The sequence below is a fragment of the Microbacterium sp. W4I20 genome (assembly GCF_030816505.1).
GTDB lineage: Bacteria > Actinomycetota > Actinomycetes > Actinomycetales > Microbacteriaceae > Microbacterium.
In genome coordinates, this window is record NZ_JAUSYB010000001.1 from 3,837,985 (window position 1) to 3,953,327 (window position 115,343).

Annotated in this window: 103 protein-coding genes and 4 pseudogenes (2 of these 107 only partly in view); 52 read left to right on the forward strand and 55 right to left on the reverse strand. The window is 65.6% G+C overall.

Annotated features, from left to right (window positions below):
- Both QFZ21_RS18705 and QFZ21_RS18710 read right to left on the reverse strand, forming a co-directional pair.
- A protein-coding gene (locus tag QFZ21_RS18705) for an agmatinase family protein (RefSeq protein ID WP_307380546.1) crosses the window boundary here: on the reverse strand, positions 1–833 show its 5' portion. The gene continues 109 nt to the left of window position 1, outside the view; only the first 833 of its 942 coding nucleotides appear in the window; it begins with the start codon at positions 831–833; the stop codon falls past the left edge of the window.
- A gap of 1 nt (position 834) precedes the next feature.
- Positions 835–2,112: a DUF445 domain-containing protein gene (locus QFZ21_RS18710; protein WP_307380548.1), complete on the reverse strand. Its 1,278-nt coding sequence runs from the start codon at positions 2,110–2,112 to the stop codon at positions 835–837.
- A gap of 58 nt (positions 2,113–2,170) precedes the next feature.
- Between QFZ21_RS18710 and QFZ21_RS18715 the strand changes: the two genes are divergently transcribed.
- Positions 2,171–2,443 carry a metal-sensitive transcriptional regulator gene (locus QFZ21_RS18715; RefSeq protein ID WP_307380551.1) on the forward strand — a complete coding sequence of 91 codons (273 nt, stop codon included), beginning with the start codon at positions 2,171–2,173 and terminating at the stop codon, positions 2,441–2,443.
- 10 nt (positions 2,444–2,453) lie between these two features.
- Here QFZ21_RS18715 and QFZ21_RS18720 read toward each other — a convergent pair whose 3' ends face one another.
- The 8 genes from QFZ21_RS18720 to QFZ21_RS18755 form a co-directional block, all read right to left on the reverse strand.
- Positions 2,454–3,347 carry a hypothetical protein gene (locus QFZ21_RS18720; protein WP_307380553.1) on the reverse strand — a complete coding sequence of 298 codons (894 nt, stop codon included), beginning with the start codon at positions 3,345–3,347 and terminating at the stop codon, positions 2,454–2,456.
- A gap of 41 nt (positions 3,348–3,388) precedes the next feature.
- Positions 3,389–4,285: a hypothetical protein gene (locus tag QFZ21_RS18725; RefSeq protein ID WP_307380555.1), complete on the reverse strand. Its 897-nt coding sequence runs from the start codon at positions 4,283–4,285 to the stop codon at positions 3,389–3,391.
- A 116-nt stretch (positions 4,286–4,401) separates the two neighbouring features.
- Entirely contained in the window at positions 4,402–5,796 is a 1,395-nt protein-coding gene (locus tag QFZ21_RS18730; RefSeq protein ID WP_307380558.1) for an aspartate aminotransferase family protein, read from the reverse strand.
- Positions 5,793–6,260: an Lrp/AsnC family transcriptional regulator gene (locus QFZ21_RS18735; protein WP_307380560.1), complete on the reverse strand. Its 468-nt coding sequence runs from the start codon at positions 6,258–6,260 to the stop codon at positions 5,793–5,795. The genes QFZ21_RS18730 and QFZ21_RS18735 overlap by 4 nt, the downstream gene beginning before the upstream one ends.
- Before the next feature lie 85 nt (positions 6,261–6,345).
- Complete coding sequence (locus QFZ21_RS18740) at positions 6,346–7,533, reverse strand: acyl-CoA dehydrogenase family protein (RefSeq protein WP_307380562.1); 1,188 nt, start codon at positions 7,531–7,533, stop codon at positions 6,346–6,348.
- Positions 7,530–8,288 carry an alpha/beta fold hydrolase gene (locus QFZ21_RS18745; RefSeq protein ID WP_307380564.1) on the reverse strand — a complete coding sequence of 253 codons (759 nt, stop codon included), beginning with the start codon at positions 8,286–8,288 and terminating at the stop codon, positions 7,530–7,532. Before QFZ21_RS18745 ends, QFZ21_RS18740 begins: the two co-directional genes overlap by 4 nt.
- 16 nt (positions 8,289–8,304) lie before the next feature.
- Positions 8,305–9,213: a sugar kinase gene (locus tag QFZ21_RS18750; protein WP_307380567.1), complete on the reverse strand. Its 909-nt coding sequence runs from the start codon at positions 9,211–9,213 to the stop codon at positions 8,305–8,307.
- The gene (locus tag QFZ21_RS18755) at positions 9,210–10,418 is read right to left on the reverse strand and encodes an MFS transporter (RefSeq protein ID WP_307380570.1); all 1,209 of its coding nucleotides are present in this window, start codon (positions 10,416–10,418) and stop codon (positions 9,210–9,212) included. Before QFZ21_RS18755 ends, QFZ21_RS18750 begins: the two co-directional genes overlap by 4 nt.
- Before the next feature lie 369 nt (positions 10,419–10,787).
- Here QFZ21_RS18755 and nrdH point away from each other — a divergent pair, with 369 nt between their 5' ends.
- The 6 genes and pseudogenes from nrdH (at position 10,788) to QFZ21_RS18785 (ending at position 16,552) form a co-directional block, all read left to right on the forward strand.
- Entirely contained in the window at positions 10,788–11,021 is a 234-nt protein-coding gene (gene nrdH, locus QFZ21_RS18760; RefSeq protein WP_046012882.1) for a glutaredoxin-like protein NrdH, read from the forward strand.
- Between the two features lie 32 nt (positions 11,022–11,053).
- Positions 11,054–11,491, forward strand: a complete 438-nt coding sequence (nrdI, locus tag QFZ21_RS18765) for a class Ib ribonucleoside-diphosphate reductase assembly flavoprotein NrdI (protein WP_307380572.1) — start codon at positions 11,054–11,056, stop codon at positions 11,489–11,491.
- Positions 11,488–13,632 carry a class 1b ribonucleoside-diphosphate reductase subunit alpha gene (gene nrdE / locus QFZ21_RS18770; protein WP_307381355.1) on the forward strand — a complete coding sequence of 715 codons (2,145 nt, stop codon included), beginning with the start codon at positions 11,488–11,490 and terminating at the stop codon, positions 13,630–13,632. Before nrdI ends, nrdE begins: the two co-directional genes overlap by 4 nt.
- Before the next feature lie 42 nt (positions 13,633–13,674).
- Positions 13,675–14,653, forward strand: a pseudogene (nrdF, locus tag QFZ21_RS18775) (class 1b ribonucleoside-diphosphate reductase subunit beta).
- A gap of 362 nt (positions 14,654–15,015) precedes the next feature.
- A complete protein-coding gene (locus tag QFZ21_RS18780) occupies positions 15,016–16,287 on the forward strand; it encodes a site-specific integrase (RefSeq protein WP_307380573.1) in 1,272 nt (423 codons plus the stop codon).
- Positions 16,288–16,345: 58 nt separating this feature from the next.
- On the forward strand, positions 16,346–16,552 hold the full coding sequence (locus QFZ21_RS18785) for a helix-turn-helix domain-containing protein (RefSeq protein ID WP_307380575.1): 207 nt from the start codon (positions 16,346–16,348) through the stop codon (positions 16,550–16,552).
- Positions 16,553–16,930: 378 nt separating this feature from the next.
- Here the strand turns inward: QFZ21_RS18785 and QFZ21_RS18790 are convergent, their stop codons facing one another.
- Together QFZ21_RS18790 and QFZ21_RS18795 are read right to left on the reverse strand one after the other, a co-directional pair.
- Positions 16,931–19,312, reverse strand: coding sequence for a hypothetical protein (locus tag QFZ21_RS18790; RefSeq protein ID WP_307380576.1), 2,382 nt, complete (start codon positions 19,310–19,312; stop codon positions 16,931–16,933).
- Between the two features lie 136 nt (positions 19,313–19,448).
- Positions 19,449–19,709: a hypothetical protein gene (locus QFZ21_RS18795; RefSeq protein ID WP_307380577.1), complete on the reverse strand. Its 261-nt coding sequence runs from the start codon at positions 19,707–19,709 to the stop codon at positions 19,449–19,451.
- 193 nt (positions 19,710–19,902) lie between these two features.
- On the opposite strand from QFZ21_RS18795, the gene QFZ21_RS18800 reads away from it, so the two are divergent.
- Positions 19,903–20,259 (forward strand): sulfate permease, encoded by a 357-nt coding sequence (locus QFZ21_RS18800; protein WP_307380580.1) that lies wholly within the window; start codon positions 19,903–19,905, stop codon positions 20,257–20,259.
- Positions 20,260–20,273: 14 nt separating this feature from the next.
- Here the strand turns inward: QFZ21_RS18800 and QFZ21_RS18805 are convergent, their stop codons facing one another.
- From QFZ21_RS18805 to QFZ21_RS18890, 18 genes and pseudogenes are all read right to left on the reverse strand, one after another.
- Positions 20,274–20,801, reverse strand: a complete 528-nt coding sequence (locus QFZ21_RS18805; protein WP_307381359.1) for a hypothetical protein — start codon at positions 20,799–20,801, stop codon at positions 20,274–20,276.
- Between the two features lie 55 nt (positions 20,802–20,856).
- Positions 20,857–21,309, reverse strand: coding sequence for a single-stranded DNA-binding protein (locus QFZ21_RS18810; RefSeq protein ID WP_307380582.1), 453 nt, complete (start codon positions 21,307–21,309; stop codon positions 20,857–20,859).
- Between the two features lie 2 nt (positions 21,310–21,311).
- Positions 21,312–23,171, reverse strand: coding sequence for a type IV secretory system conjugative DNA transfer family protein (locus QFZ21_RS18815; protein WP_307380584.1), 1,860 nt, complete (start codon positions 23,169–23,171; stop codon positions 21,312–21,314).
- Positions 23,168–23,701 (reverse strand): hypothetical protein, encoded by a 534-nt coding sequence (locus QFZ21_RS18820; RefSeq protein ID WP_307380585.1) that lies wholly within the window; start codon positions 23,699–23,701, stop codon positions 23,168–23,170. Before QFZ21_RS18820 ends, QFZ21_RS18815 begins: the two co-directional genes overlap by 4 nt.
- Before the next feature lie 35 nt (positions 23,702–23,736).
- Positions 23,737–25,221: an ATP-binding protein gene (locus QFZ21_RS18825; protein ID WP_307380586.1), complete on the reverse strand. Its 1,485-nt coding sequence runs from the start codon at positions 25,219–25,221 to the stop codon at positions 23,737–23,739.
- On the reverse strand, positions 25,218–25,985 hold the full coding sequence (locus tag QFZ21_RS18830) for a hypothetical protein (RefSeq protein WP_307380587.1): 768 nt from the start codon (positions 25,983–25,985) through the stop codon (positions 25,218–25,220). The genes QFZ21_RS18825 and QFZ21_RS18830 overlap by 4 nt, the downstream gene beginning before the upstream one ends.
- A gap of 166 nt (positions 25,986–26,151) precedes the next feature.
- Positions 26,152–27,618, reverse strand: a complete 1,467-nt coding sequence (locus QFZ21_RS18835) for an SCO6880 family protein (protein WP_307380590.1) — start codon at positions 27,616–27,618, stop codon at positions 26,152–26,154.
- A 6-nt stretch (positions 27,619–27,624) separates the two neighbouring features.
- Positions 27,625–28,998, reverse strand: a complete 1,374-nt coding sequence (locus tag QFZ21_RS18840; protein WP_307380592.1) for a conjugal transfer protein TrbL — start codon at positions 28,996–28,998, stop codon at positions 27,625–27,627.
- A 34-nt stretch (positions 28,999–29,032) separates the two neighbouring features.
- On the reverse strand, positions 29,033–29,305 hold the full coding sequence (locus tag QFZ21_RS18845) for a DUF6112 family protein (protein WP_373426053.1): 273 nt from the start codon (positions 29,303–29,305) through the stop codon (positions 29,033–29,035).
- A 151-nt stretch (positions 29,306–29,456) separates the two neighbouring features.
- A complete protein-coding gene (locus tag QFZ21_RS18850) occupies positions 29,457–29,723 on the reverse strand; it encodes a DUF6112 family protein (protein ID WP_307380597.1) in 267 nt (88 codons plus the stop codon).
- Between the two features lie 8 nt (positions 29,724–29,731).
- Positions 29,732–30,905, reverse strand: a pseudogene (locus QFZ21_RS18855) (M23 family metallopeptidase); the annotation flags it as partial.
- Positions 30,906–30,917: 12 nt separating this feature from the next.
- Positions 30,918–31,601, reverse strand: coding sequence for a hypothetical protein (locus QFZ21_RS18860; protein WP_307380599.1), 684 nt, complete (start codon positions 31,599–31,601; stop codon positions 30,918–30,920).
- Positions 31,602–31,631: 30 nt separating this feature from the next.
- Positions 31,632–32,639 carry a ParB N-terminal domain-containing protein gene (locus QFZ21_RS18865; protein ID WP_307380600.1) on the reverse strand — a complete coding sequence of 336 codons (1,008 nt, stop codon included), beginning with the start codon at positions 32,637–32,639 and terminating at the stop codon, positions 31,632–31,634.
- A complete protein-coding gene (locus QFZ21_RS18870; RefSeq protein WP_307380604.1) occupies positions 32,636–33,493 on the reverse strand; it encodes a hypothetical protein in 858 nt (285 codons plus the stop codon). Before QFZ21_RS18870 ends, QFZ21_RS18865 begins: the two co-directional genes overlap by 4 nt.
- Before the next feature lie 97 nt (positions 33,494–33,590).
- Positions 33,591–33,959 carry a hypothetical protein gene (locus QFZ21_RS18875; RefSeq protein ID WP_307380607.1) on the reverse strand — a complete coding sequence of 123 codons (369 nt, stop codon included), beginning with the start codon at positions 33,957–33,959 and terminating at the stop codon, positions 33,591–33,593.
- On the reverse strand, positions 33,956–34,531 hold the full coding sequence (locus tag QFZ21_RS18880; protein ID WP_307380608.1) for a helix-turn-helix domain-containing protein: 576 nt from the start codon (positions 34,529–34,531) through the stop codon (positions 33,956–33,958). Before QFZ21_RS18880 ends, QFZ21_RS18875 begins: the two co-directional genes overlap by 4 nt.
- A 29-nt stretch (positions 34,532–34,560) precedes the next feature.
- Positions 34,561–35,478 carry a bifunctional DNA primase/polymerase gene (locus QFZ21_RS18885; protein ID WP_307380611.1) on the reverse strand — a complete coding sequence of 306 codons (918 nt, stop codon included), beginning with the start codon at positions 35,476–35,478 and terminating at the stop codon, positions 34,561–34,563.
- On the reverse strand, positions 35,475–36,560 hold the full coding sequence (locus tag QFZ21_RS18890; RefSeq protein ID WP_307380614.1) for an ArdC-like ssDNA-binding domain-containing protein: 1,086 nt from the start codon (positions 36,558–36,560) through the stop codon (positions 35,475–35,477). The genes QFZ21_RS18885 and QFZ21_RS18890 overlap by 4 nt, the downstream gene beginning before the upstream one ends.
- Before the next feature lie 340 nt (positions 36,561–36,900).
- On the opposite strand from QFZ21_RS18890, the gene QFZ21_RS18895 reads away from it, so the two are divergent.
- The 6 genes from QFZ21_RS18895 (at position 36,901) to QFZ21_RS18920 (ending at position 44,441) form a co-directional block, all read left to right on the forward strand.
- Positions 36,901–37,332, forward strand: a complete 432-nt coding sequence (locus tag QFZ21_RS18895) for a hypothetical protein (protein WP_307380615.1) — start codon at positions 36,901–36,903, stop codon at positions 37,330–37,332.
- Positions 37,329–37,856, forward strand: coding sequence for a hypothetical protein (locus QFZ21_RS18900; RefSeq protein ID WP_307380616.1), 528 nt, complete (start codon positions 37,329–37,331; stop codon positions 37,854–37,856). The genes QFZ21_RS18895 and QFZ21_RS18900 overlap by 4 nt, the downstream gene beginning before the upstream one ends.
- A complete protein-coding gene (locus tag QFZ21_RS18905) occupies positions 37,853–38,878 on the forward strand; it encodes a DUF6545 domain-containing protein (RefSeq protein WP_307380618.1) in 1,026 nt (341 codons plus the stop codon). The genes QFZ21_RS18900 and QFZ21_RS18905 overlap by 4 nt, the downstream gene beginning before the upstream one ends.
- Positions 38,875–40,017 (forward strand): S9 family peptidase, encoded by a 1,143-nt coding sequence (locus QFZ21_RS18910; RefSeq protein ID WP_307380619.1) that lies wholly within the window; start codon positions 38,875–38,877, stop codon positions 40,015–40,017. Before QFZ21_RS18905 ends, QFZ21_RS18910 begins: the two co-directional genes overlap by 4 nt.
- A 196-nt stretch (positions 40,018–40,213) precedes the next feature.
- Positions 40,214–43,771: a MobF family relaxase gene (mobF, locus tag QFZ21_RS18915; RefSeq protein WP_307380621.1), complete on the forward strand. Its 3,558-nt coding sequence runs from the start codon at positions 40,214–40,216 to the stop codon at positions 43,769–43,771.
- Positions 43,772–44,213: 442 nt separating this feature from the next.
- Complete coding sequence (locus QFZ21_RS18920) at positions 44,214–44,441, forward strand: recombinase family protein (protein ID WP_307380624.1); 228 nt, start codon at positions 44,214–44,216, stop codon at positions 44,439–44,441.
- A 339-nt stretch (positions 44,442–44,780) separates the two neighbouring features.
- Here QFZ21_RS18920 and QFZ21_RS18925 read toward each other — a convergent pair whose 3' ends face one another.
- From QFZ21_RS18925 to QFZ21_RS18935, 3 genes are all read right to left on the reverse strand, one after another.
- Positions 44,781–46,154, reverse strand: coding sequence for an FAD-binding oxidoreductase (locus QFZ21_RS18925; protein ID WP_307381362.1), 1,374 nt, complete (start codon positions 46,152–46,154; stop codon positions 44,781–44,783).
- Between the two features lie 62 nt (positions 46,155–46,216).
- A complete protein-coding gene (locus tag QFZ21_RS18930; RefSeq protein WP_307380626.1) occupies positions 46,217–47,413 on the reverse strand; it encodes a CdaR family transcriptional regulator in 1,197 nt (398 codons plus the stop codon).
- A gap of 65 nt (positions 47,414–47,478) precedes the next feature.
- Entirely contained in the window at positions 47,479–48,714 is a 1,236-nt protein-coding gene (locus tag QFZ21_RS18935) for an amidohydrolase family protein (protein WP_307380628.1), read from the reverse strand.
- A 204-nt stretch (positions 48,715–48,918) separates the two neighbouring features.
- Between QFZ21_RS18935 and QFZ21_RS18940 the strand changes: the two genes are divergently transcribed.
- On the forward strand, positions 48,919–49,803 hold the full coding sequence (locus tag QFZ21_RS18940; RefSeq protein ID WP_307380629.1) for an alpha/beta fold hydrolase: 885 nt from the start codon (positions 48,919–48,921) through the stop codon (positions 49,801–49,803).
- Between the two features lie 86 nt (positions 49,804–49,889).
- On the opposite strand, the gene QFZ21_RS18945 is transcribed toward QFZ21_RS18940, so the two are convergent.
- Positions 49,890–51,287: an LLM class flavin-dependent oxidoreductase gene (locus QFZ21_RS18945; protein ID WP_307380630.1), complete on the reverse strand. Its 1,398-nt coding sequence runs from the start codon at positions 51,285–51,287 to the stop codon at positions 49,890–49,892.
- Positions 51,256–52,341 carry a flavin reductase gene (locus tag QFZ21_RS18950; protein WP_307380632.1) on the reverse strand — a complete coding sequence of 362 codons (1,086 nt, stop codon included), beginning with the start codon at positions 52,339–52,341 and terminating at the stop codon, positions 51,256–51,258. The genes QFZ21_RS18945 and QFZ21_RS18950 overlap by 32 nt, the downstream gene beginning before the upstream one ends.
- A gap of 182 nt (positions 52,342–52,523) precedes the next feature.
- Between QFZ21_RS18950 and QFZ21_RS18955 the strand changes: the two genes are divergently transcribed.
- The 7 genes from QFZ21_RS18955 (at position 52,524) to QFZ21_RS18985 (ending at position 60,447) form a co-directional block, all read left to right on the forward strand.
- Complete coding sequence (locus QFZ21_RS18955; protein ID WP_307380633.1) at positions 52,524–53,096, forward strand: TetR/AcrR family transcriptional regulator; 573 nt, start codon at positions 52,524–52,526, stop codon at positions 53,094–53,096.
- Between the two features lie 214 nt (positions 53,097–53,310).
- Complete coding sequence (locus QFZ21_RS18960; RefSeq protein WP_307380637.1) at positions 53,311–55,338, forward strand: CocE/NonD family hydrolase; 2,028 nt, start codon at positions 53,311–53,313, stop codon at positions 55,336–55,338.
- A 41-nt stretch (positions 55,339–55,379) separates the two neighbouring features.
- The gene (locus tag QFZ21_RS18965) at positions 55,380–56,954 is read left to right on the forward strand and encodes an ABC transporter substrate-binding protein (protein WP_307380639.1); all 1,575 of its coding nucleotides are present in this window, start codon (positions 55,380–55,382) and stop codon (positions 56,952–56,954) included.
- A 2-nt stretch (positions 56,955–56,956) separates the two neighbouring features.
- Positions 56,957–57,913, forward strand: a complete 957-nt coding sequence (locus QFZ21_RS18970) for an ABC transporter permease (RefSeq protein ID WP_307380642.1) — start codon at positions 56,957–56,959, stop codon at positions 57,911–57,913.
- On the forward strand, positions 57,910–58,800 hold the full coding sequence (locus QFZ21_RS18975) for an ABC transporter permease (protein ID WP_307380643.1): 891 nt from the start codon (positions 57,910–57,912) through the stop codon (positions 58,798–58,800). The genes QFZ21_RS18970 and QFZ21_RS18975 overlap by 4 nt, the downstream gene beginning before the upstream one ends.
- Complete coding sequence (locus QFZ21_RS18980) at positions 58,797–59,696, forward strand: ABC transporter ATP-binding protein (protein WP_307380645.1); 900 nt, start codon at positions 58,797–58,799, stop codon at positions 59,694–59,696. Before QFZ21_RS18975 ends, QFZ21_RS18980 begins: the two co-directional genes overlap by 4 nt.
- Positions 59,689–60,447: an ABC transporter ATP-binding protein gene (locus QFZ21_RS18985; protein ID WP_307380648.1), complete on the forward strand. Its 759-nt coding sequence runs from the start codon at positions 59,689–59,691 to the stop codon at positions 60,445–60,447. The genes QFZ21_RS18980 and QFZ21_RS18985 overlap by 8 nt, the downstream gene beginning before the upstream one ends.
- A 643-nt stretch (positions 60,448–61,090) precedes the next feature.
- On the opposite strand, the gene QFZ21_RS18990 is transcribed toward QFZ21_RS18985, so the two are convergent.
- Positions 61,091–62,107 carry a LacI family DNA-binding transcriptional regulator gene (locus QFZ21_RS18990; protein ID WP_307380650.1) on the reverse strand — a complete coding sequence of 339 codons (1,017 nt, stop codon included), beginning with the start codon at positions 62,105–62,107 and terminating at the stop codon, positions 61,091–61,093.
- 150 nt (positions 62,108–62,257) lie between these two features.
- On the opposite strand from QFZ21_RS18990, the gene QFZ21_RS18995 reads away from it, so the two are divergent.
- From QFZ21_RS18995 to QFZ21_RS19020, 6 genes are all read left to right on the forward strand, one after another.
- Complete coding sequence (locus tag QFZ21_RS18995) at positions 62,258–63,754, forward strand: MFS transporter (protein ID WP_307380652.1); 1,497 nt, start codon at positions 62,258–62,260, stop codon at positions 63,752–63,754.
- Positions 63,754–64,755, forward strand: a complete 1,002-nt coding sequence (locus QFZ21_RS19000; RefSeq protein WP_307380654.1) for a Gfo/Idh/MocA family protein — start codon at positions 63,754–63,756, stop codon at positions 64,753–64,755. Before QFZ21_RS18995 ends, QFZ21_RS19000 begins: the two co-directional genes overlap by 1 nt.
- 64 nt (positions 64,756–64,819) lie before the next feature.
- Positions 64,820–67,255, forward strand: coding sequence for a glycoside hydrolase family 2 TIM barrel-domain containing protein (locus QFZ21_RS19005; RefSeq protein WP_307380656.1), 2,436 nt, complete (start codon positions 64,820–64,822; stop codon positions 67,253–67,255).
- A gap of 237 nt (positions 67,256–67,492) precedes the next feature.
- On the forward strand, positions 67,493–68,020 hold the full coding sequence (locus QFZ21_RS19010; protein WP_307380657.1) for a TetR/AcrR family transcriptional regulator: 528 nt from the start codon (positions 67,493–67,495) through the stop codon (positions 68,018–68,020).
- Entirely contained in the window at positions 68,017–68,361 is a 345-nt protein-coding gene (locus tag QFZ21_RS19015; protein ID WP_307380658.1) for a multidrug efflux SMR transporter, read from the forward strand. Before QFZ21_RS19010 ends, QFZ21_RS19015 begins: the two co-directional genes overlap by 4 nt.
- Complete coding sequence (locus QFZ21_RS19020; protein ID WP_307380660.1) at positions 68,361–68,681, forward strand: multidrug efflux SMR transporter; 321 nt, start codon at positions 68,361–68,363, stop codon at positions 68,679–68,681. Before QFZ21_RS19015 ends, QFZ21_RS19020 begins: the two co-directional genes overlap by 1 nt.
- Before the next feature lie 150 nt (positions 68,682–68,831).
- On the opposite strand, the gene QFZ21_RS19025 is transcribed toward QFZ21_RS19020, so the two are convergent.
- Both QFZ21_RS19025 and QFZ21_RS19030 read right to left on the reverse strand, forming a co-directional pair.
- Entirely contained in the window at positions 68,832–69,587 is a 756-nt protein-coding gene (locus QFZ21_RS19025) for an SDR family NAD(P)-dependent oxidoreductase (protein ID WP_307380662.1), read from the reverse strand.
- 107 nt (positions 69,588–69,694) lie between these two features.
- The gene (locus tag QFZ21_RS19030; RefSeq protein WP_307380665.1) at positions 69,695–70,591 is read right to left on the reverse strand and encodes an SDR family NAD(P)-dependent oxidoreductase; all 897 of its coding nucleotides are present in this window, start codon (positions 70,589–70,591) and stop codon (positions 69,695–69,697) included.
- Between the two features lie 166 nt (positions 70,592–70,757).
- Between QFZ21_RS19030 and QFZ21_RS19035 the strand changes: the two genes are divergently transcribed.
- The gene (locus QFZ21_RS19035) at positions 70,758–71,360 is read left to right on the forward strand and encodes a TetR family transcriptional regulator (protein WP_307380668.1); all 603 of its coding nucleotides are present in this window, start codon (positions 70,758–70,760) and stop codon (positions 71,358–71,360) included.
- A gap of 66 nt (positions 71,361–71,426) precedes the next feature.
- Here QFZ21_RS19035 and QFZ21_RS19040 read toward each other — a convergent pair whose 3' ends face one another.
- Positions 71,427–72,068, reverse strand: a complete 642-nt coding sequence (locus QFZ21_RS19040) for a TetR/AcrR family transcriptional regulator (RefSeq protein WP_307380670.1) — start codon at positions 72,066–72,068, stop codon at positions 71,427–71,429.
- Between the two features lie 65 nt (positions 72,069–72,133).
- Here QFZ21_RS19040 and QFZ21_RS19045 point away from each other — a divergent pair, with 65 nt between their 5' ends.
- Positions 72,134–73,567, forward strand: a complete 1,434-nt coding sequence (locus QFZ21_RS19045) for a cytosine permease (RefSeq protein ID WP_307380672.1) — start codon at positions 72,134–72,136, stop codon at positions 73,565–73,567.
- Between the two features lie 29 nt (positions 73,568–73,596).
- A complete protein-coding gene (locus QFZ21_RS19050) occupies positions 73,597–74,322 on the forward strand; it encodes an MBL fold metallo-hydrolase (RefSeq protein ID WP_307380674.1) in 726 nt (241 codons plus the stop codon).
- On the opposite strand, the gene QFZ21_RS21130 is transcribed toward QFZ21_RS19050, so the two are convergent.
- From QFZ21_RS21130 to QFZ21_RS19060, 3 genes are all read right to left on the reverse strand, one after another.
- Positions 74,280–74,798: a hypothetical protein gene (locus QFZ21_RS21130; protein ID WP_373426054.1), complete on the reverse strand. Its 519-nt coding sequence runs from the start codon at positions 74,796–74,798 to the stop codon at positions 74,280–74,282. The genes QFZ21_RS19050 and QFZ21_RS21130 overlap by 43 nt on opposite strands.
- A 291-nt stretch (positions 74,799–75,089) precedes the next feature.
- Entirely contained in the window at positions 75,090–76,295 is a 1,206-nt protein-coding gene (locus QFZ21_RS19055; protein WP_307380676.1) for a Xaa-Pro peptidase family protein, read from the reverse strand.
- 98 nt (positions 76,296–76,393) lie between these two features.
- Complete coding sequence (locus QFZ21_RS19060) at positions 76,394–77,326, reverse strand: NAD(P)-dependent oxidoreductase (protein ID WP_307380678.1); 933 nt, start codon at positions 77,324–77,326, stop codon at positions 76,394–76,396.
- A gap of 77 nt (positions 77,327–77,403) precedes the next feature.
- On the opposite strand from QFZ21_RS19060, the gene QFZ21_RS19065 reads away from it, so the two are divergent.
- The 4 genes from QFZ21_RS19065 (at position 77,404) to leuD (ending at position 81,174) form a co-directional block, all read left to right on the forward strand.
- Positions 77,404–77,988, forward strand: a complete 585-nt coding sequence (locus tag QFZ21_RS19065; protein ID WP_307380681.1) for a branched-chain amino acid ABC transporter permease — start codon at positions 77,404–77,406, stop codon at positions 77,986–77,988.
- A gap of 46 nt (positions 77,989–78,034) precedes the next feature.
- On the forward strand, positions 78,035–79,042 hold the full coding sequence (locus QFZ21_RS19070) for a Gfo/Idh/MocA family protein (protein WP_307380683.1): 1,008 nt from the start codon (positions 78,035–78,037) through the stop codon (positions 79,040–79,042).
- A 66-nt stretch (positions 79,043–79,108) separates the two neighbouring features.
- Entirely contained in the window at positions 79,109–80,545 is a 1,437-nt protein-coding gene (gene leuC, locus QFZ21_RS19075; protein WP_307380686.1) for a 3-isopropylmalate dehydratase large subunit, read from the forward strand.
- Positions 80,546–80,547: 2 nt separating this feature from the next.
- Positions 80,548–81,174 (forward strand): 3-isopropylmalate dehydratase small subunit, encoded by a 627-nt coding sequence (leuD, locus tag QFZ21_RS19080; RefSeq protein ID WP_307380689.1) that lies wholly within the window; start codon positions 80,548–80,550, stop codon positions 81,172–81,174.
- Between the two features lie 308 nt (positions 81,175–81,482).
- On the opposite strand, the gene QFZ21_RS19085 is transcribed toward leuD, so the two are convergent.
- The 6 genes and pseudogenes from QFZ21_RS19085 to QFZ21_RS19110 all read right to left on the reverse strand — a co-directional run.
- Positions 81,483–82,172 (reverse strand): hypothetical protein, encoded by a 690-nt coding sequence (locus QFZ21_RS19085; protein WP_307380692.1) that lies wholly within the window; start codon positions 82,170–82,172, stop codon positions 81,483–81,485.
- Between the two features lie 1,080 nt (positions 82,173–83,252).
- On the reverse strand, positions 83,253–84,881 hold the full coding sequence (locus tag QFZ21_RS19090; protein ID WP_307380694.1) for an amidohydrolase: 1,629 nt from the start codon (positions 84,879–84,881) through the stop codon (positions 83,253–83,255).
- Entirely contained in the window at positions 84,878–86,125 is a 1,248-nt protein-coding gene (locus tag QFZ21_RS19095; RefSeq protein ID WP_307380696.1) for an MFS transporter, read from the reverse strand. The genes QFZ21_RS19090 and QFZ21_RS19095 overlap by 4 nt, the downstream gene beginning before the upstream one ends.
- A 51-nt stretch (positions 86,126–86,176) precedes the next feature.
- The gene (locus QFZ21_RS19100; protein WP_307380698.1) at positions 86,177–87,214 is read right to left on the reverse strand and encodes an agmatine/peptidylarginine deiminase; all 1,038 of its coding nucleotides are present in this window, start codon (positions 87,212–87,214) and stop codon (positions 86,177–86,179) included.
- A gap of 49 nt (positions 87,215–87,263) precedes the next feature.
- Positions 87,264–90,143: an aminotransferase gene (locus QFZ21_RS19105; RefSeq protein WP_307380701.1), complete on the reverse strand. Its 2,880-nt coding sequence runs from the start codon at positions 90,141–90,143 to the stop codon at positions 87,264–87,266.
- 421 nt (positions 90,144–90,564) lie between these two features.
- Positions 90,565–92,238: pseudogene (locus QFZ21_RS19110) on the reverse strand (amidase); the annotation flags it as partial.
- 160 nt (positions 92,239–92,398) lie between these two features.
- Here QFZ21_RS19110 and QFZ21_RS19115 point away from each other — a divergent pair.
- On the forward strand, positions 92,399–93,016 hold the full coding sequence (locus tag QFZ21_RS19115) for a TetR/AcrR family transcriptional regulator (RefSeq protein WP_307380703.1): 618 nt from the start codon (positions 92,399–92,401) through the stop codon (positions 93,014–93,016).
- 154 nt (positions 93,017–93,170) lie between these two features.
- Complete coding sequence (locus tag QFZ21_RS19120; protein WP_307380704.1) at positions 93,171–95,435, forward strand: cytosine permease; 2,265 nt, start codon at positions 93,171–93,173, stop codon at positions 95,433–95,435.
- 26 nt (positions 95,436–95,461) lie between these two features.
- Here the strand turns inward: QFZ21_RS19120 and QFZ21_RS19125 are convergent, their stop codons facing one another.
- Genes QFZ21_RS19125 through QFZ21_RS19135 form a run of 3 tightly spaced genes read right to left on the reverse strand, consistent with a single transcriptional unit; the run spans position 95,462 to position 98,546 of the window.
- Positions 95,462–96,262: a sulfite exporter TauE/SafE family protein gene (locus QFZ21_RS19125; protein WP_307380706.1), complete on the reverse strand. Its 801-nt coding sequence runs from the start codon at positions 96,260–96,262 to the stop codon at positions 95,462–95,464.
- On the reverse strand, positions 96,259–97,803 hold the full coding sequence (locus QFZ21_RS19130; RefSeq protein ID WP_307380708.1) for a gamma-glutamyltransferase family protein: 1,545 nt from the start codon (positions 97,801–97,803) through the stop codon (positions 96,259–96,261). The genes QFZ21_RS19125 and QFZ21_RS19130 overlap by 4 nt, the downstream gene beginning before the upstream one ends.
- Complete coding sequence (locus QFZ21_RS19135; RefSeq protein ID WP_307380710.1) at positions 97,800–98,546, reverse strand: FadR/GntR family transcriptional regulator; 747 nt, start codon at positions 98,544–98,546, stop codon at positions 97,800–97,802. Before QFZ21_RS19135 ends, QFZ21_RS19130 begins: the two co-directional genes overlap by 4 nt.
- A 109-nt stretch (positions 98,547–98,655) precedes the next feature.
- Between QFZ21_RS19135 and QFZ21_RS19140 the strand changes: the two genes are divergently transcribed.
- The 3 genes from QFZ21_RS19140 to QFZ21_RS19150 are packed head-to-tail and all read left to right on the forward strand — an operon-like array spanning position 98,656 to position 101,184.
- Complete coding sequence (locus QFZ21_RS19140) at positions 98,656–99,510, forward strand: ABC transporter substrate-binding protein (RefSeq protein ID WP_307380711.1); 855 nt, start codon at positions 98,656–98,658, stop codon at positions 99,508–99,510.
- 49 nt (positions 99,511–99,559) lie between these two features.
- Positions 99,560–100,372, forward strand: a complete 813-nt coding sequence (locus tag QFZ21_RS19145; protein ID WP_307380712.1) for an amino acid ABC transporter permease — start codon at positions 99,560–99,562, stop codon at positions 100,370–100,372.
- A gap of 8 nt (positions 100,373–100,380) precedes the next feature.
- Entirely contained in the window at positions 100,381–101,184 is an 804-nt protein-coding gene (locus QFZ21_RS19150; RefSeq protein ID WP_307380714.1) for an amino acid ABC transporter ATP-binding protein, read from the forward strand.
- Between the two features lie 43 nt (positions 101,185–101,227).
- Here the strand turns inward: QFZ21_RS19150 and QFZ21_RS19155 are convergent, their stop codons facing one another.
- Entirely contained in the window at positions 101,228–101,839 is a 612-nt protein-coding gene (locus tag QFZ21_RS19155) for a TetR/AcrR family transcriptional regulator (RefSeq protein WP_307380715.1), read from the reverse strand.
- 211 nt (positions 101,840–102,050) lie between these two features.
- Here QFZ21_RS19155 and QFZ21_RS19160 point away from each other — a divergent pair, with 211 nt between their 5' ends.
- The 6 genes from QFZ21_RS19160 to QFZ21_RS19185 are packed head-to-tail and all read left to right on the forward strand — an operon-like array spanning position 102,051 to position 109,088.
- Complete coding sequence (locus QFZ21_RS19160) at positions 102,051–102,491, forward strand: DUF3237 family protein (protein ID WP_307380717.1); 441 nt, start codon at positions 102,051–102,053, stop codon at positions 102,489–102,491.
- Positions 102,492–102,538: 47 nt separating this feature from the next.
- A complete protein-coding gene (locus QFZ21_RS19165) occupies positions 102,539–104,095 on the forward strand; it encodes an ABC transporter substrate-binding protein (RefSeq protein WP_307380719.1) in 1,557 nt (518 codons plus the stop codon).
- 5 nt (positions 104,096–104,100) lie between these two features.
- Complete coding sequence (locus QFZ21_RS19170) at positions 104,101–105,138, forward strand: ABC transporter permease (protein WP_307380721.1); 1,038 nt, start codon at positions 104,101–104,103, stop codon at positions 105,136–105,138.
- The gene (locus QFZ21_RS19175) at positions 105,131–106,804 is read left to right on the forward strand and encodes a dipeptide/oligopeptide/nickel ABC transporter permease/ATP-binding protein (RefSeq protein ID WP_307380723.1); all 1,674 of its coding nucleotides are present in this window, start codon (positions 105,131–105,133) and stop codon (positions 106,802–106,804) included. Before QFZ21_RS19170 ends, QFZ21_RS19175 begins: the two co-directional genes overlap by 8 nt.
- The gene (locus tag QFZ21_RS19180) at positions 106,801–107,646 is read left to right on the forward strand and encodes an ABC transporter ATP-binding protein (protein WP_307380724.1); all 846 of its coding nucleotides are present in this window, start codon (positions 106,801–106,803) and stop codon (positions 107,644–107,646) included. Before QFZ21_RS19175 ends, QFZ21_RS19180 begins: the two co-directional genes overlap by 4 nt.
- Positions 107,643–109,088 (forward strand): amidase, encoded by a 1,446-nt coding sequence (locus tag QFZ21_RS19185; RefSeq protein ID WP_307380727.1) that lies wholly within the window; start codon positions 107,643–107,645, stop codon positions 109,086–109,088. The genes QFZ21_RS19180 and QFZ21_RS19185 overlap by 4 nt, the downstream gene beginning before the upstream one ends.
- Positions 109,089–109,152: 64 nt before the next feature.
- On the opposite strand, the gene QFZ21_RS19190 is transcribed toward QFZ21_RS19185, so the two are convergent.
- A complete protein-coding gene (locus tag QFZ21_RS19190; RefSeq protein WP_307380728.1) occupies positions 109,153–109,926 on the reverse strand; it encodes an SDR family NAD(P)-dependent oxidoreductase in 774 nt (257 codons plus the stop codon).
- A gap of 147 nt (positions 109,927–110,073) precedes the next feature.
- Between QFZ21_RS19190 and QFZ21_RS19195 the strand changes: the two genes are divergently transcribed.
- Positions 110,074–110,721, forward strand: a complete 648-nt coding sequence (locus tag QFZ21_RS19195) for a TetR/AcrR family transcriptional regulator (RefSeq protein ID WP_307380729.1) — start codon at positions 110,074–110,076, stop codon at positions 110,719–110,721.
- On the forward strand, positions 110,718–111,536 hold the full coding sequence (locus tag QFZ21_RS19200) for an N-acyl homoserine lactonase family protein (RefSeq protein ID WP_307380730.1): 819 nt from the start codon (positions 110,718–110,720) through the stop codon (positions 111,534–111,536). Before QFZ21_RS19195 ends, QFZ21_RS19200 begins: the two co-directional genes overlap by 4 nt.
- Before the next feature lie 128 nt (positions 111,537–111,664).
- On the opposite strand, the gene QFZ21_RS19205 is transcribed toward QFZ21_RS19200, so the two are convergent.
- Positions 111,665–112,432 (reverse strand): APC family permease, encoded by a 768-nt coding sequence (locus QFZ21_RS19205; protein WP_307380731.1) that lies wholly within the window; start codon positions 112,430–112,432, stop codon positions 111,665–111,667.
- A 209-nt stretch (positions 112,433–112,641) separates the two neighbouring features.
- Positions 112,642–113,001: a hypothetical protein gene (locus tag QFZ21_RS19210; RefSeq protein WP_307380733.1), complete on the reverse strand. Its 360-nt coding sequence runs from the start codon at positions 112,999–113,001 to the stop codon at positions 112,642–112,644.
- Positions 113,002–113,306: 305 nt separating this feature from the next.
- Between QFZ21_RS19210 and QFZ21_RS21135 the strand changes: the two are divergent.
- The 4 genes and pseudogenes from QFZ21_RS21135 to QFZ21_RS19230 all read left to right on the forward strand — a co-directional run.
- Positions 113,307–113,510: pseudogene (locus QFZ21_RS21135) on the forward strand (DUF1016 N-terminal domain-containing protein); the annotation flags it as partial.
- Between the two features lie 399 nt (positions 113,511–113,909).
- Complete coding sequence (locus tag QFZ21_RS19220) at positions 113,910–114,059, forward strand: hypothetical protein (RefSeq protein WP_307380737.1); 150 nt, start codon at positions 113,910–113,912, stop codon at positions 114,057–114,059.
- 77 nt (positions 114,060–114,136) lie between these two features.
- Positions 114,137–114,541 carry an ABC transporter permease gene (locus QFZ21_RS19225; protein ID WP_307380739.1) on the forward strand — a complete coding sequence of 135 codons (405 nt, stop codon included), beginning with the start codon at positions 114,137–114,139 and terminating at the stop codon, positions 114,539–114,541.
- A 626-nt stretch (positions 114,542–115,167) separates the two neighbouring features.
- Positions 115,168–115,343: the start of a hypothetical protein gene (locus QFZ21_RS19230; RefSeq protein ID WP_307380740.1), read on the forward strand. 619 nt of this gene lie beyond the right edge of the window; the window shows 176 of its 795 coding nt (coding positions 1–176); its start codon is at positions 115,168–115,170; the stop codon falls past the right edge of the window.

Below are 115,343 nucleotides of genomic sequence, written 5' to 3' on the forward strand. Positions count from 1 at the left end.
GTCGCATCGACCTCGGCGAGATCCGCGCTGACGATTGGAGCATCGGATGCCACGGCGCGCGTGAGCGCTCGCAGTTCCCACGCCTGAAGGCCGCCGGGCACACTCGCCGGGCAGCCGGGTGCGACGGAGCGATCGCAGACGTCCACGTCGATGTCGAGGTGGACGCGGGCCGCCGGTCCGGCTCCGGCGACCTCGACCGCTTCGGCGACCACGTCGTCGATGCCGCGTCGGCGCAGGTCGTCGAGGGTGATCACGCGGATGCCCCAGTCCGCTGCCCGTTGCGCATACGCGGCGGAGTTCGCGAAATCGGCGATGCCGATCTGCACGATGCGGGCCGGATCGATCCGCGAGGTGTCGAGGGGTGAGGCGGCGGGGGAGTCCTGCACGAGCCGGCGGACCGGGGTGCCGTTGGAGACCCCGTCGCGCAGGTCGAAGTGCGCGTCGAAGGTGATCAGGCCGGTCGCCTGGGCGCCCAGCGCCACCGGATAGGTGAGGGAGTTGTCGCCGCCCAGAGCGATCACGAGGTCGGCGGAGCCTGCCAGCTCGCGCACCCGTGCGATCACCTCGGCCTCGCCGGCGTCGCCGTCCGGTTCGTCGACGTCACCGGCATCCGCGATGCGCAGCGTCTCGTTCAGATCGACGATCGGCGGCCCCATCAGGGTGGTCCCGTAGCGCGGGAGGGCTTCACGGATCGCCGCGGGAGTGGCGTGCGCACCCGTCGGCGAGAGCGAGGTGCGCCACGTCGGAACGCCGAGCAGCACGGCATCGGCGGTGCCATCGAAGGGCGGCCAGCCACCGGCGCGGGGCCAGAGCGGATCGTGCGAGAGGGCCATGTCAGACTCCGGGGATCAGGGCGTGGGCGAGGGTGAAGATCGCGAGTCCGGCCAGGGCGCCCACGAACGTGCCGTTCAGGCGGATGTACTGCAGGTCCCGGCCCACCATGAGCTCGATCTTCTCGGTCGTCTCCGCCGGGTCCCAGCGTTCGACGGTGTCGGTGATGATCGACGCGATGTCGTGACGGTACCGGTCGACGAGGAACACCGCGGCGTCGGACACCCAGGTGTCGACGCGGTGCTGCAGGGCGGCATCCGTCGTCAGGCGCTCGCCGACCTCCTGCAGGGCGCGCACCGCACGCCGGCGCAGCCCGCTCTCCGGGTCGGCGAGGGCGGTGAGGAGTCCGTTCTTCGCGGTGTTCCAGGCCTCGGCCGCCAGCGCGCCGACGCGGGGGCTGTCGAAGAGCGAAGCTTTGGCGTTCTCGAGCTTGGCCCGGGTGTCGGGATCGTTCTGCAGATTGTCGGCGAGACGCGTGAGATAGCCGTCGATGGCGATGCGCGCCGGATGCCGGGGGTCGGCCTGCACGGCGTGCACGAACTTGATCGCCTCGTTGTAGACCGTGTCGTCGACGAACCGGTGGGCGAGTTTCGGCACCCACCCGGGAAGGCGACGCGACACCAGGCCGGAGAACGACTCGGCGTTCGCCTCCAGCCATCGCCCGATGTTGTCGACGGCGAGATCGACGGCGCCGTGGTGCGCCTCGGCGTCGACGATCTTCTCCAGCCACACGCCCGCCGGCGGACCCCACTCCGGTTCGACCAGGTGCTCGCGTGCGAGGTCCGAGATGAGGTCGCGCACGTCGTCGTCGCTCAGGGCATTGAGCACGGCCGTGGCGATGGTGGCGCCCTCGGCGCCCACCCGCTCCGCATGCGCCTCCTCCCGCAGCCATTCGCCGCCGCGCAGGGCGATGGCCGTGGTGGAGAGCTTCTGGCGCACGACGTCGGCCGCGAGGAAGTTGGTCTCGACGAACTCGCCCAGGGTGCGCCCGATCTCGTCCTTGCGGCTCGGGATGATGGCGGTGTGCGGGATGGGGAGCCCGAGCGGACGACGGAACAGTGCGGTGACGGCGAACCAGTCCGCGAGCGCGCCGACCATGCCGCCCTCCGCGGCGGCGCGCACGTAGGCGAGCCAGCCCATCCGCTCCTGGAACGCGAAGGCGAGGACGAACGCGACGGCCATGAACACCAGCGCACCGAGCGCCACGGCCTTCATGCGCCGGAGGGCGCGGAGTCGCTCCTGGTCGGCGGGCGAGAGCTGCGCCATCGGTGTGCGGGACATGTCGCCATCCTTCCACGCACGCGCCCCCTACAGGCACGGTGCGGAGTACCCTCGAGACGTGATCGAAGACATCAAGAAGCGCGCGCTGCACCGCACCAGCATCCTCGAGGGGCAGATGCGCGGCGTCGCGCGGATGATCGAGAGCGAGGAGTACTGCATGGACATCATCACGCAGTCCCGCGCGATCCAGCGCTCGCTGGAATCGCTGAACCGCCTGCTGCTGGAGAATCACCTGCGCACGCACGTCACGCACATGTTCGAAGAGGGCGGCGAGGAGCGCGACAGGGCCGTGGTCGAACTGCTGAAGGCATTCGACTTCGACCGCAAATAGCTCCCACGGATCAGGGGTCGTATCCCCAGCGGATCCCGAGGGCGCCCGGGCCGAAATCGCGACGCGCCTGATGGATCGAGGCTCTCGGCCGCAACGGGCGGTGGATCATCTCGGTCTGGTCGCCCGACTTCTCCAGCTCGTCGATCCATTTCGGCACCGCATCCGGATGGAACCGCGTCCAGAGGACCAGGTCGCGGATCGGTCGGAGCACGAAGGCGCCGACCTCGGACGGCGGGGCATACCCCTCGCCCGCGTTCATCGTCACGGCGATCATTGTAGTAGCTCCCAGAGTGAGGGGCTGGTCCAGCTGAAGGACGTAGGCGTAGACATGCCCGCTCTCGTGCACATGGTCGCGCACCAGTCGCGCGCCGCGGGCGGTGATCTCGGGTCGTGAGAGCTGCTTCACGGTGGAGACGAGCGTGTAGGTCACGGCGTCGACTCTCGGCGCCACGGCCTGGATCAGCATCTGGGTGTTCCGACCCCGGACGGCGCCGTCCGCGGCGACATCCGCGACGACGTGGGTCGACAGCTCACGCTTGGTCTCCATCGGAGGGGCATCGAGGATCTCCATGGACTCGGCGAGGGCCGCCAGCACCTGGCCTTCTGAGAACGGGGTCCGCGGCGGATGCAGCGACCCCAACCGCACGCGCTCGGAGATGAGCCCGGTGAGAGTACCCGGTGCGAGGTCGAGCAGCCGCTCGATCTCCTCGACGGCCGCGAGCGAGGCAGTGCCTTCGGGTGAGCGCTCCCCGGAGCGCCAGTAGCTGAGCGTCGCCATGGACACCGGGTTGGCGTGCGCGACCAGGCGTCGATGCAGCCGCGACAGAGAGAGGCCGCTCGCGGTCAGCGCGGCGGCGAAGACACGACTGAAGGAAGCCCGAGCCTCGGAGTCGTCGGCGGTCATCGCTCCTCCTGCCGGTACCCTACCGCGCGCCGGATCGTGCGTCAGCGATCGAAGCCCCAGCGGATCCCGAGGATGCCGGGGCCGAAGTCCCGCCGGGACTGATGCACGGACTCCTGCGGTCGCACCGCACGGGAGACGAGGTCTGAGGTCGCCGACACGCGTTCGATCTCGTCGATCCAGTCCGGCACGGCATCCCGGTGGAAGCGGGTCCAGACGACGAGGTCGCGGATCGGTCGCATCACGAAGACGCCGGTCTCGTCTTCCAGAGGCCGCGGGATGCGCGGCGGAGTGGCCGTCACCTCGAGCATCGTGGTGCCGCCGACCACCAGCGGGGTGTCGAGGCGCAGCACGCAGGCGTAGACGTGTCCGCTCGGGTGGAGGTGCTCGCGCAGGAGGGTGGCACCGCGGAGCGTGAACTCCGGCTGCGCGATCGTGACGTCGGCGGACATGAGCGAATAGGTGACCTCGTGCACGAACGGGGCGACGGCCTGTACGAGGATCTGCGATCGGCGGCTGCGCAGCGCCCCCGTCTCGTCGACCTCCGACACGACGTGCGCGGAGAGGTCGCGGGTGACGTCGATGGGCGGGGCGTCGAGCAGCTTCAGCGTCTCCTCCGCCGCCTCGGCGACCTGTGTCTCGGTGAAGGGGTTCTGCGCCGGGGCGAGCGGACCGAGGCGGGTGCGCGTGCAGATCAGGTTCAGCAGCGAACCCGGCTCGAGGCCCAGCAGGCGCTCGATGTCCTCCACCGCGGTCAGAGACCGCGAACCTTCGGGGTGGCGCTCGCCGGAGCGCCAGTAGCTGAGGGTCGCGACCGAGATCGGATTCGCGCGCTCGGTCAGCGTGCGGTGCAACCAGGACAGCGAGACGCCCCGCGCGGTGATGGCGCCGGAGAACGCCTCCGCGAACGCGCTTCGCGTCTCGACCCGCTTGTCAGCCATGTGCCCTCCGGCCGACACGTTATCGTCTTGAGGAGTGACATTCGGGGAGTCACCCGATATACTGCGTCGCGCTCATCGGTTCGTGATTCATCCCGACCTCGCCTGAGTGCACTCGGTCAGAGCACCGACTGCGCGCGAGTCAGCACGTCGCGCAGGATCTGCTCGATCTCACGGAACTCGGCGGGGCCGACGGTGAGCGGAGGAGCGAGCTGGATGACGGGGTCCCCGCGGTCGTCCGCCCGGCAGTACAGGCCGGCCTCGAACAGCGCGGGGGAGAAGAAGCCGCGCAGCAGTCGTTCGGACTCCGCGTCGTCGAACGTCAGCCGGGTCGCCTTGTCCTTCACGAGTTCGATGCCGAAGAAGTAGCCGTCGCCGCGCACGTCGCCGACGAGCGGCAGATCGAGCAGCTTCTCGAGCTCGGTGCGGAACACGGGCGAGTTCTCGCGCACCCGCGCGTTGAGTCCCTCCTCGTCGAAGATCGCGAGGTTCTCCAGCGCGACCGCGGCCGACACGGGATGGCCCCCGAAGGTGTAGCCGTGCGGGAAGGAGACGTCGCCGTGCGAGAACGGCTCGTAGATGCGGTCGCTGACGATCGTGGCGCCGATCGGGGAGTATCCGCTGGTCATGCCCTTCGCGCAGGTGATCATGTCGGGCACGTAGCCGAGGCCCGTGCAGGCGAAGGTGTGGCCGAGTCGTCCGAACGCGCAGATCACCTCGTCCGAGACGAGCAGCACGTCATGACGGTCGCAGATCTCGCGCACCCGGGCGAAGTAGCCGGGCGGCGGCGGGAAGCAGCCGCCGGAGTTCTGCACCGGCTCGAGGAACACCGCCGCGACCGTGTCGGCTCCCTCGAACAGGATCATCTCCTCGATGCGGTCGGCGGCCCACCGCCCGAAGGCCTCGAGGTCATCGGCGGGAGCCCCCATCTCGGCCGCTCGGTAGAAGTTGGTGTTCGGCACCCGGAACCCGCCCGGGGCGACCGGCTCGAACATCGCCTTCATGGCGGGGATGCCGGTGATCGCCAGGGCTCCGTGCGGGGTGCCGTGATAGGCGACAGCGCGCGAGATCACCTTGTGCTTGGTGGGCTTGCCCTGCAGTTTCCAGTAGTGCTTCGCGAGCTTGAGGGCCGTCTCGACGGCTTCGCCGCCGCCCGTCGAGAAGAACACCCGATTCAGATCGCCCGGCGCTTCGTCGGCCAGCCGGTCCGCGAGTTCGATCGCCGCGGGGTGCGCGTACGACCAGAGCGGGAAGAACGCCAGCTCCGTCGCCTGCGCGGCGGCGGCCTCGGCCAGGCGTCGACGACCGTGGCCGGCGTTCACGACGAACAGCCCGGACAGGCCGTCGAAGTAGTCCTTGCCCGTGGAGTCCCAGATGCGATGACCGTCGCCCTTCACGATGATCGGCACGCCACCGCGATCCATCGTGGACTGCCGGGTGAAGTGCATCCACAGATGATCCTTCGCCATGGACTGCAGGTCGGCCTCCGACCGCGCGGGCCGCGCGGCACTCATCGCGTCCCCCAGTTGTACAGCTGCTTCTGCAGCTTGGCGTAGATGAAGGTCTCGGTGGAGATGACGCCCTCGATGGGACGGATGGCGTCGTTGATCAGGGCCAGCAGCTGGTCGTCGTCCTCGCAGACGACCTCGGCGAGCACGTCGAAGGCGCCGACCGTGATGACGACGTAGTCGATCGCCTCGACCGCGGCGATGGCCTCGGCGACCTTGCGCGCATCGCCGGACACCCGGATGCCGATCATCGCCTGCCGGTGGAACCCGAGCTGCATCGGATCGGTCACCGCGACGATCTGCATCACCCCGGACTCGGTCAGCCGCTGCACCCGCTGTCGCACCGCGGCCTCGCTCAGACCGACGACGCGGCCGATATCGGAGTACGAGCGTCGCCCGTCCTCCTGGAGCAGTTCGATGATGGTCTTCGCGACCGCATCGAGCGTCGGATGCTTCCTCACGGAGCTCATGGTGCGATCTTCGCACCCGGAACGCTTTGCGGCAACCGATTCCGCGGCGGGAAAGCTGCCTCGCCCCTGATCTCGGCAGGAGCCGTCAGTTCGCGACCGGGCCCAGCCAGGCGCTCGCCGCGGTCGAGTGCGCGGACTCGGGGTCTGACGGGTGGAACGCGCCCGCGAGCACGTCGCGGTAGAGCCGCGAGAGCTCGTTGGCCGAGAAGTACGAGCCGCCGCCCGCGACGAGCATCGCCTGATCGACGACCTGCTTCGCCATCGTGATCGCGCGGTGCTTCACGCCCGAGAGGAGGGAGAACCACCGCGGGCCGTTGTCGACCCGCTCATCGACGTCACGCGCGAGGGCGGCGATCTGCGGCGGCAGCGCGTCGTAGGCCAGAGCCATGTCGGCGATCCGCCACCGGATGTCGGGGTCCTGGCTGTACGCGGCACCGGTCTTCTTCGAACGCCGAGCGCCGGCCGTCAGCACGGCCAGGTCGAGTGCGCGCCGGGCGATGCCGGTGTAGACCGACGCCAGCAGGATCTCGAACATCGCGAAGATGCCGAAGACGATCGGGTCCGGGTTCGGGCCGGGATCGATGCGCCGCACGACGTGCGCGGTATCCGCCACCGCGCCGGTCAGCCGGGTCGTCCTGCTCTGCGTCGCCCGCATGCCCAGGGTGTCCCAGTCATCGCCGGTGGCGACGGCATCCGTCCTCTCGATGAAGGCGAACACCAGCTTGGGCGCGTCGGCACTCGTGGTATCCAGCCCATGCAGGCCGAGCCGGGTCCAGACCGGGGCGAGGGACGTGAAGATCTTGGTGCCGGTGAAGGCGTAGCCGCCGTCGGGCAGGGGTGCGGCGTCGGTGTCGCTGCCGAACAGCACCAGGTCGTTGCCGCCCTCGCTGATCCCGAAGGCGAAGACCTCGCCCCGGGTGGCACCGTCCTGCACGAACTCCAGCCCGGAGACGCCCCGGTCGGAGAACACCTTGGCGACGCCCGTCCACACGAGGTGCATGTTGATCGCGAGAGCCGTCGCCGGAGCGGCCTCGGCGAGACGCTGCTGCAGGATCGCCGCCTGGGCGAGGGTGAGTCCGGCGCCGCCGCGCTCGGTGGGCACGAGGATCGAGAGGTACCCGGCGGCGCGAAGCTCGTCGAGATCCTGCTGAGGGAACGTGTTCTCACGGTCGTGGATGGGCGCGCGGTCGCGGATCCGCTCGAGCAGGTCGTCGGGGAGGAAAGCGGCCGGATCGAAGCTCATGACAGGCTCGCTCACGACAGGTTCACTCATGACAGCGCCTCCAGGAGCTGGCGGATCGATTCGTCCGGCTTGTCGCGGTGCAGCGAATGTCCGGCGCCCTCGACGATCGACATCGTGATCCGCGGGTTGGCGGCCAGCACCGCGGCGGCGACGTCGCCGGTGAAGACGCTGTAGACCGCGGGGTCGGCGCCGATCACGTGCGTGGGCACCGTCAGCTGAGCGGCCGCCGCGCGCACATCCCAGGGCTGGTTCTGCGCGCTGGTCTGCTCGACGGCCCAGGCGCTCGCGCGCAGCACGGCATCGACCTTTAACTCTTGATCCTGCGGGTGCCAGTGCGGATGCTCCTGCTGCACGACCTCGAAACGCGTGTCGGCGAACGCGCGCTCCTGGCTCCGGCGGACGATTCCCGCGTCCCGGTCGCCGATCTGGATCGCCGGGTCGATGAGGACGAGCCGCCGGGTCCAGTCGGGAGAGGAGGCCGCAGCGACTGTACTGGCCGCGCCGCCCAGCGAATGACCGATGACCGCATCCCACGATCCGCCGCCCTGGGGTGCCGTCGCCACGAGGTCGGAGCCGTACGCGGCCACGGTGTAGTCGAGGGCGCGCGGGGCGTCGCCGTGGCCCCGCAGGTCGACGGCGGTGGCGTGCCACCCGGCATCCGCGAGCGCATCGCCGAGGCGCCACATCAGTGCCGCGGACGAGCCGAGACCGTGCACGAGCAGCGCGCGGCGAGCGGCGGACGGGTCACCCCAGGCGAGGCGGGGCAGGGTGAGCGGTGCAGGCATGCCCCCAGCCTAGAACTCAGTCGAGGGGCGGGAGGTCGGCGGCGATCCTGAGCACGCGCGCCGCCGCTGCGTGTCCGGCGGAGAGCCGAGCGGCCAGATCACTGCCATCGAGGGTGGCGGCCAGGAACCCCGACGCGAAGGCGTCGCCGGCGCCGACCGGTTCGACGACCTCCACCTCGGGCGCGGGCACGAAGACGGGCGCATCGTCGCCGGCGAAGGCGGTCGCTCCCACCTCCCCGTCCTTGACGACGAGCAACGCGCAGTGCGGAAGGTGCGCGCGGATCTCCGCCGGCGTCGCGGTGCCCCAGATGCGCTCGGCCTCATCGCGGCCGACGAAGGCGATGTCGGCGGCATCCGCGAGTCGGGCGAGGGTCGCCGCTGCCTCCTCCGCACTCCAGAGGGCACGACGGTCGTTCACGTCGAACGACACGACGGCACCGGCGCGGCGGGCGTCGATGAAGACCTGGTCGACCATCCGCAGGCAGCTCTCGGAGAGGGCGGGGGTGATGCCGGTGGTGTGCACGATGCGCACGCCGGAGAGCTGCGCAGGGGAGAGGAAGCCGGCATCCATCCGCGAGGCGGCCGAGCCCCGGCGGTAGTAGTAGACCGCAGAGGACTCGACGCCCGGGTCCTTGAACATCACACCGGTCGGGGCGTTTTCGTCCCGTTCGACCCAGAGCTCGACCCTCCGGCGTTCCATCTCCGAGGCGATACGGGTGCCGATCGGGTCATCGCCGAGTCGCGACGCCCACGCGGCCCGGTGGCCGAACGACACAAGTCCGACCGCGACGTTCGCCTCCGCCCCGGCGAGCGTGATCGTCGCCGTGTCGGCCTCGGCGAGTCCGGCGTCGGTCGGGGTGATCAGTGCCATCGATTCGCCGATGCAGACGACCTCGGGAGCCGTCGGATGCGGGGGGATGCTCATGAGGGGGTGACCGCCACGGGTTCGGTATCGGGATAGGGGCTCGCGTCGCGATGACGGAGGTCGGGGAAGGATCGCACGAACACCACGGCGACGATGAGTCCGACGGCGGCGAACAGGGCCGCGGCGAAGTAGGCGCCGCGCCAGTCGCCGACGTCGACCAGGAAGCCCGCGACCGCGGATCCGGCCGCGGCGCCGATGAGCTGACCGGTGCCCGCCCAGCCGAACGCCTCGGCCGTCTCGCTGAACTTGACGCTGGCCGAGGTGATCGCGAACAGCACGGCGAGGGCGGGGGCGATGCCGATGCCGGCGAGCACCAGGGTGCCGCCGAGCCAGAACACGTTGAGCATGACCATCGTGAGCCCGAGGCCCACCGTGACGATCAGCAGCCGCCGCGCCATCGCCCAGGGGCCGATCGGGATGTGGCCGAAGGCCAGGCCGCCCGCCAGGCTGCCCACCGCGAACACGGCCAGCACGAGCCCGGCCGTCAGGCTTCCGTGCTCGAAGGTCGCGACGACCCCCACCTCGACGGCCGCGCAGGCGCCGATCAGGAGGAAGCCGATCACGGTCGCCAGCAGCACCGGCGGCTTGAGCACGACCTTGCCCAGTGCATTGCGGCTGCGCGGGATGCGGACGCGCCCGACCTCGGGGGACAGGATGAACCAGGCGCCGCCGCCCACGAGGATGACCGCCACGAGGAGCAGTCCCTCGACCGTGCCGATCTGGGTCGACACGAGGGTGATCAGCACCGGGGCGAGGATCCAGATGATCTCCTGCAGAGACGCGTCGAGGGAGAACAGCGGCGTCAGCTGAGAGGAGTTGACCAGCTTCGGGTAGATGGTGCGCACCGCCGCCTGGATCGGCGGGGTGGAGAGTCCCGCGATCATGCCGAGGATCATGTACCCCGGCACGGTGAGGGGGAGGAGCGCGAGCCCGATCACGGCGATCACGCACACGGCGAGGGTGAGGGTGATCACGCGGCGCATGCCCCAGACACCCATCCAGCGGCTGGTGATGGGACCCGCGACGGCCTGTCCCACGCTCGTCGCGGCGAGCACGAGTCCGGCTGCGCCGTAGGAGCCGGTCTGCTGCTCGACGTGCAGCAGGATCGCGAGCGACGACATGCCGTTGGGGAAGCGAGCGGTCAGCTGAGCGGCCATCATGCGCGCCACTCCCGGCGTGCGAAGAAGATCCCGATATCCCGCCACCTGACCACGCTAGTGGGCGGACCGGAGCGGCGTCCAAGCGGCATCCGACACGACACGCCGACGACACGCCGAAGGGCTGTTTCCACAGGCGATCGAATGTCGGATGCCGCGCGTACGGTCGCCCCTGTGGATGGATCCCTCACAGGTGCCTCCCAGCCGCGGATTCTCGGGCCTCGAGGTGCCTGTGGCGGGGTCGCAGCCTGTGGAAGAAACGGTGGACAACCTGTGTTGTATTTGGGGAGAGCGGTGGAAAACTACACGAATGTAACTACTACCCCTAGTGGTCGCCCCCAATGTCGGCACCCATATGTAGTATTGAACTCCCGGCGGGGGTCTGCCGGCCAAAACCAAGATTTGAGGGGATGAGACATGTCGATCACGGTCTACACCAAGCCTTCCTGCGTTCAGTGCAACGCGACGTACCGCGCGCTGGATGCCAAGGGCATCGAGTACGAGATCCACGACCTTTCGGAGGACCCGACGGCGCTGGAGCAGGTCAAGGCGCTCGGCTACATGCAGGCGCCGGTCGTCGTCACCGACGAGGACCACTGGTCGGGCTTCCGTCCCGACAAGATCGCCGAACTCGCGACCCGCCTGGCCTGACCCTTCGACAAGCTCAGGGACCGGGGAGAACTATGAGCGCCGCCGTCGCGACCGCCGCGCCGCTCCTGGTCTACTTCTCCAGCGTGTCCGGGAACACGGCACGCTTCGTTGAAAAGCTCGGGCTCCCCGCCCGACGCATCCCGCTCCACCCGCAGGAAGAACCGCTCGTCATCGACGAACCCTTCGTGCTGGTCACCCCCACCTACGGCGGGGGCGAGGGGCGCGGCGTCGAACGCGGGGCGGTGCCCAAGCAGGTGATCCGGTTCCTCAACGACGAGGCCAACCGGGATCACATCCGCGGAGTCATCTCCGCAGGCAACACGAACTTCGGCGAGTCCTTCTGCCTCGCCGGTGACATCATCAGCCGCAAGTGTCAGGTGCCCCACTTGTACAGGCTCGAGATCTTCGGCACACAAGACGATGTTGATCGCGTGAGCGACGGATTGGAACGACGGTGGAAGCTTCACTGACCGAGACAGTGGCATTCAAGGCCAACCCCTCCTACGAAGGTCTCGACTATCACGCGCTCAACGCGATGCTCAATCTCTACGATGCGAACGGCAAGATCCAGTTCGACGCCGACAAGCGCGCGGCGCGGGAGTACTTCCTGCAGCACGTGAACCAGAACACGGTCTTCTTCCACTCGCTCAAGGAGCGCCTGGACTACCTCGTGGAGAAGGAGTACTACGAAGGCGCCGTCATCGAGAAGTACTCGTTCGACTTCATCCAGAAGCTCAACGACCGGGCCTACTCGAAGAAGTTCCGCTTCGAGACGTTCCTCGGAGCCTTCAAGTACTACACCAGCTACACGCTGAAGACGTTCGACGGCAAGCGCTACCTCGAGCGCTTCGAGGACCGCGTCGTGATGACCGCCCTCGGTCTCGCCGACGGCGACGAGAAGCTCGCTGTGGCCCTCGTCGACGAGATCATCTCGGGCCGCTTCCAGCCGGCCACCCCGACGTTCCTCAACGCAGGCAAGGCGCAGCGCGGCGAGCTCGTCAGCTGCTTCCTGCTGCGCATCGAAGACAACATGGAGTCGATCGCCCGCGGCATCAACTCCGCGCTGCAGCTCTCCAAGCGCGGCGGCGGCGTCGCCCTGCTGCTGTCGAACATCCGCGAGGCGGGTGCGCCGATCAAGCAGATCGAGAACCAGTCCTCCGGCATCATCCCGGTGATGAAGCTCCTCGAAGACAGCTTCAGCTACGCCAACCAGCTGGGTGCCCGTCAGGGTGCAGGAGCCGTGTACCTCAACGCGCACCACCCCGACATCATGCGTTTCCTCGACACCAAGCGCGAGAACGCCGACGAGAAGATCCGCATCAAGACGCTGTCGCTCGGCGTCGTGGTGCCCGACATCACGTTCGAGCTCGCGAAGAACGACGAGGACATGTACCTGTTCTCGCCGTACGACGTCGAGAAGGTCTACGGCGTTCCGTTCGGCGACATCTCGGTCACCGAGAAGTACCGCGAGATGGTCGACGACCCGCGCATCAAGAAGACCAAGATCAACGCGCGCGAGTTCTTCCAGACCGTCGCCGAGATCCAGTTCGAGTCCGGCTACCCGTACGTCATGTTCGAAGACACGGTGAACAGGGCCAACCCGATCAAGGGTCGGATCAACATGTCCAACCTCTGCAGCGAGATCCTGCAGGTCAACACCCCGACGACGTACAACGACGACCTGTCGTACGACAACATCGGCAAGGACATCTCCTGCAACCTCGGCTCGATGAACATCGCGCTGTCGATGGATGCCGATGACCTCGGACAGACCGTCGAGACCGCGATCCGCGCGCTCACCGCGGTCAGCGACCAGAGCCACATCGGCTCGGTGCGTTCCATCGAAGACGGCAACGACCGCTCGCACGCCATCGGCCTCGGCCAGATGAACCTGCACGGCTACCTCGCCCGCGAGCACGTGTTCTACGGGTCGGAAGAGGGCATCGACTTCACGAACATCTACTTCTACACGGTGCTGTTCCACGCGCTGCGCGCGTCGAACAACCTCGCGATCGAGCGGGGGACGACGTTCGACGGCTTCGAGGACTCGACCTACGCGTCGGGGGCGTTCTTCGACAAGTACATCGACCGCGCCTGGGTTCCCGAGACCGAGAAGGTCAAGGAGCTCTTCGCCGGCAAGCACATCCCGACGCAGGAGGACTGGACCGCGCTGAAGGCGTCGATCCAGCAGCACGGCATCTACAACCAGAACCTGCAGGCGGTGCCGCCGACCGGCTCGATCTCGTACATCAACAACTCCACGTCGTCGATCCACCCGATCGCGTCGAAGATCGAGATCCGCAAGGAAGGCAAGCTCGGCCGCGTCTACTACCCGGCGGCGTTCATGACGAACGACAACCTCGAGTACTACCAGGACGCGTACGAGATCGGCTACGAGAAGGTCATCGACACCTACGCGGCTGCCACGCAGCACGTCGATCAGGGCCTGTCGCTGACGCTGTTCTTCAAGGACACCGCCACCACGCGTGACATCAACAAGGCGCAGATCTACGCATGGCGCAAGGGCATCAAGACGATCTACTACATCCGTCTGCGTCAGATGGCGCTCGAGGGCACCGACATGGCCGAGTGCGTCTCGTGCATGCTCTGACACTTCGACAAGCTCAGTGACCCAGAAACAGGACGACAGAACATGACTCCCTCTCCGCTCAAGCTGGTCGACCACGTGCAGGCGATCAACTGGAACCGCATCCAGGACGATAAGGATGTCGAGGTGTGGAACCGCCTCGTCAACAACTTCTGGCTGCCCGAGAAGATCCCGCTGTCCAACGACATTCAGTCGTGGAACACGTTGACCGCCGACGAGCAGCTGCTCACCATGCGCGTCTTCACCGGGCTCACGCTGCTCGACACGGTTCAGGCGACCGTGGGTGCGGTCTCGCTGATCCCCGATGCGATCACCCCGCACGAGGAGGCCGTCTACACGAACATCGCGTTCATGGAATCGGTGCACGCCAAGAGCTACTCCTCGATCTTCTCGACGCTCGCGTCGACCAAGGAGATCGATGAGGCGTTCCGCTGGTCGGTCGAGAACCCGAACCTGCAGAAGAAGGCCCAGATCGTCACGGAGTACTATCGCGGCGACGACCCGCTCAAGCGCAAGATCGCCTCGACTCTGCTCGAGAGCTTCCTGTTCTACTCGGGCTTCTACCTGCCGATGCACTGGTCGAGCCGGGCGAAGCTCACCAACACCGCCGACCTCATCCGCCTCATCATCCGTGACGAGGCCGTGCACGGGTACTACATCGGCTACAAGTTCCAGCGCGGGCTCGAGACGCTCGATCAGGCCCGCAAGGACGAGCTGAAGGACTACACCTTCTCGCTGCTGTACGAGCTGTACGACAACGAGGTGCAGTACACGCAGGACCTCTACGACGGTGTCGGTCTGACCGAAGACGTCAAGAAGTTCCTGCACTACAACGCCAACAAGGCGCTGATGAACCTCGGCTACGAGGCCATGTTCCCGTCCAGCCGTCACGAACGTGAATCCGGCCATCCTGTCCGCGCTCTCGCCGAACGCCGACGAGAACCACGACTTCTTCTCGGGGTCGGGTTCCTCGTACGTGATCGGCAAGGCGGAGGCCACGGAAGACGACGACTGGGACTTCTGAGAACTTCTCTCTGAGGTTCCAGCGAAACAGCTGGTCAGAGGCCCGGATCCGCGAAATCTCGCGGGTTCGGGCCTCTTTCGTGCCCTCTTCGAAATGGCAGAGGAGGACAGAGATGACCAGGAATACCCGTTCGGTGGGGCACGCCGGTGGCACGAGCACACCTCCCTCATGGAGGCGAGAGAGTCCGGCTCCCGAAATTTCGGGTTGGCGAGCGGCCGGGGCGTGCCACTTCGTGCCACAGGTGACCTACGGAATCCCTCACGATCCGCGGAAATACGCGGATCCTGGGTCTCGTGGGCGTCGAGTGGCACGGAGTGGCACGACGGTCCACACTCGTCCGTTCAAGTCCACGGGAGGGCACGATGACTGCATCTAAGCGAGAGTCGTGGGGCAGTCTGCGCAAGCTCCCTTCTGGCCGCTGGCAAGCGCGCTATCCCGGACCCGACGGAGAGACCTACACGGCTCGGACCGAGGGCGACAAAGCGCTGACATTCCTCACGAAGACGGACGCGCGGACATGGCTTGCCGCCGTGCACACGAAGATCTCGCTCGGCCAGTGGAACCCGCCAGCGGCCGTAGCGGCACGGAATCGCGCCGAAGCCGCTACTGAGAAAGCGCGGTCGATGGGGTTCGAGGAGTACTCGGAGCGATGGGTGCAGTTGATCAAGACCGAGCCCAACCGCAGCGGAAAGAGGCGGGCCATCGGGACGGTCCGCTCGTATCAGGGCAAGGTCACTGGCTACCTGGTGCCGGAGTTCGGTGACACTCCTCTGCGGGAGATCGACGCAGACCGCATCCGCGTCATGACCGACCGACTCGACAAGATCCCGGCACCGCTGAATCCGAAGTCAAAATTCAACGGGATCACGCGGCCGGTGCTGATCGTGCTCATGATGATCTTGCGCCAGGCGGCCCGGGACGGGGTCATCCCTGCGGCACCGAGCGTCTCCATTCCGCGTCAAGAGTCGGTGCGTCACGATTCTGACCACGACGAAGGTGAGGATGTCGTGACGCCCAGGCAGGTCGAGGCGCTCTACGCGGCGGTTCCCAAACAGTGGGCGATCATGGTGCTGCTCGCCGCGTGGTGTCAGCTGCGTCGCGGGGAATGCCTGGGACTGCAACGGCGAGATGTCGAGTGGAACGATGACGGCAGCGCAACCCTACATGTGCGTCGTCAGCTGAACGCCAACACCGGCGACTACACCGACACCAAGAGCGATGCAGGCAAACGGTCGCTCAGCATCCCCAAGCTCATGATCGTTCGGCTCAAGCAACACCTGGATGACAACGTCGCCGCCGAAGCCAAAGCGCCGGTCGTTCCGGCGAGCGTCAGGGGCAGTATGCCGCTCTCGAACACTCGCTGGGGCTACGTCTGGGCCGATGCACGAGACTGCGTCGACGGCTTGCCGCATCGCTTCCGCTTTCACGACCTGCGGCACACGGGCCTGACACTCTTTGCTCAGGAGGGCGCGACGCTCGCTGAGCTGATGCGCCGGGGCGGGCACGCGGACATCCGAATCGTGCTGCGGTACCAGCACGCCACCATGGACCGTGATCGCGAGCTGGCGAATCGAATGAGCGACCGGGTCGCCGAGAGCATCGCCCGGGCGCTGAAGGAGGATGAGGAGACTTAGGCGGACAGCCGCGGACACCTGAGAAGTGACACGAGTCCACTCACAGGAAGGTATCGCCATGACTGTTCGAACTTACTCCGAGGAGCACGACACCGGGTTGGTCTCCCTGGCGATCGCGGCTGAGAGCTTGGGCGTCTCGGTCAAGACGATCCGACGTCGAATCTCCGACGGCACCGTCCGGGGATATCGGGTCGGACGCCTCATCCGCGTCGACCTGGTCGAGCTGCGGCGGAGTCTCGTGGTTGAGATCCCGGCGGCGAGGTGACCACTCGAACACTCGATTCTTCGGCGGACGACCGGAGGTGCTTGTGTTGTGCTCACGAACGCGTGAGACCTCGGATCCGCAGATGGCAGCGCGGGCACGGCCGTGTATGAGACGGTTGATACCAACTCTGGCAGCGCTCGTCTTCGATCCCTTGTGTGGCGCCGACGAGCCGTCCCAAGAGCGGGAGAGCAGCTATGGGAATCGGTGACCCCCGTCCCCACCATGTGAGCAACGGTAACAGGACCCTACTACCCCCACCCATGCGACCATCGTGATCGAGACGTTCAAAGGAGTGGACCCACCGTAACCGGCCGGAACCTGCACCGCGGACATCTCCGGAAACCTGCACCGCGGACATCTCCGGAATCCGCGGTCAGATCACTTGCCGACTACCGCTGTCGCTTCAACATCCGCTCCGGAATCCGCCATCTGAGCAGCGGATGCCCTGTTCGCCGGCTCGGGCCGCCGGACGAAGTCCCGCCAGTAGTCGGCGTACTCCGAATCGAAGCCCTCACGGAAGCGCAGCATCTCGTTCGGTGCGGCGAATATGGCACCCTGCATCAAGTAAACCTTGCGGTGCAGCGAAGGCATCCCGAGTAACTCGTAGCTCGACGGACCTGTTACCCGGATTTCGGTGCCGTTGGCGCGCAGCAGCGTGCTGCTCCGACCCCACTGATCCGCCTCGCTCGACACGACCTCGAAGGTCGCACGCACGCAGCCGATCTGCTCCAGAGAGCGGAGCACCTCACGGGCACGATCCAGGGCGGAGTTCACTTCATCCGTGGTCGGCGTCCGCTGTTTACCCTCCGCGTGGAGCAGGCCGTTGCGAGCACTGAGTATCCCGGAGTCATTCAGGCGGGTGCTGACATCGCGCAGAGTCTTCCGCAGGGATACCTGCGACGAGGCGGTCAAGTCGAGGTAGGGAATCGTGTGGGTGAAAGGGAAACGCTGTAGATCCGTCTGCTTCACAAACCGCGGATAGTCGTCCTTCTCGCGGAGGAAATCCGCCTCGTGGCTGCGCAGGCTCTCCAGATGATTCGACAGCCGCATGAATCCTTGGACGAGCTCCGCAAGTACCGGCCCCGCGCTAAGGTCGTTGCGCTCGACGCCGTCCTTGCGTTCCACGGACTCGTTGAGCGTCTCGATGGTGAACTCGCGAGCGGACTGCAGGTGGAACTCGAACGGCCTCCCGGCCACGGAATGGTCGGTGAGCAGAGCCCAAGTAGCGAAAATCAAAGAGTCGAAAAGGTGACGTTCGAGCGCGACGAAGTAGTTGACGGCGACCTTGCGCAGCGCTTCCTCCGTCGAGTCGTTGGCCGTGAGCGGGGTAACGACGAACTTCTCCAACGAGTTGTGGTTGCGCCAGTAGTTGTCCCGAATGTCCGGTCGGCGGTTCGGGACGAACCCCAATTTCCAGAGCATCGAGTCGAGGAAGCTAGCGTCGTCCCCGCCGATGGATAGGCCGAGAACGACCGCAGCTTTCTTTGCATTCCCTTCCCTCGAGAGAACCAACGTAGAGAGTATTTCGCGAGGGCTCGCAGTGCGCAGGAAGCTCTCCAGGCGCTCATCGGTGGTGGCTCCCGGATGCCCGCGAAGCAACCATGCAAGGTCGTTCATCTCCTCTGCGGACTCCGGGTCGAAAAGGGAACGGGCGAGCGACGTCAGTCGGAGGAGTGTGACGGTGGAGCTGCCGGGCATGATCCGGTAGCCCATAGAACTAAGCTCAGATCGCAGTCCCCACGCACCGGAACGCGCGCGGTGGTTCACAACAGGCTTGCGCACCTCGCCGTCGGGCACCTCGATGTCGCCTTCCTGCACAGCCGCATCGAGAGCCTCGGCTAGAGCTTCATCGGGCTCGGTGAGCAGGAGGTTCAGCAGGCTGGCACGGTCGAGTTCAAATGACCACTTGTCGACGTCTCCGGAGAATCCGAACGATGATGCCCAAGCATGAGTTCGGCCACCGGACGTCTCCAAGACACGCTTTAGAAGTTTCCTGAGTTCACCGTCACTGAGCCCGTCGCCCAGCAGGAAGGGCAGCGTGGAGGCGTCATTGATCTCGTACGGGTTGTATCGCTCTTCGATGAGTTCTGAGGCGAAGCCAGACCAATCGGAGGGTTCCTTCGCAAACTGACGGAGTACTTTGCTCGCGAGCGGACGATGTTGATTCACGCCCGCCTCGCGGCTGGTGGAGAGACCGACGTTGTGGATCTCTGTGCAGGAAATATCGCTGCAGTGCTGCAGCGGAATGTCGGTCGCGGGGTGCAGGTCCCGTTCGAACTCCAACCGGTGCAACCCGAACGGGCCAAGGAGGTAGTGCCCGTCGTGGAAGACACCCTGCGGCTTGTCTTGCAGAAGCCGCATCGTATCTCCGTGCTTCAGGTCGTCGCGCTCCTCAGGGATGAGGGAGACTGCCTCGTCATAGAGTCCGCGTCCGAAGATCATCGGGTAGAGAATGCGCTTCTCGCGGATCATCTCGGATACCGCCTCGACCAGCTTGCTCATGTCGATCCGTTCGATGTCGATGAGCGGGTCAACATGCGTCAGCGTCAACAGACACAATAGGTTCGCGTCTTTCGTCTCAACGGACTCGTTGGCGACGAGCTGGTGCCGCAGCTTCTTGCCGGAATCCGAGAGGACAATCGCCCGGTTTAGCTCGTCAGAGGCCTTGAAGTCCGACGGGATGATGGAGTGGGCCAGGATGTGGACCAGCGTGCGTAAGTCAAGGAATCGCTCGCGCCACTCCTCCTCGGGATAGTCCACCGCGAGTTCCGTCCGCGTGCGTGCACCTGATGAAGACATCGACACCCCTGTCTACGCCTCCCTTAGGCGCCCCGACTCACACAGTACATGCGCGGGAATGGCTCCCATATAGCCTTCTCAGTGCTCGGTCAGGAGGTCACTCGCTTCGCAAGCTCTCCACGGCATCACCGGGATGCGACGTGATCAGGGATCGCGGCCAATCGCAAGCGATCCCGCCGTACCGCGGCGTCCACTCGATCCATGCTGGGTCGCGTCGTCGCGCTCGATGGGGGAGATCAGTCAATCCGCTGACGCTCATGAGGAGCCTTCCGGTCGCGGGGTCATCCAGAACGCCGATCAGCGCGAGCACCATCCGGGCGGTCCGCTCGTCCTTCGCGAGCTGCGAGAGCATGGGCATGTCAGCCTCCTGTGCGTTGAGATCTCTATAGGAAGGTGAGCAGGATCAGCCCTTTTGGTTCCTGAAGAGCAGGCGTACCCTGGAAGGCGAAGCAGGTTCACAACTCTGCAGGCCCTTCGGGGCGGCCCTCCACGGGCACTCGACACACACGCTGCTTCCTCGACGGAGAACGACGTGTGACGAGAGGCCCATCATGATTCGTTCGATCTGGACGGTCAGTGCCTTCATCCATGCTGTCCTGCAGCGATGCGCACCTACGAACATCGTTCTTGGCCGCATCCGGCGTCGCCGCGGACTCAAGTGGGGCGTACCCGCGATGCTCCTCGCGGTGCCGTACTCGATCGCGGCCAGCCTGTGTTCCGCAGCGGTCGGCGACGGCGCCTCCGGGTGGTTGAACCTCATCATCGTGCTGTGCCTGTGGAACGCGACGAAATTCCTCGTGGCGGGACCCGTCGCCGTGGTGCTCCTGCTCCGTGTTCGGCATCAGGAGGCTGTCGCGAGGCGCGCGTCCGAGCGGGCGAACGCAGCTGTCGAGCTTGTCGCGGCTTGAACACCCGACCGATCTCAGTCGGGGATCTCGCCGGTGCGTTCGTCGATGGTGGCGAAGAACGCATCCTCTGCGGCCTGGCGCGCTTGGACCTGTTCGATGACGAACGCGACGAAGTCGGCGTCTCGGTCAGTGATGACATGCTCGACGATGTCGACGGTCCGATCTTCCCCCGGCCAGATAGTCTGCCGCGTCGGACGGTCCCGATCGAGGCGGGTGCCACTGACCGTGACCCAATCGTGCAAACGCTGGCGAGCATCCGCGAAGTCGCGATGCCAGCCGAAAGGTGCGGAGCCGTCTTGGCCGGCGTCGTAGGCGCAGAGCCAATGCAGGTGCAGCGCCGACAGCTCCCAGACCAGTTCGGGATGGCGGTGCCAGAGCGGCGGAATCACTGCCGCCGGGATGCCGTACTCCAGCCGGAGCCAGTTCACCCAGCGGTTGAGTTCGAGGAGTTCTTGCTCAAGGTCGTGCGAGGTGAGCAAGTTCCAGTTGATTGGGTGCGGTGGCTCCGCAACGAGATCGGGCCCAAACGGCTCAGCGTGCATACTCTCGGGCCCTTGGTTGAGCGCGTCGTCGTCGTTCATGGTTGTTCCCGTTGGACTAGCGACTGAGAGGCGAACTGCTCATGGTTGGCTGCGCTCGGGCGTCAAACGCACGGCTCTGCTCCTTGTCAGCGCGGTCCCGGTCGGCGCCTCGGGGAGACCGGTCGACGTCGTACCGGGTGCGCGCGGTGTCGTGGCCGATACGCTTCGCGACGAACTCTTCCCCCTCGACGGTCTGGCCCTCGCGCTCGTAGCTCACGGGCCGCTGGTATCCCTCGGCGAGAAATTTGTCGCCCTTCGCGAACCGCGCAGACGTGTGTTCGGCAGAGCGTCCGAACATGACGAGGTGGTGGTAGCTCGTCTCCAACTGCGTGAAGCTCCCGTCCTCTTCGCGACGGAAGTGCTCCTGCCCGAAGCGGAAGTAGACGCGGGGGTTCCCGTTGCTGGAGTTCGTCAGCTGCGGTTCTGAGGCGACGAAGCCCGAGACGGATTCTTGCGTGTAGATCGACATGATCAGCTCCCTGTCTGGTTGGGTGGCCGGGTTTGCTCGGTCACTGCATCAGGCAGGTGCGCGCCGCTCTCCGGACCGGCCTGATTCGTCGTGGGGCCCTTCAGGAGTGCTTCCACGGCCGAGCGATCGAGCCGGATCTTCTCGCCGTCAGCGCGCTTCGGCCATGGACGCAGGTCTGTGACGATCGGCGGCGCCGATCGCAGCAGGATGATGCCAGTACCGAACGAGAGCGTGCGGATGCGATCTGGCGGCAGGATCGGGACGCGGCGAACGGAGCGCTGGTTGGATCGTGAGCCGTAGTCGCCGAAAGTGACGGAATCGGTGAACTCGTCCCGCTCGCCGATGAGCGTGGATAGGTCCTGGAGGTCACGAGAGTTGGAAGCGCCGCCAAGAATGATCTTCGCGATGCTGGCGTCCCAGATCGCAGCTGCCTGGTTCTCCGACCACTTGTCTCTCGCTTGGGCGAGAGACTGGAGCACGGGCATCGTCGTGATGCCGGTGCCGCCACCTTCCGCCATGAGCGTGGGGAGCGACGGCAGGGGAGCGAGGTTCCCGACCTCATCGAGTGCGAGCAACAGCGGTGGATCAAGGCGTGCGCCGGGTGATCGTGCCGCCATCCGACGCGCGGTTTCGACGAGGTCTTCGATGAAAGCAGCGACGAGGGCAGCGCTGTTTCCGGCGCCAGCTCCGGTCGCGAGCAAATAAAGCGTGCCGCGGTTGAGGATGAATTGCTCTGGGTCGAAGTGTTCGTTTTCGGACGGGCTGACGGCATCCAGCACTCTGGGGTCGGCCAGTGCGGCAAGAGCAAGGGATACGCCTTGCCAGATGCTGTCACGCGTGCGCGGATCGGCGTCTAGCATCGCCTCCAGCGATTCGGCCCATCCTGTCGCGGCGCGCGGCGAGCCAGACAGGATCGCTACGGCCTCGGCTGCCGCGGCGGGGTCGAGGGTCCAGCGGAAGAGTTCGGTCGGACTTCGCTGATCGAGTGCCGCGGCGTGCAGGAGCGTCTGGAGGGCGATGCGTGTCTTGCCCTCCCAGAACCCACCGCCTTGCACACCCCCCGAGGACAGCTCGGTCGCAGCGGCGAGGCCGGCCGCGCGGATCATCGCCGTGAGCGGATCCCCGCACCCGCGGATGGGTGACCATCGCAGCCCAGCGGGGATACCCTCGGCCAGATGCTCAGGGTCGAAAACTGCGACAGGGCCGATCCGCTTGCGCGCCCTAAGAGTGACGGTGAGGTTGTCGGGTCTGGTTGAGGTCGTAACGACTGCTCCGGGCGCATCAAGGATCGCTGGGATCACGATATGCAGGCCCTTGCCGGAGCGCGGCGGTCCGATGAGCAGGATCGAGTCTTCGACGCTGGCCCAGATCTGCCTTCCGTGTGATCGCCCGAACAGATAGCCAACGTCCTCGGGCTTAGGGCACTCCAGTGACGGGCGCATTGTGGCAGCGCGGCGAAGGAGCGCCTTGGTCGACGCGCTGGACGCGACCTCACGCGCACTCGCGGTGCCCTGGAGCCGACGCGGGTCAATGTCGTTGGAGTGCGAGTGGCGCCGTAGCATCACCCACGCCCACCCGATTGCGGCGCCGAGCAGTACGAGCATGAATGCTGCGACGACCCAGAAGGCGACGGCGTTGAGCTCAGGCGCTTCGAGCGCCGCGGCGGGGTCAGCAGGATCGAACAACACATTGACGCCACCACCGATCCCGGCCCGTGGTTGCTCCACCCCAGAGAGCGCAGCAGCCACGGACCCCGCGCCACGAAGGACCGCGGCGACGCTGAACAACGCGACGAGACCGATCATCAACGGATTGGTGAGTTCGTCAACGAAGCCCCGGCTTGGAGCGTGCGGGGTATTCATGACGGCACGAATTCCGAGACGATGACGCCGGAGACGCGGCCGATGAGGAGGATCTCCGACCGGTGGTCAACCATCCCGCTCAGATCGATAACGGCACGAGCGGTCCCATCGGCCGAGCCTTCCGCGCCGCAGATCGAGAGTGCAACGGTGACGTCCTCACCGGGGACGAACCCGGATCCGCGGACCTCGAGGAGCTGGTGCATCGGAAGATGCCGCGCTCGCCGCGTTGCACCAGGCGCCGGGGAATCGACGTCTGTGTGCTCGCGCCTTGTGGCGTGGATGATGTCGGTGAAGATGGAACCGTCGTGCTCTCGTACTTCGACGCGGATGGTGCGAGTGCGGTGGTCAGAGAGCGCGTCAAGTAATTCACCGAACTGCGCCCGACTCCATTCGAAGCCTGCGCGCGGAGGCGGGAAGTCGCGTCCGTCCTGAGTGACGCGCATCACACCGCCTTCGTCGACGCGGATGCTGGCGAGTGGAAAGTTGACGAACGCTTCGGACGGGAATCCTCCTGCGCTGCGATTGCTCATGCCTCGCAGGTGCGCGAGCGGCTCCTCGCGTCGGGTCAGCCGGTCATGCGCGCGGTTGTATCGAAGAGTTCCAGCTCGGCTGGATGGAGCTGGTGCTGGCACACGAAGGAGCGGTCCTTGATGCGCCACAGCCCCTGGCCGACCCCGAGGCCCGGAAGCAACTTCTGCTCGGTGCCCGTGAGCCCGAGTGCTCTCGCGGTGCTGCCGAGCTGGTCAGATTCCTGCCGGTAAATGATCCTCGTCTCGGCATTGGCCAACAAGCTGTTCGCGAGGGCGCGCATCGCCGAGCCTTGATCGCCGACGTTCTCCAAGTCGGTCAGTTTGTGGAAGATCAGCATGTTCGCGATCCCGTAGTGGCGTGCGAGTCGCCAGTGTGCGTCCATGCGCCGTAGCAGCGCCGGGTGAGACATGAGGCGCCAGGCTTCGTCGTAGATGCACCAGCGCTGGCCTCCGCTGGGATCGAGCAGGGCGGACTCCATCCATGCGGAGGAGCAGGTCATGAGTACCGAGGTCAGCGTCGAGTTCTCCGTCACTCGCGACAGATCGAGCGAGATCATCGGCAGGGTCGGATCGAAGGCCACGGTCGAAGGGCCGTCGAATAGCCCGGCGAGGTCACCGGCGACCAGGCGTCGGAGAGCGTGACCGACAAGTCGCCCGTCTTTGGCGAGCCGTCCGTCGGGGTCGGCATGCGAGGTCGGATTGAGGATGTGTTCGACAATCATCGGCAGGACCGGGATGCCGTTGCTGCGCACGACCTCGGTCAGCGCGGTATCGATCGCAGTGTGTTCCAGCGGCGTGAGCTGTCGAGTGAGCACCGTCTCCGCGAGCGCTCCGATCAAGTCCCGGCGACGGGAAGCAACCGTGGACGCCCAGCTCACGTCGCTCATGCCTACGGGCCGGTATCCCTCGTCAAGTGGATTCAGGCGCGTCGTGAGCCCGTGCCCGAGCACGATGGCCTGTCCGCCCACGGCCTCGGCGACAGCAGTGTGTTCGCCCTTCGGATCGCCGGGCACATAGACGCGGCGCCCGAACGGAAGTGATCTCGTGTAGAGGCTCTTGGCCAGGCTGGACTTGCCAGATCCGACGATGCCCGCGAGCACAACGTTCGGAGCGGTGATTATGCCGCGGGCGTACAGCACCCATGGGTCGTAGACGAAGGATCCACCCGAGTACAGATCCTGTCCCACGAAGACTCCGTCTGGTCCGAGCCCACCTTCGGCAAGAAATGGATAAGCACTAGCGAGGGTCGCTGACGTGTCCTGATGCCGGGGCAAGCGGAACCTCCCCGGCGATCGGAGCTGCGCGATGCCAAGCTCACCGGCGGCAGGGAGATATTTGGTGGCCCGCTGTTCGATCAGCTCGGCGACGTGCTTCTCCCGGGCTTCTTGGCGTTCAGCGTGCTGCTGATCAGTCTGCATTTTCGCGGCGGCCTGTCGACGCGTCTTTCGCAGGCGACGTTTCTCAGTAGCTGGAGAAATGAGTACCGAGGTGTGGAGTCTTTCGGCATCATGCCGGTTCACAGTCCCAGACCCCGTTGCTGCTTGAGTGTCGTAATGGTGGCCGGTTCGAACCATGAGGACCGTTGCTGGTGTGGCGTGTCTGCGCGGGCGTCGAGCCCTCGAAAGTCTTCCGGCACCACGTCAATCCCCTCGACGTGGTGGAGCCGGTAGAGGGCGACGTGGTCGAAGCTGTGGCTGTACGTAAGGTGGTAATCACCGTCGCGCGCCTCGCGCTCAAGCGGGCCGCTTGGTGGCACGTCGTAGACGTAACCGTTCTCCATCGCGGCGCGGGTGGTCTCGTCGCCGAAATCCCAGCTCTTCAGATGGTTCAATCCCGCGGCGGCACCGCCGGCGTCGATCATGTCGAGCACCTCGTCAGCTTCTTCGCCCTGCAGGAAGACGACACTGACCCACCGCTGCACTGCGGCCTCTTCGGGCGCAGAAACACCGTGCCGGGCGATACGACCTGCCGCGGATACCGCGGCGTTGAGTCGATCTTCGGCTTGGTCGATAAGAGTCGCGGCATGATGTAGTTCGTCGGCCGCGGCCAGCGCGTCCTTTGACCCGGCCGCGTGGTCGCTGTGGTCATCGAATGCTCTAGAGCGGTAGTCGAAGTGGGCGGTTGCGAGCTGATCGAGGGTCTGCCGCAGTGAACGCACGCCGGAAAGTACGTCGCCGAGTACACCGTAGACCTCTGTCGGGTTCTCGCACGTGCGCGTCGCATGCGCGAGCCTGCGCAGCGCCTCGGATGCTTCACTGGCATCAGCGCCGGGATCATAGAACATGGACACAGTGACCTCCCGGGTAGTAAGCGACTCCATGGTGAGGTGCGCCCGCGATCCCGCCACGTCGGACGAGGCAAATACCTCCAAGAGTCGCGCTCGGCCACGGATTCTTCACCCGACGGCTTTCTGAGGAGTCGGGCACCTCGGTCCCCTCAATCGCGTGAGGTCACACAACACGGCAAAGCGGCAGCGCCGCGGCAGTGAAGGACTGGGCCTGTTGGCCGACGAGGAGCCGCGTCTCGCAAGAAGCCTGGATCGCAGCCTGCTCGACCGCGGCAACCGCGGCGTCAAGGTCATCCGCGGTGCGTGCTGAGACCGAGATGAGCCCCGTGTAGCGAAGCACGCCGTGACCGGCGGTGAGATCTGCTTCTTGCTGCAAGACATCCTGGAACTCCGCCGTCTGCGATGCATCCTCGATCTGGCCGATCCGCTGGCGCTGAGCGGCGTCGGAGATGTACTCGGTCTTCTTCTTTCGGATGTCGCGCGCTGCCTGATCAGAGCGCATCGGCGTGCACAGCAGTGAGAACGACCGCTGGATCCCCGTCGATAGCATCAGCGGTGCGAGGAACCCCGGGTACACCATCGACCTCGGCCATTCTGAGATCCACAGCACAGCGTGGAACGCCGAGTCGGTGCGAAGCTTCGACCACGACTCGTTCACCGCGACCGGTCCCGCGGTCGCGAGCGAATGTCCGAGTTCACCGTGACGTTCGAGTGTCGCTGCGACCGCAGGGTCGTACGCCGAGCGCAGAACCACCGCGATGTCTCCGCACGAGAGCCATGAAGACGGCGAGAGGTCGGCCGAGCGTAGCGCGGCCACCAGCGTGGACATCTCCTGGCGAAGCACGGCCGCGGCGCCACGGATGCCTCCTCCGGCCGTGCGAATCTGTCGTGACGCTGCGCGCAGGTCAAGCGACAGAGAAAGCGTCGTGGCGTGACGTTCTCCGGCTGGCCCTGCTCGTTCGATCAGCTCGGCATACGTAGTCGAGGCCCACGATGCGTCTGCCGTGCCATGCGAGGCCCACCATTCGGCGAGCCCCGTGCCGGATTCGGGCAGGGTGCGCTCCAGCACTTGGAGCATCGAAATGCGGCCTGATCGGCATACAGTCGCAAGCACAAGTCCCCAAGAACTGACTCGGCGTTCCTGCTCACCGGGGTCGAGGAGCACGAAAGCAGGATGCGAGACGGAGGTGATCGCCGTGAGCGTCGCGGCGGTCGGGTCATGCACCATCCCGGCACCGGTGGCGGGATCATCGTACTCACGCAATCGCGACATGTCGCCGGGAAGCGCGAGCGATCCGGCGGGGCGCGGCTTCACGACGCGTCGACGATAGAGCAGCTGCCCGCCTGTGGTCTTCCACATCCACCAGAAGACGACGGGGATCCACTCGACGATCGCGCGCCCGGCGATACGGATCCATGCCACCGAGGCAGCGGCGACCCAGATCGGGGCGGAAAAGGCGATGAGCATGCCGCCTCCTGCGTAGAACGCCCACACGAGCGTGCCGATGCCGATTCCGAGCGCGATCAGCTGCGAGAGCGACAGGCCCAAGAGGACACCCCGGCGGGTCAATCGGGAGAACTTGACCGGGACGAGGTCTCCGGCGGGTCGGTTGTCGAGATCATTTGGCATGATGCGTTATTCCTTCCCGGAAGGCTGCGGTCGTGGCCGACTGGGCGGAGCCGGATCTGCGCGCGGGGCCGAGGGGTGCGGTGTGGAAGGTGACACAGGTGTCGCGGACGCTGCAGGTGCCGGAGTACGCGGGTCTTCCGCGCTCGCCGCAGCTGTCTCGGCGGTACCACCGACGCTCTGGCCGATCTTCGGTCCAGTAGTCGCGGCGCCTTTGACGACTTCGGCGCCAATGACCAGCGCTGCAGCGGGCCCGGCCGCCGCACCTGCGCCAGCTCCGGCACCTGCGCCAGCTCCGGCTCCAGCGCCCGCACTCGCGCCAGTCACAGTGCCGCTGGGGGTGGTGTCAGCCGACGCCGTCGCGCCCGGTGCAGTGCGCGCCGGAGGAGTGGTGCTCGGACCGCCACCCGACCCGCCGTCGAGGACTTTCTTGACACCATCGCCCTGCGGCTTCGACAGAACCGGGACGGGCCGGTTGATGGCATTCTTCGCCTCCTGCTCGCTTCCCATCGCGTGGTAGAGGTCAAAGCCGAGGAACGAGATGAACCGGTAGACCATGTATGGCGCGAAGGCTGCGATGAACAGCAGCACGATGCCCGAGATCGGCTCGGTCACGGACGCGAGGTCTGCCTCGATCGGGGTGGACACCTGGGTGATCGCGATGAGGAACACGACGACGAGTACGAGCTTCGAGATGATCAGCGCGACGACGAACGCCGCCCACTTACCGATCCATCCGCGGGCGACATCCCACGCCGCGCCCGCAAACGCGATGGGCGCGAGCACGACGGCCACCAACAGCAGGGCTTTGCGAATCAGGAGTGAGAACCACACGATGGCGACCGCGCAGATCATGAGCCCTGCGAGGAAGATCGTGATGATCGCGCCGACGCCGGGAGCCGCGATGTTGATCGTCGTGAGGCCTGCGGTCAGGAGCGCGATCTTGTCGCCCATGGTCGCGGTCGTTTCCCCTGCGGCCTGGACGATGCCGGCGCAGAGTTGGTCGACGACCTCCAGCGCAGTCGCGGTGAGGGTGACGACAACGAAGGAACCGAGTACTGCTTTGGCAGCTCCGAGCGCGGCGCGGGAGAGCGCAGCGGGTTCGCGCCGGATGAGTCCCAGGACCAGCTGGAAGCAGAAGAACAGCAGGACGATGAAGATGCCGATGCCGAAGAGCAGGTTGTAGACGTCGAGGTAGCCGGAGGATTGGACGTCGATGAGAGTGGTGCTGTCGAAGACGGTCCACATGGCTTCGATGAGCCATCCGGCAGCTTGTCCCATTGTGGAAGCGAGCCAATCGAACGGGGCAGAAACCAGCGAAGCAGCGCCTTGGCCGACGGCGTCGCACACGGTGGAGACGACGGGGATATCGCAGACACTCATCGCCGGGTTCCCAATTGGTTGCGACCGAGTGGCCTCAGACCTGCTGTCCGACGTTCCAGAAGAAGTTGATCAACGTCACGGACGCGCCACAGATGACCGCAGCACCACAGGAGATGAGCACGCCGAGCTTGCCTCGTGAGGCAAGGTGCGGGTTCGACGAGTTCGACCCGAATCCCCAGACGATCGCGGCGACGATCAGCCCGAGCACGGACAGAACGAGCCCAACCGTCATGACGGCACCGACGATCGTGCGTAGCTGCGCGATCCCGGGTAGACCGGAGTCGTTGGGAGTGATGTCGATGTCCATCGGCAGGGCAGTGGCGACGGTCGCGATGAGTTCGAACACGGTGGCTCCTCGGCATGAACACCGCCACGGGCGGTAGGCGAAAGATGGTCGAGAGCCAGGTGTGCAGCGCCTCACCACCAGTCGCATGCCGAGTCGCACACGGGCGATGAGGTCAGAGCTGTTCGCCGACGCTGATTAGCCAGTTCACCCAGGACACACCCCCGCCAGCGAGCACCGCTGCGCCAAGCGCGACGAAGACCCCGGCGCGCGCTTTCACCGCAAGCGCGGGGTTGCCGGCGGAAGTAGCGATCGCCCAGACGATCGCGGAGATGATGATCATGAGCACCGCGACGATCAGGATGATCGTGAGCACAGCACCGATGGCGACTTTGAGGTCACCGATACCGCCGAGCCCAGCGAAGTCGGGGAACACGTTCATCACTGACCACCTCCCGTCGCCGAGCACCCGGCACCTGCGGTGGGCTCTGGAAGATCTGCGGCGCCGTGGTCGTTGAGCCACTTTGCGGCGTCGACAGCTTCGGCGTTCGTGCCACCTGGACGGACTTCGAAATGCAGGTGGGCGCCGGTCGAGCGCCCGGAGGAGCCGACATCACCGATGTGTTGACCGGCAATGACGTGCTCGCCGACGATGGCGTGGATGCCGTTCTGCCACATGTGCGCGTACGCGGTCGCAACGGTGACGCCGTCGATACGGTGCTCGAGCACAATGAGCCCGCCGTACCCGCCGGAGAACTCGGCGACTGTGACGACTCCGTCCGCGGCCGCGAGGATCGGCGTTCCATCCGGCGCAGCGAGGTCGGTGCCGGAGTGAAAAGCGCTCTCTCCGGTAAACGGGTCGACTCGTGGGCCGAAGTTGCCTGTGAGTACCCAGGTGCCCTCCGGCAGTGGAAACACAACGCGGGCCGACACCGCAGCGCTCGCGGTCGGCGCAGGAGCGCTCCCGGCAAGTTGCGAGGTGCCGCTAGTAAGAGTGGCGAGGATCTTTTCGGCCACCGGCTCGTAGTTGTTGTACCGGTCGGGGAATCCGGATACCTCGACCGCTTGCGCCGCTTCGCCCTTGCTCAAGTTCTGCCAGTCAGGGATATCGAGCAGGCCACGCGGCGAGGAATAGTTCGGTCCCGTCGGTCCGCCGAAGAACGCCGCAGCCTGATACTCCGGATCCATCAACTCGTCGACCGATCCCCATCCGGATTGCGGGCGCATCTGGAAACAGACCGAGCGAATCGTGATCGGATCCGTTTCCATCGTTCGCATAGTCACCGGACTCTGGGTAGGTGCTCGTGTTTGCGAGCTGCCGCAGCGTTGATTCGGTGAGCGCAGCCATGAGCGCGATCTGGACGCCGTCGCGGGTCACGCCATCGAGCCGCAACCCAACAGAGATGATCGTGGCCGCGTGAGTGAGCTGTTGTCGGTTGAGTGTGAAGGTCTCTCCTTTCGCCGTCGTCACCACAAGCGACTCCGGAATGGGACCGACACCGAGACTCGTCGAGGTGAGGCACGCGATGACGGCGGGGTTTGCGACCAGACCGACCGCGACCAGTCCGAGTGTCGGCGCGAGGAACATGAGTCCGATGAGTGCGATCGCGAGCTTCTTCAGCATGAGTCGGCTGTCCTATCGGAGCGGGTTGTTCAGCTCGGACAGCCGCAGAACGTAGCAACTGTCATCGGTCGGGCAAGCGATGAAAACCGTGAGCGCCACCGCTTGCTGAGCAGTGATCGGATCGCCGTTCCACGTGCCAGCGCGGTGACGGATCCCCTCGATCGTGTACGCCGTCGCGCCTTCGGGGAGTTGTCCAGGCCGTGTCTGCGAGAGCGCCTCAGACCAGGCATCCGGCACGTACATCGACGTGATCTCCAGACGTTGCGTCGTCGCGTACTGACGCAGCTGCACCCATGCGTTCGGCGTCGGCAGGTAAGCGGCGATGTCGGCCGCGAGGCCAGGCTGCTCGATACCAGTGGGATCGGCAACGTCGAGGATCACGCCGGTGTAGTCGAGCAGAACGAAACCGCGGCCGGTGTCCCACGTGAACAGCGCCGTAGCGACGCTACCCGCGAACGTCTCTGCGTCTCGAATGGGCAGGATCTTCGGAAGTCGCGATACCGTCGTGGCCGGTCGACGAGACTCCTCGGTATTCGGCACGGCCTTCGACGAGTTCGGCTCTGGCGAGTCCTCCGGCTCTGGTGATCCGGTGATGAGTCCGTAGGTGCCGACCGCGACGACGAGGAAGGCCATTACGGCGACGGCGATCAGGGCGACCAACGTGCGGCGTGAACGGGGAGCTGTCAGGTGCTTCATGCCGGGCAGGTGCGCAGCCCTGACCCCTGCTCAGACCGCGCGAAGGCTCCGTGCCGCCGACTTGGTGTCTGAGTCGGCATCGTTTCGGAATGCTCGGAGCTGCTCAGCGAAGTCGACCGTGGCATCAACGACGTGGAAGAAGAGGTCGACCTCGGCGTCGCTGAGCTGATGAGCCAGGTCGTCGACGGTGAAATGCCGCCACCAGCCGTCGAGCTCCGTCCACGACACGACGAACGCGCGTACGGGCCACGGGCTATCGCCGTCCGTACGGGCAGCGGGGCTTGGCGACGGGCGTCGCTTGGGCATCCGCTTGCCTTCGATGCGAGCCAGGGCTTCCTCGGCGAGTTTCGCCACGTTCTCCCCAATCGCGCCGGGCTGGGCGGCAGCGACGAGTTGGCGTGCCCGCTCGTAGCTCGGGTGCACGGCTGACCCGCATCCGATGAGCTCCAGCTCGGCTGCGACGCCCTCGCGCACGGACTCGGGCTGGGTCTCATCGTCGACGAGGTGCTGGAGGTAATTGATCTTCTCGAGCGTGGTGTGGGAGGGGCCATCTGGGATCATCGCAGCGGCCTGCTCGCGTGCGTCGCCCACAGCCTCTAACGGTGCCGCAGAATTTGCGGCACCGTCATCTCCGGGTTGGTTGTCTCTGCTGAAGCGCGACGCTTCCTGGCGGCGAGCGGCATCCTCTGCCATCAGCGTCTTGATCTCTCGGTACAGCGTCGCGTTCTCCAGTTGAGTGAGCGGCTTGTGGAGCACATTGTCGTCTTGCTCGGCAAGCAGGTACCCAAGGTCTCCCGAGACGCCCGAACGCACCCACACTTTGACGTGCAGCCACCCGAGTTGCTTGATCGCGGCCAGTCGCCGTGCACCGCAGACGAGTATCCCTTCTGGCGTGACGGTGATCGGTTGCAGCATGCCGTCCCGCTCGATTGACGCGGCAAGCGAGGCGAGGTCGCCGAGCTCCGTCCTGTGGCGTCGCCCGACCCGTATGGAGTCGACCGACCGTTCCAGTTCGATGTGCCCGTTGTCGGTGCTCATCGCCTGCTCCCGTGCGTGGGCGTGGACATCGCGATCGTTATCACCAGGTCGTCATCACTGAGCAACGCGGGCAGCGTGTCGCCGACGAGCAGACGGAACAGGATGCCGCGACCGGTGCTGGTCGACCGGTGTGCAGGGTGTGGATGCCCGAGCAGCACGCGCAGCAGTGCCGCCCACGAGTCGGCAGGCAGATCGAGCAGAGCTCGTGCGTGCTTGTCGCGGCGCAGCAGCTCGTAGGCGCTCTGTCGAGACCCGGCGCGCGCCACCGCGGCGCAGACGTACTCGATCGCTGCGCGCGCAGTGTTCTCCGGCCAGCCCAATGCGGTGAACAGGACGATCGACAGTCCGATCGCACGCTGGGCAGTGTCGACGTCCTCGGGTGCATCGGAGGCGTCGTCGTCTTGAGTGCTCGGATAGTCGTCTTGGACGTGGAACGCCGGATGGTAGTCGGCCAGCGGAGTCTCTCGATCGGCGAACCGCTCGGGGTCATGAAACGCGTAGACGTGAGGGCGGCGAGCTTGGTGAGTCGCGCACAGCAAGCCCTGCCCGCGCTCCTCGGCGATGCAGGTGATTTGAACACCGCGAGTGACGACGGCCCACGGATCGTCCGCTTCCCGTGCGGAGCGGGTTCGCATGACATCAAATGCTGCCGACGCTGCCTCCCAGGGGTCGAGGCCGTGCTTACGTGCCAAGGCGCCGTATTTCTCGGCCGAGAACACGGCGAGATCAGCGGCAACGCGGTCGTGCGCCCAGGCGCGAGCACCCGCGTGATACAGGCGATTGAGCAGGGCGCGCAGCCCTTCGCTCGTTCTGTAGTCCTCGCGCGATCGCGGCGGGGAACTTTGATGGGTCATGGCTAAGACACCTCCTGACATGCAGGTGCGCGCCCGCTCCCCAGCGCGGGTCCTGGATGCCGGTGAGGTTCCCATCAGGTTGTCTCAAGGGTGTGGTTCAGACGGCGCCGACCGCGCCGCGCTCTGTCCCGCGTCGGGAGGAGCCGTGTCCGAATGCGGAGGCGGGTGGGAGTCGTCGGGCTCGCTCCGCGATGCCGCGGGTGCTGGTCGTCGCGGCATCGTGAGCGCGTCGATAAAGCTCGGCTTGGAAGTTGATCCCCGCTCCGGCCACGCGGGAACCGCTGCGCGCCATCAGATCCGTTGGGCGCACCCACTCGACGCCACGGCCGCAGTACGACGCCGGATTCACCACCGCCCGCCGACGGCGACTGCGCACCATTGTCGCTTCGACGGTCTCGGGGGCGGTCGCGACGCCGTCGTCGTCTCGATCGACGTTGCGCTGCGTTTCATTCTCGATCTCGCTCATGCCGATGCCTCCTTGGATGTGGCGGATGCGGCGTCCATCCGTTCCTGCTCGATAGGTGCGCCGGCGAACCAGCGGCCCACCGTCGACGGGTGAACGTCAAGCTCGCGGGCGATCTGCTTGTTCGACCAGCCCTCTGCCCGCAACGCCGTCGCGCGCTCCTGTGGCGACACCGGCGGCATTGTCTTGCTCGGAATGGCGGATTCAGGTGCGCGGATCAGGAGCACCGTCAGATGAGTGATCGCAAGCAAGACCACGGGTGGCACGGCGGCGACGGCCGCGGCGAGGAAGCCGGGCACATCTGAATCGGCGGCGACGACGGCATGAAGCGAGTTCGCGGTCACTGATACTGCCGCAGCGCCCGCGAGGAGCGTCCATGGATACCAGGCGGCTCGTGCATCGGCGAGGGCGACGACGGCGACAGTCGAGACGACGATGACCCCGTCGACGATGAGCGGCCATGCCCACGCCTGCCCGTCGCCGATTCCTGAGCGCGCGGCAAGGTCCGCAAGCGAGGTGAACGATAGCCAGAACGCTCCGGCGGCGATGAATACCGTGCCCGCGACGGCTGTCATGACGGCCACTCGTCGCCCCCCAGTGTTCCTCATGCCAGTGCTCGTAACGCTGTGCCGCTTGATGGCCTGTGTGGTGTCGCCGACGACGCAGAAGATAACGGCCTGGCCGGTGCGCCCTGAACACTTCGGTAGGCAGAGCGGACGGTCGTCGCCACCTCGCGCTCAGTGAGCCCGGCCTGCGCACCGGCCGCCGTCAGCGCATCAAGCGCCTCGAAAGGAGGGACACGCTGTTCCGCCATGCGGCAAGCCGCCCAGAAGACCCCGTGGTTACGTTCGCCTTCCTGCCTCCGAGCGACCCACTGGGCGAGACGCTGCACATCGCCCGATCGGATCGCCGAGTCGCCACCGCTGGCCTGATCGGCCGTGCGGGGAGGATCAAGGAAGTCGCGAAGTCGCTCCGCGTCGCAGCCATGCACGCCTTCACTGGCGAGCCGAAGGATCTCATACCGCCGCAGACGCCCGTCGATCGCTCGACTTGACGGCGGAACGATGATGTAACCGCCGTCGCCGCGGAAGTCGATACCCGCTCGTGCGCACTGCCATGAGCGCTGCTCCGACTCGCTCGCCGCGGGGTAATACAGATGCAGACCGTCCGACGGGGTTCTCACCGCAGCAGTCCAGCCATCCACGAGACCTTCAGCCCGCGCGCGATGCAGCGCCTCGTAACCGTCGACAAAGCCGTGCATATCAACGTCAACGACGACGAGGCCCGATGCGGCGCCGGTCGGGATGCCGATGTTCGCGCAGGGTATCGCCGTCCACCATCGACCCACGAGCACAGGGTCGGTGGTGGCGGCGTGAAATCCTCCAGCCACCGCGGGGCGCTTCCCGCCCGCCGCGCACGGGAACACGGGGATGCCGTGAGCCGCGTAAGCGAGGGCACGCTCAGCGGTCGAGAGCCCACGGGCCGAGCCGTCGAGAGTTCGTACGAACGCGGCGGTGTTCATCGCAGCGACCGCGATTCGGTCAGAGCCGCACGCTCTGCATTCGTTGAGGTCGTCAGTGTATGACTCGCGCGGCTCGAGGTGGCCACACCGATCCGCGCCGACGATCGTTCAAGTCCTGGCGGGGTACCGTCGCCGAGCATCTCGGTGTCGAGCTGGTCCAGAATCTTCATGGCAGCGGCGCGCACCCGTTCGCCCGTTGCGCGGACGATCTCGGCTGGCTCCTGCCCGTCCACCTGCGCTGCCCAGGTCGACACGTACGGAATCGTGTAGCCGCTGGTGTCCATGCCGTGGGCGGCACCGATCATGAGCGCGACCGACTCGGCCTCCACCTCGCCGATACCACGATGCTGTGTCACCACATCCTGATCAGGGCCGTGCATGAGCACATGAGCGAGTTCGTGAGCGAGAGTCTTCACGCGGGCCGCGGGATCCATGTTCTCTCGGACGGTCACGGTCTTCTCGGTATAGTCGGTGACGCCATTCGCGCCGTAGATCATGCCCTCGTGCGCGACGTCGAGAACAGTGAACCCGGCCGCTTCGATCTGCCGTGCGATGCCATTCCAGAGCCCAGACGGGGCCTCGTCCTTCAGCAGAGTCGGCGTCGGTGGCGTCGGAAGCGCGTCGCCGGAAGTCTGGGAGACATCCCACACGTACGCGGGGCGAACACCGATCATCTTCGAGCGCACAATCTCACCGGGACGCGGTTTCTCGAAGCGATTGAGTCGTCGCCACGATGCCGGATCGGATGGATTGGGTGACGCGAAACGCCCCGTTACGGGGGCGAGGATCTGATAGCCGGGCTGTCCCTTCCCCACCTGGCGCCCCAGATGCTGCCACTGCTTGTACCCGGCGACGTACGACGGCGTCGGCTCCGATACGAGTCCTGCTTCGTGGGCCAGAGAGTGCTGGGTCCAGATCAGCAAAGTGTTGTTGAAAGAGCGGCTGCGGAAACGGGCCGCGAAGGTGAGTGCCTTCGCCCAGTCGTCCCCAGACACAAGTCGATCGACGGCCTCCGCCAGCTTCTCGTGGACCTCGTCAAGCTTGGCTTCGCGCGCTGCGTGGCGATCTTCGGTCGCGACCATCGGATGGCCTCCTCTCTGGGACGCCACAACCGGGATAGGCGCGGCGACACACCAGAGAGGTGGGCGCGGACGCCCGCGAGAGAACGATGGGGGATGCGGCGGCACGGCTCGCGCACGCTCGTCGCGCGCGAGCATGGCAGAGCGCGCAGTCGTTATCGTCATGGTTCTGGGCATGATTCGCCTCCCTTTGAGCAGGAGTGCAGTCGCGCCACATCACGAGCGTTGAGCATGCTCAAACGGTCTGGGATTTCAGTTCTAACATCGACGTTGAGCATGCGCAACTGTTGATTTGGTCATGCTCAACGGGTAAATTGAGCTTGCACAAAGGAGGTCAGCGAGTATGACCGAAGACGAGAGCAAGGATGCGGCAGCGGATCTCGCGAGACGCCTGCGGCTGCTGCTCGACGTCGCAATCGCCGAGTCTGGTGCTGAACCGACGTACTCGCAGATTGCCGCCTACTTGGGTGACCGCGGCACCAATCTGTCGAGATCGCGCTGGACCTACATGGTGAACGGCCACCGCTACGTGCAGGATCCGGAGGTGTTCGAGGGACTGGCGGCATTCTTTGACGTTGACGCCGAGTTCCTTTTGGGTGCGGATGGGGCCGCGGTCCCGGCAAGAGTTAGCGCGCAGCTTGACCTTGTGCGCTCCATGCGCGCTGCGAAGGTCAAGACCTACGCAGCCCGCACGCTTGGAGACATCTCGCCGAGAGCGCTCCAAGCCATCAGCAAGTTCCTTGATGAGGAAATGGCACACACAGTCGAGCAGTGACGACGTCCCCCGAAGCGGAGTGGACGCCGGTAGATGCCCTCGAAGAGAGTGAGCACACCGTGAACCTTGATCAGGCCGTCACAACGGCCGTGACGGACCTCGCCCTGGGTAGCGTCTTCACGTTCGAGGACTTGCTGGGCGCCGTGAGGCAGCGTCGTCGACGACGCCTCCGCGTCGTCGAGCTGAGTGCGTTGGGCGACAATGATGGCGTCTGCGCAATATGGCTGACGACCGGAGCAGAGGACGTGATCCTTCATGCGCACAGCGACTCGGTCCTGCATCAACAACAGTTCGTGCTCCATGAGTTCGCGCACATACTGCTCGGACACTGCGACGGCGACGAATGTTCCGTCGCGGACGCTCTTCTGCCGGACATCCCACCGCACACCAGGGCGCGTCTACTCAGACGCCAGGATTTCGACACCGAGACCGAGATTGCCGCCGAGTCACTGGCAGACCGGCTCGCGGCGGGTATTCGGGGGTCTGTTTTCGCTGAGTCTCGTTATTCGGAAATCTTCGGATGATCCAGACGCTCATCGCGTCGCTCTTGTGGGTGCTCGTGGCGAGCCTGCTCATTTTTCGACGTCGGCGGACGGACCGCAGTATTACACACGCTGCCCTCACGATCGCTGTCGCCATGACTCTCAACGTCGACGCCGTCTACGTCGCCGTCGATGGTTGGCTGGGATCGACAAATTACGCAATGTTGCTTTCGGATGGCCTTCTGATCATCGGGCTCTTCTTCCTCGGGCGAGCGGCGATGAAGGCTGGTGAGTACCGTCCGCGGCTGGTTCGCGCAGCGGTCGGTCGTCCCGCATTGTTCACTGCACTTGTCGGCACATCAATTGCGTTCTTTCTTATCGATCGCGGAGGGACGACGGTGACCTTCATGCGCGACCTCGGTGTGCAGCCGTGGGTCGCGGCCTATTCGATCATTGTGTTCACCTACTGCGGGATCATCCTGGGTGCGATGCTCACACTCGCGATTAGGCAGTTCCGCATCGGTCAAGGAGCGGACCTGGTTCCCGCTTTGCTACTCCTCATCGGCTCGAGTTCAGGTATCGCGCTCAGCGTCGCCGTGATCACCATGGATCTGGCGCACGTCACCGGCAAGCTTCAATTCATGCGCTCCGTCGGTGCCGCGTACGGGCCGCTGTCCCTCCTCGCCTTTCTTTTCTTGTGTGCGGGCTTCGCCGTGCAGCCGATGGTCCGCAACTTGCAGGAGCGGGCTCGTCGGGCGCGAACGGCCGAGATGTTGCAGCGACTCGACTCACTGTGGCATCAGGCTGTGCGAGTGCGGCCGGGTCTCAGCAGGGCGCAGTCTTCGACATCGCAAATCGAAGACCAAGAAAACCGCCTCCACCGTGAGATCGTCGAGATCAGAGACGCGATGATCGACCCGCGTACTGCGTTCGAGGTCACTAAAACGGAAGAGACGCTACTCGAGCAGGCGGAACGTCACCTCCTTGGAAGCAGCGGCGCAGGTGCCAACGGAAAACACGCGGTCGTTCCGCGGCACTCTTCTGACGAACGAGACCGAACATGAGGCGCATCTTTGCAGCGAGTGTTGTGCTCCTCGGTGTGGGTGCGATGAGCCTCGGCTGGGTCCTCGCTCGGAAGTTAACGTCGGGGGTCGGGTCTCGCACCTTCGACTTGAGACTTCGAGATATCGAGACTGACGGGGATCGGCGTTTGCTGATTCTCGACCGCACTCGTTCCACGGCCGCGCCAGGCATCTTCAGCCTGTGGTTCGAAACGGGGGAGTGGGTGCGAGTCTCCGACGAGGTGATCGACCGAGGGCCAGGCCAGATCGCTCGGGTCGTGACGCATGCCGCGTCCGGTCGACTCCCATCTCTGGGGGCATCCTTTTCGTGGAGCGGGATCTACTTCGATGGCCCCGCGGCGGCTGGCCTCAGCGTGCGGGAGGTCTTAATCACTACGCCCGCGGGTCCGGCCCCGGCATGGCTCGCCGACGGCGAGCACCGCGCTGCGACATGGGCGATTCACGTCCATGGCATGGGCGGGCGCCGACGAGGAACGCTGCGCGGTGTGCAGGTGACTGCTGAGCTTGGCTGGACGTCGCTCGTCGTCAGCTTCCGCAATGACGGTGAGGGGCCGAGCGTTGAGAAGGGTCGCTCAACGCTGGGCTACTCGGAGGCCGACGATGTCGAGGCTGCTGTCGAGTATGCCGTCAAACAGGGCGCTGAGCGGATCATTCTCTTTGGCTGGTCGTTGGGCGCTGCCATTGCTCTGCGCGTTGCCGACCGGATGCGGTCTGCGGGGGTGATAATCGCGCTGGTACTGGACTCTCCAGTGCTCAATTGGATCGAGGTGATCGAGGCCAATTGTGCACGAAGCGGACTGCCTGCTGTGGCGGGCCGTCTCTCGTTGCCCTGGTTGACGCTTGATCCGCTCGCTCGCATAGCGGGGCTGCCGGGGGCCGTCTCGCTTCGGGAGATGGACTGGATCGAGCGAGCCCGAGAACTCACCGTACCGACCTTGATCCTGCACGGCGATCGAGACGATTCGGTCCCCCCTGCGGTCTCCGAAGCCCTCCGCGATCGACGTCCTGGCTTCGTCGAACTAGTTGCGTTCGCGGCGGGCCATTCCCTGGCATGGAATTCTGACCCTGAGCGCTGGCGTTCGAGTGTCAGTGCCTGGCTATCGGCAGTGGTCGTCGATTGAAGCACGGCGATCTCTGTTGCTACTAGTTCGCACGGCATTACACGGGCAGTGCCGCACATACACGGTGATCCTGCGCGGATGTCGGGGCGCCTCGAGCTAGCGCACTAATCAGCTGCCACGCCTCTTGCAGATCGAGGGCGAGCCCGCTTTCGGCGGCTGCCGCTCACCTCCTGAGCAGGAGGAGAAGGGCGGACTCATGACGGTGTCGATGCGCGTGATGAGCGCAGGAGACGGGTACAGATACCTGCTGCGCACCGTCGCGGCTGGCGACGGTGACAGGTCGCTTTCTACCCCGTTGACGCGGTACTACAACGCCGAGGGCACCCCGCCGGGCCGCTGGCTCGGAGCTGGGGTGACCGTGCTCGGCGACGGGAGGATCGGGGTGGGCGATCAGGTCTCCGAAGCTCAGCTCCAGCTACTGGTCGGCATGGGCCGGCACCCCGTCACCGGCGAACCGCTCGGCCGTGCGTACCCCGATTATCGGAGCGCGGCCGAACGCATCGAGGCGCGCACCGCGGCACTCGATACAGCCCTCGGGCCCGCGTCCCGTGTCGAAGCGGTCGCCGCGATCGGGGCAGAGGAGGCCGGGCGGGGGAGGCGGCGGGCGGTGGCGGGGTTCGATTTCACGTTCTCGATCCCGAAGTCTGCGAGCGTCTTGTGGGCGGTCGCGGATGCGGGGACGCAGGCGTTGATCGCGGACGCGCATCATGCGGCGGTTGCGGACGTGGTTGCGTTCATGGAGCGGGAGGTTGCAGCGACCCGCACCGGTGCAACCGGTCGCGATGGTGCGGTTGCGCAGGTGGACGTCCGCGGTCTGATTGCTACGGCTTTTGATCACTACGACTCGAGGGCGGGTGATCCGCACCTGCACACGCACGTCGTGATCAGCAATAAGGTGCAGACCGTCCTCGACGGCGGGTGGCGGTCGTTGGACGGGCGGCCGATGCACGCCGCCGTGGTCGCTCTCTCCGAACTACACGAGACGGTCTTCGCTGACCACCTGACCCGGACGCTCGGTGTCTCGTGGGAGGCGCGAGAGAGGGGCCGCGACCGGAACCCGGCATGGGCGATCACCGCGGTGCCGGAGGCGCTGGTCCAAGAGTTCTCCACCCGTGCCCGGCACATCGATGCCGAGACCGATCGCCTCATCGGCCAGTACGTCGCGACGCGCGGGCGGCGGCCGTCCCCGACGACGATCATGAAGCTCCGCGCCCGGGCTACGCTTTCCACCCGGCCGGAGAAGGTGGTGCGGTCGCTGGCCGACCTCACCGCGTCCTGGCGGGAGCGAGCCGGGCGGGTGCTCGGGTCGGAAGCGACCGCGTGGGCGCGCACCGTGACGGCGAACGAGAAGCCGCTGCTGCTGCGCGCCGACGACGTACCGTTGGATGTGATCGCCTCGCTCGGACGGGACGTGGTGACCGCGGTGGGTGAGAAGCGATCCACCTGGCACCATTGGAACCTCATTGCTGAGGCCGCGCGGCAGACGATGGGCTACAGGTTCGCATCGACCGAGGACCGAGAAGCCGTCGTTGGCCTGGTCGTGGACGCTGCCGAGGCCGCGTCGCTGCGCCTGACCCCGCCCGAGCTCGCGTCGAGCCCGGCGGCGTTCCGCCGGCCGGATGGCACGAGCGTGTTCCGTCCGAAGCACTCCGCCCTGTTCACCTCCGAGGTCCTGCTAGCCGCCGAAGACCGCCTTCTCGAGCGCGCCCGCACCACCACGGCACCCACCGTGCCGCTGATGACCGTCGGACGGATTACCAAGCGCCCCGACAGCAAGGGGCGGCTGCTCGGAGACGACCAGGCGGCCGCGCTGACGAAGATCGCGGTCTCCGGTCGGGTGGTCGACGTGCTCGTCGGCCCGGCCGGGGCGGGGAAGACGACGGCAATGGAGGCGTTGCGGCGGGCGTGGGAGCGGGGAAACGGGCGCGGCAGCGTGGTCGGCTTGGCGCCGTCCGCGGTCGCCGCGCAGGTACTCGCAGACGACCTCGGCATCCAGACCGAGAACACGGCCAAGTGGCTCGACACGCACCACCGCACGGGCCAGACGTTCCGCACAGGTCAGCTCGTCATCGTCGATGAGGCATCGCTGGCGGGCACTATCCCCCTCGACCGCATCACGAGCCTCGCCGCGGACGCGGGCGCGAAGGTGCTGCTGGTCGGGGACCACGCCCAACTCCAGCCCGTCACCGCCGGGGGTGCGTTCTCCCTGCTCGTTCACGACCGCGACGACGCGCCGGAGCTGGTCGATGTACACCGGTTCGTCAACCCGTGGGAGACGAACGCATCACTCGGTTTGCGGCACGGGCGCACCGACGTCATCGACACCTACGCCTATCACGGCCGTGTGATCGGTGGAGAGACCGAGGAGATGATCGACGCCGCCTACACCGCCTGGCGGGCAGATTCCCTCGCTGGCCGGGCGAGCGTCCTCGTGACCGACTCCCTCGAGTCTGTCCAGGCGCTCAACAACAGGGCGCGGGCTGATCTGATTCTTGACGGCACGGTGAACGCCCAGCGCGAGGTTGAGCTGCACGACGGCACGAGAGCCGCGGCCGGGGATACCGTCATTACCCGCCGCAACGACCGCCGCCTGCGTGTCGGGCGGTCCTGGGTCCGCAACGGCGACCGGTGGATGGTCGCCGAGGTCCGCGACGATGGCGCCCTCACCCTCCGACGGGCAGGGCGCAGGTGGGGCGGGTCGGTGGTGGTCCCGGCCGAGTACGTGGCAGAGCACCTGGACCTCGGCTACGCCATCACCTCCTACCGTGCGCAGGGCATCACCGTGGACTCCTCGCACGTCCTCGCGGATGCGTCGATGACCAGGGAGACATTCTATGTCGCCATGACTCGCGGACGCGAGGAGAACATTGCCTACGTCGCCGTCGATAACCCCGATCTCGCCCACGACGGCCCGCACCCCGGCGACAATACTGAGGCCACCGCTCGGTCGGTGTTGGTCGGGGTGCTGCAGCACGTCGGCGCCGAGCTCTCCGCGCACGAGACCGTGGCCGCCGAGCAGGATACCTGGGCCTCGATCGCGCAGCTCGCTGCCGAGTACGAGACCCTGGCCGCCGCCGCACAGCACGATCGTTGGGCCGCACTCATTCGATCCTCCGGGCTCGGCGGTGACGATGCCGAGGCCGCGATCGCCTCGTCCACGTTCGGGGCGCTGACCGCCGAGCTTCGGCGGGCAGAGGCGAACCAGCACGACATTGCGACCTTGATGCCACGCCTAGTCAGGGCGCGCGGGTTCGGAGACGTCGATGACATCGCCGCTGTCTTGCACGACCGCGTCGCGAAAGCGACCTCCCGCCCAGCGGGCGTCGGCCGTGCACGGAGGGCACCGCGCCTGATCGCCGGTCTCATCCCGGAAGCCGCAGGCTCCATGCCGTCCGAGATGCGGCGGGCGCTGACCGAGCGGCGCGCGCTCATCGAGAACCGCGCCGATGCCCTCCTCAACACCGCGCTCACAGACAAACACGAGTGGATCGCGAAGCTCGGCACGCAACCGAAGCAGCTTCGTGCTGCCCAGGCATGGCGCTACGGTGCCCGCACCATCGCCGCCTACCGCGACCGCTACGGGATCACCGGATCGTCACCGGTCGGGGGGCCTGCCGAGGCGGAGGCGCAGAAGATCGACGCCACCCGCGCTCGTGCCGCCCTCGCCCGGGCACAAAACCTCGCCCAGGCTCACCCGCCAGAGCAGGAAGGAACCCGCCGCACCGGAACGCAGCGAGTCGGGCCGTCGCTGTAGCTGGTTTGTTTCGACTGGTCCGTCGGATCCGGAGTCTGGTTCGTCTGCGCGATCGAGACGTCACCCTTGGTTCGCGCAGTCGCAGGCGAGATCGTGAACATGCCCGCAAGAGCTAACATCGGCCGTCGTCGCGTCCACGGTGCCCTCGATATACAGTCGGGACTTAGCGCGTGAAAGCGTCGGTGGTGGTGTCGCTCGCAACCGCGCCGAAAACGGTAAGACCGATGTTCCGGCGCGGTTTGGTTTCGGCAGGGGGTTTCGGTGCAACAAACTTCGGCGTGTTGCACACCAGGGAGCAGTCGGCGATCGATTCACCGTAAATGATCGTTTTCGGTGGACCGGCCGACGTCGACGACCCGGTAGGCGACACGCCGATCAACGATCCGCCGAAACCTCCGGCCGAAACCAAAGGCGCCGAAACCTAGGCGGTACCGTTTTCGGTATGGCACATGAAGTGGGGTACGCCCGCGTCTCGAAGCGGGAGCAGAATCCCGAGGCGCAGGAGGCCGAGCTGCACGCTGCCGGATGCGAACGGGTGTTCGTCGATCACGGCGAGTCCAGCCGCGTCATCGACTCGGGGGAGAGTGTTCCTGGTCCGCGACTGCGGCCAGAGCAGCAGAAACCGCGAGTGGTACGTAGAAAGCACGAGAAGGCAGCAGGTCGGCAGTAGCCGCGTGATTCCGCACCTCCCAGCCTCCGCCGGCGATAGCTGGTATTTCTGAGAGTAACTCTCTGAGGCCCCGGCGAAACAGCTGGTCAGAGGCCCGGATCCGCGAGTAGGTAGCGGATCCGGGCGTCTTTCATCCCCTCTTCGAAATGAAGAGGAGGACAGAGATGACCAGGAGTACCCGTTCGGTGGGGCACGCCGGGGGGCACAAGCGCACCTTCGAGCTGTACGAGGAGATGTCGACCAGACGGAAGACGGCTCCGACGTGCCTCAGAGGTCGTGCCGATCGTGCCCTTGTGGCGGATGGAAAGGCTCAAGTCCCGCGGAATCCCGGGGAACTAGTCAGTGCCGTCCGGCGATGGCGTCCGCGAACTGAGCAATTGGTGAGGTCGTGGATCGACCGTGAGACTCACTACTGTCGGCGATCCCGTACGCGGCGTAGAGGCTCTTCGTCGCTAGCCAGCGCAGCGGTTCGGGCTCCCATTTGCGTACGCGGTGATTGACCCAGGGCAGCGCAGTCAGTTCGGTTTGACGTTCGAGGATGAGATCGGTGAGCGTACGGGCTGCCAAGTTTGTCGACGTGACCCCGGTCCCTACGTAGCCGCCCGCCCAGGCCATTCCGGTGTTGCGATCGAGCCCGACTGTAGCCGACCAGTCCCGCGGGACGCCAAGGACGCCAGACCAGACGTGATCAATCTTTGCTGCCGCTGTCACCGGGAACATGTCGTGCAGCACTTCGCTGAGGCGTTGCACAGTTGCGCCCTGGGTCTGGCCGTCGACATCGGTTCGGGAGGCGTAGCGGTACGGAACGCCCCTTCCTCCAATTGCGATGCGGTCGTCAGCGGTGCGCTGCGCATACATGTAGACGTGTGCGAAGTCTCCGACGACCTCCCCCTCGTTCCACCGCAACTGTTCCCAGACTTCGCTGGGCATGGGCTCGGTGACGATGAGAGAGGAGTTCATGGGTAGCCACAGTCGGCGGAGGCCTTTGAGTCGGGCCGTGAAGCCTTCTGTCGCACGGATGACCATGTCGGCTGTGACTGTGCCCTCCGTTGTGACCACCTTTCGCGGACTGATCTCCATCGCCGTGGTGTCCTCGTAGATCTTCACGCCGAGAGTCTCGACCAGGCGGGCGAGCCCGCTGACGAGCTTCGCGGGGTGGATACGCGCACTGTGTGGGTGCCAGACCGCTGCCCTGGTTCCTGAGACGCTGACCTTCTCGACTGCGTCGGTCGCCTCAAGGAGCTCGAGGTCGGAGGTCCGCCAACGGCGCTCCGCCTCCGCGAATACCCGGAGGCGGAACTCCTGAGCTCGCGTCCTGGCGACGGTGAACTCACCTCCCTTCTTCACGTCTGCATCGATGCCTTCTGTTGCGAGCGTTCGTATGACTTCGTCGACGGAGTCGTTCATCGCCTGCTGGAAGTTCTCGATTGCGTCGTGACCGTGGCGCGCCACGTACTGATGGCGTCCGCCGGTGATGGAGTTGGTGAGCCAGCCACCATTGCGGCCGGATGCGCCGAACCCGATGTGTCGCTGCTCGATGATCGCGATGCGGAGGCTTGGGTCTGCTTTCTTGATGTAGTAGGCCGTCCAGAGGCCGGTGTACCCGGCCCCAACGATTGCGACGTCGACTGCTACCGATCCAGGCAACCGAGGTCGTGTTACCGAGGCGCCTCCCAACTGCTCCCACCAGTGCGAGACGCGTCCATTCATCAAGGTTCCTTGAAGCCTGCTCATATTGCTCTCTTTATGCGGTCGGGGTGATGTTTCCAGATAGTTCAAGGTCGGAGCCATCGCTGGCGTAGCCAGGCCTCCACGACGAAGCGAGCGGCAGCATCCTCGATGTCGATTCCGATCGATGCCGCTACCCGTCGCAGGCGATAATGCACGGTGGCGCGGTGGACACCGAGTTGCTCCGCCATATCGGTCATGCGCGCGCCGTGAGCAACATAGGCCTCCAAGAGCTGGATAGTCTCATCAGGCGCCGAGGCAAGTCGGCGCAACGGTTCGGGGAGAAGATGGTTAAGAGGTTCGTCAGTCAGAAGAGTGGCGATTGAGACGGCGATCTGGTCCGCGCCCCACGAAGCGGTCCGCGTCCCATGAGAACGTGCGACGCGGACAGCAACGAGCGCCTGTTCGTACGACTCCCACGTATCCGCGAGTTCGGCGACAGAGGCTCCGACTCCGACGACGGCATTGAGAGGTTCCTGCACGTCGGCGTCATCGGTCTCACGGATGATCGACGCAACAATGCTCTCGAGTGCCCCCTGATCAGGCTCATTGCGAAACCCGATCAGGATCAGAGCCTCCGGCGTGGTGGGCACGAAGCTATAGGCGTCAATCATCGGTGTGGTGATCGCTCGGAGCAGCGATCGCGAGATCAGTTCGCGCGGCGGCGGGCCTCCCCAGGCCGCCCAATCTGCCTCGAACGAAAGACACAACGCCACGAACCGACGAGACCTGGTGAACATGCCCAGGTCTACGAGCTCGCTCGCGGAATGTCGCCGACTCGGCGCATCCGGTGTGAGCAGGCCTAGCATCTCCGATTCGATCTCTGCATTCACTGCGTCTATCGACTGCGAGACGTTGATCAGTAACGCACGCAGCGTGTCAGCGGCTTCGCTCACCAGATCAGCCTCGCTCGCGGTGAGCGGTTCGCGAAGAGTTACCCAGAGGAAGCCCAGCACCTCGTAGCGGGAGCGCAACGCGGTCGCGAGGCGTGGATACTCGTTGCCCAGCGACGGCATGGGCTCGAGAACGCTGGGCTCAAGCCATGTGTGTATCCGGCGGGACCGGAGCTCCGTGTCGAGGGCTGCGCTGGGTCGTCGGGCCGTCAGGGTGTGCAATCGCGCCGGATCGATGTCGTCGAAGTGCGCGCTACTCGCGAGTAACACGAAATCGCTGTCTTCCAAAACGACCGAACGGCGAAGAGACGAGGCGAGTCGGTCGACGGTCTCCTGCACGGCGTCGAACATCGGGCCTCCGCTACTCGATCTGCGAGAGGCTTCCGATTCTACGCCGCTACACCCTTGTGGCACCGTCACACCACGAGCGCTCCGCCCTTGAGCACCGCCGAGACATACATGAATCTGCCAATCTCGTCGAGGTGCGCACCACGCACGGCGACCAGATCCGCATACCGGCCGGGAGCGATCGCCCCGACATCTTCAGATCGGCCGATGCACTCCGCCGCAACCGAGGTCGCTGACTGAAGCGCCTGCATCGGTGTCATTCCCCATTCGACGAACTCTTCGAGCTGTCCGGCGTTGCGGCCATGCGGGAACACAATCGCGTCGGTGCCGTATGCGATGCGCACTCCCGCCTCGATCGCCAGCCGCACGGCTGTACGCGCCGATTCCCCGACAGCGGCCGTTTTCTCTCGCACGCCGGAGGGGTAGTCCTCACGAGCGCCGTGGTCCTCGAGCCACCGAAGCAGGTACGTCGTCGGCACGTAGTAGGTGCCGTGATCGAGCATCGCTGACATCGCGGCCTCCCCCAGCAGTGTTCCGTGCTCGATGGTGCGAACGCCGGCACGAATCGCGCGGAGTGCGCCTTCTTCACCGTGCGCATGTGCGGCGACGTATAGGCCGTTCAGTGCCGCCTCCTCCACGCAGGCGCGTAGCTCAGCCTCGCTGTACTCGGGCGCGCCTGGGATCGTGCCCGTCGCATAGACCGCGCCCGTCGCGATGATCTTGATGACATCGGCACCTCGGTGCGCGATGCGGCGAACCGTCGACCGGACCTCATCAGCCGAGTCAGCCACCCAGAAGCGGTACGCGCGCGGAAGTTCGATGTCGAGCGCAAGATCAGTGATCTCGCCGCCCCCGGACGAGCAGGTGACGTACGCGCCAGCACACACCATTCGCGGACCCTCGCAGATCCCCGAGTCAATTGCGTCGCGCAGGTCACAATCAGTGAAGGCACGGAAGCTCCCGACGTCGCGGACGGTCGTGAAGCCCGCGCGCAGGGTCGCACTGGCGTGGCGCACCCCGAGCAGAACGTCCCGCGCAGCGGAGCCGGTCAGATATGGGCTATAGCTGCCGTGATCGAGTTCTCCGACGAGGTGCGTATGCAGGTCGATGAGCCCTGGAGCGACGAGGTGCTCGCTCAGATCGAGCACATCAGCGCCCCCGTGCTTCGACGCCGACCAGGGCTCCACCGCGGCAATGCGCTCGCCATCGACGATGATGGCGTGGTCAGCGAGCACCTCGCCGGTGAGCACGTCGGCAACCGCACCGGCTCGGATCGTCCTGATGGTGGAGGGAGGGGTGTTCATTCAGGTCTCATTTCCTTTGGGTGCGCGGCTCAAATAGTTCGAGTCAATCGAATCGCGACGCTTCTTGTTTTACGACTGGTGTGGAAATCGTCGTACGCGATTACGACGGGTGTCGGAGGTCTCGCCGCACGCGACCGACGATGATAGTCCGATGGACAACGACTCAGCTTTTCCCGCTCTCCCGCGAGACGTATTGGAGATTTCATGACTTCTGCCCCTTGGATCCGGCAATTCGAGCTGAAGACCGCAGCCGGTTCGATCCGCGTACGCGAGTGGGGCAATCCCGATGGGACACTCATCGTCTTCCATCACGGCACTCCCAGTAGCTCGAGCTCGGTTCCCGGGGGGTGGACCGGCCCGACTGATGCCGGTGTCCGCGTGTGTTCCTATGATCGGCCCGGCTACGGTGCGTCAGCCCCTGTACCGGGGCGCACGATCGGAGATGCCGCGGAATGGAGTAGGCGCATCGCCGACGCTTGCGAGGTCGAGCGATTTGCGGTGATGGGGACTTCCGGTGGTGGCCCGCACGCCGTTGCAGCGGCGGTAGCCCTGCCGGACCGTGTGCGGGCGCTGTGCGTCGATGTCGGCCTTGGGCCGGAAGGCTTCGGATTCGACGCTTCGACGGGGATGGTGCCAGAGACCTCCGTCGAGATCGAGGCCGCCCGTGGAGGAGAAGCCGCTCTGCGCGATCACCTGCAATCGCTCGGCGACGGTGAGGACTCGTTGGCTGATTGGTATGAGCGCCTCCCTCCGAGCGACCAGGAGGTGCTGGCGCGGCCCGAGGTGCAGCGCGAGGATGCTTTCGAGAGCAAGGAGTGGCCGACTTTCGGTATCGACGGCTGGGTCGAAGACGACCTGGCGCTGTTCCACCGAGCATGGGGGCTCCCTTCCGTCTCGGTCCACGTGCCAACTCTGCTGCTCTACGGTGAGGCGGACGTGCTCGTTCCTATCTCTCATGGGCATGCCTGGCACAAATTGATCCCGCATGCCGAACTGAAGACCGTTCCGAATGGTGGACACTGGCTCCGCGACCACGAGGTTGATGCACTGCGGTGGTGTTCCTCCATCGTCCGCAGCAACGAGTCCTGACGGCGCTGCACGCACGGTCCTCCGCGAAGTTGAGGACCGTGCGTGCACCAGACGTGAGCGTCGTGTTTCGGCCTGCGCTCAGGCTGTCACGAAGTCGCCGACGAACCCCTCTCGGGCCGTTCGAGACCGAGATTCTCACGGAAAGTCTTCCCCTCATACCCCTCACGCAGAAGGCCACGCGCGCGCAGCTCCGGCACGACAGTCTGATTGAAGACATCGAGCCCATCGGGCAGGTAGGTGGGACTGATGATGTACCCGTCCACCGCGCCGGCGGTGAACCAATCGGCAAGTTCGTCGGCCACCGACTGCGGTGTGCCAATGACGACCCGATGCCCATAGGCGCTGACGACCTTCTGGTAGAGCTCTCGAAGGGTCAAGTTCTCTCGTCGACCGGTTTCGATGATCAGCTCGCGGCGGCTCTTGTAGTTCTCTGTCTCGGGGAGATCTTCGGGGAGCGGCGAGTCGAGGGGCAGGTTGGTGACGTCGTAGTCCAGCAGTTGGGAGAGTCGCGTGAGACCGACCTCCGGGTGGATCAACGACTGCATCTCCTTGTACTTGGCGTGCGCTTCCTCCATCGTGGCTCCGATGATCGGCTGGACCCCGGCGATCACACGGACGCTGGATGCAGAGCGGCCGTACTTGGCTGCACGCATCTTGATGTCGTTCGTGAAGGCGAGGGCCGCGTCCAGGGAGTTCTGCGCTGTGAAGGTCACTTCCGCGTATTTCGCCGCGAGCTCTCGACCGGCCTCGGAGGAACCTGCCTGCACCTGGACAGGGGCACCTTGCACGGGTCGACGGACGTTCAGCGGTCCTCGCACGGAGAAGTGTTTGCCTTCGTGATTCAGGCGGTGCATCTTGCGAGGATCGAAGTACCGGCCGGTTTCGCGATCGCCGTCGAAGGCATCGTCGTCCCAGCTTTCCCAAAGCCCCTGCGCTACCTGAAGGAATTCCTCGGCACGCTCGTAGCGATCGACGTTCGCGAGGTGCTCGGACCGGCTGAAGTTCCGCGCCTCCTCGGGCACATAGGACGTCACAAGGTTCCAGCCCAGCCGGCCTCCGCTCAGCTGGTCGATCGAAGCGAGCTTACGAGCAACGTGATACGGCTCGTTGTAGGTGGTCGACTGGGTCACCACGAGCCCGATGTCCTTCGAGGCGACAGCGAGTGCAGCAATGAGCGTGAGCGGCTCGAAACGGTATACGAGAGGGTCACGACTGAGCATCTCGTCTTCGCCCGCGGGCATGCTCAACTCATCGGCGATGAAGATGAAGTCGAGCATCGCCCGCTCGGCGCTCTTGACGACCTTCACCAGCTCCGGGAACGTCGCATCGACGTTCGTCAGCGCTCCTTCGTGGCGCCACCCTGCGATGTGAGAGCTCGTCGGAGAGATTAGGGCGCCCAGGATCATCTTGTCGTCGCGCTCAGTGTCGCTCATGGAATGGATTCCTTCCGGTTCAGTGGTCATTGAGATGGTTGGCCAGTTCATGTGTCGTTTTCATCAAGGCTTGAGCGGCGCGATCCACACCCTCAGCGCTCGTGTCAGCCATCCCGTACAAGCCGAGGACGAACTCCACCGGGCCAGAATCACGCCTGATGGGCGCACTGATGCTGTGCACCTGTCCCTCCGCCGGTGCGAGCGCGAATGGCAGCTCTGCTCCGGGGTCCAGGACCGAGACCGTCGGTGAGCTGGACGGTTGGTGCGAGGGGTCCTCGATCGAGACGGAGTATCCGCGGCGACGGATGACGTCGAGCATTTCGAGACCTGCTCTAGCGGTTTCCGTGTCCTGTGCCTTGCGTTGCCACCGATCGACATCGGATGACGACGCCCACGCCATCGCGGTTCGACCGAACGGAGCGGCCAAAGAAACTCGCTCGCCGACGAGCATCGCCCGCTGCGAATCGGACCGCACTCCTGCGCTGGCCATGATGAGAATGTCGTCCCGTTCCGAGGTCGCCAAGACGCACTCGCACCCCAGCGTCGACGACAGCTCCTCCATCAGCGGTCGCGCACGATCGACGAAGGCGAGATTGCTTGCGACATTTAAGTAGGGCGAGACCATCGTCTGCGGCGTAAAGCTTCCGTACCCGCCCTGGAAGAACAGCAACGGCAGCTCCGTGTTCGGTGCATCCATCTCGACCACAGCGCCCAGCACGATGACGTGATCGCCAGCGTCGAGCACGTTCACAATCTCGCAATCGATCCACGCTGCGGATCGCTCGAGAATCGGCGAGCCAGTCGCACCGGTCCGCCACGGTTCGCCTGCGAACCGGTCAACACCCTCAGCGCGGAACGCCCGGCAGACAGGTTCCTGAGCCACCGTGAGGACATTCACGCAGAACGATCCCGCCGCTTCGATCTGGGGCCACGTCGTGGATGTACGAGTGGGCATGAAAGAGACCAGCGGCGGGTCCAGGGAGACGGAGGCGAACGTGCCGACGATCATGCCGACAGGCGACCCGTCCTGGCTCGTTGCGGTGACCATAGCGATGCCGGTGGGGTACTGACCCATCACCTGTCGATAGCGCGCCGGATCGAGCACGGCGGAGGGACTCTGGGGCCGGGGAGAGTTCTCATTAGTTTTCATGACGCTTGATACAATAACATCGAACTCCGCGGTCTAGGGGCATGAATTCGGAGGCATCGTCCACCTAAGCTGAAGCACGAACCGGCGTGCTCCTTTCGAGCCTGCGACCGATGGTTTCTTATGCAAGGAGTTTCACCATGGCCCGCCCCCCTGCTCCTGAGCGCAGAGACGAGATTCTCGAGTTGGCCATCGCCTACCTCGCTCAGAACGGGCTCGCGAACCTCACGATGCGCAATCTCGCCACTGCGCTCGGAGCCACCACGAGCGTGATCTTCTATCAGTTCGGCTCGAAGGAGAAGCTCGTCGAGGCCGCCTTGACGCGAGCGAGGGAAGCCAACCTCGCGATGCTCGAAGATCTGCGATCGACCGATGCCAATGCGACAGTCGCGCAGGCCTTCGTGGCGATCTGGGATTGGTGGATGCGCGAACCACCCCGACTGGCATACTCCCGCCTCAATATGGAGGCGATGATGACAGACGCCGCACTTTCAGATGAAGCGCGCGAGGAACTGCTGTCCTACTGGATCGACTACTTCAGCCACTGGCTGGTCGAGGACGGGCACTCGCCCGCCGACGCCCGCACCCTCTCGACCCTCCTCCTCGCCGCACAGACCGGGCTCACGGTGGACCTGATCAGCACAGGCGATCGCGAACGTCTGCGGACCTCTGTGACGCACTTCTCTCGACTGCTCGGTGCACCCTTGCCATAGTCAGGTGGCGACGCCGAATCGGCATCTGTTCGACGCAACAAGCCAGTGACACAACCAGCCGCTCGTCGAATCCTGCGCTCGCAAGACGACACCGAGAAACGTAAAGAAGTCGTAACCTCGCATGCGAGCGAGTTATTGTATCTCCTGTTACAGTATCTGCAACTCGCAGAAGCGGGTTGCAGTTCCGTCAGCGTTGAAGGGGCACGACATCTCGATGACTCAGTTGGTTGCCGACCCGATCGAAGCGATTGAACGATGGATTCCGCTCGCCGATGGCACGCGGTTGGGAGCGACCATCTGGCTGCCGAAAACCGCGTCAGCGGAAGCGCCCGTCCCCGTGGTTCTCGAGTACGTGCCGTACCGCAAGAACGACTTGACGGCCGGCCGAGACGCGTTGATGCACCCATTCTTCGCCGAGCGCGGATACGCGTCGGTGCGGGTAGACATACGAGGGAGCGGCGACTCCGACGGGTTCCTCGAGGACGAGTACCTGCCGCAAGAGCAGGCGGATGCCGTCGAAGTCATCGCTTGGCTCGCTGGGCAGGAGTGGTCCACCGGCAAGGTGGGACTTATCGGTATCTCGTGGGGCGGCTTCGTAGGACTGCAAGTCGCGGCGGAGAATCCGCCCGCATTGGCGGGCGTGATTAGCCTCGCGTCGACCGATGATCGGTACGTGGACGACGTCCACTACATGGGCGGCGCCGTGAACGCCTGGGACCAGTTGAGTTGGGGAGCTGTCGTGACCGCGCTGGCGGCGTTGCCACCGAGCGGCCACACTCGGGACGACTGGCGGGAGGTGTGGCTCTCGCGTCTGGAGCACGCTCAACCGATTGCGCACGAGTGGATGAGTCATCAGACCCGGGATGCGTATTGGAGGCACGGTTCCGTCATCGAGGACTACAACGCGATGACCTGCCCGATCTTCATGGTCGGCGGGTGGAACGACGCGTACCGTGACTCTGTATTTCGCGTCCTCGAAGGATATGCCGGAGTCGCGAAGGGCCTCATCGGCCCCTGGGCGCACACGTACCCGCATGCGGGCACGCCTGGCCCCGAAATCGACTTTCTGAATCTGGCTGTCCGGTGGTGGGATTACTGCCTGAAAGACATCGACAATGGCATCGCGGACGAACCCCAGATGCAGGTCTGGATGCAGAACTCGCTTTCCCCTGAGGCGGGATACGCACAGCGCTCTGGCGACTGGATCGCGTACGACACGTGGCCGCCCGCCGCGCAAGAGCGCTCACAGCTATTCCTTCGGAGCGGCGGCTCGCTCCATGACGAACCCGGGGCCGAAGCCGTCGTGTCGCACTCGAGCGATTTGATACCGCCCTCTGACCGCGGTATATGGTGCCCGGGGGGATTTGGTCTGCAGAGTGACGACATACCCGGTGATCAGCGCGAGGAGGACGAGAAGTCGCTCGCGTTCACAAGCGATGCCCTCGAATCGACGCTAGCCATGCTGGGTGTGGCCCGACTTCGCGCCCTAGTCTCCGCGAACACGACAGGCGCCCTCCTGGCGGTCCGCCTTCTGGATGTGCACCCCGATGGCACTTCCACTCTCGTCGCCCGCGGATTCCTGAACCTCGCTCACCGAGAAGGAAGCGAACACCCCGAACCCCTCGAGCCCGGGGTCAGCTATCAGGTCTCGGTCGCCTTGCGCAGCAACGGGTATCGGTTCGAGCGTGACCATCGGGTTCGAGTGGCGATCGACACCTCATATTGGCCGTGGATCTGGCCGTCACCTGAACAAACAACGATCTCGATCACCCTTGGCGAGGACACCCTGCTTGATGTGCCGCTCCAACCGGCCGATGACGTTCGACCCGTCGATCTTGGGCAAAGCAGAAGCGCTGCACCGCTCACCATCGAATCGCTTCTCCCGGCTGCCGTGACGGGGCGAAGCATGGAGTTCGACGCGTTGACGGACCTCTTCGAGATCGTCGACTCGGCCCCGCCTCAGCTGGCGCGGCTGACCGATCGGGGCCTTGTGTACGGCACGTCGGGCGAAACTCGATATCTGGTCGAAGAGGGCGACCCCCTCAGCGCTCGAATCGAATGCCGCCGAGACTTCACCCTCACGGAGGACGGGCGTGCATTACCGCCGCGGGTCGAGGTGCGGAGTTCGATGTCGTCCACCGCTACCGACTTCCTCCTCACGGCTCAGATCGAGGCTTACGAAGCAAATCGTCGCATCTTCGCCCGCAGCTGGACGCGCACCATCCCGCGCGATCACTGTTGAAACCCCGTTTACACCCTTCCCCTAGCCAAAGGACAACGTCAATGACATCGACCAGAATGCGGCGTAGCGCCGCGAAGGCCGCCCCTCTGCTCATCGCCGCCGCGGTCGTTCTGTCTGCCTGCGCGGCCGGCGGCGGAGGTTCCTCCAAGCCTGATCTCGAAATGGCACCCGTGGTCACAACACACGAAGAGGTGACCGAACCGCTCACTCTGGCCATGGATGCCCGGACAGCAACGCTGGACCCACTTCTCGTCACGTCAACACACGACGTGCGCCTCCTGAAGCTGATCGGCGGGACACTCTTCGAGCTCTCCCCCGACAGCTCCGCAAGCGTGACCCCCTCTCTCGCGTCGGACGGGGAGTTAAGCGAGGACGGGATGCAGTACACCGCCACCCTGAAAGGCGGTGCGACGTTCACGGACGGAACGCCACTCACCGCCGACGACGTCGTCGCCACGTTCGAGCGCGCTCGTACCTACGAAGCGAACGCTTACTTGGCTCAGATCGCCCCCGTGAGTGCAGTCGAAGCGGTAGACGACGCCACGGTTCGATTCTCGTTCACGCGGCCGTACCCGTCGTTCGAAACATTCCTCGCATACCCCAACATGGCGATCCTCAAAGCTTCCGAGATCGGAGCAGACCTCGCAATCCCTGCAGTGCCTACCTTCGCGGGTGCGTTTGCGGTGGAAGGCGATTACTTCTCCAACAAGTTCTCGCTGGAGCGGTACACCGACTTCGTCGGCAGTACCCCAGCCGTGAAGACAATCAATGTCGTCATCGTGACGGACGCGAACAGCCGCATCCAGCAGGTGCGCACAGGCCAGGTCGACTTCGCCGTCGATCCGCTGCCGAGCCAGTACTCCTCGCTCAAGGGCGACGCGCTTCCTCAGATCACCGAGTCAGTGGGCTTCTACTATCTGAACATGAACAACAAGGGCGACATCACCTCCGACCCCAACGTGCGCAAAGCCATCAGTAAGGCAGTGGATCGAGCGCAACTCACGAGCGTCATCACCGGCGGGTATGCCGAGCCAATGTCGGGGTTCTTTCCCGCCTCGTTCGGACCTGGCAATGCCGGCGACGTCAAGAAAGACGTGTCTGCCGCCAAGGAGCTGCTCGTTGGGACAGCATGCGCCGAAGGATGTGAGCTGTCACTGCTCGTTTCGCAAGAGTGGGCACAACAAGCCGGCGTCGTAGTCCAGCAGAATCTGGCCGAGATCGGCATCACCGTATCGATCGAGTCAGCAGAACCCCAGGTAGAGATCGAACGACTATTCGCCGCTGATTTCGACCTCAACGTCGGATTGTTCGGAGACTACTCGACTGTGCCCGAGGGTCTTCCGGGGTACTGCATGCAGTACTCGGCCGGCTACCTGAGCTGCCTGTCCAGCTACGAGTCGGCAGACGCTGAAGCAGCCGTCGATGACTTCACGCTCGCCTTGGATGAAACTGAGAAGACTTCGGCGATGGATCAGGCGACCGACATCTTCCTGACCGATCAGCCCTATGCCACCATCAGCGGCCTCACGGCAGCCGCAGCGGTGTCAAAGGCGGCGACGGGCGTCCTCTCCATGGGCTCCACGAACCTCATTCACGTAGCGACCCTCGCGGAGTAGCCATGCTCGTCAGTACCCGTTGGGCTGGACTATTGCTCAGGCGTGCGTTCGATATCATCGTCGTCCTGTTGGCGGTGGTCGCTGCGACCACCATCATCATTCGACTCGCACCAGGCGACCCCGCCCGCTCAATACTCGGCAACAAGGCGACTCCGGAAGCCCTGGAGGCACTTCGGTCTGAGCTCGGACTCAATGAACCGGTTCTCACCCAGATCGGCACCTCGTTGCTGTCGACAGCTCGCGGTGACGTCGGCAATTCCCTCATCTCGGGTGCTCCCGTCCTGGAACTGATCGGGCAGGCCCTGCCGGTGACACTCGGGATCATTCTCCTAACCGTCCTGATCTCGGTGGCCCTCGCAGTGCCACTGGGCCTTTACTCGGCATTGCGCCAGGGCACGCGCGTCGATCGCACGATCGGAACGTTGAGCCTGATCGTGCTCTCCACCCCAGCTTTCGTGTTGGCTTTGCTGTTGATCGCCGTGTTCGCGGTCGGTTTGGGCTGGCTGCCGGCCGGTGGGTGGTCGACCGGCTGGCCGGAGTCGCTCCGTTTCGTGCTCCTGCCGAGTGTGGCACTAGCCGGGTACCTCGCGCCTCAGGTGATGCGCAGCACCCGTCAATCCGCGCTGTCCATCCTCAACCTGCAATTCCTCGAGGCGGCAGAGGCACGAGGACTCTCGCCCTCATCGATCGTCTTACGTCACCTTCTCCCCAACAGCGCACTTCCGATCATCTCGGTCATCGGGGTCAACACCGCCGCTCTTCTGAGCAGCGCAGTGATCGTCGAGGTGTTGTTCGGCCTGCCCGGTTTCGGGCTGCTCATCCAAGAAGCGGTCGCCTCCCGCGACTACACCGTCCTACAGGGCACGGCCCTCGTCGCGGCGGTCGGAGTCGTGCTCGTCAACTTCGCATGCGAGATCCTCTATCGCATCATCGACCCACGAATCAGGATCGCCTCATGACAGTTTCAACGGCTACCGGCCCGCTCCGGCCAAGGGTGCGGTTCACCGGCCTCGCGCGGCTCTCTCCTCGAGCAGGAGTGGTCGCGTCCGCGAGCCTCATCTTCATTCTGGTGATGTCGCTAGTGCTCCCCGCAGTCACAGGATATGGTCCGGATCAATTCGTCGACCTGCCTTATCAAGCCCCATCCCTGGCACATCCCTTCGGAACGGACGGCTTCGGGCGAGACGTCATGGTGAGAACTTTCGCGGCCTCCCGCGTCGACTATCTAATTCCTCTTCTCATCGTCGCCATCTCCGTGATTATCGGATGCGTGGTCGGCGTAGCGGTCACCCTCATCGGTGGATTCGCGGAGTGGATCATGATGCGCGTCACTGACGCCATCATCGCGTTCCCGTTCCTGATCTTGATCCTTGCTCTCGTCGTCGTGTTCGGCCAGACCGTCAATGTGCCCTTCCTCCCCAACGGCACGATTCCGATCATCGTCGCCGTCGTCCTGACCGGATGGGCCTACTACGCGCGACTCGCGCGAAGCCAAACCCTTAGCCTCAGAGAGATGGACTACATCACCGCCGCTCGAATCATGGGCTATTCGACAGCGCGCATCGTCTTCCGACACATCACTCCAAAGGTGCTGGGTGCCTCTGTTTCTTACGCAATTGGCGACCTGATCGTCGTAATGGGTTTGATCGCGTCGCTGAGCCTGTTCGGCGCCGGGATCGCACCCCCCACCGCCGAGTGGGGACAGATGATGTTCGAAGGTCGCTCCGTCCTCGATCAGTACTGGTGGGTGACCGTCTTCCCCCTGCTGTTCATAATCGTCAGCGCTGTATCCCTCGCCGCGATCGCCGAACGCCTCGTGGCAAGACTCGAAGGCCGAACCCAATGAACGCCTCAGCAGCTCGCGCGTCGTCATCTCCCGCCCCGCTGCTGGACATGCACGACGTCTCGATACTCATCGGAGACAAACAAGTGGTCGAGAACGCCCGCTTGACCGTGCGGGCGGGGGAGACGGTGGGGCTGGTCGGAGAATCCGGCTCAGGCAAATCGATGATGTGTCGCGCAGCCACCGGGCTGCTCGGTCCGATCGGCGGGCGGGTCTCGCACGGCTCTCTTCTCATCGGAGGACAGTCTTTCATCGGTGCGAGCACCCCCGATTGGCGAAAGATCCGTGGGCACAAGATCGGATACGTGCCACAGGCATCACTGGCGGGCCTCGATCCGTTGATGCGGATCGGCTCGCAGCTTCGGGAGACCATTCGAGTGCTCGACCGCGCAAGCGACGCCCGTGCCCGCGCCCTCGAACTTCTCGAGGTCGTTCGCATCAATCAACCCGACGTCGTGCTGCGCGCCTACCCGCACCAGCTCTCCGGAGGGATGCGGCAGCGCGTGATGATCGCACTTGCTCTCGCGGGACGGCCGGAACTGATCATCGCGGATGAGGCCACCACCGCGCTGGATGCAACCGTTCAGAAAGCAGTGCTGACGCTTCTCCGCGATGTGCAGCAGGAGACAGGGATGGCCATGATTGTGGTGACCCACGACATCGGAGTGGTTCGTCAGATCTCGAACCGTCTCTACGTGATGAAGGACGGTGTGACGGTCGAATCCGGCCCGACAGATTCCGTACTCCGGGCGCCGCGGCAGGAGTACACCAAGATGCTACTCAACGCCGACCCATCGAGGCATGCGCTGAGCCCCGCGGCGGAGGAGAACACCGATCAGGCGCGAGCGAGCAATGTTTCCTTGGCCACTGTCGAAACGGATGGGTCAGCCCATGAGTGAGGTCATCGTCACCCGCAACCTGTCGTTGGGATACGGGAAGAAGACAGCCCCGGTCGTCGAGGATGTGAACGTTTCAGTGTCTGCGGGAGAGAAGATTGCGATCGTCGGCGAAAGCGGATCGGGTAAGTCCACGCTGGCAAAGGCGCTCTGTGGAACTCTGGCTCCCCGATCTGGGACGGTCGAGATTCAAGGGCGTCCCTGGAGCGCGATCCGACGGACAGATCCCGAGCGCAGGTCGGTCCAGATGATCTTTCAGGATCCCTACACATCGCTCAACCCGACTATGACAGCCCTTGCCACCGTGAGCGAGGCCTTTCATGTGGTGCAGCACCTCTCCCGCCAGAAGGCGCTGGCCGCCGCACGCGAAGCACTGAACGACGTCGGACTGTCAGGTGACATGATCGACCGTGTGCCTCGGGGACTGAGCGGAGGCCAACTGCAAAGAGTGTCCATCGCGCGAGCGCTCGCCTGCCAGCCGGACGTGCTCGTTGCCGATGAAGCGACAGCGTCGTTGGACGTATCAGTGCAGGCTCAGATCATCCGCCTCCTGGTCACCCTCGTGGAAACCCGAGGAATGGCGCTCGTCATGATCTCTCATGACCTGCACCTCACCCGCATGGTCGCTGACCGCCTAGTCGTCATGAGGAAAGGTCACGTCGTCGAGCAAGGGGAAGCCAGCCGCATCTTCGAATCACCCAGCACGGCGTACGCGCAGGAACTGCTCGCCTCCGCCTTTTTGGATGCGCCATGAAGTTCGTGGCGTCAAGAGCTCGACGATCGCGACGCGTGCTTCCAGCCGAACGGCAGACCTTATAGGCAAGCCGATGGGTGCGGGTGTCGCACTTATCGTCGGAGGAGTGCCGTCTATCAAAATCGGCGCCACTCACTGGCCCAGTCATAGCCGAAGTGCCCGTTGAGGTATCCCTCGACGGGCACTTCGGCTCGAGTCATCGTTCTAGGACAGATCCTGCCGCGGGGCTGATCCTACGCACACGTCGCGTCCCGGGCAGCTGCAATTCGCTGCGAAGGACGTATGGATCACTACCGACCGTGGCCGACCGTTCGGGAAACTGCTCGACGAGGCCATGGGCGCGATCAAGCCGGTCTGAGCACAGCCTGCGCGGACGGCTTGTCGTAGCCATCGCCCTCGACAGCGCTGGTGATTGTCGAGGGAACGCGGCCGTCCCTACGAGGTTTCGTCGACGCGGCCACGGCGTGGCTCTATCGGGCTTCATAACAGGGAGAGGTGCGCTCGAGCGTCTCGGCGCTGCGACTGATCGAGTCGAAAGCGCACCGGAAACGATCGTTTCTGGACACGCCAATGGGCTCATCGAAACAACGGCGCAAAGTGCGCAGATTCCCCGACGTCGGGTGAAGCGCCCTGAACGAGAAGGTCAGCAGCTGTCTCCGGGAACTGTCCAGACGATGTCGCTGAGAACGAACTGTGGTGCCTCGTCCGGACGCGCACTGCCTGTTCGGCGAATGGAGGCGAGTCGATGCAGATAAGCATCGATTATCACCGGGAGATCGATATGCACAGTGGTAAGCCGGGGAGTCACGAGTTGCCCGAGAATCGTGTGGTCTACCCCGATCACCCCGACTCGTGAGGGCACAGCTAGGTCAAGCTGACGCGTGGCTGCAATGACAGCGATGGCGACGTCGTCGTTGTAGGCACAGACGGCCACGGGCCCATCTGCCGTTCGCTCGAGCGCCGAGCGGATAGCGGCTGCGGCGGCTGCGGCGTCGAGCTCAACACGAATGACGACAGGGTTCGGCAGATCGAGCTCCGCGCATTCAGCCTGAACGCCCCGAAGCCGGACATCGCCATACGGGGCTGCGCGAGAGTCTTGTAGCTGGGCGAAGATTACCCGCCGTTTTCCGCGGCGAACGAGCTCACGCACTTGTAGGCGCCCGACGTAGACGTCGATTTCGTCTTCGATATCGCGTCCGGGTTCGGGGAGGGGGGGAATCACATGACTGCCAGAGGCCTCCAGGGTGCGGCCCTGCTCTGGCGTGAACACGCCGAAATCGACGATAGCCAGGGGGCGCAAATCTAGGACGGAGGTCAGGGTCGAAGCTGTGTCGTGCCTGGCGAAGTGCACAACGACGCTCATCCCGAGTGCCGCAGAAGCTTCGGTGATCTGATCCACTGCATTCTGAAGATGCGGGCCGAAGGTGGCAGTCGGAATCGTGATCACGACCATGTCGCTGACCCCGCTCACCAGCGCGCGTCCCGCTCTGGAGGGGCGGTAATCGAGTTCTGCTGCGGCCGCTGCGACACGATCGCGCGTCTCCTGCGGAAAGCTGGACACGTTGCCGTTGAGGATCAGGCTCACTGTCGTGCGAGAGAGCCCTGCGCGCTTGGCGACATCTGCACTCGTCGCTCTTCGTGCTGGCGTTTTGGCGGTCATCCCCCAAGTCTTACACAGCTGTATTGACCGGCTAGGAAGAATGGTCTAGCGTGGTGTCGCGCGTTACTAACACGTGTTACTTGCTCGTGTCACTACTCGGTCGTCAGGCCGAGTGGGTGGGCGGGCACCGAGATGACGAAGGAGTCATACATGGCAAAGAATTCCGGTCGGGTGCAGGGCGAGCAGATGCGCGCCGCCGTCGCTCTCAGTACAGAAGAATCTGTGACCGCTGCACTGTCGTCGGATGCCGTTGGTGAGGCGATCCGCGAGGACCGCTCCGGAGAGAAATTGAAGCTCCGCGAGAAGCTCTCCTACGGGGTGGGCGACATCGGGGCGAATCTCATCTTCGCACCGGTGTCAGCGTTTCTCCTCTTCTATCTCACCGACACCGTCGGTGTCGGTGCGGCGATCGCCGGCACTCTTCTTCTTTTCGGGCGTGTGCTTGACGGCACGCTCGACCTCATCGTCGGCACGCTCGTCGACAAGACCAGGACACGCTGGGGCAAGGCGAGACCGTGGATCCTCTTCAGTACGCCGGTGCTGGTGATCTCCTTCGCGCTGCTGTTCAACGTTCCCGCGGGGCTTACAGAGACAGGCAAGGAGATCTACGCCTTCATCTTCTACTTCCTGTGCCTCGGCGTCGGGTTCGTCAGCTCCAACCTGGCGTATCACACGCTGCTCTCCGTGATCACGTCCGACTCGAAGACGCGCGTATCACTGACTGTAATTCGCACGTTCTGCGCAATCTTCACCACCCTCGTGGTGAACTCTTTGACCATTCCTTTGCTGACAGCATTCGGCGGTGGCCAGGGCGGCTGGACGGCGACGACCCTGATTTACGGCGGCGTCGCCGCGATCACTCTGTTGATCGTCTTCTTCGGCACCAAGGAGCGCGTGAAGAGCACCGTCACCGCAGCATCGGGACCGAAGATGCCGCTAGGCAAAATGATTCGCATCCTTTTCCGCAATCCATACTTCTTGCTCGTCTTCGGCTTCTTCCTCCTGCAATACATGGTGCAAGGCACCGCGGGCGTCGGCATCTACTTCGCCTCCGACGTGCTCAACGACCCGTCGCTTTTCGGCCTCCTCAGCATCGCCGGCCTCGCCCCCCTGCTGCTGGGCATGTGGTTCATGCCCGCCATCATCGGCAGATTCGGAAAGCGAAAGCCGATCCTGTTCGGTACCGGCTTCGTGGTGGTCGGCACGGCCGTCACTCTCATAGACCCGACCAACGTCACGCTTCTCATCATCGGGAGCCTGATCCGCGCGATCGGCGGGGTACCGAACGCCTCGGCCATGTTCGCTCTCGTCGCCGACGTCATCGACTACGGCGAGTGGAAGAGTGGCGTTCGACTGGACGGGATGACCTACGCCGCCGCGACCGCGGGCCAGAACTTCGGCGCAGGCCTCGGCACGGCCCTGGTCGGATGGTTGCTCGCCTTCGGTAACTACGACGGCCTAGCGTCGTCGCAGCCGCAGTCGGCGATCAACGTCGAGATCTTCCTTTATCTGGTTCTGCCCGGGATTACGGCGATTTTGATCGGGGTCATCATCTACTTCCTCAATGTGGACAAGAATCTCTCTCAGATGCAGCGTGACCTCGCGGACCGGCGCGCGAACTCCGCGGTTCCGGCCGAGAAGAACTGATGACGACATCCGCGATGCGGTTGGCGTGGGGTGTGGTCGGCACCGGCGACATCTCACGCTCGATCAGCTCTGACCTGGCACGGCTCGACACCGCGCGCGTGCTTGCGGTGTGCTCGAGAGACGTCGCAACCGCAGAGGCGTTCGCCGCCGAACAGGGCGTCGAACGGGCGTACGGCGACATCGACGAGATGCTCCTCGACGATGAACTCGACATCGTGTACATCGGCACTCCGCACGCGACCCACGTGCCGATTGCGTTGGCCGCGCTCCGTGCAGGCAAGCATGTGCTCATCGAGAAGCCGATCGGCGTGAGCGCGGATGAAGCGCGGGTCATTGCAGAGGCGGCACGCCGATCAGGTCGATTCGTGATGGAGGCGATGTGGATGAAATTCGCTCCGGCCTATCGAGAGCTCATCGGCCGCGTTCGGTCCGGAACGATCGGGCAGGTACGCAGCGTTCGGGCCTCGTTCGGGCTCCCGTTCCACTCCCCGGAGTCGACGCGTCTCTCGGCAGAACGAGCTAGCAGTACCCTTCTGGATCAGGGGGTCTACCCGGTGACTCTCGCGCTCGATGTTCTCGGAATGCCTCTGGGCATCCGCGCCGAACAGACACTGCGCGACGACGGTGTCGACCTCACCTCCCGTGCGACATTCGAGTACGCCGACGGGAGGTTCGCAGACCTGGCCGCGTCGATGGTGGAGTACATCGACCCCAGTGCCTCCATCAGTGGTTCGGACGGCTGGGTGGAGATTCCGGCCCCGTTCTGGGTTACGACCCGCTTCACCACCCATGCGGGCGGTATCGCAGACGCCTTCGGCTCGCCGACGACGACAGCTCTCGAGGCCCAAGGCAACGGATACGTGCCGATGCTGCGAGCCGTGGGAGAAGCCATCGGGCGCGGATTCTCGGAGCACCCGCTGAACACGCTGGCCGCCTCGATCCAGACATTCTCCGTCCTCGACCGTATCCGTTCCGCGGCCCGCACGACCCGCGCCACCTGAACCAACCCGCTAGGCAGCTGCCGCAGCCACCGCCAGGGGCACCCCCCCGCACTAAGGAGCAACAATGACAACCACCTCATTCAACGACGGCTGGAGCGTTCGCGAGAAGACGAGCATCTTCGAAGCCCTCCAGGGCGGTGCCGCCGAAGCGGTCCCCGTTCGGCTTCCGCACGACGCTCTCATCCACCGGGACCGATCCGGCACCGCCGGGCACACCTCGCACTCGGGCTACTTCCCCAGCTCGACCGTCGAGTACAGCAAGGCGCTCGACATTCCCGAGGAGTTTCGAAACAAGCGCGTCACGCTGGAGCTGCAGGGAGTCCATCGCGATGCCATGGTCTACGTGAATGAGGTATTCGCCTCCCAACGTCCGTTCGGATACTCCACCTTCTTCGTGCCTCTCGACGCTTTCCTGAATTACGGCGCATCGAACACGATCCGAGTCGAGTCCCGCAATCACGAGGACTCCCGCTGGTACACGGGGGTCGGCATGCACCGCGACGCGCTGCTGCACGTCACCGACCTCGTGCACCTCACCCCGACCGGTGTGCAGATCACCACACCCGATATCGACGCGCGCCGTGCGGTCGTCGAAGTCGCGACCGTCGTTCAGAATGAGAGCACTGGCACCGCACAGCGATCGATTTTGACCGTCCTTCGCGACGCGGGCGGCCATGTCGTCGCCACAGATACCGCACCTGTCACAGTACGCGCCGGTGCGAGCTCCATGACGCGGCAGCGCCTTTACGTGGAGAGCCCGCAACTGTGGAACGTCGAGAGCCCATCGCTCTATACGGCGGTCAGTACGCTCCTCGACGCGGCGAGTCCGGTCGAGCAGCGCGAGACCATCTTCGGCATCCGCAGCATTCAGCTCGACCCGGTGGACGGCTTGCGGATCAACGGCACCACCGTGAAACTCCGCGGTGCGTGCATCCACCACGACAACGGCATCCTCGGGGCGGCCGCCATCGGTCGTGCTGAAGAGCGTCGCGTCGAACTGCTGAAGGAGGCGGGATTCAACGCCATCCGCAGCGCTCACAACCCCCTCAGCCAGGCAATGCTCGATGCCTGCGACCGGCACGGGATGCTCGTGATGGACGAGACGTTCGACATGTGGACCGTCGGGAAGTCCGCCTTCGACTATGCCCTGTCGTTCCCCGAATGGTGGGAGCGCGACGTGGAGGCTGTGGTCGCGAAGGACTTTAACCACCCCTCCGTGATCTTCTACTCCATCGGCAATGAGATCCCTGAGACGGGCAACGCGCTCGCATCCGACTGGGGACGCAAGATCGCGGAGAAGATCCGCTCGCTCGACGAGACTCGCTACCTGACCAACAGCATCAACGGCTTCGTCTCCGTGCTCACCGATGTCGCTGGTCTCATGGCGGCTCAAGGCGGGGGCGGCGCTCCCGCTGGCGTGAATGACGCGGGCGACCTCATGGCCATGATCAACTCCTCCGAGCTCGTAACCGAGAAGACCGCGGAGTCCTTCGCCATCGTCGACGTCGCCGGCCTCAACTACGGAGACTCCCGCTACGTCACCGACCGCGAGGCATTTCCGAACCGCATCATCGTCGGCACCGAGACCTTCCCCACCCACATCGACGTGAACTGGCGTCTCGTCGAGGAGAACTCCCATGTCATCGGAGACTTCACGTGGACGGGCTGGGACTACCTGGGCGAGACTGGCATCGGCCGGATGCAGTACCTCGCCGAGGACGAAGAAGCTGTCTTCGCCGCTCCCTACCCGTGGATTGCTGCTTGGTGCGGCGACATCGACATCACAGGATTGCGCCGCCCCGCGTCTTACTACCGAGAGACGGTCTTCGGCCTGCGGCAGCAGCCTTACATCGCGGTGCAGCGCCCTCAGCACTATGGTGCGCGCCAGCAGGCCAGCCAATGGACGTGGTCTGACGCCATCGCGAGCTGGAGCTGGGATGTCGCCACGGGGTCTCCCGTCATCGTCGAGGTCTACAGCGACGCTGACGAGGTCGAGCTGCTCCTGAACGGAGAGAGCATCGGTCGGTCACCCGCCGGACGGGACAACAGCTACCGCGCCACCTTCGACGTGCTGTATGCACCGGGAGAGCTCACCGCCGTCGCCCTCACCGGCGGATTTGCAGAGAGCCGCACCAGTCTCCGCACCGCATCCAACGACGTGCGGCTTCATGTTGCCGCCGACCGCGATCAGCTGGTCGACAACACGTCGGAGCTCAGCTTCGTCACTATCGAACTGCGGGATGAGAACGGCACTCTCGTCAATGAGGATGACCGCCTCGTCAAGGTCGATGTCGGCGGCGCGGGAACTTTGCAGGGCCTGGGCAGCGCGCGTCCTGACACCACAGAGAAGTTCGACGCGAAGGAGCACACCAGCTTCGACGGGCGCCTGTTGGCCATTATCCGTCCGACTGGTGTCGGAGCAATCGTCGTCGATGTGACTGCCGAGGGGCTCGAGCCCGTCAGCATCACGCTCAATGTGGCCGCCGAGGATAACCACTAGTCCGACATCTGATTGAGGTTCGGCTGGTCGCCCACAGCAGGATCAGCGGGCGACCTTGCACGCAGTTGCGTCGGGCGGGTAGACGGCTGTCTGAGCAGTAGCGCGGGCGAGCCTCATCGTTGGCGCAGATAGCGCGCGGCGTCACACGGTCCTACGGCTGGTGTGACGCCGCGGCGCGAATGGCTGACATCTGAGCAGTAGGTGATAACCCTACCAAACGGATGGTAGGTTAAAATCATGGCTACTAAAACAGAAATACTCGATGCTGCACTGGTGGCGTTGCGGCAGGGAGAGATATTGACGCTCGATTCGGTAGCGGCTCATGCCGGGCTGACCAAACCGGGGATTGTGCACCACTTCAAGACCAAGGGTGCTCTCACGGTCGCAGTTGTCGAACGGTTGATGGATCTATGGGAACTAGATCTGAATGCTCGAGTGGACGACGAAGCGGATGCTCGTGCCCGGTTGCGGGCCTATGTCGAGTTCGCTTTCACCTCAGACCTCGACCCCAGCGACTTGGCGTTGCTGTCTGACGCTCGGCTGCGCGACAAACTCAACGAACTCTGGATCGATCGACTTAGGCCCTGGTTCGGGGAGGACATCACGGCAGACCCCGTGGAGCTCGCGTCGATCCGTGCGGCCCGACTCCTTGCGGACGGAGCGTGGTTCGACCGCGCGTTGGGAACTGTGGACTTCTCGGAATCGGACCGCTTCGCAATTCTCACAATCGCTCTGGAACTAACCGAAGGGACCACACGATCATGAAAAAGTGGTTGATTCTTGCCGGGGCGATCGCCCTGGAGGTGACTGCGACGCTCTCGCTCAAAGGGGCGATGGACCTCCCTGCCCTGTATGCCGTCGTTGTGATCGGATATCTCGGATCCTTCGTAGCGCTCTCTCTCGTTCTTAGAGCGGGTATGGCGCTCGGCGTTACTTATGGAATTTGGGGCGCATCAGGGGTGATGCTTACGGCCGTCTTGTCGTCGCTGCTGTTCGGTGAGCCACTCACTGCCGTCATGGGCCTTGGAATTGTCCTGATCATCGGCGGAGTGCTCTGCGTCGAACTTGGCTCACAAGCCGCGCGTCAGAAAAGCACGGTCGCCTAATGGGCTGGTTGTTTCTGATCGGTGCAATCGCCTTCGAAGTCTTCGCCACAATCTCGCTCCGGATGGTCTCGACCGGTAAGAAAAAATGGCTCATTGGAGTCGTGATCGGCTACCTCGTCGCATTCGCGATGCTCGTCCTCACCCTGAGCACGGGGATGGCACTCGGCGTTGCCTACGGCATCTGGGCCGCAGCTGGCGTTGCGTTGACTGCCGTACTGAGCAGGTTCCTCTTCAAGGAGCCACTCACCCTCATCATGTGTGTTGGTGTCGCACTCATCGTTGGAGGAGTGTTGCTCGTCGAAATCGGTGCCGCTCACTAACGCGGCGTTAGCCGAAGTGCCCGTTGAGGTTTCCCTCAACGGGCACTTCGGCCTGAGTCATCTTCTAGGGCGGATCCCGCCGCGGGTTTGGTTTTACGCAGGCATTTCGTTCCGAAAGCGGGGACTTTTCGATCCTGCGTTCCCTTGGGTTTACTGTGCCAGGTAGCCACCGTCGACGGGGTAGTGAGAGCCGGTGACGAAGCTTGCAGCATCGCTTGCGAGGAAGGCGATCACGGCCGCCACCTCGTCGGCCCTACCGAGTCGTCCGATCGGGTGCTTGCTCTCCGTGTATCGAAGCATGTCTGCGTCCATGTTGTCTTCGACGAGGGGCGTGAGGATGAAGCCAGGGCCGACCGAGTTGATGCGGACACCCTGCGCGGCGTAGTCGAGTGCGGCAGCTTTGGTGAGTCCCAGGACGGCGTGTTTTGAGGTGATGTATGCGCTGGACATGGCAACACCGATACTGGAAGCGATCGAGCCGGTGTTGACGATCGCGCCGCCGCCATTCGCGACAAGGGCTGGCAGTTGGGCACGCATTCCGTTCATGACCCCGGTGACGTTGACAGCGAGGACTTCGTCCCAGGTCTGCATGGGATAGTCGGCGGCTGCAGCTACCGATCCGCCAATCCCTGCGTTGTTGATGGCAATGCCGAGAGGCGCGAGCTCGCTGGCCTTGCGCACGGCCTCGAAGGCGTGCTCCGGGTCGGTGACATCTCCGACCAGTCCTACGGCTTTGCCGCCAGCGGCGATGATCTCATCGACCACGCTATTGAGGAGCGCGGCGTTGATGTCGGTGATAAGGACGGATGCGCCGTTCGCGGCAAGCAAATGAGCAGTCGCCCGGCCGATGCCGGATGCGCCTCCTGTCACGATTGCGGAACGGTTGGCGACGTCATATGCGGCCATGATGTGCTTCTTTCTCTAGGGGTGATTTGTGCGTCAAATGAAGGTCTGCGTGAAGGAACTGCCCACGATTGTTGGATAGAGGGCGTCTGTTTTTCGGGACTGAGTCGTTATACGGGAAACGTGACGCCAGTGAGTTCCTCGGACACGGACCACAGGCGGCGCTGCGTTGCCAGGTCGTAAGAGGCGGCGCTGGAGGTAACCAGCTGCGGGTGTCCTCGCGTCTCCCGCATACGGTCGGGGCCGTAGTACTGGCCGCCGAGCACACTTGCATCAGTTGCGGCACGCAGGGTGGGTAGCGCGCCGTCCGCAGCGCTCTGGGCAAGCAGAGGCTTGACGGCGGCCGAGGCGACCCGAGCGAGGGCGGGCAAGTTCTGGGTCAGCTCGGTGGACGCGTTGCCCGGGTGCGCGGCGACGGCCACAGTGCTGCCGCGCTCGGCGAGGCGGCGCTGCAATTCGTAGGTGAACATCAGGTTGGCCAGCTTGGCCTGACCGTAGGCGGCGACACGGTCGTAGGTGCGGTCCCACTGCAGGTCATCGAAATAGATGTCCGCCCGAATGCGGTGACCGTAGCTGCTGACTGTCACCACCCGGGAGCCTGGCACCGGCAGGAGGTGATCGAGCAGCAGCCCGGTCAGCGCGAAATGGCCGAGGTGGTTCACGCCGAACTGCAGGTCGAAGCCATCGGCTGTCTTCTGATGAGGCGTGTACATCACGCCGGCGTTGTTGATCAGCAGGTCGATCCGCGGGTGAGCGGACCGGAGGTCGGTGGCCGCTGCGCGCACGGATGCCAGGGAGCTCAAGTCCAGGTTCTGGACGGTGACGTTGGCGCCGGGCACATGAGCGGCGATTCTCGACGCGGCCTGTTCGCCCTTGCCGATATCGCGGACGGCGAGGACCACTGCCGCTCCGTGGTCCGCGAGGGCACGGGCGGTCTCGAAGCCGAGTCCGCTGCTGCCTCCAGTGATCACGGCGACCCGGCCGTCCTGTCGGGGGATGTCATTCATGGTCCATGGGGTGGTCACGGGGGCGGCTCCGATGTTTCGTGGTCGACTTGTCGATGCCACTATAAGCCACATCTGCCACTGAGTGTCACCTATGCCGACTAACGGTAGGGTAATACACATGAACGAGTCCACTCCGATCCCCGTGCGTGAACGAGCGCGACGGGCCATGCGCGCCGAGCTGGCGATGCTGGCGCAGGATCTGTTCGCGGACAAGGGCTACGAACAGACGACGATCGATGACCTGGTCGCGGCTGCCGGCATCTCCAGGCGCACGTTCTTTCGCTACTTCACCTCGAAAGAGGACCTCATGCTGGGCAAATACGATGCCTGGTCGCAGATGCTGGCCGAGGCGCTCGCTGCACGACCCGTCGACGAGCCGGTCTGGGAATCGCTGCGGCGGACATTCGATGTTGTCGTCGAGCACTTCGAAGACGCGACGCTAGCGGAGCGGGCCCTCGCGATCGAGAAGATCATCCACGAGATCCCCGCCCTGAGCGCGAGCGAGCTCGAGCGGATCTCACGCGTCCAGGGCGAACTCGCCGAACTGGTGGGGGCGCGGATCGGCCTTCAAGCGGTCACCGACCCTCGCCCGGCTGTCATCGCCGGCGCGGCCCTGACCTGCGTGCTCGCCGCGAAGGACGTCTGGATGACCACAGACCGCGGCCGACCGTTCGGAGCGCTGCTCGATGAAGCCATGGGCGCGCTCAAGCCGGTAACGTCACAAAGCGACAACAGAAGCCCGTCATCGACTGATCAAGTTCACAGCTGACGTCCGCCAGTGAGCTGTCGCTATTCTCGCGCCTGCATCGGATAGCAGTTCGACTGCCGCTCGGGATCATGTCTGAGCGGCGTTGGCGACGCGCAGGTTCGGACTTTCGAAGCGTCCGAGGATGGCTGCGGCAGAGCGGCGGAGCGTGCTCTCGGTGAGTGGATCATCGACCTCTCGCATCGAGGCGTGTGCGCTTGTTCCGTCGATCAGTGCGAGGAGTTGCCACGCGGTCTCGTCGGCGCTTTCGACATGGAACTCGAGAAGGCTCATCCCCTCTTCGATGATGTCGCGGACGAGTCGGTGCCATACCCCGGCTTGCTCGCGGAGCGCGGACTTCAGATGGGGGTTTCTTCGCGCGACCGCCCAGCTTTCGACCCACACGAAGGTCACCGCCGCATACTCCTCACTCAAGGACGACTCGAGCACAGCGTCGAGCTTTTCTACTGGTCCAGGCAGGTTCTCGAAAGCCTTGGTCATCTCGTCGTACTCCTCTGAAGCAAGAGCCGTGTAGGCCTTGGCGATGAGTTCGTCGAGCGAGAAGTAGTGGGTGACGAGGCCGGGTGTGACCTGGGCTAGAGCGGCGATCGGCCGAACGGCCAGAGCGCCAAGCCCCTCGTCGCGAGCGATCTGCTTCGCCGCCCGCACGATCTCGGCCGCCCGTTGCTCTGGTGGCAGCCTCACCCGCGTACTCGCGATCTTCGTTGACATGTCTTCATACTCTCACTACGCTCGCCCTATTGGTCAGCGGTTTAATAGGCGATGGAGACTATGGCATGAGCAGCACCAGAAGCAACACAGTGAGCACAGATACCGCTGGTCATATCGAGGTCGGAGGGATCGATGTCATCGCAGAAGATCAGCGCCACGGTCGCCCTGCCGGTCTTTTCGGGATCTGGGCCGCCGCGAACGTCACCTACCTCTACATCGTCTACGGCGGGCTGCTCGTCATTGTCGGTTTGCAGGTGTGGGAAGCGCTCATCATCTGCGTTCTCGGAAACCTGTGGTGGTTCGCCGTCGGCTGGGTCTCGATCTCCGGCCCGGCGTCCGGCACTCCCAGCGTCATCATCATGCGGGCGATGTTCGGCGTGCGCGGCAACAAGTTTTTTGGGGCCGGACTCGGCGCGTTGATCGCGGTCCTCTTCGTGATCTTGAACGTCACTTTCGCGGCACTCGCGTCGACGGCACTGTTTGAGGCTCTCGGGGTCGATGTGACGCCAGTGGGGGAGTTGCTGCTGCTCATCGCTGTGGCCGCTCTGAGCCTCACGCTCAGCGTCTTCGGTCACGCCACGATCGAACGCCTGAGTCCATACATCTCCATCGTTGTCGGTGCGTGCTTCCTCCTCGCCGGCATCTTCGTGCTCAGTGCCGCCGACTGGGGATACCAGTCCCCAGCTCTCGGCATCGGGGAGCGAGCAGCACTCTGGCTGCTGGGACTGACGATCATCGCCTCCGGACCGCTCTCCTGGTACACCAGCGCCGACTTCTCCCGATACCTCCCAACCACGAGCTCAAGGAAGGCCATCGTCGTCTGGACCGCACTGGGCGGCATCATCCCCTCTGTCCTGCTCGGAGCACTGGGGGCCATCGCCGCCACCAGCATCGACATGAACGACCCGCAGACCGCGATCGCCGCCATCGTTCCCGCCTGGTTCTATCCTGTGTTCCTCGCGGCGGTGATCGTGGGGAGCATCGCCAACAACGCCCTCACCGCGTACTCCGCCGGCCTCTACGTCCAGACCTTCGCCCCCCGCGTCCGACGTTGGGTCACAGTGACAATCGTGGGAGCCGTGTGTGTGCTGGCGGCGGTGTACCTGCTCTTCCTCGCACGGGATCTCCTGGAAACGCTCAACTACCTGATCGAGATCTCGGTCGCGGTCATGGGCCCCCTCCTCGCGATCTACGTCGCGGACGTGGTGCTGCGCCGTAACCGCTACGACGGCTTGGAGTTGAGCCGCACGGACAACAGGAGCCCGTTATGGTTCCGCAGTGGGTGGTCGCTCCCTGGGACAGCGGCCCTGCTGATCGCCACAACGGTGGCGCTCCTGATGGTGAACACCACTCTGTACGTCGGCCCGATCGCCGCGGCTCTGGGAGGCGCCGACCTCTCCTCCATCGCGGGCCCGCTGATCGCAGTAGCCACGTACGCAACGCTGTGGAAGCGCGAGGAGCAGCGGACATCGTCCAATCGAACTGGAGTCGCCGCATGACTCTTCCCGTCGTAACTGACTGGTTTCGAATGCGTGACGTCTCCCCAGGCCTCACTCAAATCGACGAACCATACGCGCACGAGTTCGTTCGCGGCAACATCTGGTGGAGACAAGGCCGGGACCGGGACCTCCTCGTCGATACTGGGCTCGGAATCGCCAGCCTTCGACAAGCGCTCCGAACGCTGACAGCCACGCAAGGACTCACATGGCGCGAGCCGATCGTCGTCCTCACCCACGGGCACCTCGACCACGCCGGAGGCGCCGCAGAATTCGCCGATGTGCGGGCGCATCCGGGGGACGTGCCGGCAGCGGTGACATCGCTCCACGGACGCACCTTTGCCCAGCAGCTGGGAGCGAAACCAGACCCGTCACTGCCCGAAGGCCTGCTCGTCTCAGCCTCACCGCGAGCGGCATGGGATCCCCGACACCACGACGTCGGCGAAATCACCGCCACCCCCGCAGAAGCAGGAGACATCATCGACCTCGGGGACCGGCGATACGAGGTTCTGCACCTCCCGGGCCACACCCACGGCAGCATCGCACTTCTCGACCGGGTCAACCGCGAACTGTTCTCCGGAGACGTCGTCTACGACGACATCTTGCTCGACGACCTCCACGAATCAGACCCCGAGGACTACCGACGTTCCATGGACCTACTCCGACGACTCGACGTCAACGACGTCCGGCCGGGCCACGGATCGTCATTCGATCACTACGTCCTCCAGCGCATCATCCGCGCGTACACGTCCCGTTGAACGCCGCCGTCGGCGAGCCTCGGGTACGGTGTTCGCCCGTCCCACGCTTCCGCCTCCGCGACGGGCGATCCGTTCCGAAGTACTCCGAGGATTCTCCACGGTTCCAGCTTCCGCAGCCCGATTTCGCTGAACCGCCGAGAACGGCCGTGCACGGTGATCGTCCCTGGACCTGTGGGACAGATGATCACTAGCGCCCGTTCGCCGTAGGTGGTTTGGGTCGCAACTGCGAAGACTTCGGTGGTGTCCGGCTGGACGCTTCCAAACCCGGCGAGGACCCCGGGGCCGTCGATCTCCACCGATACGGTGGCGGTGGCGTCGGTCGCGATTGTTCCCGTCTCGTCGGAGAGCTCGACGCTGAGGTTCGCGAGATCCGTGCCGTCAGCCCTCAGCTCGGAGCGATCCGAGGTGAGGGCAAGATGGATCCGCTCGCCGCGAGTGCGCAGGGTGCTGCTGCCGATCTCCTCCCCGGGCGCGATACCGGATCGCCATGCTCGTCATCATCGCGTCTCTCGGCTTGCTGGCAGGTATGGTGCTCATGCGCTGCCCGGTGTGGACGGTCTTCCAGGAAGGGACAATGATGGCCCTGCCGCTGACTGCCGCCTTGACCTACTACTTCGGAACAAGATGGCTCAAAGGGCCGGAAGAAGAAGTAGCCCGTCGGTCGTACCGACTAGCTGGTTGTCGGCACGGTGCTTGTCGTACCGCTTCCTCTAACTTTGAATCCGCATATTGCTGCGAAGCCGGGAGTCTGCCCAGCTTTCGCTCGCTCAGTATGGGTTTGCGATGAAAAGCTCCTGTGCCGGGAATTTCGTGAGCACCTCGATGCCGTAGTCGGTAACGACCACTTCTTCCTCAATGCGCGCGGCCGACACGCCGTCGCTCGCAGGGCAGTAGGTCTCCATCGCGAAGACCATGCCCGAGCGCAGCTCGACAGGGTCCTTCATCGAGTTCAAACGGGAGATGATCGGTCGTTCGTGCAGTCCCAGGCCGAGGCCGTGAGCGAATTGGAGGCCGAATGCCGCGAGCTCGTTCTCGAAACCGAAATCCTCGGCGCGAGGCAGCACGCTGGCGACCTGGTCGCTTCCGACTCCCGGCTTGATCGCGTCGAGCGCGAGATCCATCCACTCCCGTGCCTGCTTGTACGCGTCGCGCTGACTCGGCGTCGACCAGCCGACCCCGAACGTGCGGTAATAGCAGGTGCGATAGCCGTTGAACGAGTGGATCATATCGAAGAACGCCTGGTCGCCGGGGCGGATGATCCGGTCGGTGAAGTTGTGCGGATGCGGATTGCAACGTTCACCTGAGATCGCGTTGACAGCCTCGACCTGGTCCGAGCCATACTCGTAAAGCCGCTTGTTCGCCAGCGCCACGATCTCATTCTCCCGCACCCCCGGCTTGAGCGCTTCGACGATGTCCTGGTAGACGCCATCGACCATCGCTGCGGCCTGATTGAGCAGGAGGATCTCGTCCTGATTCTTGATCACACGAGCGTCCAGCATCGCCTGCTGCGCGTCCGCGACCCGCAGTCCTTGACGCTGCAGCTCGAACAGGAACGGCGGCTCCACGATGTCGACACCCAAAGGCGCGTCGGCCAGGCCGGCCGACTTGAGCAGCGAAGCGATCTCGGACACGGCATCGCGCATGAGCCCCGCGCCGTCGGGCGACACCGCGCCCCGGAAACCGAGGAAACCCGCCCGATAGTTCTCCTCCGGCAGCCAATCCGAGTACAGCTTGTGGTGACGGACAGCGGAGCCGAAGTCCCAGAGAATCGGATCGTGACCGCGCATCAGAAGCGCGTACCGGATCATCTTGTCGCCGAGCGCTCCACCGATCCACGTCTGGGTCGTGTAGCGGATGTTGTAGAAGTCGAACAGCAAAAACGCGCCGCAGTCACTGTTCTCGAGCGCTTCTTGGGCGCGTGAGAGGCGGTAGTCACGCAGTCGGTCGAAATCGACACGGCGTTCGTAGTCCACCCCGTTCTGACCCGGCGCCTCCAGCGGTCGTATGCCTGCAGGCCGAGACGTGGGCCGCTCGAACCGACGATCCCGCTGATGTGAGTGATGCGCCCCCATCACCGCGCCTCGAGACCGTCGCTGACAGACACGTTCTCCGCGACGATGTCCAGACCCGACCCGTGCGCGGCCGTGAGGATGAGAGAAGCGAAGTCGCGCTCGATATTGCCGTTGCCGACTTCCTGCGCCACGATGTCACGCGTGATCGACGCGAGGGGCATGACGACACCGAGGTCGCGAGCGGCGGCCAAACCGAGGTCGAAGTCCTTCTTCAGCAGCACATTCGTGAATGTGGGCGTGAAGTCGAGGTTCACCAACGCGGGGGTCTTGTACTGCGTGAAGACCGACCCCATCACCGAGTCGTTGAGGAAGGACAGGAACGCCTCACGCGAGACCCCGGCTTTCTCGGCCAGGACTGTGATCTCGGCGAGCGACTGAGTGACGACCCCCAGGAACACGTTGTGCGCGATCTTGACCGTGCGCGCGACCTCGCCCTCGCCGACATACGTCACGCCGCGACCCCACGTCTGCAGCATCGGCTCCACCGCCTCGAACACCTCGCGGGGGCCCGACGCCGCCACCGTGAGCTTGCCGACGGAGATCACCTTCGGATTTCCCGAAACTGGTGTCGCGAGAAAGCCCACACCTCGCGATTCCGCCGCGGCCCGCACCGTGGCGCTCGCCTCCGACGAGACCGTCGACGCATCCGCGATGACTTTGGGTACGCGGCCCTCATCAGTCAGCAGGCCACCTTCCCCGAGCATCACCTGCTCGAGGTCTCTCGACGCGGATACCATGCTGAACACGACGTCGCGGCCCGCAAGCTCGACCGGGCTGTCGACCACCGTCGCGCCGAGCTGCGTGAGGGGCTCCGCCTTTGCACGCGTGCGGTTGTAAACCTCGACGTCGTACCCGGCATCCAGAAGACGCTTCGCCAGCTGGAACCCCATTCGTCCAGCGCCGATCCATCCGATACTCGGTTTCCCAGTCATTTTTCGCTCCCTAAACATTCGATTTCAGTAATTCTTGGGTGACTTCATGTGCACTCGGGCGTTCATGCGCCGCCTGAGTGCACACGGGAGAGGGGTGGCGGTTATGTCGCCTTGCCTTGCCCAGCCTCATAGCGTGCGCGCATCTCTGCGTTGATCGTCGGCCACTCGCTGCCCGGGGCGAGTTCTCCCGTTGGGGACTGCAGGCGCGTGGGGGGCGAGACGATGCGGTGGCGGCGGAGTCGTCGGGGCTGTCGCCGACGCGCGTGCGTCTGCCCGCCCTGCTGCTCGGCGGAGTACTGTCGGGCGCTGCGGGTGCCGTATGGGCTCACTACCTCACCGCGTTCTCGCCGGCGACGTTCGGGATCGACCCCGCTGTCATCGTCGTGATCATGGCAGTCATCGGCGGCGTCCACAGTGTCAGTGGCGCGATACTCGGCGCAACCATCGTGGCGATCTGGCAGGAACTGACCCGGCAGATTGAAAGCGGTGCGGTGCTGTTCGGTATGCAATTGCCGATGCTGCCGGAATTCGGAGCACTGACGCTCGGTATCGGTCTCATCGTCGTGCTGGCGTTGCGGCCTCATGGGCTGCTGGCATCGCGCGAGTTCCAGCTGTTCCGTCCGAGGACTCAGGTGCTGCCGGAGCAGCCTGCATCCGTCTAGGCACAGCGTTCACCATTGCGAAAGCACAGAAGAAGAGGAATCTGAGATGAAGAAACTCCGCATCGGAGCAATCGGGCTTGGCCTGCTGGGCGCGGCGCAGGTCACGACGGTCGCGCGGTCGGTCGCGGTGGGAGAACTGGTCGCCGTCTCCGACTTCGACCTGGGCCGTGCGAGGGAGATCGCCGATTCGCTCCCGGGCGACGTCAGGGTCATCGCGAGCGCGGAAGAGCTGATCGCGGCGGATGATGTGGACGCGGTCCTCATCGCCTCCAGCGCATCGTCGCACCTTGAGCTCGTGCTCGCTTGCATCGAGAATCGCAAACCCGTGTTCTGTGAGAAGCCACTCGCCCTCACCGGGGCGGACTGCGAGCAGATCCTGGACGCTGAGATCGATGCCGGACGGCAGCTCGTGCAGGTCGGATTTATGCGCCGGTACGACGCGGCCTTCGTGGATCTCAAGAGCGCCGTCGCCACGGGAGACCTGGGTGACATCGTCGCTCTCCAGTACGTCCATCGTGCTGCGGATGTTCCCGAGTCGTTCACCTCCTCGATGCACACGACAGAGGCGGTGGTGCACGAGGTGGACACGACCCGGTGGTTGATCGACGACGAAATCGTCGAGGTGAGGGTCGAGGGGACGGGCGGGCGCTCCGGACTGGAGGAGTGGCTCGATCCGCAGTTCTTCTACTTCCGCACCGCGGGAGGAGCGATGGTCTACGCGGAGGTGTTCCTGCGCGCGGGGTACGGGTATGAGATCGGGTGCGAGGTGGTCGGGCGAAACGGCACTGCCCGATTGACGAACGCGCCGTCGACGTCGGTGAGTCTCGGTTTCCGCACATCCGGCGGCCGAGAGAAGGACTACACGGTCCGCTTTGCCGACGCGTATCGTGGTGAACTCGCGGGATGGGCGGAGGACGCTATCAACGGCGTTGTCAATGGTCCGAATTCCTGGGATGGCTATGCGGGTGCTGCCGTAACCGACGCCTGCCTCGAGGCGTTGCGCACCGGCGAGCCGGTCGCGGTGAAGATGCGCCCACGCCCTTCCTTCTACTGAAGAACGCCGGGCTGTGGCTTGTCTGCGCGCGAAGGACGATCAGAATTCGATGAAGAGGTTTTCGCCATGAGTAATTTGGTTCCCCGCACGCTTGCTGAGAAGGTCTGGGATGATCATGTGGTCGTGAAGGGCGAGAACGGCGAGCCGGATCTCATCTATATCGACCTCCACCTGGTCCACGAAGTCACGAGCCCGCAGGCTTTCGACGGCTTGCGAAAGGAAGGGCGTCCGCTGCGCCGGCCGGACCTCACGATCGCCACCGAGGATCACAACACTCCGACGTGGGAGATCGACAAGCCGATCGCCGACCTGACGAGCCGCACACAGATCGAGACGTTGCGGCGGAATGCTCCCGACTTTGGCGTGCGTCTGCATTCGCTCGGGGATGCGGAGCAGGGGATCGTGCACGTGATGGGTCCGCAGTTGGGCTTGACGATGCCCGGGGTGACGGTGGTGTGCGGTGATTCGCACACGTCAACACATGGTGCATTCGGTGCGATGGCCTTCGGCATCGGCACGAGCGAGATCGAGCACGTGATGGCCACGCAGACGTTGTCGTTGAAGCCGTTCAAGACGATGGCGATCAACGTCGAGGGGGTGTTGCGTCCTGGGGTGACGGCGAAGGACATCATCCTCGCGGTGATCGCGAAGATCGGCACCGGCGGTGGGCAAGGCTTTGCGCTGGAGTATCGCGGCAGCGCCATTCGCGCGCTCTCCATGGAGGGCCGGATGACGATCTGCAACATGTCGATCGAGGCCGGCGCGCGTGCGGGCATGGTGGCACCCGACGAGACGACGTTCGCGTACGTGCAGGGGCGCGAGCATGCGCCCAAGGGCCAGGACTGGGACGATGCCGTGACCTACTGGCGCACCCTTCCGACCGATGACGGCGCTACTTTCGATGCCGAGGTCTTCATCGACGCCGACCAGCTCGAGCCGTTCGTGACCTGGGGCACGAACCCGGGTCAGGGAAGCTCGCTGTCGGCCTTGGTCCCGAACCCCGCCGACATCAGCGACCCGAACGAGCGTGCAGCGGCCGAGCGGGCTCTGGAGTACATGGACCTCACGCCGGGCACGCCGCTCAAGGAGGTCCCTGTCGATGCCGTGTTCATGGGCTCCTGCACGAACAGCCGCATCGAGGACCTGCGGGCGTTCGCGTCGATCATCGAGGGCAAGAAGAAGGCGGACGGCGTCCGTGTGATGGTGGTGCCCGGTTCTGCCCGCGTGCGTCTGGAGGCCGAGGCCGAAGGTCTCGACAAGATCATCACCGACTTCGGTGCGGAGTGGCGGTTCGCCGGCTGCTCCATGTGCCTGGGGATGAACCCCGACCAGCTCGCGCCGGGTGAGCGCTGCGCTTCCACCTCCAACCGCAACTTCGAGGGCAGGCAGGGCAAGGGCGGTCGCACGCATCTGGTCTCCCCGCTGGTCGCTGCGGCCACCGCTATCCGCGGCACCCTGTCCAGTCCCGGCGATCTGCTGGTCACCGTCGGAGAAGAGGCCTGATCGTGGATAAGTTCACGACCCACAGCGGTATCGCGGCGCCGCTGAAGCGCTCCAACGTCGACACGGACCAGATCATCCCCGCAGTGTTCCTCAAGCGCGTGACCAGGACCGGGTTTGAGGACGCGCTCTTTCATGAGTGGCGGAAGAACCCTGACTTCGTCCTCAACAGCGCCATCTACCGGTCATCCTCGGTGCTGGTCGCCGGACCCGACTTCGGTACCGGGTCCAGCCGCGAGCACGCGGTCTGGGCGCTGCGCGACTTCGGATTCCGGGTGGTGCTCAGCCCCAAGTTCGCCGACATCTTCCGCGGGAACGCGGGTAAGCAGGGCTTGCTCGCCGCGACGATCTCGGAGGACGACCTCATCCGGATCTGGGCCGCGATCGACCGATCGCCGGGAACCGAGATCACCGTCGACCTCGCTCGACGCACCGCCCGGATCGACGAAGAGCTGATCCCGATCGGTGTGGATGACTACACGAGATGGCGGCTCCTCGAAGGGCTCGATGACATCGGGCTCACACTCCGCCATGAAGACGAGATCGCGCAGTTCGAGGCCCGTCGCGAGTCGTGGCGGCCCCGGACCCTCCCCCTTCCCTCGCTTTCTGCGTCAAGCGTCCGCGGGGCCTGAGCGGAGCCGTGGCCGGTCGACGTCAGCCCGCCGGCGTCGGCGCCAGGTCGCCCGACGGGAAGATGCGCGCCAGCGCGTGGCCCGTCTCCTCCTAGCGAACACCGTGTGAACATTGTCTCTCGAACGTCAACGGGCGTGTATCTCACGCGCACTCGAGGCGCATGCGGTCGAGGAAGTGGTGGAGCGCACGCCGCTGCTTCTCCGCTGGCCACGCGGGGGGCGATCGATGAGGCTGAGTGACATGCCACTGGTCCATACCCTGACGAGATCGATCGTGCTCTCGAGTTACTCCTGCGAGACCACTGGTTCTAGGCCCGCTCGGACCACGCGCCGCATGACCGCGTCGACCTCATTAGAAACTCTGGATGTTGGCTCGGTGCCGCAGTAAGCAGGCAGAGCGACGAAACCTTCTTCTCGCGAACGTCCTGCTCGTCGTCTAGCAAGAAGCAACGGAGGACGTGACCGGTACGTTGGCGGGGGTCAATGGTCGCGATCTCAGCGAGGACGGCGTTCGAGCCGCCGAGCTCCTTCGCGAGATTCGAGAGGGTAAGCTTCGCGAATCCGCCTTCGGCGAGCACCGTGATCGTTGCGTCGATGATTGCTTCTGAGCGCTCTTGCGCATCCACGGCCTGGGGTATCCAGGCTTCACTAACCCCCGCCGGTGCCGCCGGCAGCCCATCGCCAAATAACCATCTTGCGGCGAGTTCATTTGCCGCCTCATCGATGTCAGCGTCTGGAGCGTGATCAGGATTCACCTCGTCGACGATGGGCGCCGTTCCGACGTGGCCAAGCAAGATGTGCGCTACCTCATGCAACAGAGTGAAGAATACTTTGTCGATCCGCTTGCCGCGACCACTAAGTCCGACGACCGGCGTCTCGCCATCGAAGAAGGCGCACCCGTCGAGCTTGCTCGAGGGGATGGTTCTGGAAGAGCACGATGCCGCGACCGCGATCGCTTGGGGTGCGCACTGGCTTGCTGGGTACACGGAATGGCGCATGAGTCGCCACTGGCCCGCGGACGGAACTTACGCACATGCGTCGTAAGCCCGTCGATCCCCTTGACGCCTCCTGACTGGGACCACAGCCAGCTCGCTATCCAGGAGATCGGCGGATGGATCAAGAACGCAGACACGAAGTTCACCATCCTCGCCGGAGATCCTTCGGGCTGAGCTTGACGTTCGCTGTGCCTAGGCTCCTCGGGGCTCTTCCGGACGTCTTCGCAGTACCCTTCGCCTTCGGTCTCTGGGTCAGCGCGGCCGCGATCTTCGTCGCGGCCGCGCTGGCGACGAGGTCCGCGCAAAGGCGTGGGAGCAAGCGGCCTCACTTGCGCGCATCGCGGCCGCGAAGTATCGCGCCTTCAAGATCGCGCTCATCACTTTCTGTGTCTACCTTGCAGCCCTGCTCGCCATGGTCGTCATCCAGATCGTCGCGGCAGCGCTCACGTGACATTGCGTCTGGCGGCAATCACAGCGAAGCACCAAGTGCATCATCGCGGATCCTCGCGCACCAGGCGTCATACGGTGCTCCGTTGCACTCCGTCAGACAGTCTGCCGTCCTCATTCACGCAACTGTCGTATCCACCTTTCGAGGCTGCGTCTCGATCCTCCTGCGCCTGGTGCCGAGTCAGAGAGCGAGTGGCGGTCTTGCTCTCTGCGCTGCGGACTAGTGCGGTGTCTCCGACGAAGATCCGCGACACGTGGGGATAGCGGTGGATCCGTTGGGCATGGCAGTCATCCGCGAGCTCGGCCGGGGGAATCGTGCCTGAAGCGGTGATTGTGCTGACTGCTGCGATTCGGCTGAGTTCGTTCGGGTCGTGCTTGGCAGTGAATTGGCAGACGAGCCATCGATGAGGCCCGAGTGACTGAATATCTTCCGCCTCTGACCGGTCCGCCTTCCACCGGAGGCACCGCTGGGATCCTGTGGTGCGATGCAAGATACTTTTGGTTCGATCGTTGCGAGTTGGCGAGGCTTTGCCCTGTCGAGGTCGCTGGCACGGTCCGCTCAGCTGAAGGGCTTTGTATTGAGCCGCGAGCCTGGCCTGCGTGCCAAACGCCGCCGGCTGTCCGACGACTCAGCGGTCACGCCCCGCGTCGGTAGACGATCCGGCCCCCGACCATCGTGAACGCGACGGCGTTCGTGCGGAACCCGTCGTCGTCGAGGGGACGTCTGTCGAGCGCGACGAGATCGGCGAGGTAGCCCGGCTCCAGGCGTCCGATTCGATCATCGGCGGCGAAGGACGCCGCCGAGTCCACTGTCGCGTGTCGTAGAGCCGCATCGGGGGAGACGACGGAATGCAGGGTGTGGGCGGGCAGTGAGGGGTCGAGCACGGAGCGCCGGGTCGTCGCGATGTAGAGATTGTCGAGCGCTTCGTGCGGAGCGGTGGGGGCGTCGGTGCCGAAGGCCATCAGGGCCCCCGCGTCCGTGAAGCTCCGCCAAGGGTACCCGCCTTCGACGCGGTCGTCGCCGAGCTGCGCACGCCAGTTCGGCTGAATCGCCGGATCGGCGTGCACGGGTTGCACCGATGCGGTGATCCCGAGGGCTGCCATCCGCACGGGCGTACCCTCGGACACCACCTCGAGGTGCTCGAGCCGCGGGCGCCGGTCCCACGCCGGATTCATCGCGATGACGGACTCCAGCACGTCGAGCGCGACATCGCTCGCATGATCGCCGATCGCGTGCATGGCGATCCGCAGGCCCGCGGCGTCCGCCGCGAGTGAGACACGCTCGAGGCGCGTGGGATCCCACATCAGGTCCCCGTTGCTGCCGTCGGCGTACGGGTAGGTCATCGCCGCGGTGCAGGCGTCTATGACGCCGTCGAGGACGAGCTTGATGCCGATCATCGCGAGCCACTCCGACGCGTGGTCACTGACCTCGGCCGCCCGGCGCACCTGCGCGAGGTTCTGCTCGTCGTCGCCGAAGTCCGCGACAAGCCAATGAGCCGACACGCGCACGGGCAGGGTTCCGCCGCGCTCGGCCTGCGCTGCCTTGAGCGCACGCCACCCGGCTTCATCCATCCCCATGTCGACGACCGAGGTCACCCCCGCGGCGGCGAACGCGTCGAGAGCGCGGAGTACAGATGCGACGCGGTCGTCGTCGCCGGTGTTGGCGGCGAGATGCGCCCATCCGATCTCGTGGGCAGCTCGCTCGTACAGCATCCCCGCCGGCTCGCCTGACGGAAGACGCGAGAGGCGCCCCGCGGCCGGGTCAGGCGTCGTGGCATCGATGCCCAGCGCGCGGATCGCGGCGGTGTTGACCCAGACCGAGTGCATGTCGTTGGAGTCGAGGTACACCGGGATGTCGTCCACCACCTCGTCGATCATGGCTGCCGTCGGCTCCCCGTCGATCGCATCGAAGAGCCAGCCCCGACCCCGCAGGATCGTGGCGTCGGCTCCGAGACGCTCGCGCTCCGCCCGAAGCCGGGCTTGGATCTCGCCGAGATCCGCTGCGTCTGTCAGGGCGACGTTCGCCAGGCTCTGACCGGTCCAGACGAGATGCACGTGGGAGTCGACGAATCCCGGAAGCAGCACCGTGTCGTGCGCGTCGATGACGGTGTCGGATGCGCTGGGCGTAACGTTCCCGCGGAGCGCGGTGATCCGTGCGTTCTCGACGACGATGTCCGTCGGCGATGCGCTGGCCGAGAAGTCGGCCTGGTCGCTGCGAGCCGGATCGAGGATCCGACCTCGGGCGATGATGGTCTGGCCGCTCATCGGGCCGCCTCCTCGTTCAGGATGGACGAATGCTCGAGTGCGCTCACCCGGCTCTCGACGCGTGTGGAGATCCTCGCGACGATCACCATCGGAATCACCAGAAGCCAGCTGACGACCGCGATGACCCAGCCGAATCCCGGGTAGCCGAACGTCTCGGACAGCCACCCGCCGAACACCGGAGAGAAGCTCGAGCCGAACAGGTACACGCCGATAGCCGGACCCGAGAAGCGTCCGTTCGCGTCGAGCGCGGCGGCGGTGGCGATGAACAGCAGGAACACCGCGATGTACGCGGTGTTCCAGGCGATCAGCGCGATCGTGTAGACGGTCGGATCGGTGGTGAGAGCGGCGACGAGCTTCAGAGCGCCTCCGGCGACCAGCAGGACAGCCAGCGGAACCGCGCGACCGAGCTTCTCGCCGATGAAGGTCAGCGCGATCGTCGCGACCAGTCCGCCCGCGCTCGAGGCGCTCAGCACCAGACCGAGTCCGGCGTCGGACAATGCGGACTGTTCCGCGCCCATGATCCCCGCCAGAGCCCAGACGGAGTCCTCGCTGATCGCCCAGAGTGCGTACATGACGAGCAGCGCGATGCCGGCGACCGTCACCTTTCTATCGGTACGAGCGTCCGCAGGCTTCGCGCGGCGTGCGGCCCGCGCAGCGGCATCTGCTTCGTGATCACGGATCGGCGCCTTCGGCAGCCACGACGCTGCGAACAGGAGTGCGACAGACGCGCCCGCCACGATGCCGAAGACGCTTCCCGTCGTGATCCCGATCAGCGGCACGACCGCGAGCACGACCGTCACGACCGCGCGGTTCACGAGACCGTTCGCGGCCGACATGCGGTTCGGGTTGCGCAGAGCGGCGAGCGCGGCGCCACTGGCGGAGAGGGCGCCGCCAGCACCTGCTCCGCCCAGGATCACGGCGAGGACGGTGACGAGGTCGCTCACGTTGAACGCGGCCACGGCGAACATCACGGCCGACAGCGCCAGCCCGGCACGCGCGACCGCGATGCGGCGGGACCCTTCTGCGAGGCGGGTCGTCGCCACGCATGCCACTGCGGTGGCGAGCAGGCATCCGGTCATCACCGCGCCCGCCTCCGTGACACCGAGCCCCACGGACTGCTCGAGCGCGATGACCATGAACGGAAGCAGATTGGCGGTGAGCAGTCCCAGGACGGACAGCCCGAAGGTTGAGATCGCTCGCCTGCTGTTCAGCGGCAGACGTGCGTCGTGGTCGGTCGGAGCCATGATGACCTCATTCCCCGGCATCGTCGCCGGCGTGATAGGTGAGAGGGATGCTCAGCCCGCGGCGGGTAGAGCGGGCTGCTGCTGGGTGATGCAGTGGATGCCGCCGCCACGGTCGAAGAGCGGGCGGGCGTCGACCGTGGTGACGGTGCGACCGGGGTAAGACTCGCTCAGGATGGCGCGGGCGCGGGCATCGGCCACCTCGTCACCGAAGCCGCACGCGATCACGCCGCCGTTCACGACCAGGTGGTTCACGTAGCTCCAGTCGACGAACCCGTGATCGTCGCGGAGCGTCGACGGCGCCGGCAGCGCGGTGATCTCGACCGCGCGTCCGAGCGCCGCGAACTGAGACTCCAGCTCGCCGCGCAGGGCCTTCATCACCTGCGCGTCCGGATGCCCGGCGTCAAGCTGGTCGTGCAGCAGAACACGGTCCGGCGCGGTGAACGTGGCCACGATGTCGACGTGTCCGTTCGTGCCGAGGTCGTCGTAGTCGCGCGTCAGCCCCTGCGAGAGCCAGATCGCCTGATCGGCACCGATCGTGCGAGCCATCTCGGCCTCGACGCGTGCGCGGTCGGCCAGCGGGTTGCGGCGAGGGTCGAGCTGCACCGTCTCTGTCAGGAGGACGGTTCCGGCCCCGTCGACGTGCAGCCCTCCGCCCTCCGCCACCAGGAGGGAGGAGATGACCTCGGCGCCGATCGCCTCACCGACGATGCGGGCGACCTGGGCGGACTTCTGCCACTCGGCCCATGCCGGGGCTCCCCAGCCGTTGAAGATCCAGTCGACGGCCCCGAGCGCTCCGGGCCGGTCGTCGTCGAGGACGAAGGTCGGGCCCATGTCGCGCATCCAGAACTCGTCGACAGGCGCCTCGAGGATCTCGATCGAGGAATCGAGCATTCGCCGGGCGCGCGCGATTTCGGTCGGGTCGACCACCATCGTCACGGGCTCGAACTCGATGACGGCGTGGGCGACCGCCGTCCACGCCGCGTACCCCTCCTCACGCGCCGCGGCGGTGTCGCCGAGCGTGAAACCCTCTCGGGGGAAGGCCATCCAGGTTCGGGTGTGTTCTGCGGTCTCTGCCGGCATACGCCACATCGTGGCTCCTATCTCGGGTGGTGTGAACGAGTGCGAAGCGGAGCGGACATCACCAGCCGGTCGCGAGCACGTGTGCGACGGCGTCGGCGAAGTAGTCGACCGACGCGCGGGTGACGCACAACGGCGGCTTGATCTTAAAGACGTTGAGATGGTCGCCGGTCGGTTGCATGATCACGCCCCGCTCACGCAGACGGTCGCAGATCGCGGCCGTGTCGCGGGTCGCCGGCTCCAGGGTCTCCCGGTCGAGGACGAATTCGAGTCCCAGGTAGAGACCCGACCCATGGACGGCGCCGATGATCGGATGGTCCTCGGCGAGCGCCTCCAGGCGCGACCGCAAGTGAGCGCCGACTTGTCGCGCGTTCTCCTGCAGACCCTCGTCACGGATGATGTCGAGCACCGTCAGGCCGACCACGGATGACAACGGAGAGCCGCCGGTCGAGGAGAAGAAGTACCCCTGCGTGCGGTAGCGATCGGCGATCTCACGGCGGGTGATGACCGCGCCGAGGGGCTGACCGGCGCCGATCGACTTGGCGACCGCGACGATGTCGGGCACGGCGTCCTGCTGCTGGAAGCCCCAGAACCATTCTCCGAGTCGGCCGAACCCGACCTGCACCTCGTCGGCGATGGCGATTCCGCCGTGTCGACGGACCGCCGCGTACACCTCGCGCAGATAGCCGTCCGGAAGAGCGACGCCTCCGGCGTTGCCGAAGTACGACTCGCAGATGAAGCCGGCGGGAGGCGTCCCCGCGTCGGCGAGCGCATCGATGACCTGCGCCGCGTCGGGGGCGTACTTCACCGCGTCGGCACCCCGGTGCGTCCCGCGATAGGGATTCGCCGCCGCGACGGTGTGCACCCATTCCGGCCGCGAGTCGACGGCGGACGGGTTGTCGGCCACCGACGTGGAAACCGCATCGCTGGCGAAGGTCCACCCGTGGTACGCCTCACGCATGGCGACCATGTCCGGTCGGCCGGTCGAGGCCTGCGCGAGCCGGATGGCGAGGTCGACCGCTTCGGAGCCGGAGTTCACGAAGAACACAGTGTCGAGCTCGTCCGGCAGTGTCGCTGCGATCCGCTGAGCGTAGTCGGTGATCGCCCGGTAGTGGAATCGGGAGTTCGTGTTGAGCAGACGTAGCTGCCGGTGCGCCGCCTCGGCGATGCGGGGGTGCGCGTGACCGACCGACGCGATGTTGTTGACCATGTCGAGGTATACGCGGCCGTCGACGTCGATGAGGTACTCCCGCCACCCGCGCTCGATCTCAGGTGGACGTGCGTAGTAGTGCTCCTGAACCTCCGCCAGCACGGCCTCACGGCGGCCGAGAACCTGATCGCTGTCTTCGCCGCCTGCGGGCGTGGGGGCGAACCCGAACGCAGGGGCGGGGTCACCGAGAACCGATCTCCATCCGGCCGCCATGTCGGCGGTGACGCGCTCGGCCGCCTCCGCGACCGTGTCCCGATGCCGCTGTACGAACAGGCGCGTGCGCGCGGGAAGGACGGCGCCGTTCCACGAGGCGGGCAGTCCCGAGATCGTGAGCGTCTCGCCGCCGTGCGACACGGCGCTCATGCCCGGTCGGATGGGCGTGTGGTCGAGTCCGGCGATCGGCGTCGGCTGCGCGAGCCAGAGTGTGAGACCGGTGGGGATCGTCGCCGGTACCTCCGGGGTGCGCGTGGGTGCCCCGGTGAGCACGGCCTGCCACGCCGGGAGGAACACGGCGTCGGACCCGTCGTCCAGCGACGCCAACGCCGCGTCGTCGAGTGCGCCCTGTTTGGACCACCCCCCCTCGTCGTTCAGGGGCGAGGTAGTGCCGGCGTCGAGCGCGGTCACCCGATCGAACACGGCGAGCGGAGCGCCGGTCCAGGTCTCGTCTAGAGAACCCCGGTGGCCCAGCGAATCGAGGATCACCTCGTTCATGACGCGGGCGGGAACGGACGCCGCGACCTTCAGGATGAGCATCTCGCGCTCCAGCGCGTCGCCCGCGTAGGAGTTCGCGTCGTCCAGGCGCACCTGCTGACGGCCGCTCAATGCGAGCACGGCACCGCGCAGCACCACGAGAGGCCACAATGCGGTGAGTTCGTTCTCGTCGAGCGGGCGACGCTCGTGGAACGCCCAGATCGCCGGAAGAGTCGTCGCGAGCGTCGCGCCGTCGTGGTGCAGCAGCGACGACACCGTCGTCGCGATCTCACCCACCCGCCAGGAGCGTGCCACGTCGCCGAAGTCGATCACGGCGTCGGGAAGCGGATCGTCGTCGCGGTGCAGCACGTTGTCGTCGGTGATGTCGAAGTGCCCGGCCTGGGTCGGCAGCGACTCCGCGACCGGCCGGAGCGTGCGCAGCGCGTCATCGGCGGCGGCGCGGACGAACTCGCGCACGGCTGCATCCGGCTCGAGAGGAAGAAGCGTGTCGATCACCCGGCCGGCGTGCCGGAGGTCCCACTGCAGGACCCGGCCGCTCGCGGCATGGTCGAAGTCGGCCAGGGCGAGGCTGACCCGCGCCGACAGCTCGCCCATGCGTCGGACGACTGCGGGGGAAAGGTAGCGAGACCCCATCAGGGTGCGGCCGGACAGGTTCTCGATCACCCGTGCGTGGATGCGTCCCTGCGATGTGTTCCACCATGACGACAGGGGGCCGTGAGGGCCGATCACCACGCGAGGCACGCGGAGCTCAGGCTCACGGTCGCCGACGGTCGCGGCCGCGGCGTCCTGCATGTCGATCTCCGGCTCGCTGAAGACCGGGTTGCTGAGCTTCAGTACGCCGAGAGGCTCGGATGAGCCGCGCGGGAAGACCCGGAAGTTCTGATCCTGCTGGCTGCCGAGCGATCGCAGATCCACGTCGACGCCGAAGGCCTCGGCGAAGAGCCGTCGGACCTCGGCGTCGTCGAGGGCCGGCGAGGGCAGTTCGACGTGCGCGAAGTAGTCGAAGAACTCGTGCGACATGGTTTCTCTTCTCGGTTCTGGATGACGGTCGGGTCCAGGTGCCCGCGACGTCCGGCGATGTCAGGGATCAGAACGGGGCGGCGGTGGTCGTGGCCGCGTCGCCGGCCGCCGCGCCGTCGGCGTCGCGGACGACGACGACGACGAGAGGGCCGTATGCCGGCCGCCACTCGCTGTGGCGCGCGTCGTAGGCGTCTGCAGGGACGACCAGTTCACCGGTGATGCGCGCGCCGGTCGTCGCCGTCGGCACGGGGATGCCGTCAACTGAGGCGGCGCAGTCGTCGAGGTTCCCGACGGTGACGGTCGCGGTGAATCGGACGAGGCAGTCACTGCCCGGGATCGCGTCGACGGTCACGGTGTCGATCTGCACCGTGATCGAGCCGGCAGCCGTCGGGACCGCGGTCCGGAACAGGGCCTCGGTGTCCAGCGCCGGTGTGCGCACGGGGGCCTCTCGGCGCACGCGCAGCGTCTCGACCGCCGAGGCCATCTGCAGCAGTCGCACGTCATCATGACCGCGCCCGGCGATTGTCGCCCCCACCGGCATCCGAGTGTCGGACATGATGCCCATGGGCACCGTGAAGGTCGGGATCCCCAGATGGCGCGGCACCAGATTGCCGTTCGACACCCAGACACCGTTACGCCAGGCGATGTCCGCGGAACGCGGATTCACATCGGCATCGGCGGGGCCGACATCGGCCGCAGTGGGGAAGATCACCGCGTCGAGGTTCTCGGCATCCATCCACTCCTCGAGGTCCACACGGCGGGCGTGCTCCAGGCCGCGCAGCCCGGCCTCCAGGCCCGGGATCCGCGTCCAGTCGGGCTCGCGCTCCGCGGCCACCGCCACATAGTCGCCGATGTCGTAGGCGATGTCGAAGGGAAGGATGCCGTAGCGGTCCTGCAGGGCTCCGCGCGGGTGGGGGAAGATCTGAGAGGCCTGTGCATCAGCGAGCCGCTCCAGAGCGGGATCGCCGTTCTGGCGTAGGAAGGTGTCCATCGCCCAGATCGCGAGCGCGCCGACCTCGTCCTGCAGGAACTGGGCGGTGACGAACCCGCGCTCGACGAGGTCGCGGTCCTGTGCGTGCAGCTTCTCGTAATTGTCGACCGCGGGAAACGACGTCTCTACGACCTCGGCGCCGGCGGACTCCAGATCCGTCCGCAGCTGGTCCCACAACGCCATCACGCTCTCGCGTGTCTCGATCGGGTACGCGGAGGCGGAGTCTCCGTTGATGTAGATCCGGGGAACGGCGAAGCGCAGACCTGAGAGAGGGAGTTCCTCGAGCTCGGCGAAGGACTCAGGGCGCAGCTCGGAGGGCTGCGGCAGGGGGATCCACGGCTGCGTTCGCCACAGGTCACCGTGCGTGTCGGCGTCATCGGCGACTACCGCGTCGAGCACGATCTTCAAGTCGGCCACCGTGCGCGTGTGCGGCACGACGACGTCCATTGTGGGCACCAGCGGCCAATTTCCGCGCACCGAGATGACGCCGCGAGACGGGGTGTAGGCGACGAGGGAGTTGTTCGACGCGGGCGCGCGTCCGGATGACCACGTCTCTTCGCCGAGACCGAACGCCGCGAGGCTGGCCGCTGTCGCCGTGCCGGAGCCGTTGGACGAGCCAGATCCGAACGCCGAGGTCAAGTAGTCGGCGTTGTAGGGGGACTCCGCCCGGCCGTAGACCCCGCGCTGCATTCCACCGGCCGCCATCGGAGGCATGTTGGTGAGGCCGAGGAACACCGCGCCGGCCGTCCGCAGGCGGGCGACGGCGAAGGCGTCTTCAGATGCGACGAGGTCGGCGAAGGCGGGGGATCCGGAGGCGACCGTCAGCCCCGTCACGGCGTAGCTGTCCTTCGCCGTGAAGGGGATTCCGTCGAGCACTCCGCGGGATTCGCCGCGGGCGCGCCGGATGTCGGACTCCCGCGCCTCGGTGAACACAGCGGGGTTCAGGACCGGCACGGAGTTCAGGCGGATGCCGGAGCGATCGTAGAAGGCGATGCGGTTGAGATAGCGGGCGACGAGCTCGACGCTCGATACAATCCCTGCCTCCATCGCGGCATGCAGCTGCTCGATGTCGGCTTCGACGACAGTGAATGTCGAGTGATCCATGATTCTCATCTCCGATGACGCTGCGAGCGCTTCGTGCACCGCCGCACGGGCGTCGCGAGATAAAACATACAGCGTTTGTTTCTTGAGCGCCAGATGTTTCGACGGCGTAGGCTGACGATGGCCAAAGGAGACTCTCATCGCACGACCGTCGAAGCCCCTGTTGAATCGCGACCTCATCGCGCGCACCGCCCTCGAGCTCATCGATCGCGAGGGAGTGGAAGGCGCGAGCATCCGTCGCGTGGCCGCGAAACTGGGCGTGAACCCCGCGTCGCTCTACAACCACGTGCCCGATCGTGCCGCCATGGTCGAAGACGTGCGTGCGCTCGTGTCCGCGCTGATCGACTCCCGCCCGCTGCGTGAGCAGCCGTGGGAGCAGGGGCTCTGGGCCTGGGCGACCTCATATCGACGCGCCTTCGCGCATCACTCGGGCACGATCCCTCTGCTCATGACGACGAAGGCGTCGGCGCCGGTCCTCCTGGCGGAATACGAGGACTTCGCGGTCGCCGCCGAAGGGGTCGGCTGGGGCAGTGAGGACGTCCTCCCGCTGCTTACGGCCTTCGAGTCGTTCATCCTCGGCAGCGTCCTCGACATGTCGGGACCGCCGGTGGTGTTCGACCCGACGGGGCAGGAGACGGAGTTCCCGCGATTCGCCGCGGCCTTCGCCACTCTCGAGCACGAGGACCCGGACGATCCCGTCGCGACGCGCGCCTTCGAGATGGGTCTGCGCATGCTGATCGCCTCGGCTCGGCCCGGCGCTCTCCCGGCAGCGGGAGCGTAGCGAGCGGGCCACCTCGCATTCCCGCAGGCTCATCTGCAGCCATATCCGGCATGACATTCACCTGTTTGATTTACAAAAACAAACGCCGTTGGTATGTTTTCTCCGCCGGTCGACCGATCCGGCGTGGATGCACGCGAATCTGAACGGGGTCCCCATGGCGACGAGGCGAAGTGCGACCGAAAGCGGCCGCACGCGAGACGACCACAGGGGGCAGATCGAGCGCCGTGGTGTCGAGTACATCCCCGAAGGAGAACGCGACTCGCATCCGCGGAACCTCGCGTTCGTCTTCATCGGGGCGAACCTCACCTTCGGGACGATCCTCTACGGCTGGCTGCCGTTCGTCTTCGGTATGGGGCTATGGAGCAACATCAGCTCGCTGCTGGTAGGCAAGGTGCTGGGCACCCTCGTCGTCGTCGCACTCGGCCTCATCGGGCCCCGGACGGGCACGAACCTGACCGTCTCGAGCGGCGCGTTCTTCGGCATCCGCGGTCGCTTCATCGGATCGGCGCTGACGTTGGCCATCGCACTCATGTTCGCGGCACTCACCGTCTGGACCAGCGGTGACGCGATCGTCTCAGCGTTCAGTCGGCTCCTCGGCACCACTGCCGGCGACGGAGCCTATGCGGTCGGATACGGGATCATCGCGGTCCTCATCGTTCTCGCGGCGCTGTACGGTCACGCCACGATCGTGGCTCTCGAGAAGGGCATCGTCCTGGTCGGCATGGTCGCGCTGCTGCTGGGCGTCTTCGCGTTCGCGGGCGACTTCGATCCGAGCGCTGCGGTCGACGGCGGCTACCTGCTCGGGTCGTACTGGCCGACCTGGATCTTCTGCGTCATCCTCTCCGCGGCCGGCCCGGTCTCCTACGCGCCGAACATCGGCGACTACACCCGGCGAATCTCGCCGGCGCGGCACAGCGATCGCTCGGTCGCGCTCTGGCTGTCGTTCGGCCTCATCGTCGGGACCTTCGTCCCCTCCCTGTTCGGAGTGTTCACGGGGGCCGCCTTCGCCGACATCACCGCGGGATCGTACGTGACGAATCTCGTCGAGGCGGCACCGATCTGGTACGTCTTCGTCATCCTGCTTATCGGACTCCTCGGCGGGCTCGGGCAGGGGACGCTCTGCGTGTACTCGAGCGGGCTGGATCTCGAGGGCGTCCTCCCGCGCCTGAACAGGGTCCAGACGACTCTGCTCACCGCGGGGTTGGCCATCGTCCTGCTCTACGTCGGGACCTTCGTCTTCGACGCCGTCGATTCCATCACCGCCGCCACTCTGCTCCTGAACGCACTTATGGCGCCCTGGGTGGTCATCCTCGCCATCGGCGCCCTTCGGGCTCGCTCTCGTGGCTACGATCCCGACGACCTGCAGGCGTTCGCCGACGGACGTCGAGGCGGTCGGTACTGGTTCACCGGCGGCTGGAACGTGCCCGCTGCGGCCGCCTGGGCCGTGGGCTCCGTGCTGGGAGTGCTCACCGTCAACGGTGCCCCGCTGTACGTGGGGGCCGTTCGCCAACATCGCGGAGGGCATCGACGTCAGCATGCTCGTGCCTATGGCGGTGACGGCCGCGATCTATCTGATCGCCCTGCGTGCGTGGCCGCAGCACACCGAATCCGTCGGCACACGAACGACGCGATCCGATCGCGTGGAAGGGGAACGGCGATGAAGGTCCACGCATTTCTGAACGGCGGCGACTACGCCGATCTCGCGATCAACGATCCGCTCGACGAGAACGTCGGGACGAAGCAGTACAGCCCGTACTTCTTCTATCTGGTGGAGCACCCGCAGGGGCGGGTGCTGTTCGACACGGGCCTGCATCCCGATCTGGCACAGCGCTGGGGGGCCTCCGCGGCGGAGGCGTTCCCGATCGAGATGTACGAGGGGGGTGATCTCGTCGGGCAGCTGCAGAAGCTGGGCCTGCGGCCGGAGGACATCGACGCGGTGGTGCCCTCACATCTCCACTTCGACCACGCCGGAGGCCTGGAGTTCGTCGCCCATGCACCAGTGTACGTGCAGGCGACCGAGCTCGACTTCGCGCGGAATCCGCCGGCGTACCAGGCCGATCTCTACATGCCGCAGGACTTCGAGCATGATCTCGACTGGCGTCTGTTGGAAGGCGATCACGACCTGTTCGGAGACGGTCGTGTGCGGATCATCTCCACGCCGGGCCACACACGCGGCCACCAGTCGCTTCTCGTCACCTTCGAGGAACGAGCCCCTCTCGTGCTCCTCGGCGATGCCGCCTACAACCTCGGCAAGATGCGTGAGAGGCGGCTGCCGGCGATCGTCTGGAGCCCAGACGCCATGGTGGCGAGCTGGGAGCGGGTCGAAGCCCTCGAGCGCGAGGTCGGAGCCGAGCTGATCTGCACGCATGAGAGCGACTTCGCAGCCGTGCCGATCGCTCCCGACGGCTACTGGAGCTGATACCCGCAGCCGTAGGATCCTCGTCCTCAGCGGCGCCGTAGATTGCGCACGATCAGCTGCACGGTGATCGCGGCGATCAGCACCGAGAAGGCGATATTCGACCAGAGCGGTGTGATGGCCGTGGCCGTGAGCAGGCCGAGCGGCGACGCGAGGCACGCGGTGGCTCCCACGAACAGTCCGCCGCGCAGGTCGACGTTCTTGCGGCGCATATTGCCCAGCGTGGCCGACAGCGAGCCGGGGATCATCATGAAGAGCGAGGTGCCCTTGGCGATGAGGTCGCTCGCGCCGAAGAAGAACATCAGCGCAGGGACCACGATGACTCCGCCGCCCACGCCCAGCACGCCCGACAGGATGCCGGTGACGACGCCGGCGCCAATCAGCGCGAGTACGGTCCAGACGGTGATGGCGATCGAGTCGTCCCGAGAGGGCACGCTGAACCACAGGCTGGCGGCCGAGAAGATCAGGAACAACAGGAACGACCAGAAAAGCGCGGGACGCGAGAGTCGCGCCAGCAGGTAGCTGCCGACCTGCGCTCCGATGACCACGCCGACCGCAAGCGCGATGCCCGCGATCCAGTCGATGTGTCCGGTCAGCGCGTATCCGACGGTGCCCACGATCGAGGGGGGAAGGATGGCCGCGACGGACGTGCCGGCGGCACGGCGCTGGTCGTACCCCAGCATCAGGAGTGCCGGTACGACGATGATCCCGCCGCCGATCCCGAAGAGACCTGACAGGAATCCTGCCACCAGCCCGAGCGCGATGAGCGCGAGGACCGGCGCGCGCGGGGCCAGCTCCGGAGCCGCCGGACTCGCTGCGGAACCGATCATCGCCGTGCCCCTATCGTCTCCGTGTCGACCACGATCGCCGAGCCGTCCGAACGCGGATCGCTCGCCGCGTCCCATCCGTATTCGGTGGCCACGATCAGATTGCTGTGCCCCAGGACCTCGTCGCGCGGCGGGACGATGCGTACCCGGAGGCCGGCGGCGGAGAGAGCGTCGCGAGCGGCCCGGGGGACGTCGGTCTCGACGGTCACGGTCTCCTCGACGTCGCCGTCGTCCTGAATGCCGACGACCCAGCGCGGCGACGAGGTCGCCTCCAGCGCGGAGGCACCGGTGAGCACGCGCAGCAGCAGATGCGTGTGGATCTGCGCCTGCGCCTGTCCGCCCATGGTCGCGCCGGCGTATGCCAGTTCGCCGTCGCGTTCGACAAGCACGGGCATGAGCGTGTGCGGAGGGCGCCGCGAGGGTCCCCACGCGGCGGGGTGTTCGGGTTCGAGGGAGAACGACGTGCCGCGGTTCTGGAACAGGATGCCGGTGTCGGGCTCGAGAACGCAGGAGCCGAAGGACCAGAACACCGACTGCACGAGTGACACGGCCCAGCCGTCATCGTCGGTGGCGACCAGGCCCACGGTGTCGCCGTGGGCCGGGGCGCTCGGGTAGGGCTGATCGACGTGTATATCGGGCATGTCGACGAGTGCGTCGGCGTCGTGGGCTGCGGTGTCAGGGTCGGAGAGCCAGGCACGACGAACGCCGTTGCTCGCGTAGAACGCCTGGGCGAGCCGTCCGGCGTCGGCGCCGAGCGCGTCGGCGATCCCGGCGTCGGCCGCGGCGATCGCATTGCGGAGGAAGGCGAAGCCCTGCGAGTTCGGGCGCCCGGTGTGGATGTCGAGCCCGAAGACTCGACGACTCAGCGGCTCGGAGACCGTCGGCCGGTAGTCGGAGGCGTCGTCGACGTCGATGAGCGATCCCGCGGCACGCAGTCCCGCCACCCAGCGCTCGGCGAGTTGCCCCCGGTAGAACGCGTCGAGACCTTGTTCCTGCAGCTCGCGGAACGTGCGGGCGAGCGCCGGTTGGCGAAGCGTGTCTCCCTCGACGAGCGCGCGGCCCGCGGGGAAGAAGATCGCAGAGCAGCCCGGGTCGGCGGTGAGGGCGTCGGCGTCGGTGCGGATAGCCGCTCCGACGGAGCGGGAGACCGGTGCCGCCTCGGCGAGCGTGCGCGCCGGTTCCAGCAGGTCTGCGAGGGCGAGGCGTCCGCCCGCGTCGTGCAGGACGCCCCAGCCGGCGACCCCGCCGGGAATGGTCACCGTGTCGATGCCGCGGGCGGGCAAGCGGTCGCCGTATCGCCTGCGGAGAGTCTCGAGTCGCTGGGTGCGTGGTGCACGGCCGGTGGCGTTGATGAAGCGGATTCCGCCAGAAGGATCCCGCACCAGCGCGACCAGGTCGCCGCCCAGCGCCACGTTGTTCGGGTACACGGCGCAGAGCACGGCCGCCGCGCTGATAGCCGCGTCGACGGCGGAGCCGCCGGCGCGCAGGGCGCGTTCGCCTGCTTCGGTGGCAAGGTAGTGCGAGGAGGAGATGGCGCCGGTCACGCGTTCGTCTCCGGGGTGGTCTCGTTCGACGCGGCCGCGCGCAGGATCTGCTCGAACACGGTTTCGACGTGAGCGCGGGCGGCGGCTTCTGCCGCTTCACTGTCCTGCTTCTCGATGGCGGCGAAGATCAGGCGGTGCCCGCTGTTCGAGATGTGGCGGCGCTCGGGCGTCTGCAGAGTCCGCCGTCGGCTCGGCGCGATCTGCGTCGCGATCAGATCGGTGAGCTGGGCCATGAGCGGATTGTGTGTGTATTGCGAGATCGCCTGGTGGAAGGCGCGGTCGAGGTCCGAGTATCGCGCGAGGTCGGTCTCGTTCTCCATGTCTGCGATGAACGTGCGCAGCTGCTCGATGTCACGCGGCGTGACCCGTGCGGCGGCGAGCGCAGCGATCGGCGGCTCGATCAGGGCCCGGAGCTCCATGATCTGCGTCAGCTCGGTGCCGCGACCCGTCGTGGCCGTCAGCAGTGCTGCCAGGGAGTGCGCGGCACTGCCCGACTGCAGCGCGCTGGCGCGCACCGTCGTGCCGCGGCCAGGCTTGCGATCGATGAGACCTCGCTGCTCCAGTTCATGGAGGGCCTGTCGGACCGAGACGCGGGAGACACCGAGCTGCTCAGCGAGCGCCTGCTCGCTCGGCAGACGGTCTCCCGGCTTCATCTCACCCTCGAGGATCGTGCGCTCGATGTCGAGCGACAGCCGATCGGGGAGAGACAGCGCGGGGGACCTGCGCAGTGTCGACCATTCCATGGAGACCTCGTTTCCGCATCGAATAAAGACAGCTTGACAGTTGGTCCTACCAACTGTCAAACTCCCTCCAATCGATCCGTTGCACGGAGCACATGAGTGAGGAACCGATATGTTGCACACCCGATTCGCCGCATTGACCGGCGTCGCCGCAATCACCGTCCTGTTGGCCGGATGTGCCGGCTCGTCCGGCACCACCTCCTCCTCAAGCGGCGAGGGAGGCGACGAACTGGGTCTCATCAAACCGGGCACCCTCACGGTCTGCGTCAACCTGGAGGCTCCCCCGAATGTGTTCGCCGAGGCGGACGGAACACCCGTCGGCGTCGAGGTCGACCTCGCGAAGGACATGGCGAAGAAGATGGATCTGGAACTCAGTTTCAGCGAGTACTCCTTCGCTGGTTTGATCCCCGCTCTCCAGGCCCAGCAGTGCGACACGATCATCTCGTCGCTGTACATCAAGCCGGAGCGCGAGGAGATCGCGAGCTTCGTGCCCTACCTCCTATCGGGCTCCGGCATCCTCGTGGCGGCGGACAACCCGGCCGAGATCACGGGATATGACGAGAGCCTGTGCGGGAAGAAAGCCATCGGCATCAACGGCGCCACCGGTGCTGGGCTGCTCGACGAGCAGTCCGCCGCATGCACGGCCGACGGCGAGGAAGAGATCACCATCACCCTGACGGATAAGGCGTCCGACGCCCTGCAGCAGGTGATCGCCGGACAGCAGGACTTCTACCTCGACACAGCGGAGGGCGCGGCCTACTTCTCCAAGCAGTCCGAGGGGCAGCTGATCCCGGTGGGTGAGCCGGTGGGAGAGATCAAGATCGGTGCGGCCTCGCTGAAGGACAACACGGCTCTGCACGACGCTCTCGCGGAGGCGTTCGCCGCTGTCCAGGAAGACAACACGTACCAGAGCATCCTCGAGACCTGGGGATTCGAGTCCCTCGACATCGCGAAAGCCACATCCTGACCATCGCGACGGGCGCGGCCGTACCGCGCCGTTCTGAAAGAGAGATCTCATGAACTTCGACTGGTCGTACTTCTGGGAGAGCCTTCTGGTTCCCAGCCCCCGGTTCCTCAGCGGCGTCGCGCTGACCGTGATCATCTCGGTGGTCGCGATGGTGCTGGCACTCATCCTGGGGCTGTGCATCGCCCTCCTGGGGCGCAGCCGCTTCCTGGTCCTACGGCTGTTCTCGAGCTTCTACATCTGGGTGATCCGGGGCACGCCGCTGCTTGTGCAACTGGTCATCCTGTACACCGGCTTCGCTGCGATCGGACTCTTCCGGTTCGAGGATCAGGACATCGCCGGCGCGTTGATCAAAGGGGCGGTCCAGGCGGCGATCGTCGGACTCATGCTGAACGAGAGCGCCTACATCTCGGAGATCGTCCGCTCTGGCCTCGAGTCGGTCGACCGCGGTCAGAATGAGGCCGCGCTGTCGCTCGGCATGACGCCGGGAGCGGCGATGCGACGCATCATCGTGCCGCAGGCCATCCGCGTGATGGTGCCTCCGCTCGGAAACTCCTTCAACGGCCTGATGAAGCAGACCTCCGTCCTGTCTGTCATCGGCGTCGCCGAGATGTTCCAGGCCGGAGCGACCATGAGCGCCGCCACCTTCAAGGTGTTCGAGATCTATCTTGTCGTCGCGCTCTATTACCTCGCCTTGACGACGGTCTGGACGATCGTGCAGACATGGATCGAGAACGTGCTCAATGCGCGGGCAGGCCTCCCGCCCGCGGAGTCGATCTGGAAGCGCCTGTTCGGTCTGCGCACCCCGCGCCGGACAGCCGCCAGCACCCCCGCACTGCAGTCGCAGCCGGTAGAAGCCGCGTGAGGATCGCCATGACCAGTACGTTCACCACCCCTGTCAGCACCGTGCCCGCCGGACCGATCGTGCGTGCCGAGAAGGTCACGAAGTCGTTCGGTGACCGTCGCATCCTGACCGATGTGGACCTCGAGGTCGAGGCCGGAGAGGTCGTCGTGCTCGTCGGCCCCTCCGGCGCAGGCAAGACGACCTTCCTGCGGACGCTCAATCGGCTGGAGGGCGTCGACTCCGGCGAGATCTTCGTGAATGGCGAACGCCTGGGCTCCCGAGAAGGACGCGGCGGCCGCCTCATGGAGCTCTCGGCGCGCCAGCTCGCCCGTCAGCGCGCAGACATCGGGTTCGTGTTCCAGCACTTCAACCTGTTCCCGCACATGACCGTGCTCGAGAACGTGTGGAACTCGCCCGTAAACGTCAAGCACGAGAAGAAGGCCGAGGCCGTTGCCTACGCCCGTGAGCTCCTCGCGCGCGTCGGTCTCGCGGACAAGGCCGACGTGCGGCCGCGCTCGCTCTCGGGCGGGCAGCAGCAGCGCGTGGCGATCGCCCGAGCGCTCGCCATGCGCCCCGCGCTGATGCTCTTCGATGAGCCCACGAGTGCGCTCGACCCGGAGATGGTGGGCGAGGTGCTCGCGGTCATGAAGGACCTCGCACTGGCCGGCATGACGATGATCATCGTCAGTCACGAGATGGGATTCACCCGCGAGGTCGCCGACCGAGTCGCCGTGATGGATGCGGGGCGCATCATCGAGAGCGGCACGCCGTCTCAGGTGTTTACGGAACCGCAGCAGGAGCGCACGCGGCAGTTCTTGTCGAAGGTGCTCTAACCCGGCCGCGCGGCGAGGCCGCGACTGGCGTGCCGTGACCGCGTCAGTCGCGGCCTCCGAGCAGCGCGAGTGCATCCAGGTACATCTCCACCTGCTTGGCGAAGACCTCGTCGGCGTCCACGTGCGCGAGATCGGCCTTCGCCGCCTCCGCGTAGGGAAACTGGCTGGGGTCCTTCGGGGCGTAAACCTGGACCCAGCCGGTCTCATCCTGTCGGGCGTCGTGCGAACTGAGCCGCGCGCCCTCCGCGCTGGCGGATCCGAGCACGAGGTTCGAGTAGACCTGGTACTGGATGACCGCCGCCCGCCCCTGCAGGCCGGCCTGGTGGAGCGCACGGAGCACCCACTCGACCGCGCGTAGCTCGTTCAGGCTGTTGGTGACGAGTGAGAACGACGTCGCCGCCGCGGCCGGGTGTGACGTCGCCGTGCGCCAGGCACGCCAGGCCAGCGCCTCGAGGTCGGCGCGCCATTCGTCGGTGGGCTCGTAGCCCTCGAGCGAGAGCCCGTCGAGGTGATCGGCCAGTGCGGTGAGCACGTCATGGCGACTCGCGAAATGGCGGTACACCGCCGTCGGCGATGCCTTCAGCTCCTCGCCGAGTCGCGAGAACGTCAGGGCTGGTTCGCCCTCGGCGTCCATGATGCGCAGAGCTGCGGTCACAATCTCCTCTCGGGAGAGAGACCCGCGCTTGCGCCGAGGTCGCACTTCTGAATTCACCACTGATCCCCCCGCTGGCGTCCGCGATCTGCGGTCGTCGTAGTTCTTGTCATGTTCCGCTGTTGTTTCTTTTTAGTGAACAGCATTGACTATACCTTTAACTATCCCCATACTCGTCTCAACACGCAATGCTGCGATCGAGATTGGACGAACCATGAACCCCTCCGTTGCTCCACACCTCCGGTTCGTCTTCCGGATCGTCGCAGAGGTCGGATCCTATCTTCCACTGCAGAAGCGAGACGCGGAGCTGCTCGAGTTCATCCCGATCGTCGGAGGCACCGTCGATGGCGAGGTCTCCGGCACCGTCGTCGCCGGAGGCGGCGACTGGTGCGTCACCCGAGCCGACGACGCCTACGACGTCGAGGCGCGCTACTTGATCCGCACCGACGGCGACCAGATCGTCGACGTCGTCAACGTCGGCGTCGTCCGTCACCTTCCCGGTGGGACCGGAGAGGCGATGGGCTATTTCCAATCGACCCCGCGTTTTCGCACCACCGCTCCTGACCTGCAGTGGCTCACCCGTTCGGTCTTCGTCGGCCGCGGCGTGACGAATCCCGACAACGCGACCATCGACATCTTCGAAGTACAGGCCTGACCCGCTCCCGCGAGCGCATCATTACCCCATCCATCGAGAGGCACAGCATGTCCAGACGACACACCCTCGTAGCCGCCGTCGCGCTCACCACCGCGGTCGCTCTGACGACCACGGCGTGCGGCGCCGGCGGAGGCGGCGACTCTGAATCCACCGACACGATCCGCACGACCATCGATATCCCGGCGACCTTCGACCCGAGCGTGACCCTGTCACTTCCCGACAACCTGCTCGCCCGCACGGGCTACGACACGCTCGTCCGTCGTGACGAGGGCGGGCTGGTCCCCGGGTTGGCGAGCGAGTGGACGGCCACTCCCACGCAGGCCGTCCTCACGATCCGCGACGGAGCGACGTGCGCGGACGGCACCGAGATCACGCCGACCGTCGTCAAGGACTCCCTCGTTTACCTCGCGCGGCCGGACAGCGGCGCCACCGTGGCGGGTCAAGTCTTCGGCGGTACTCCGCCGACGATCACGGCCGACGACGACGCGGGCACAGTGACGATCGATCTCGGTGCCCCGTGGCCGGACCTGATGACCGGCCTCAGCGTCTCGTCGACCGGCATCATCTGCCCCGCCGGGCTGGCCGACCCGCAGGGTCTCGCGGCCGGAACGGTGGAGGGCAGCGAGTCGGGTCCGTACACGCTCGAGTCCTTCGAGCCTGGGGTGAAGTACGTCTACACCCTGCGGGACGACTACGACGCCTGGCCGAAATGGAAGACCGCGATCGACGGCAGTCCGGCGAAGACGCTCGAGTACGTGGTCTCGCCCGACTCCACGGCGACGGCGAACCTCGTGATCAGCGGTCAGCTCGACATCGCCAAGATCCAGGCGCAGGCGATCGAACGCTTCGACACGATGGACGGGTACGAGGTCTCGGTCAACCGCTTCTCCGACTTCTACCTCATGTTCAACGAGCGGCCCAGCAGCGTCTTCACCGATCCCGCCCTGCGCCTCGGAGTCGCCCAGGCGATCGATCGCGCGATGTTCGAAGAGGTGACATCCCTGGGGACGGGCGAGATCGCGACCTCCCTGGCCTCGGATTTGACGCCGTGCGTCGCCGAGGCGAACACCCCGATCCCGGAGCAGGACGTGGCGGCCGCGACAGCCGCCCTCGACGGTCTCAGCATCCGCTTCATCGGCCCGACCATCGCCGGTCCGGCCGGCGCCGGCAACGAGTACATCGCCGAGGCGCTGCGCGCAGCAGGTGCCGAGGTCACGATCGAGAACACCGACGTCGGCAGCTGGATCGCCACGGTGTTCGGCGAGCCGGACGGATGGGACCTCACGATGTTCGCCGACCTCAACTTCCTCGGATCCCTGACGAGTCCTCTCGGCAGCTTCGTCGGACCGACCATCGGGGAGGGTGGCGGGAACGTCGGAGCCGCTGCGAACGCGGAAGCGAACGAGGCCTACTCGACTGCGCTGACCGCCCCCACCGAAGAGGAACGCTGCGCGGCTCTGAACAGCGCGGTGAACGCGCTGGTGGAGAACCTCAACGTGATGCCGCTGATCAACGACGCATTCATCTACGTGCAGCGCCCTGGCTTCACGGTGCAGATGCTCGGTGGATCCCTCGACGATCCGATCTTCCGGATCGTGGACTGACGCCCGTGTCCGGCGCAGACCTGTCGACCCGCATCGAGCCGGCGACCCGCACGGACACGACGGCGATCGTCGTCCGTCGTCGCCGCGCCCAGAGCTCCTGGGGCACCTTCGCCCTGCGCCGTCTGGGGGGACTCGTCCTCTCACTGGGGCTGCTGGCGGTGCTGACGTTCCTGATCGTCCCGCTGATACCCGGCGATCCGGCGCTGGCGATCCTGGGGCCGGACGCAACTCCGGCCGCGATTGCCACGGTACGTGAGCGGCTCCACCTCGATCTGCCGCTGTGGAACCAGTTCGGTCTCTACGTGCAGGGCCTCGCCACCTTCGATCTGGGGGAGAGCTTCCGCTACTCCACCCCGGTCACCGAGACGATCGCGACGAAGCTGCCCTACACGGCCGCTCTCGCCTTCGGGTCGATCGCCGTGGTGGTGCTGATCTCGATCCCGCTGGGAATGCTCGTCGGGGTCCTCACCTGCGGCGGTCGGCGCCCTCTTCTGGCCACCGGATTCGGTGTGGTGGCGGGATTCTTCGCCTCCTTTCCCGCGTACGTGGCCGCGAGCCTGCTCGTGATCGTCTTCGCGATCTGGCTGCGGGTGCTCCCCGCCGGCGGCGCGACCACCGCCGGCGCGTTCGTCCTCCCGATCGCCGCCCTCGCGATCGGACCCACGTTCGCCGTCGCGCGCGTCGTGCGTCAGGAGACATTCGAGGTGCTGCAGCAGGACTACATCCGCACGGCGCGAGGGCGGCGCATCGGCTCCGCTCGCCTGTACCTGCAGCATGCGCTGCCGAATCTGATGGCCTCGACGCTCACCCTCACGGGGCTGATCCTGGCGGGGTTGCTCGGCGGCGCCGTCATCATCGAGAGCGTCTTCAGCCTTCCGGGTCTCGGCATGGAGGTGGTGCAGGCCATCATCTATCGCGATTACCCGGTCATCCAGGGCATCGTGCTGACGATCGGCGCCATCGCCATCGTCATCAATCTGGTGATCGACATCCTTCTGGGTCTCATCGACCCCCGAACCCTGGGTGGGCCGACCAATGACTGACCGCCGTCGCTACGTCCCGGTGCCGCTGATCGTCGGGATCGCCATGCTGAGCGCCCTGGTGCTCGTCGCGCTCCTCGCTCCGGTCTTCCTGAGCGGAGCCGCGAACACCCTCACACCGGACACCCGCGCGCAGCCGTCCGCCGCGCATTGGCTCGGAACCGACGACTTCGGTCGCGACATCCTCGCTCGCTCGCTCGTCGCGACCCGGCTGACGCTGGTGATGGCGGCCGGGGCAACGGCGATCGCCGTGGTCGCAGGCGTGCTGATCGGCGCGCTGATCTGGCTGGCGCCGCGTCGGCTGCGCGAGGCGGTGCTGCGGATCATCGACTCCACCGTCGCGTTCCCCTCGATCATCCTGGCGCTGGTCATCGCCGCCATCCTGGGCCCGGCCACGTCGTCGGCGATCATCGCCATCGGCATCGCCGGTGTCCCCGGCTTCGCACGCATCACCTCGAACATGACCGCGTCGGTCGCCCACAAGGACTTCGTCGGGACAGCGCGCCTTCTGGGAGCGCCCGGACCGATGCTCTTCGTCCGGCACCTGCTGCCCAACATCGGCGGACCGCTGCTCGTCCTCATCGCCTCGAGCTTCGCACTCTCGCTACTCGACATCTCGAGCCTGTCGTTCGTGGGACTCGGGGTGCAGAGCCCGAACTACGACTGGGGTCGACTGCTCAACGAGGGACTGCCGGCGATCTACTCTCAGCCCCTGCTGGTCGTGGCGCCGTCGGTAATGCTGATCTTCGCCGGCGCGGCCGCCATGCTCACCGGTGACGGTCTGGCGGCGCGGATCGATCCGTGGGGGCGGCAACCGAGAGCTCGCCTTCGGTCCCGGCGGATCGCACCCGTCGCCTCCCTCGCACCCGACGCACTCGTCGAGGTCCGCGACCTGAGGGTGACGGCAGCGAACGGGACCGAACTCGTCAAGGGCATCGACTTCGACATCGCGTCCGGCGAGATCCTCGGGCTGGTCGGGGAGTCGGGGTCGGGCAAGTCGATGACGGCGATGAGTCTCGCCCGCCTCCAACCCGACGGCGTCGCCGTGGAGTCGGGGCTGATGCGTCTCGGCGACCTGGATCTGCGGTCCTCCCGGCAGCACAGCCGCCTGGCCAAGGAGATCGGCCTGGTCTACCAAGACCCCGGATCGACCTTCAACCCGGCGTTGCGCCTGGGGGCGCAGCTCACCGAGGTCGCGCGCGTGCATCTGGGGATGTCACGACGGAAGGCGACCGAGACCCTGGTCGAAGCCCTCCGCCGCATGCGGATCCGCAATCCGGAGGAGCGGATGGGGCAGCACCCGTTCCAGTTGTCGGGAGGGATGCTGCAGCGCGCGATCATCGCGTCGTCACTCGTCACCACCCCCCGGCTCATCATCGCTGACGAGCCGACGACGGCGCTCGACGTGACTGTGCAGGCAGAGGTCCTGCGACACCTCAAGCACATCAACACGAGCGAAGGCACCGCCATCCTCTTCATCTCACACGACATCGGTGTGGTCGAGGCGCTCTGCGATCGGGTGCTCGTGATGCGTCAGGGCGAGATCGTCGAACGACTCACCGGAACGCAGCTCGCGACGCGCGACGTGCAGCACCCGTACACCCGGGCGCTGCTCGACGCGACTCCGAGGCTCGTCCTCCCGTCCCTCACCGAGGAGGTCTCCCTATGACCGCGACCGCTGATCCAATCCTCGACGTCCGAGGGCTCGATGTGACCCTCGGGCACGGGCGCCGGGCGACGAAGATCCTCAACGGCATCGATCTGTCGCTGCACCGCGGCTCGACCGTGGCGCTCGTCGGTGAATCCGGGTCCGGCAAGTCGACGATCGCCAAGACCATCATCGGCATTCATCAGGCCGATCATGGGTCGATCCGGTTCGCGGGCACGGAGCTCGTCGGCGCGGACCATCGGACCCGGCGGTCGGTGCGCCGGCGCATCCAGCTCATCCCACAGAATCCGTACTCGTCGCTGGACCCTCGACGAACGATCGGTCAGACACTCGCCGAGGCGCTCGACCCGGTGCTGGCCCGCGTGGCGCCGCACCGCGAGCGCATCTCCGCGGCACTCGCGACCGTGGCGCTCGACGACGCGGCGATCGAGCGGTACCCGCACGAGTTCTCCGGGGGCCAGCGGCAGCGCATCGCGATCGCGCGCGCACTCGCCACAGACCCCGACATGATCATCGCCGACGAGATCACCTCGGCGCTCGATGTCTCGACCCAGGCGGAGATCCTCGTCCTCCTCGCGCGGCTCCGTCGGGAGCTGCAACTCACCGTGCTCTTCATCTCGCACAACCTCGCCGTCGTGAGCCAGATCTGCGACGACGTGATCGTGCTGCTCAACGGTGACGTCGTCGAGGCGGGTCCGGTGCGCAGCGTGTTCTCGCGACCCCGCTCCGACTACACCCGCACGCTGGTGGACTCCGTGCCCGGAGGCCCCGCCTTCACCCGCGCTCTCTCCGACCTCGCACCCCTTTCGTCCGCGCCCGACTCCACAGGAGGCACACCATGACCGACACCCGCACCGCACTCTGGACGCTGAGCGCCCGAGAGATCGCCCGCCGCGTCCGCGCGCGCGAGGTAACCGCTCGTGAGGTGATCGACGCACATCTCGATCGGATCGACGTGCTCAACGGCTCCCTGGGGGCGCTCACCGTCGTGTTCCCCGAGCGGGCGCGCGATCTCGCCGACCAGATCGACCGCCGCATCGCCGCGGGGGAGGAGGTCGGTGCTCTCGCCGGCGTGCCCATCTCGATCAAGGAGAACATCGACATCACCTGGTCGGCGTCGACCGAGGGCTGGGCATTCCTGGCGGACGCGATCCCTGATGCACATGCGACGATGGTGCGGCGACTGCTCGAGGCGGATGCGGTGCCGATCGGCCGCGGCAACATGCCCGACACCGGTCTGCGCTGGGACACCGACAACGAGCTCTTCGGCCGCACCTACAACCCGTGGGACCGCGATCGGGTCCCCGGCGGCTCCAGCGGCGGAGACAGCGTCGCCGTCGCCACCGGGATGTCGGCCGTCGGACTGGGCAACGACTACGGGGGCTCCCTGCGGCTGCCCGCGTATGCCGCCGGGATCTGCGCGCTGCGCCCCACGGCGGGGCGCGTGCCTGCGTCGGCTCCCGTGGGGGCCTGGCCGCTGACGGAGCAGTTCTTCGCGGTGAACGGGCCGATCGCCCGCCACATCGATGATCTCGACACCGTCTTCTCTCTGATCCACGGGGCTGACGGCATGGACCCGACGGCGGCATCGATCCCGCATCCCTCCGGCTATGACGGCCCACGTCGTGTCGCCGTCTCGCGCGACCCGCTCGGGTGGGGGGTGGACCCGGAGGTCGCCCAGGCGATCTCGGTGGCGGCCGACGCGCTCGCCGCGGACGGGTGGGAGGTCGTCGATGTCGAGGCCCCGATGATCGAGGAGGCCGCTCTGCTCTGGCGCCGGCTGTCGGTCACGGAGTTCGTGAGCACGTTCCAGCCGGGTGGGCGGTCCGTGCCCCTCGGCGAGGGCGCGACGCGCTACTTTCTCGACAACGCCGAAGAAACCGAGGTCTTCGAATCGATCGCTGACTACTCTGCGGCCTGGGGGCAGCGTCTGCTGATCTCCGCCGCGTGGGAGAGGTTCCACGCCGAGTTTCCGATCGTGCTGGGCCCGGTTTCGGCGCGCCGTATGCCGGCCATCGGCTACGACCTCTCGGGCCCCGAGGCGACCACGCAGCTCTGGCGCGATCACCGTCTGCTCGTGACGGTCAACTTCCTCGGTCTACCGTCGGTCGCAGTGCCGACGGGAGTCGACGGCGACGGGATTCCGTCAGGCGTGCAGCTGATCGCCGCACGCAACGGCGATCACATCGCCCTCGCTGCCGCCCGCGCTGTCGAGGCGCACGTGGGCACGTTCACGCCGATCGAGCGACCGGCGGGCGTGGTGCTGGCGGGCGCCCACGGCTGACGACAGAGAGAAACGGCCCGGGTCCCGAACGGACCCGGGCCGTTACGGCCTCCGCCGGAACGGGTCAGGCGCCGCGCTCCTCATTGATGGAGTTGGCGCCGTCGACCGTGACGAGCTGGCCGGTGATGTACGAGGCCCCCTCACTCGCGAGGAAGACAATCGCGTGGGCCACCTCATCGGCCCTTCCGGATCGGCCGACCGGCGTCGCCTGGCCCATCGCCCGCTCGTGCGCCGATGCGGATGCCGTGTCGATCCAGCCCGGAGCGACGGCGTTGACCGTGATCCCCGCCGCGGCGGTGTCGATCGCGGTCGCCCGAGTCATTCCGACCACCCCGGCCTTGGCCGCGTGATAGGCGACGTCGCCGGCGTAGGCCTGCACGGGGCCCGACACCGACGCCACGTTGACGATGCGCCCGTACTGCGCCTCGCGCATCGCGGGGATCACGGCCCGGATCATGAGGAACGACGTGGTCAGGTTTCGCTCGATCGAGGCCTGCCACCGCTCGAGCGACAGGTCGTCGATGGAGCCGGGGTCGTCGGGGTCGGACATCGATGTCATCCCCGCGTTGTTGACGAGCACATCGGCCGGGCCGAACGCTCCGTGGGCGGCCGCCATGACGTCGTCGACGCCGGACTGCCGCGTCAGGTCGGCCACGACGCCCACCGCCTCGAAGCCGGCGTCGGTCAGAGCGGACACCCGCTCGAAGATGCGCTCCGTCGTCGATGTGACGACCACGCGCATTCCCGCACCCGCGAGGGCCCGAGCGGCGGCGAATCCGATCCCGTGTTCACTGCCTGCTCCGGTGATGATGGCCGTGCGCTGTCGTGTCTGAGCCACGGTGGGCCTCCCAGGTCGTCGCTGATATTGGAACGATCGTACAACATTGAAGACCATCAGCGCGCCAGCTCGTACGTTTAAAGCCGGAAGGAGTGCGAGGCTTTGTTGTACGATCGATCTACTCGAGACGAACGGAAGAGGGAAGACGTGCCGACTGCCACCGACCCGCCCAGCAAGAAGGGCGCCGAGCGCAAGAGCCGGATCCTCGACGCCGCGTTGACCATCATCGGGCGCGACGGTCTCGCCGCCCTGTCGATGCGCACGCTCGCGACCGAGGCGGGGCTTCCGTTGGGCGCGGTGGGCTACTACTTCGCGAACAAGAAGCAGCTGATCGGCGAAGCCTTCGACGCGCACTCCCAGCGCGAACTTCAGCGGGTGGTGCAGACGATCTCGTCGATCGGCGACGCCGGGTCCGGCACTGATCTCGCCGAGCGACTCACCGACTTCGTCGTCGAGGGGCTGCAGAACGATGCGAACTCCTTAGTGGCCGAATACGAGTTCCTCGTGGAGGCCAGCAGGCGCCCCGAGGTCGCCCGGGCATCGACGGCCTGGCTGCAGGCCCTGCAGGCGCAACTGGCCAACGTCCTTCGGCGGCTCGGATCATCGGAGCCCACGACCGACGCGCGACTGATCATGGCCGCGATCGCCGGCCTCGAAGTCGACAACCTGACGAGCGACGCACTGACCCGTATGCAGACCACCGCGATCCGCGAGTCCCTGATGCGACTCGTCGAGGCGCTGAGCCTCGCCTGGGCGCGGAATCCACCGGAACGACGACGAGAGAAGCACTCATGAACAGCCGTATCCCCGCGGTCTCACCGACGCGTCCCACGGCGCGGCGGCTGATCTGCCTGACGCTCGCCTGGGACCAGATCCCCGAGTCCATCTCGATGGAGGGTGGCTCCGAACGAATTCTCCGAGAGCCGGTGTGCGCGATCCTGGTGAACACGGATATCGGATGGGTCCTGCTCGACACGGGCACGGATGCCCGGCGATTCCGAGGGCCTAATCCTGATCGGGAGCTCTACGCTCCGGCGGGGCTGCCGGAGTTCCTCACCGACGGCGACCCACTGCTCGATGCGCTCGCAGCTCATGAGCTCACGCCTTCCGACATCGCCGTGGCGGCCGTCTCGCACCTTCACTTCGATCACTCCGGAGGTCTGCGGCACCTGGCGGAGGCGGGCGTCGAGGTCTGCATCCAACGACGGGAACGGGACTTCGCACTGACCACAGCTGGCCGAGACGACGCCTACCTGCGAGAGGACTACGAGGACCCGGCGATACGCTGGCGCATCCTCGACGGAGACGCGGTGATCGGCCCGGGCGTCGAGGCCGTCAGCACGCCGGGCCACACTCCTGGTCACATGTCCTACCGGATCACGATGGCAGAGTCCGGCACGTGGCTGTTCGCGATGGACGCGATTGACCTGCAGGCGGGCATCGACCTCGACCAGGTGGTGGGCACGCATGCGGTCGCGGCGGACGCCCCGGCGGTGCGCGAGTCGCATAATCGTCTGGTCGCGCTCGCCGAGAGGGAGGGTGCGCGTCTCGTGGCCGGGCACTGCCCGGTGACCTGGCCAGCTCTCACCGCTCCGGAAGGATTCGCCTGAGCTGAGCACCCGCCGCGACCGCGCGTCGTCGTCGTCGGCCGGCTCGAGCAGAAGGAACTGCGTGCCCTGGCGAGGGCGCAGATAGCCGAAGTAGTACGCGTACCGGCGATGCGACCCCTCCCGCGACACTAAGACTCACGCACTGCTCGGGGTAAAACAGGCTGATGCCGATCACGCCGGCGATCACGAGGAGTGCCACCATGGCGGGCAGGGGCCAGAGCAGCATGCGGAACAGGTCCGGCGAATCGACGCCGCCTTGTCGGCGCACCACGATCGCGGCGATCGCGATGAAGGCGAGGCCCGTCACGGCGGTCGAGCCGGTCGCGCTGAGGAGCAGTCATGGGGATCACGCAGCACACGCCCGAGACCACCCCCATCACGACGGTCGCCACGCGGGGCATGTGCGCCGATCCGGAGACGCGTGAGAGGACCCGGGAGATTCCCGCGGGAAACGCCCGGTCTCGAGCGGCGACGAACAGAAGGCGGCCGGCCTGCAGACTGAGCGCGATGTTGGCGTTCAGGATCGCCAGCGCGATCGACAGCAAGACGAACACCCACAGCGCGTGTCCTGCGAGCTGCTCCAGGAACGCCTGGACCGGCGGTTCCGAGCCGATGAGCCCCTCGAGCGAATCGGCACCCAGCATGACGAACACGAGGGGGACCACTTCGATGACGACCGTGATCAGCGCGGAGAGGAGCACCGCCCTGGCCACGTTGCGCCGCGGATTGCGGGTCTCCTCCGCGAAGTAGACCGCGCCGCCGTAGCCGTACTGGGCGGCGACGCCCTGTATGACCCCCAGCGCCAGGCCGGCGATGCCGATCGGCGCTAGGGCGCCGCCCGAGTCCAAGGGCCTGCGGGTCGAGCAGGTCGGTGATCGGGCGTTCGAGTTCACCATTCCCAGAGCGGTCGACGAAGGGATCCGGACCGGCGTCTTCCGCCCGACGCTGACCGCCGACCTCGTCGCTCGGACGCTCGTGGCACTGGCGCTACGGCCTGCACATCGTGGCCGACCGCATTACGACCCACGCGGTCGCCGCCGACGGCATGCGATCCGTCGGCGCTGAGGTCCGAGCGGCGCGCCGCCCGAAGCAGTCGTCGGGCTCGTCACCATTCGATGTTGGTCGCCGACGCGTCGATCAGGCTCACCCACACTTCCAGCTTCATGTCCTCGAACAGCCCGCTCCAGTCCTCGACCACCCGGTCGCAGAGGGCCTGGAAGAGCGGCTGGAGGTGCTGGTCGCTGGTCGCGAACGCGAGGACGGCGTCCGGTGCGACCTGCGCGCTCACGGCAGACTGCTGGAATGCCATCGTGGTGGACGTGTGCAACTCCACGATGATGTCGTTGTCGGGGATCCCCAGAACTTCTCGGGTGGCGGTGAACAGCAGGTCCATGGCGACCTCGCCGCTCTCCGCGATTCGCGCCTGAATGGTCTCACTCTTGGGGAGGATGGAAATGTAGGTCATGTAATCGAGAGTACGCAGGACGGACGGGCACGGTGACATCTTGCCGTTGCACGGACACGCGCACGCTCGACTCTTGGGCTGGGGCGGGTGAAACGCAGGCGCAGGTCGGCCTTGCGGACCTTGCCGGCGGTCGTGCGCGGCAGCTCGTCGACCACGACGACGTGCTTGGGGATCTTGCAGCGGGCGATCCTGCCGTCCAGAGACGCGCGGACGTCGGCGGTCGTGGATGAGGTTGTCCGGCTCCGCGGGGTAGTGATCTGGTGCCCGACGACTACGCCGCCACGCTCGAAGGCCTCAAGAAGCACGTGCGCGCCGCACGCCCGGAGGCGCAGCGGAAGGTCAGCAACGAGCTCCTGCAGCTGTGGTGGCGCATCGGGCGCACGATCCTGGACCGGCAGGCGGAGGAGGGCTGGGGCACGAAAGTGCTGAATCGACTTGCCACAGATCTGCGTGCCGAGTTCACCACGATGAAAGACTTCTCCCGCCGGAATCTGCTCTACATGCGGGCCTTCGCTGAGGCCTGGCCCAATGAAACCGATCTTGTGCAACGACCCATTGCACGATTGCCGGGGGCCACGCGATCGAGCTGCTCGACAAGCTTGACGATCAGGTGCTGCGCGACTGGTGCGCGGCGAAGGATGCACGTCATGGCTGGAGCAGATCGGTGCGCCAGCACCAGATCACCACTCGACTTCACGAACGAGAAGGGGCCGCACCGAACAACTTCGCCGGTGCCCTTGAGCAGCTCGACTCGGATCAGGCGCAGGAGATTGCCAAGGACCCATACGCACTGTAGTTCCTCAGAGGATGTCAATCGCGGTCACCGACGCGGACCGTGCCCAGCACGTGGTCGACGCGACAGTGGCCGGAGTCGCCGACGCGGCGCTGGCATCCCCTGCGGGGTGTCGGTGAAGACAAACGATGCCCTCACGGACGCGCTGTACGCGGCGCAGAGCACCGGGCTGTCGCCCGAGGAGACCGAACAGTATGCGCAGGCGGGCATCTGGTTCAGCCCCGACGCCACCGATTACGAGATCGCCGCCCTCCGAGAGCGCTAGCCGACGCCGGCTTCAGGGGCACCACCGTCGCCGACCAGCTCGGCGCCGTCACCGCAGTCATCGACGGCATTGTTCTCGTGCTCAACGCCCTCGCGATCATCGCGCTGCTGGCGGCAGGCTTCGGCATCGTCAACACGCTATTCATGTCAGTGCAGGAGCGCACCCGAGAGGTCGGGCTCATGAAGGCCATGGGAATGGGGAGCGGCCGGATCCTCTCACTGTTCAGCCTCGAGGCGGCCTTCATCGGCTTCCTCGGCAGTGCCGTCGGCGTGGTCATCGCGATCCTGGTCGGCAGCGTGGTCAGCTCCGCGCTCTCGGGCGGACTTCTCACAAGCCTGCCAGGCCTCACGCTGATCGCCTTCGATCCGGTCTCCATCGCGCTGATCATCCTGGCCGCTATGGGCATCGCATTCCTCGCTGGGACTCTTCCCGCGGCCCGTGCCGCACGCGCCGACCCGGTGACCTCACTCCGCTACGAATGATCACAGAGGCCGGGAAACCCAGCAGCAGGGTACCCGGCCTCGAATAATCGCAGCAGTCCCGGAGCGAAGCGGGCCAGGCGGCCTTAACTGACAGAAGTACTACTATCGGACCCGCTTCCACCGCCCGATGAAGGCTCTACTTCATTAATTCACGCACCAGACCCTGTCGTCCGCGCCGTTGAAGTCGTTGGCTAGCGTCGAGCCGGAAAGTTGGGTCGAACTGTTCAGGCTAATGCGCGACGAGTAAACTCTGGGAAGTGCTCCTGGTCCGCGACAGCGGCCAGAGCGGTAGGACACCGCGAGTGGCACGCAGAAGGCACGAGCAGGCAGCAGGCTGCAGAAGCCGCATGATTTCGCCCTTCCGAGCCTCCACTGGCAATAACTGGGACTTCTGAGAGCGTAGTGTGCGGCGTCGCGCGATGCGGCGCCGCCGCACGTTGAAGTCGCACGCGTCACAGGAACCGGCACTGATTCGGTAGTTGGCGTAAGAAACCCTTGGGAATGGGGTGAACGGCCGGGCTCCGGGCTACTTGACCGATTCTGGGGCGACTCCCGGATCGGGCTGACCGCTACACTGCGACCAGAGCCCGTCTGGGGCGGTGCTCCGTTCCTTGGGAGGATTCTCGATGCGTTCACCTCGTCTACTCACCACGAGCGCCGTGCTCGCACTCTCCGTGGCCCTCGTCACCGGGTGCTCAGCGTCGGAGCCAGAGCCGGTGGAAGAACTGAGAACCCCGAGCACACCGGCAGCCGAGGAGCAGCCCAGCGCCGAAGAGCTGGAGATTCGGGCGATTCGGGATCG

Bases quoted from the DNA above. Each gene is read 5' to 3' on its own strand.
- QFZ21_RS18875 (WP_307380607.1), bottom strand. From the start codon at position 33,959: ATGAGCGAGATCGAGAATGAAACGCAGCGCAACGTCGATCGAGACGAC.
- QFZ21_RS19165 (WP_307380719.1), top strand. From the start codon at position 102,539: ATGTCCAGACGACACACCCTCGTAGCCGCCGTCGCGCTCACCACCGCG.
- QFZ21_RS18815 (WP_307380584.1), bottom strand. From the start codon at position 23,171: ATGAATACCCCGCACGCTCCAAGCCGGGGCTTCGTTGACGAACTCACC.
- QFZ21_RS18810 (WP_307380582.1), bottom strand. From the start codon at position 21,309: ATGTCGATCTACACGCAAGAATCCGTCTCGGGCTTCGTCGCCTCAGAA.
- QFZ21_RS19160 (WP_307380717.1), top strand. From the start codon at position 102,051: ATGAACCCCTCCGTTGCTCCACACCTCCGGTTCGTCTTCCGGATCGTC.
- leuC (WP_307380686.1), top strand. From the start codon at position 79,109: ATGAGTAATTTGGTTCCCCGCACGCTTGCTGAGAAGGTCTGGGATGAT.
- QFZ21_RS18830 (WP_307380587.1), bottom strand. From the start codon at position 25,985: ATGTTCTATGATCCCGGCGCTGATGCCAGTGAAGCATCCGAGGCGCTG.
- QFZ21_RS18860 (WP_307380599.1), bottom strand. From the start codon at position 31,601: ATGAAGCACCTGACAGCTCCCCGTTCACGCCGCACGTTGGTCGCCCTG.
- QFZ21_RS18970 (WP_307380642.1), top strand. From the start codon at position 56,957: ATGCTCGTCAGTACCCGTTGGGCTGGACTATTGCTCAGGCGTGCGTTC.
- QFZ21_RS18870 (WP_307380604.1), bottom strand. From the start codon at position 33,493: ATGACCCATCAAAGTTCCCCGCCGCGATCGCGCGAGGACTACAGAACG.
- QFZ21_RS18995 (WP_307380652.1), top strand. From the start codon at position 62,258: ATGGCAAAGAATTCCGGTCGGGTGCAGGGCGAGCAGATGCGCGCCGCC.
- QFZ21_RS19040 (WP_307380670.1), bottom strand. From the start codon at position 72,068: ATGTCAACGAAGATCGCGAGTACGCGGGTGAGGCTGCCACCAGAGCAA.
- mobF (WP_307380621.1), top strand. From the start codon at position 40,214: ATGACGGTGTCGATGCGCGTGATGAGCGCAGGAGACGGGTACAGATAC.
- QFZ21_RS19060 (WP_307380678.1), bottom strand. From the start codon at position 77,326: ATGACTGGGAAACCGAGTATCGGATGGATCGGCGCTGGACGAATGGGG.
- QFZ21_RS19005 (WP_307380656.1), top strand. From the start codon at position 64,820: ATGACAACCACCTCATTCAACGACGGCTGGAGCGTTCGCGAGAAGACG.
- QFZ21_RS18785 (WP_307380575.1), top strand. From the start codon at position 16,346: ATGACTGTTCGAACTTACTCCGAGGAGCACGACACCGGGTTGGTCTCC.
- QFZ21_RS19035 (WP_307380668.1), top strand. From the start codon at position 70,758: ATGCGCGCCGAGCTGGCGATGCTGGCGCAGGATCTGTTCGCGGACAAG.
- QFZ21_RS18895 (WP_307380615.1), top strand. From the start codon at position 36,901: ATGACCGAAGACGAGAGCAAGGATGCGGCAGCGGATCTCGCGAGACGC.
- QFZ21_RS19105 (WP_307380701.1), bottom strand. From the start codon at position 90,143: ATGTCGCACGAGTTCTTCGACTACTTCGCGCACGTCGAACTGCCCTCG.
- QFZ21_RS18850 (WP_307380597.1), bottom strand. From the start codon at position 29,723: ATGAACGTGTTCCCCGACTTCGCTGGGCTCGGCGGTATCGGTGACCTC.
- QFZ21_RS18725 (WP_307380555.1), bottom strand. From the start codon at position 4,285: ATGGCTGACAAGCGGGTCGAGACGCGAAGCGCGTTCGCGGAGGCGTTC.
- QFZ21_RS19125 (WP_307380706.1), bottom strand. From the start codon at position 96,262: ATGATCGGTTCCGCAGCGAGTCCGGCGGCTCCGGAGCTGGCCCCGCGC.
- QFZ21_RS18890 (WP_307380614.1), bottom strand. From the start codon at position 36,560: ATGGTCGCGACCGAAGATCGCCACGCAGCGCGCGAAGCCAAGCTTGAC.
- QFZ21_RS19050 (WP_307380674.1), top strand. From the start codon at position 73,597: ATGCGTGACGTCTCCCCAGGCCTCACTCAAATCGACGAACCATACGCG.
- nrdH (WP_046012882.1), top strand. From the start codon at position 10,788: ATGTCGATCACGGTCTACACCAAGCCTTCCTGCGTTCAGTGCAACGCG.
- QFZ21_RS18980 (WP_307380645.1), top strand. From the start codon at position 58,797: ATGAACGCCTCAGCAGCTCGCGCGTCGTCATCTCCCGCCCCGCTGCTG.
- QFZ21_RS18945 (WP_307380630.1), bottom strand. From the start codon at position 51,287: ATGAACTGGCCAACCATCTCAATGACCACTGAACCGGAAGGAATCCAT.
- QFZ21_RS18835 (WP_307380590.1), bottom strand. From the start codon at position 27,618: ATGCCAAATGATCTCGACAACCGACCCGCCGGAGACCTCGTCCCGGTC.
- QFZ21_RS19185 (WP_307380727.1), top strand. From the start codon at position 107,643: ATGACCGACACCCGCACCGCACTCTGGACGCTGAGCGCCCGAGAGATC.
- QFZ21_RS18985 (WP_307380648.1), top strand. From the start codon at position 59,689: ATGAGTGAGGTCATCGTCACCCGCAACCTGTCGTTGGGATACGGGAAG.
- QFZ21_RS18800 (WP_307380580.1), top strand. From the start codon at position 19,903: ATGATTCGTTCGATCTGGACGGTCAGTGCCTTCATCCATGCTGTCCTG.
- QFZ21_RS18720 (WP_307380553.1), bottom strand. From the start codon at position 3,347: ATGACCGCCGACGACTCCGAGGCTCGGGCTTCCTTCAGTCGTGTCTTC.
- QFZ21_RS19085 (WP_307380692.1), bottom strand. From the start codon at position 82,172: ATGCGCCATTCCGTGTACCCAGCAAGCCAGTGCGCACCCCAAGCGATC.
- QFZ21_RS18845 (WP_373426053.1), bottom strand. From the start codon at position 29,305: ATGGACATCGACATCACTCCCAACGACTCCGGTCTACCCGGGATCGCG.
- QFZ21_RS18795 (WP_307380577.1), bottom strand. From the start codon at position 19,709: ATGCCCATGCTCTCGCAGCTCGCGAAGGACGAGCGGACCGCCCGGATG.
- QFZ21_RS19020 (WP_307380660.1), top strand. From the start codon at position 68,361: ATGGGCTGGTTGTTTCTGATCGGTGCAATCGCCTTCGAAGTCTTCGCC.
- QFZ21_RS18975 (WP_307380643.1), top strand. From the start codon at position 57,910: ATGACAGTTTCAACGGCTACCGGCCCGCTCCGGCCAAGGGTGCGGTTC.
- QFZ21_RS19140 (WP_307380711.1), top strand. From the start codon at position 98,656: ATGTTGCACACCCGATTCGCCGCATTGACCGGCGTCGCCGCAATCACC.
- QFZ21_RS18905 (WP_307380618.1), top strand. From the start codon at position 37,853: ATGATCCAGACGCTCATCGCGTCGCTCTTGTGGGTGCTCGTGGCGAGC.
- QFZ21_RS19145 (WP_307380712.1), top strand. From the start codon at position 99,560: ATGAACTTCGACTGGTCGTACTTCTGGGAGAGCCTTCTGGTTCCCAGC.
- QFZ21_RS18885 (WP_307380611.1), bottom strand. From the start codon at position 35,478: ATGAACACCGCCGCGTTCGTACGAACTCTCGACGGCTCGGCCCGTGGG.
- QFZ21_RS19120 (WP_307380704.1), top strand. From the start codon at position 93,171: ATGGCGACGAGGCGAAGTGCGACCGAAAGCGGCCGCACGCGAGACGAC.
- QFZ21_RS18940 (WP_307380629.1), top strand. From the start codon at position 48,919: ATGACTTCTGCCCCTTGGATCCGGCAATTCGAGCTGAAGACCGCAGCC.
- QFZ21_RS18865 (WP_307380600.1), bottom strand. From the start codon at position 32,639: ATGAGCACCGACAACGGGCACATCGAACTGGAACGGTCGGTCGACTCC.
- QFZ21_RS18840 (WP_307380592.1), bottom strand. From the start codon at position 28,998: ATGAGTGTCTGCGATATCCCCGTCGTCTCCACCGTGTGCGACGCCGTC.
- QFZ21_RS18930 (WP_307380626.1), bottom strand. From the start codon at position 47,413: ATGTTCGACGCCGTGCAGGAGACCGTCGACCGACTCGCCTCGTCTCTT.
- QFZ21_RS19095 (WP_307380696.1), bottom strand. From the start codon at position 86,125: ATGGCTCCGACCGACCACGACGCACGTCTGCCGCTGAACAGCAGGCGA.
- QFZ21_RS19070 (WP_307380683.1), top strand. From the start codon at position 78,035: ATGAAGAAACTCCGCATCGGAGCAATCGGGCTTGGCCTGCTGGGCGCG.
- QFZ21_RS19010 (WP_307380657.1), top strand. From the start codon at position 67,493: ATGGCTACTAAAACAGAAATACTCGATGCTGCACTGGTGGCGTTGCGG.
- QFZ21_RS18920 (WP_307380624.1), top strand. From the start codon at position 44,214: ATGGCACATGAAGTGGGGTACGCCCGCGTCTCGAAGCGGGAGCAGAAT.
- QFZ21_RS18820 (WP_307380585.1), bottom strand. From the start codon at position 23,701: ATGAGCAATCGCAGCGCAGGAGGATTCCCGTCCGAAGCGTTCGTCAAC.
- QFZ21_RS18910 (WP_307380619.1), top strand. From the start codon at position 38,875: ATGAGGCGCATCTTTGCAGCGAGTGTTGTGCTCCTCGGTGTGGGTGCG.
- QFZ21_RS18730 (WP_307380558.1), bottom strand. From the start codon at position 5,796: ATGAGTGCCGCGCGGCCCGCGCGGTCGGAGGCCGACCTGCAGTCCATG.
- QFZ21_RS19090 (WP_307380694.1), bottom strand. From the start codon at position 84,881: ATGAGCGGCCAGACCATCATCGCCCGAGGTCGGATCCTCGATCCGGCT.
- QFZ21_RS19000 (WP_307380654.1), top strand. From the start codon at position 63,754: ATGACGACATCCGCGATGCGGTTGGCGTGGGGTGTGGTCGGCACCGGC.
- QFZ21_RS19030 (WP_307380665.1), bottom strand. From the start codon at position 70,591: ATGAATGACATCCCCCGACAGGACGGCCGGGTCGCCGTGATCACTGGA.
- QFZ21_RS18780 (WP_307380573.1), top strand. From the start codon at position 15,016: ATGACTGCATCTAAGCGAGAGTCGTGGGGCAGTCTGCGCAAGCTCCCT.
- QFZ21_RS18745 (WP_307380564.1), bottom strand. From the start codon at position 8,288: ATGCCTGCACCGCTCACCCTGCCCCGCCTCGCCTGGGGTGACCCGTCC.
- QFZ21_RS19210 (WP_307380733.1), bottom strand. From the start codon at position 113,001: ATGACCTACATTTCCATCCTCCCCAAGAGTGAGACCATTCAGGCGCGA.
- QFZ21_RS18735 (WP_307380560.1), bottom strand. From the start codon at position 6,260: ATGAGCTCCGTGAGGAAGCATCCGACGCTCGATGCGGTCGCGAAGACC.
- QFZ21_RS19150 (WP_307380714.1), top strand. From the start codon at position 100,381: ATGACCAGTACGTTCACCACCCCTGTCAGCACCGTGCCCGCCGGACCG.
- QFZ21_RS18955 (WP_307380633.1), top strand. From the start codon at position 52,524: ATGGCCCGCCCCCCTGCTCCTGAGCGCAGAGACGAGATTCTCGAGTTG.
- QFZ21_RS19180 (WP_307380724.1), top strand. From the start codon at position 106,801: ATGACCGCGACCGCTGATCCAATCCTCGACGTCCGAGGGCTCGATGTG.
- QFZ21_RS19015 (WP_307380658.1), top strand. From the start codon at position 68,017: ATGAAAAAGTGGTTGATTCTTGCCGGGGCGATCGCCCTGGAGGTGACT.
- QFZ21_RS18740 (WP_307380562.1), bottom strand. From the start codon at position 7,533: ATGAGTGAACCTGTCGTGAGCGAGCCTGTCATGAGCTTCGATCCGGCC.
- QFZ21_RS18960 (WP_307380637.1), top strand. From the start codon at position 53,311: ATGACTCAGTTGGTTGCCGACCCGATCGAAGCGATTGAACGATGGATT.
- nrdI (WP_307380572.1), top strand. From the start codon at position 11,054: ATGAGCGCCGCCGTCGCGACCGCCGCGCCGCTCCTGGTCTACTTCTCC.
- QFZ21_RS18990 (WP_307380650.1), bottom strand. From the start codon at position 62,107: ATGACCGCCAAAACGCCAGCACGAAGAGCGACGAGTGCAGATGTCGCC.
- QFZ21_RS18880 (WP_307380608.1), bottom strand. From the start codon at position 34,531: ATGACAGCCGTCGCGGGCACGGTATTCATCGCCGCCGGAGCGTTCTGG.
- QFZ21_RS19200 (WP_307380730.1), top strand. From the start codon at position 110,718: ATGAACAGCCGTATCCCCGCGGTCTCACCGACGCGTCCCACGGCGCGG.
- QFZ21_RS19025 (WP_307380662.1), bottom strand. From the start codon at position 69,587: ATGGCCGCATATGACGTCGCCAACCGTTCCGCAATCGTGACAGGAGGC.
- QFZ21_RS18965 (WP_307380639.1), top strand. From the start codon at position 55,380: ATGACATCGACCAGAATGCGGCGTAGCGCCGCGAAGGCCGCCCCTCTG.
- QFZ21_RS19135 (WP_307380710.1), bottom strand. From the start codon at position 98,546: ATGGAATGGTCGACACTGCGCAGGTCCCCCGCGCTGTCTCTCCCCGAT.
- QFZ21_RS18750 (WP_307380567.1), bottom strand. From the start codon at position 9,213: ATGAGCATCCCCCCGCATCCGACGGCTCCCGAGGTCGTCTGCATCGGC.
- QFZ21_RS18710 (WP_307380548.1), bottom strand. From the start codon at position 2,112: ATGTCCCGCACACCGATGGCGCAGCTCTCGCCCGCCGACCAGGAGCGA.
- QFZ21_RS19045 (WP_307380672.1), top strand. From the start codon at position 72,134: ATGAGCAGCACCAGAAGCAACACAGTGAGCACAGATACCGCTGGTCAT.
- QFZ21_RS18805 (WP_307381359.1), bottom strand. From the start codon at position 20,801: ATGCACGCTGAGCCGTTTGGGCCCGATCTCGTTGCGGAGCCACCGCAC.
- QFZ21_RS18935 (WP_307380628.1), bottom strand. From the start codon at position 48,714: ATGAACACCCCTCCCTCCACCATCAGGACGATCCGAGCCGGTGCGGTT.
- QFZ21_RS19175 (WP_307380723.1), top strand. From the start codon at position 105,131: ATGACTGACCGCCGTCGCTACGTCCCGGTGCCGCTGATCGTCGGGATC.
- QFZ21_RS19205 (WP_307380731.1), bottom strand. From the start codon at position 112,432: ATGGTGAACTCGAACGCCCGATCACCGACCTGCTCGACCCGCAGGCCC.
- QFZ21_RS19100 (WP_307380698.1), bottom strand. From the start codon at position 87,214: ATGTGGCGTATGCCGGCAGAGACCGCAGAACACACCCGAACCTGGATG.